Genomic DNA, 114,830 nt, shown 5'->3' on the forward strand with positions numbered 1-114,830 from the left:
TCGCTCTTGCGGCAACCGTCATCTACTGGTTATGAATCCTGACCCTAGACACCAACGCGACCGGCAATGATCTGGACAACTACATACTGGCGTCCACTGGAAACAACGTCGTGATCGGCTGTGGCGGGCATGATCGCCTTGAAGCTGCCGGGGGCGATGACACGCTTTTCGGCGGCGGCGGGAATGACACGCTGAATGGCGGACCCGGATCAGACATCATCCATGTGGATGATACTGGTGACCGCGTCGCTGAAAGCCGCCGCTGGGCAGGAATGGACACGGTCATCTCATCTGTCGATTTTCGGATGGGCACCGCCCATATCGAAAACCTCGAACTTACAGGAAGCGCCATGCTGGGCGCAGGCAATGGCCTGATGAATCTCATTACCGGCAATGACGAGGATAATATTCTGGATGGCGGCAAGAATATCGACACGCTAATCGGGGGGGAAGGGAACGACACATACCTGATCCGATCACCTGGCGACAATGCAGTGGAATTGGCAGGCGAGGGCATAGATACGGTCAAGGCGTTTCGTGCCTATGCGCTCGATGCGAATGTCGAACGGTTATTTCTACAGACCCTGCGAAATGATGCAGGCGAAGGGATTTCCGGAATAAACGGGATTGGCAATGAACTGGACAACACCATCGTAGGAAATCCTTTCGACAACGTTCTTGTCGGGCGCAATGGTCGCGACACTTTGAAAGGACAGGCAGGTGCGGATACCTTCGTCTTCGATCGCCCACTCGGGCCGGACAACTACGATCGTATCATCGATTTCAATGTCAACGAAGTGGACGAGGGTGATATGCTCAGGTTCAAGGCGGACGTACTGCACGGCATGACTGCAGGTCCGCTCGACGCCACAATGCTGGCCTTTGGGCCGGTCGCTACGGATCCGGCACACCGTTTCATCTTCGATCAGGCCGCCGGTGAATTGTACTGGGACACTGACGGATCAGGCAACTTGGCAACACAAGTCTTGCTGATGACATTCGATCAGAATGCGACCGTGACGATCGACGATATCGAACTTTTTTGACACAATAAAGGGGCGCCATTGGCGCCCCTTTTCTTTCCACGAAGATTGTCCTGAGGCCAATAATGGCTTGTTTGGCCCGCTACATCACGCAAGGGTTCTCGGGGCCGCACTTTTAACAATACCGACGACCTCAGAAAATTTCGAAATCGGTGTTGCTAAGCGTCGCTCCTTGATCGAAGGTCGCGATCAAGTGCTGCGCGCCGGCCCCGGATCCGTCCGCATCGAACCACAGACGCCCCGAGGCCTGATCAAAGATGAAACGATCGTTTGCGTCGGCCGCGGATGTCCCCGCCCGGAACAAGGCCGCGCCAAGGGTTCCGACACCGATTCCGCCAAAAATCGCGCCCTTCATCTTGAGGATGTCCCCGGCCCCCCCGCCGCCGACGTTGAAATCGATGATCCGGTCGACATTTGTCGGGCCGTAAGCGCGGTCGAATACAAAGGTGTCTGCCCCACCCTGTCCCTTCAGCGTATCTCGCCCTTCGCGGCCGACGATGGTGTTGGCGTAGGGTGTACCGATAATGGTGTTGTCGAGCGCATTGCCGATCCCGTTCAGGTTGGCCGGCGTTCCGTTCTTAGTGAAGACGTTCTGCATATGCAGTTGTTCCACATGTGCCTCGAGAGCGTAGGAACGATAAGCGCGGACCGCGTCGTTGCCCTCCGCGGCTTGTTCCTGAACCGTATCGCCAGGTGCGCGGACAAGATAGGTATCGTCACCTTCTCCACCGATCATGGTGTCGTTGTTCTTGCCACCGTCCAGGATATTGTCCTGGCTATTGCCGGTGATCTTGTTCTGAAGACCGTTGCCCGCGCCGAGGATCGCAGTATCGGTCAGCTCCAAGTCTTCGATATGCTTCCGCCCCATTCGGAAATCCACGCTGGAAACCACGGTGTCATGACCTGCCCAATTGCGACTTTCGACGACGACGTCGAATTGGCTGTCGACGTGGATTACGTCGGAGCCGGGGCCCCCATTCATGTAGTCGGCTCCCGCTCCACCTAAGATGGTGTCGTTTCCGGCGCCCCCCAAAAAACGTTCGCCTCCGTTTCCTCCTTTCAGAAAATTGTTCAAACTGTTTCCGTTGACGGTCAACGGCGCATTCCCAGTCAGCCAGATGTCATTCACATTGCCCGCCAAGAAGAACTCGCCCGACGCACCCAATTCGCCCTCCAAGGTCAGATTGTCGTGCGAAACCACGCCCCGATCAATAAACGCATGGCGCTCCATTATCACTTCGCCATTGTCAGCCAAGGACTCGTTCGCGGTTTCCCAATCCGCAAAATTGATCTCATACGCGTCATCACCATCGCCCATGGCGACCCGGAAGACGGGAGCATCCAGTTCGACCGTGCGGAAATACGTGGTGTTTGCGGTGCCAGCCTCGTTCTCAAGCGCCCATGACACAAGAACCTCATTCGCGGACAGGGCCGCAACTTCTGGCTTGCCCATCAGCATACGCCCGCCAAGATCACTGGCGACCACCATTGGAGGTTCGTCCACACGGGGACCGGACGAATTCATCTCCATCAGCCACAGCTTGTTGTCGCCGTAGAACACCATGACACCGCGATCAGACGAAACCGGAACCGCCGACAGCCCCCTCATATCCGTTACGCCAAAAAGCGCCGTTCCGGGATAGGTGGAATGCGCCTGTGTAAATGTAGATTTCAGCCCCTCACCTTCAGTCCGAAGGAAATAGAGGCTCGAGCCGTTGGTATAGACAAAGCCGACCGCCCCATCACCAAATCCAATACCCGCCGCGTCCTGTCCATCCCCATTACGTGGATGCGCGCTTCCACCTATCGCGCCGTTCGTCGCAGTGATCGTGCTTTCGCTGTAGTAGGATACGGTTGGGTCCTCATATTGCACCACTTTGGCAAACCCGAAATAACTGCCATCCGGAGCAATCGCGATTTCTGCCCCGGTTTCATCGTAGGCACTGCTGTTCGAGATACGGACATAGTTCGTGTTTCCGTCGGACGTTAGGAAGACCCGATATGCGTTAGAACCGTTACCGGACGATCCTTCACTCGGGTCAATCTGGTCATAGGCGGCGACGATGGTATTCTGTGTCGTGACTTCAAGGTCGGTGAGCGTCAGATTTTCGCCCGACACAAGGGTGACCAGGTCCCCAACCGGTGCTGCCGCCGTGTTGAATTTCTGGATTACGATCTCTTCAACGGGTCCATCTACAGTGTTGTGGACTTGGACCCAAGCAAGAACGAAACCCCCGAATTTCAGGGCGGCAATGAAAGGTGGACGCTCTTCGGGAATGTATTCAAGGAATCCATCATCACCCAGAATGGCCGGAGCAACTTCGAAATCGTGCGTGACCTCGCCGTCGGCCGTCTGAACCACAACACCTCTTGTGCCTGAACTTTCGCCCGCCTGGAAATAGGTCGACACGATCCGACCGTCGAAGGTACGCACGAAAGTATCCGCAAACTCTGAGTTGAGCGTATTGGTCTTAACAACAAAAGGCGACGAAACGGTCATTGAAAAACTCCTAAGTGAAAATTTGGCTCTAAATATTGCGACCCTTGCAGGTCTTATCCGTGAGGGAAAGCCACAGGATCAGCGCGTCGGCCTTTTTCAGGAGCCACGAAACCTGAAGGCGACCGAAGTTGCCACCTTTGCAAATTGTTTGAACTAGTCCATCGACCGTTCAGAAAATTTCGAAGTCCGAAACCGACAGACTTGCCGACTGCCCAAAGGTCGCGACAAGCACCTTTTCTGCAGCTCCGCTGCCGTCCTCGTCGAACCACAATTGACCGGTCGCCTGATTAAAAACGAAGCGGTGATCTGCCGTAGAAGCTGCGGCACCGAAACCCAGGGCATTGGAGGCCAGACTGCCTGCGGCCATGCTGCCGAATTCAATACCTTTCAACTTCAGCATATCGCCCGCGCCTCCGCTACCGACGTTGAAGTCGACGATATGATCAACGTTTCCGGCCCCTAGTGCTCGGTCAAAAATAAAAATGTCCGCCCCACCCTGTCCTTCAAGCGTATCGTTACCCTCCCGACCGATCAGCCAGTTCTCGCCGTCATTTCCGGTGATCGTGTTATCAAGCCCATTGCCGATCCCGTTTGCAGTACGATCTTCGAAAGGATTCAGACTGACATCCGTAAGGATCAGGTTTTCCAAATGGGCGGACAACTTGTAGCGAGAACTTGCCGCCACAGTGTCAATGCCGCGGTTCGCCCCTTCGATCACGACCGAATCCGGACTGCGAACGATATAGTAGTCGTCACCCGACCCTCCGAGGAGCCGCGTGATATCCTCTGGCTCCACAAAGGCATCTGGGTGGTAGTAGGATGTCAGAGTGTCATTTCCGGCCAACCCGCGCAGCGTACCGCCTGGTCCAGTGGTCATGTCGTTATCACCGACATTCCCGACTCCAACCAAGGCTTCGCTAGATCCGATCGCACGGACCACGCCGAGGTTCTCGATCGCATCTGGCAATTTGTAGCTGTAGCTCACGGTGACCAGGTCAGTGCCACCACCCCCACTCTCGATGATCTTGACAGTCCGGTTGTCAGAAAGCCTGTACCAGTCATCGCCGTCGCCGCCGGACAACAGGTCAACACCTTCGCCAGGGTTAAGAGTGTCATTAGAGGACGAGCCTAACAGCGTATCGTTACCACGCTGTCCCTTGAGGTCTGCGCCGAACTTTCGGCCCCCGAACGCCAGTTCTGGCGCGCGGCGCGCATCTAGCAGATCGTCCCCACCAAACCCGAAAACCTCAACATTCTGACCGTTGACCCGAACCACATTGTCCAAACCGTTCATGTAGACGATGCGGGTATCGAAGTTCAGGTTGTCAGGGCTGGGTGCATCGCCGACGATCGAAAGATTTTCGATATAGCCACCGCCCTTCGCTGCCTGACTTCCTGTTCCAAGGTTAATTGCACTGTCAGTGATTACGTGGTCGGTCCCTGGAGCGCCGTCTTCTTCGAAGATATCGGGATAGTCCCAGTCGCGGTTGGAATTGCCGGTATTGTATATGACATAGGTGTCAGACCCATCACCACCATTGATAAACGTGTCGAGCGGCTCCGCGAAGAACGTATCGTCACCGGCACCGCCAAAATAACCATCACCGCCGTCGCCCCCAACGAACCAATCATCCCCAGAATTCCCGGTGAGAAGATCATTGCCCCCCATACCGAAAAGACTGTCGTCACCGATACCTCCGAAGATTTGATCGTTGTCGTTGCCACCCCTCAGCAGATCCGCTCCTGCTGCGCCGAATACGGTGTCCTGCCCGGCGCCTCCATATATCGAGTCGTCCGCTGAGCCTCCAGAAAGCCCGTCGCCGAAGTTCGTTCCGTTGATAAGCATGGCCCACCCCAAAAAATAGAAAAATAATATTCTGATAGTCAGCTTAGCCATCAAAGACTAAAAGACAAATACAAAGCGCTATCACTTCAGGGGCTTTAGAATATCAGAATGTCTGTTTCCGTGACATTTGCATTCTGCTCGAATGTCGCGATCAATACCTGAGCCGCTGCCCCCGTACCGTCATCGTCAAACCACAATTGGCCGCTGGCCTGGTCAAAGATGAACCGGTCATCAGCATCAGCCGCCGACGTGCCAGCCACGAACGCGGACGCCGTCAGCGCACCCGCTGACATGCCACCGAATTCTGCGCCTTTCATTTTCAGGATGTCGCCGGTCCCGCCTCCGCCTACGTTGAAGTCGATGATACGGTCTACGTTCGAAGGTCCGATCGCGCGATCGAAAACGAAGGTATCCGCGCCGCCTTGTCCCTTGAGCGTATCTCGCCCTTCCCTCCCAATCAGAGTGTTAGCGTAAGGCGTGCCGATGATCGTGTTCGCGATCCCGTTTCCAATCCCGTTCAAGTTTGCGGGGTCACCGTCCCGTGTGAACACATTCTGCATATGGAGTTGTTCTATATGTGCTTCGAGAGCGTAGGAACGGAAGGCGCGAACAGCATCCATTCCCTCGCCAGCGTTTTCGATTGCCATATCGCCCGGGGCACGGATCAGGTAGGTATCATCGCCCAAACCGCCCCACATAGTATCGTTGTTCTTGCCGCCGTCGAGAATATTATCCTGATCATTCCCGGTCAGCCGGTTGGCAAGGCCGTTGCCGGCACCGATAATCGCCGCCCCTTCAAGTCGAAGGTTTTCTACATGAGCGCTGCCCAAGCGGTAGTCGATTGTCGCCACGACCATGTCGTTGCCAGCCCAGTTACGACTCTCGCTGACACGATCCCCCTCGTCCTCCACGTGAATCGTATCTGAGCCGACACCACCAATCAGCCAATCATCGCCAGCCCCACCGTAAAGAACGTCGTTTCCTGCATCCCCTCGCAACTCATCGACACCGTCACCGCCCAGCAGAGTGTCATGCCCTTCCCCGCCGAACAGCAGGTCGGCATGATTGCCACCCTGGACATAATCTTCGCCCTGCTCACCACGGACGGTATCGGTTCCGTTGTCCCCATTCAGTGTGTCATCATCATAGCCACCGTACAGATCATCAGCTTGGCCACCCCCATAAATCTCGTCCGGGCCCTCGCCCCCGTAGGCGACATCGTTGCCGCGTCCACCAGTGAGCGTATCTCCCCCCGGACCGCCGTCCAGAATGTCTTCTCCGCTGCCCCCGGACAGGGAATCTCCGCCACCGCTGCCGTTCAGCGTGTCGTCGCCTCCTTGTCCAAGCAGCGTATCGTCACGCCACAGACCGCTAAGCTCTTCTCCTGCGGGATCGGCCGTCGTCAGAAACGGCTCGGCGCGGTAGAATTGTGCCGTGTCGATCTCAAAGTCGATCGCACCATCAAGAGCATCGAGTTGACTAAGTTCCGCGGCGGAAATCAGAAACCCGCCGGTCGTGTAGGTCCGATCAGTAGAGTGATAGAGCGAGGTCTCTCCGAGCCAGAAATCAACTCTGCCGTCGCCGTCCATATCGCCCAGGGGCTGGACAGAAATGCCCAATTCAGAATTGTTGTGCCCGCCCTGCAGGACATAACTTCCTGCAATGCCCTGCACATTCTCCATCTCGACGACGCCGTCTACCAGGCCATCTGCCGCATCCGCGAGAGGCAGCGCCGCGCCGGACAATAGATAGACTTTGCCGGGTCCGAAAATGTTGTTCGCTGCGGCGGCATCAATCAGGTAATCCTCGACGCCATCATCGTCAAAATCGCCAATCGCCGTAACATCCATCCCGAGGTAACTACCAATGGATTCCCCGATCAGAGCGTAACCACGAATCTTACCTCCGACATTCGTCCCAGCGACGTTGTCGAGGTCAATGACACCGTCTACGGTACCGTCCGCCAAATCCATGGCAGCCAGACCCGCTGACATGATCAGGTAAGCCGTCCCGACATAATTTTCTCCATCATGTTGGGCCGTAGAAGCTGAGATAAAGAAGTCGTCCTTACCGTCACTGTCGTAATCGCCTGCCGCACCCAAGCCGAGCCCGGCGCTGTCACCGGGGGACCCGTCATTGCCAAGAAAACCATAGCCCACTCCGGCACCGACCGCGTTATCGATGCTGATCAGGCCGTCACTGGTGCCATCAGCAGCATCTGCGATCGCAAGCATGGAAGTGTCGATCAGAAAGGCATCCCCTAGCGGAATTTCCCCCTGTCCAGCGCGAACCAGGAAATCCACGTCTCCATCACCGCCCACATCGCCCGCCGCTTCTAAATTGCTGCCGAGATAGTTGAAGTTTCCGAGACCAGATATCGAAAAGGACCCACTTTGCCCGGCGATATTGTCGACGTCTATGCTGCGGTCACTTGTCCCGTCAGCTGCGTCGGCACTATCGAGGCTTTCCCCTGCGACGACGTGGACTTCTCCACGGTAGAACGTTGCATTCGGGGCGGTGAAGGCGAAAGAGCCAAAACTTGATCCATCCAAATATCCCAAGGATGCCGCTGCCGTTCCCAGACGGTCGCTGGCGCCGGCGCCGGTCAAAACATATGATAGGCTGCCCGAGAGAATATTGCTCAGATCGATCGCGTGATCGCTTACGCCATCGGCAGCGTCTAGTACGTCCAATTCGGCGCTGGAAACAAGGTACCCGATCCCGCCTGAGGACGCCCCTTCGCTAGAATTCGAAGCCCCGATAAAGATATCGTCCACAAGGTCGCCATCAAAATCTTCCACAAAGGCCAGTGACTCGCCCAATCGGGCCGCGTCCGTTGTCCCGGAAAAACGATATACGCCAGTTATGTTGGGCTGGGTCAGATCGACGATACCGTCCTCTCCATCAGCAGCATCAAGGAACGGGATGGCGTAGCCGGTGACCAGAAAGACATCACCACTATTGGACGTGCCAGACCCAAGGTCGCCGTTTACCGCCGAAATAAGAAGGTCGGACTTGTTGTCACCATCGATATTACCAGCCGCGTCGACATTGTAACCGGCGTCCGAAAAAATATCGGAACCCTTGAAAATATAACTCGTCATTATATCGCCTCCGACGAAATCATTCGGAAAAAAGATCAGTTCGAAATACCGAGACTTTGCCCGGGGCTCTCGGCAAAATCAACTCAAATGGAAAGCTCAAGCCACCTTCAGATCGACAGGCCCGACCTCAAGCGTGGCTTTTCGCGCGCGACGTGGCGGCAAAATGTAAAAGGAAAAGGCCCCGCCGTCCGGCGAGGCCTCTGAAAAAGAAGCAGCGAAATCAGAAGATAAGGATATCTGCCGCGATGACCGATGCATTCTGTTCGAATGTTGCCACCAGTTCCTGCTCAGCGGCACCGGAACCATCAACATCGAACCACAAACGACCAGATGCCTGATCGAATATGAACCGATCATCCGCATCTGCCGCAGCGGTGCCGGAGGCGAACGCCGTCGCGGCAAGTGTCCCCGCAGAAACACCACCAAGGATGGAGCCCTTAAACTTCAGAATATCGCCTTCGTTCGCAGTATTCACATTGAAGTCGATGATCCGGTCAACGTTATCGACACCAAGGGCCCGGTCAAAGACGAAGGTGTCCGCGCCGGCCTGCCCTTTCAGCGTGTCACGGCCTTCGCGGCCGACGATCGTGTTATCGTACGGCGTCCCGACGATAGTGTTGTCCAGCCCATTGCCGATGCCGTTGAAATTGACCGGCGTTCCAGCCTTTGACAGCACATTCTGCATATAGAGACGTTCAACATGCGCGCCGAGAGCGAAGCTACCATACGCTTTCACCGTATCCACGCCCTCACCGAATTCCTCGACAGCCGTGTCGCCAGGCGCCCGCAGGAGGTAAGTATCGTTACCTTCCCCACCGATCAGAGTGTCATTGTTCTTGCCGCCATCCAGGATATTGTCACCGTCGTTGCCCTTGATGACGTTTTGCAAACCGTTCCCGGCCCCGATCCGGGCGTTGCCAGTAAGTTCCAAATCCTCGATGTGCTTCCGCCCCATGCGGAAATCGACAGACGAAATCACGGTGTCATGGCCGGCCCAGCTGCGGCTTTCCGCGACCCGATCTGCGGCATTATCGACATATATCACGTCAGACCCCGGGCCACCGATCAACAGGTCGGCGCCTGGCCCACCATAGAGCGAGTCGTCGCCGGCACCGCCATTCAACGTATCGTCCCCAGCCTCGCCAAGCAGCCGCTCATCGTTAGACGTACCGGTGAAGCTGTTGTCGGCTCCATCGCCAAAGAACGTTGTTGCGGGGTCGTAGTCGGCCTGGAGGACAAGGCTGTACCGTCCGTTCCATGCATAGCTTGACGTCGTGAAGATATCGAAATCACCCTCTGCCGTAAAAGCAAGTTCGACGCTGCCGTCAGAGCCGAGGTCAAGCTCGGTGAAGCCGGTGTCGCGATCCCGATTCAGTGTGAAGACGGCCGATCCGACGGGTGAGGACAGGATATCGTAGATGACGACGGTCTCGAGCCGCTCCATGTCAACAATCCGATCCCCTTCCAGTTCGTAGCTCTGGCCCGCCACCGTGTCCTCACCGGCGCCCAGGAAGATAAGGTCGGCATCTGCTCCACCCTCGACCCGGTCATCGCCGTCGCCGGCGTCGATCCTGTCATTGCCCGCATCACCGAACAGCGTATCGTTGCCTGCCATGCCGTTGATCGTGTCGTCGCCATGTTTGCCGACAAACCGGTTGGCGAACTGGTTTCCAACCAACACATCGTTGCCAAAGTTGTTGCCGACCACGTATTCGACGTTCGCCAGGGTATGTGTGAAAGCTGCACCGTACCAAACGCCGGTTGCCAAACCGGTGGTCAGGTTGACATTAACTCCTCCTTCGACGCCGCCGCGGTCATAGCGGACTCGGTCGAAGCCACCGGCGCCGTCGATCGTGTCGTCACCGCCGCGAGAGATGAAGCTTTCGTCCTGCGTGCTCCCGGTCATCTGGTCAGCCTGGCGGGTACCACGCAATTCGAACCCGCGGGAGGAGTTGTTGAATATGGTATCGATGCCGTAAATGCCCTTGTCGACCCATCCGTTCTCAAGATCCGCCGTGATGCCGACATCAAGTGGATGGTAGGTGATCCGCAGCCCTGCATCATCGGAATAGGTAGAAGAGATATTGTACGTGTCGTTGCCGCTATAGCCTTGCAATTGCAGGTAATAATACTGCCCCGCCGGCACATTCCCCAACTCAACGTTGAAAGTATCGTTGCCGCCCCATGTGCCGCTGATCCCAAGGCCGTCGCCCCGAAGCGCGTAGATGGAATTTAGGATCGTTGTGGTCCCGAGCGCACCTTTGTCGACGCTTGCGGTTCCGTTGCTGCTGTTGACGTCAACGACGACCGAGGTCCCCGAAAGATCACTGAAGCCCACAAAGCCGAAGGCAACGGCGGACTGGTACGCCTGAAAATCGATCGTGTCCTGGCCAGCGCCGGAATACAGATCATCCCAATAGTAATCTGCGGTATTTCCCGGGCTTAGGAAGTCGTCGCCGCTGCCACCATAGATGACATCGATCCAATCACCACCGACGAGGGAGTCATCACCAAGATTGCCGATCAGGGTGTCTTCGCCCCCCATACCGCGGATCGTATCGTTGCCGCCCAGACCATTGAGCACGTCATCCGCGGAGGTCCCGGTCAGGCTGTCATCGGCCTGCGTCGGGGTCGTTGAAACCGAACCACCGTTGTTTTGATCGGCAGCCAAAAGATCCGCCAGGTTGAAAGTGCCATCGGTAAAACGGATCTGCTCGAAATTACGCAGGTACCCGATCAAGCCGCTGCCATCACTATTGACGATAGTTACATTGTCGGCCGTACCAGACAATGTGGTGGCCGAATTGAAGAAGCTCGAGCTGATCCCTCGCGCCGGGTTGCCGAATTCATCCTCATGCCAGGCCCGGTGTAACTCGAGGCGGTCGGAGCCGCCTGCCCCATCCAAATCGAAGACCGCTGGAAGTTCCGCGAACTTGATACGGTTATTACCGTCGTCGCCGGTCATGATCACGTCGCCGGTAAAGCCCGTCGTGACCCTCTCGATCTCGGAGGCCAGAGCAGTCCAGTAGATCGACGCGCCCGCGGTGGTGTCGGATTGACCGTTTACCCGGATCATTCCGAGCCCTTGCAGAAACTCGATGTTGAGAGCCTGCGAGGGCATGGGATCGAACGCCATGGGATAAATTGTCAGATCGTCATAGCCTTCACCGCCGACAATCGTGGCATCCCCCCAGCCGAATTCAATCACGTCATCACCACTGCCACCGGACAGGAAGTCGTCGCCGCCTCGGCTTACAATAGCGTCAAATCCGGCACCGCCCTCCAGGCTGTCGGCTTCAGGCGTGCCGATGATCACGTCATCTTCATCGAGAGAGACGCCAGGAATGGCAGGAACGCTGATTTCTTGGCCCGCAGCAAAAGGATGCCCCGCAGGAACATCGTAATTGGCCTGGATTTGCGCGTCGAAAGCTTCGAAATCGGCCACCGAGTTGAGGGTCGGCAGCGGATCTCCCCCCAACGTGACAACGAAAGTCTGGTTTTCCGCTTCCGCTGCTCCGGTTTCGAGAAGAAACACGGATAAAACTACGGTCGACCTCAGGCTCCCGCCATCGTCCAGCCATTCAAGAATGCTGATCGACGCGTCATCAACGACATCATCCCAATAAAACGTCCCATCGAACCCGAAGTTGTAGATATCGATCCCATCATCGACGAGCGTGATAGAGCTGAGCGATCCCGGCTCGGGCGTCTCGCCGGGCTCGTTGGGTTCATATTCATACACGAAACTGTCGACGCCAGGCGCAGTAACCATGCTGACGGTACCCGGGCGGACAGCGACCAAATCCCGATTCTCGTCCGAGCCAAGAAACAAAGCTTGAAAACCATACGTGCTCATGTCGAATTCCTCAAAGTATTGCAGCGGTCGAAACCGATCTTCACTTTCCCAAAAGCCAGCGTGATTGCCACCAAATCCCGGTGCCAGAATTACCCAAAACGCCAGTCACAGACGCGTGGTCGCCAGTGCGACACCAGGCGAACAACAGACTTCTTTTGCCCGCTTTTCCCCGACGAAACAAGAATTTCGTACCCTTGAAAAAGCGACTGACATGAACAGTTGGAAGGCTGCGACAAGTACTCGTGTCCAACTGAGAAAGGCTCTCGAAGCCTGGCGGGGCATAGCGACGCGGAGTCTGTTTTAGCCGGATACTCAGCCAAGAAATGCGGGCTCTCAACGTCTTTCACCCGTGCCACCAAGTGAACCGACCTACGCATACGAATCGTGCAAGTAGCAAGAAGTGGTAGATGGGCCCGAAGCTGAAACAGCCGTTGGGTCGGAAGTTGGACGCGGAACCGACCAATGCTCCACGGTTTCCGCCGCAAGCCTCGATCGCTATTTGCGCAAATGCACAATTATTAACCACGCCCTCCCGACCTACTCCCGAGCACCCGGACCCAGGGTTGCCGCATCGCCGGAATTCCCCGCTAGTGGATCGGCGGAAGGGGGACACTGCGCTTGGAACTTCGCTTTTTCGAGATCTACCGGAACCCGGAATACCTGTGGCTGCTGGCCGAAGGGGTCGGGTTCAGCGCCGCGCTGACACTGGCCGGCGCCGTTCTGGGGTTCATCCTCGCCTGCGGACTGGCCGTGGCACGGCACGAACAGATCCCCGTCCTGCGCTGGATCGCCGCCGCCTATGTCGACTTCATCCGCAACACGCCGCTGATCGTGCAGCTGTTCTTCGTGGCCTTCGGTCTGCCGCAACTGCTGGGCTATGTCTGGCCGTTCTGGGCCCATGCGGTGCTGGCGCTGACGCTGAACTTCTCGGCCTATTTCGCGGAAATCCTGCGCGCCGGGTTCCAGACCGTCAGCGAAGGCCAGCATGACGCGGCCAAGGCGCTTGGCATCGGGCGATTCACCCGGTTCTTCAAGATCGTGATGCCGCAATCGGTGGCGCAGATGTTCGCCTCGCTGAATTCGCAGTTCATCTTCCTGTTCCTGACCACAGGCGTGATCTCAGAGATCGGGGTGCGCGACCTGACCTTTGCCGGTCTCTATATCGACAGCCGGACCTTCCGCTCCTTCGAGGTCTTCATCACCCTGACGATCCTCTACATCCTGATCTCGCTGGCCTTCAAAGCGATGATGAGCCTGGTCGAGGCCCGCGCCTTCCGCTGGAAGACCGCACGATGAGGGATCTGCTGATCGCGCTACTCGGAAAACCCGAGGGCATCATCCTGTTCCAGCTGCTCGAGGCGACGCAGTTCACGATCTACCTGTCGCTCATCGCCTTCCTGGGCGGCGGGATCGTGGGCGGGCTGATCACGCTGATGCGGATCACGCCCAGCAAGACCTCGAAGCGGCTGGCGGTCAGCTATATCTGGCTGTTCCAGTCCACGCCGCTGCTGATGATGCTGTTCCTGACCGGGCTTGGCCTGCCGCGCCTTCTGGGGGTCGACGTGAACCCATGGACGGCGGCGGTGATCTCGCTTGTCATCTATGCCTCGGCCTACCTGTCCGATGTCTGGCGCGGCGCGGTGGAAAGCGTGCCGACCGGCCAATGGGAGGGCGCGCGGTCCGTCGGGCTGGGCTTTCTGCCGACGCTGCGGCTGGTGATCCTGCCGCAGGCCTTCCGCATCGCGCTGGCCCCGACGGTCGGCTTCATGGTGCAGATCATCAAGGGCACCTCGCTGGCCTATATCATCGGCTTCCACGACCTCATGGCCATCGGCAAACGCTGGGCCAATGCCCCGGTCGACGGTTCCGAACCCTTCATCATCTTCCCGATCATGGCGCTGATCTACTTTGCGCTGTGCTACCCGCTGACCCTGTGGTCGCGCCACCTGGAGCGGCGACTGGGCAGCATCAACAAGAGAGAAAAGGTCGCCGTGGCGGCCGCATGAGACCCAACAGAGGAGACAAGAAATGTTCAAATCCAAGTTGAAGACCCTGGTCGCCGCGGCGGTCATGGCGCTGCCCTTCGCAGCCCCGGCCCAGGCTGACCTGTCCGACATCCTGGAGGCCGGCGTGGTCAAGATCGCCGTGCCCGAAAGCTTCCCGCCCTTCGGTGCGCTTGGCGCGGAAGGCGAACATGAGGGCTATGACGTCGACGTGGCCAAGCTGATCGCCGAAAACCTCGGGGTAGAGCTGGAACTGGTCCCCGTCGTGTCCAAGCAGCGGATTCCGTTCCTGGAAACCGACCGCGTCGACCTGGTCGTGTCGGTGATGGGTGCCAACCCGGAACGCGCGAAATCCATCTGGTTCTCGGCGGCCTATGCCCCGTTCTTCTCGGGGGCCTTCGCGACGGCGGACATGGATATCTCTTCGGCCGAGGACTTGGTCGGCATGAAGGTCGGCCTGACCGGCGGCACGCTGGAAGACCTGGAGCTGACCAAGATCGCGCCCGACGGGGTCGAGATCATCCGCTTCGGTGACAATGCCGCGACGCTGGCCGCCTACAGCTCGGGCCAGGTGGACGTTCTGGTGTCGGGCAACACCGCCGCCGCCGAGATCTCGGAAAAGAACCCCGATACGCCGCTCGAGACCAAGTTCATCCTCAAGGAAAGCCCCGCCTTCATCGGCGTGAAGAAGGGCAATTTCGACCTGCTGCAATGGGTCAACGTCTTCATCCTGCACAAGAAACTGGGCGGGGAGCTGGACGAGATCTCGGTCAAGTGGCTGGGTCAGCCGCTGCCGGCGCTGCCCACGTTCTGATCCCAACCATATCTCAACGAAAAGGCGCCCCGTCCGGGCGCCTTTTTTTGTTCCCACCCCGGTCCGGCCCGACCTGTCAGCGGTGTATCGGCGGGCTTGCCGCCCCGTGCATTGCGCTATGCCGCCGCCTGCTCTACCGAGGCCCGGAGGCTTTCATCCGGACGAATTCGACATGACGAGAGAGCGCTGGCGGGAAATTCGCGCCCTGATCGAACGGGACATCATGGACGGTGTGCTGGAACCCGGCGCCCGCCTGCCCACCGAACCGGAGCTGGCCACCCAGTACGAAGCCGGGCGTCACACGATCCGCCGCGCCATCGCCGAACTGGCCAAGGAAGGGCATCTGAGCGTCGAACAGGGCCGCGGGACCTTCGTCCAGCCCCGCCCGATGATCGACTACCCGATCGGCCGCCGCACCCGGCTGCGCCGCAACCTCGGCGCGCAGGGGATCGACGTCACAAGCGAACCCTTCGGCGCAGACCGGATCCCGGCAGAGGGGCGCGTGGCCCGGATGCTGAACCTGTCAGAGGGCAGCCCGGTCATCGCCTCGCGCCGCCTGTCCCATGCCGATGGCGTACCGGTCTCGTTCGGCACGCTCTACCACGACGCGGAGCGGTTTCCCGACATCGCGGAACGGCGGATCGGGCTGGGATCGGTCAGTGCCGTCTACCGCTCCTACGGGATCGAGGATTACCTGCGCGGCCAGACCCAGATCCACGCCCGCCCCGCCCGCAGCGAAGAGGCGCGGCGCCTACGTCAGCACCCTGACATGCCGGTGCTGGTGGTGCGCGCGCTGGACCGGGAACTGGACGGCACGCCCCTGGCCTATGGTCAGGTCATCTGGTCCGCCGCCCGTGTCCGGTTCAGCATCAATATCGACGACGAGGATGCGGGCTGAGGCTCAGACCGCCAGCCCCCGGTCGCGCAGATAGGCAAAGCCCGCGGGGATGTGCGTGGCATCGCGCAGCTCCAGCACCAGGTGGGGCGGCGCCTCGCATTCGGCGATCGCGCGGAAGACGGCGCTCCATTCGATCTCTCCCTCGCCCGGGGCCCAGTGGCGATCCGCGTGGCCGTCGACATCCTGCAGATGCACATGGGCCAGCTGCGCCCCGGCATCGCGCACGAAATCCTCGACCGGTGGCGCGCCGGACATGCGCCGCGCCAGCTGGGCGTGGCCGGTGTCGATCGACAGCGCCATCGCGTCAGAACCGAAGCTGTCCACCATCGCCCGTCGCGTTTCGGGGCGCACGTCCTGTATGTTCTCGATGACCAGGGTGATCCCCAGTTCCTCCGCCCGGCGCAGCACGGGTCCCAGCACGTCGTGGATGCGGGCCAGCTTGGTTTCGGCATAGCCCGGATAGCTGTGCAGGTTGTTCTGATACCAGAGCGTGTAGGGCGAATGGACCACCATCTTGCGCGCGCCGATCCGGTCGGCGACCTCGAGAGCGGATAGGAACCGCGCGGTGATGACCGGCCGCAACTCCGGGTCCTTGTTGTCGATGTCCAGCCCTTCGAAGGGGCCGTGAATGCTCAGCTTTCCACGGAACCCGTCCAGCGCTTGCCGGGCCCGTTCGATCAGGACGTCGCGGTCGGTGGTCAGGGCGGCATGGGATAGGAAATCCTGCAATTCCAGGTCCCTGTCGGCCTCGAATATCCAATCGCGATGGTCCGGCAACGTGTCGAGCGTCAGACAGGCCCCGATCTTGAGTCGCGTCATCATGCACCGGCCCCCGCAGGCACCCCGCGATAGGCCGCACGGCCCGCGACCCAGGTGCCCAGAACCGCCGGGGCGTGTCCGTCGGGCCAGTCGATCAGCACCAGGTCGGCGCGCTGGCCGACCGCGATCTCGCCCCGGTCACCCAGGTTCATCGCCCGCGCCGGCCCGGACGACACCAGCGACCACAGACGCGATCTGTCGGCGCGTTTCTCGGCATCCAGCCGGGCAATCGCTGCCAGCATTGCTGGGTAGAAATAGTCGGAGGCAAGCACATCGCACAGCCCCGCCTCGACCATGTCGCCCGCCCCGAGCGAGCCGATATGGCTGCCCCCCCGCGCCGCATTGGGGGCACCAAAGATGATCGGATCGCCATGGTCGCGGGCGGCCTGCGCGGCCTCCAGCACCATGGGAAACTCGGCCACTCCGGCGCCGATATCCCGGAACCAGGCGCGGGTTTCTGCGCGGGTGTCGTCATGGCTGAGCATCGGCGCCCCCGCCGCACGCCCCATCCCGGCCACGGCGCGAATGCTGTCGGGCACCTCTGCCCGCCGGTCCCAGACCTTGCCCAGCAGCTCGATATAAGCGTCCTCGGAAATCCCGGCGCGGTCCGCGTTCTTGCCCGTCCGCGCCTTCATCCGGTCATCGTCCAGCGACGCGATGGAGAAATCGGGCGACAATTCGAACCCGCGATCCTGGATCGCCACGTCATAGGCCCGCATCGTCATAGAGGTATGGTCGTTGAAGGCGATGGCCGGCGTTAACGGCCCTTCCAGCGCCCAGGCGATGGTGTCGAGCGCGTCGAAGGCGAAGGTTTCCCACCTCAACTGAACCCGGTTCTCGACCGTCAGGCGCGGGGCCAGGTCGCGCAGCGCCTGCATCATCTCGCGCCCGCGGGACACGTCGCGCAGGCCCGGCTCCCAACTGAGCGTGATGGCATGATAGGCCGTGGCGATCCCGTTGGCGGCCAGCTGCCGATCCGTGTCGATGACCGCGGCCTCAATCGGGAAGAACACCTTGGGCCGCGGCATCAATTGCCGTTCGAAGGCATCGCCATGCACGTCGATCAGCGCCGGGGCCAGGATCCGGCCCGTCGCGTCGATCACCTCGCCCTGTGCCGGGCCGCCGATCTCGACGATGCGGCCCGCATCGACGGTCACGTTGGTTTCGACGATCTCGCCCGGCAGGTAGACCTGCGCCCCCTGAAACGTCACGCTCATCCCAGACGCTCCATCACGAGATGCCAGTGCCATGAGCCATCGCCGGAATGGTCGCGATCCTCCAGCGCCTTGACCTCGAACCCGGAAAAGAGCGCCAGCAATTCGGCAGCGGAACAGAAGTAATGCGGGTGGCCCTTGTCGGTGCCCGGCGCGTCGAAGACCCAGGCATTGCGCCCGATCTCGCGCCCCGGGTAGCGGGTCTGTTCATGGGGCAGACGTCGCTTGGACAGCATCGTGCCCAGGTATTGCCCGCCGGGGCGAAGCACGCGCCGGATCTCGGCGATGGTACGCAGCAGGATATCCTCGTTGCCGTGATAGATGACATTCCAGCGGAGCACGTGGTCGAAGGCACCATCCTCGAACGGCAGGGCGTCCATGCGGCCCAGCACCGTGGTCACGCCGCCCGCCTTGTCAATCTCGGCCAGGCCATCGGGTGCGGCGTCCAGCGCGGTGACGTCAAAGCCCTGCCCGGCCAGCCACAGCGCATGGCGCCCGACGCCGGCGCCCAAGTCGAGGATACGCGCACCCGGTGCCAGCGTCGCGGCCCAGGCCTGCACGTCCGGTTCCGGCGTCAGCCATGCGCTGCCGGTTTCGATATTGGCCCATTCCTGGTTCCAGTGGCTGTCTGCGGTATCGGTCTTCACCTTTGGTCTCCAATGATTTTCGTTCTGGCCCAGCCGCTCAGCTGCTCGATGCCGATGACGACCACCGCGATCATCAGGATCACGGTAAAGGCCGTGGGATAGTCGAAAAGGTCAAAGCCCACCTTCAACTCTATGCCGATCCCCCCGGCCCCGACGAGTCCCAGGATCGTCGAGGACCGTACCGCCTTTTCCAGCGCGTAGAGAGAGGTCGACACGAAGGCGGGCATCGCCGCCGGGATTGTCGCGCAGGCCACCACGTCGATGCGGCGCGCGCCGGTGGCGGTCAGGGATTCCGCCGGGCCCTTGTCGACGGATTCCATGTCATCCGCGAAGAAGCGGCCGCAGAACCCGATCGTGTCCACGACGATGGCCAGCATCCCCGCAAAAGGCCCCAACCCTACGGCGACGACAAAGACCAGCGCCCAGGCGATATCCGGCACTGCCCGCAGGAAGCCCAGCACCATGCGCACCACCTGGTTCACCCACGGCCCGGCGATCAGGCCACGTCCTGCCAGCAGGGCGACGGGCAGCGACAGGATCACCCCGATCACGGCCCCCGCGACGGCGATCTGCAAGGTCTCGACCATTTTCCAGCCCAGCCGGGACAACACCTGCGGTTCCAGGTTCGGCGGGAAAGCCCGTGATACGAAATCGGCGAAACGCGGCGGTGCGCTGACCACCTTGTCGAGGGAAAATCCCGCCCCCGCGAGGCACCACAGCATCAGCGCCAAGCCCAGGGCATAGCCCAGAAAGCCAAGCGCGCTCACCCGCTCCATCCGGGCGGGCGTCCGGTTCGTCATGTCAGTCATACAGCCCCCGCAGGTCCGGCGCCTTGAGCGATGCTGCCGTCGCATCCAGTTGCAGGCGGCCATCGGCCAGCCCCAGCACCCGGTCGCCATAGCGCAGCGCATGTTCGATATTGTGAGAGATGAAGACCACGGTCACCGTGTCCTCGCGGGCCAGCTGGAAGAACAGCTCCATCACGTCCTCCCCCGCTGCCGGGTCGAGCGACGCGGTCGGTTCATCCGCGATCAGGATCTCGGGCTGACCGACGATGGCGCGGGCGATGGCGACGCGCTGTTGCTGCCCTCCTGACAGGCGGTCGGCGCGACGCATGGCGAGATGCGCGAGCCCCACCTTGTCCAGCGCGGCCATCGCGGCGTGGCGCGAGGCTTCCGGGGCAAGGCTATGGCTCCAGTGGCGCGGACCGGCATGTCGGCCCAACAGCCCGTGCAGCACGTTCGACAGGACCGACAGGCGGGGCACAAGGTTATGTTTTTGCGACACCATTCCGATCCGGGCGCGCAATGTCCTGAGCTCTGCCTGGCGGGCCTTGACGGTATCGTGGCCCAGCAGCGTCACCTGCCCGGAGGAGACCGGCACAAGCCCCATCATGCAGCGCAGCAGGGTCGACTTGCCCGTGCCGTTGGCGCCCACCAGCGCCGCCGCCTCGCCCCGCACCAGGCGGAAGGAGACATCCTCGAAGATCGGCGTAGCGCCGAACTGCTTGGATACCGACTTGGCCTCGATATCCACGCGCGGCACCGGGATGCGCTGCACCCCGGTGTCGAGGGCCCGCTCGGTTCGAACGGGCCTGTCCTGAAGGTCGAGATCAGTCACCGATGAAGGCATCGAACTGGGGGAAGCCCGCGTTGCTATACATCGAGCGGACATAGTCGTAGGCACCGTCGTTGATCGACACCAGGTCCATGCCGACATACTTGTCGTTCTCTTCATGCTCGGTGATGCCGGCGATGATTTGCGCCTTGTTTTCAAGGATCGCGTCGCGCACGGCCTGGGCCTTTTCGGCGGGGACGTGGGCGCCGACCATGATCATGTCGTTGGGCAGATCGCCCGACCGCGCGATCATCTTGAACGACCCGTAGGGCAGATCGGTTTCCTTGGCGCGGATGCTCATGAAGGACCCGGCATTCATGCCCATGGCGTCGATATCGCCGTTCTTCAGCGCCTCGTGGGCGATGTTCTTGGAGGTGTGGGTCTTCTGGATGTCGTTGACCGGATCGACACCGTGATCCGCCAGAACCTGCATCGGGCACAGCATGTTGGAGGTCGACCCGATATCGCCGAAGGCCACCTTCTTGCCCTTCAGGTCGGCGGGCACGTTGATGCCGCTATCGGCGCGCACGATGATGGCGCAGTGATAGTCCGGGCGGCCCAGGCCGATCAGCGGCTCGGCTTGGGTCAGCTTGTTGATGACGACGTATTCGGCGGGGCCGGAGACAACGAAATCAACGGTTTGGCCGCGCAGCGCCTCGGCGGCGGCGGTGCGGGAATTGACCGGGAAGAACTCGAAAGTTTCGCCGGTGGCCTCTTCCAGGGCGGACTTGAACGGGCCCCATTCCAGTTGCAGCCGCTCCATGCCTTCGACATCGGTGACGGCCAGTTTCCAGGTATCCGCCGCGACGGACAGGGCAGAGACGGCTGCCAGGCCGAGGCCCAGCACGAGAGATTTGAGTTTCATGGCATCCTCCATTGAAAATTCATCCGAATGAATCGCAGGAGGCTGTTTCAGTGCCACGACGCTTATGTGAAACCTTGATGACGGTGGGCCGTTTTTGGCCATCGGCATCGCGTCGGTATCACGTCGGTATTACGTCGGTACTGCAGCGCAGCATTCGCCGTTGCCGTGCGGGGCGCGGGACACCCGCCCGCACCGACCGAACAGACCTGGTCCGCTCTGACAAGACCGTCAGAGCAGCTTGCGCATGAAGGAGTAGAAGCGGCTGTCCTGTACCCGGCTCCAGTTCACGCGGATCGAGGGGGTGTCGGACACGCCGGAGACACGGAAGAGGCTGCCGGGCGCCAGGAGGATGCCCTGCTGCGCAGCCTCGTGCGAGACCTCCATGTCGTTCAATCCGTCGGGCAGCAGGACGAACCCGTAAAGCCCGTGATCGGGCGGCGCGAAAAGGTCGAAGCCCAGCTGGGTCAGTTTCTCCACCCCCTCTTCGCGTTCCGGGTCGAGGCGCCGCTTGAGGCTGGCGCCGAGCTTTGCGAACCGGCGGGACAGGATCGCCTCGGCGATCAGGCGTTCGGTATAGGTGGAGCTGTTGACGGCCAGGATCATCTTCAGCTCGGCCAGGGACGCGGCGATTTCGGGCTCGGCGATCAGGAAACCGCAGCGCAGCGAAGGCGAGAAGATCTTGGAGTAGCTGCCGATCTGGATCACCCGGCGGAACTGGTCCAGCGCGGCCAGCCTGGTGCCGCGCAGCCCGGGCAGGTCGATGAAGGGGTCGTCGTCAATCACCAGCAGGTCATGCCGGTCCGCCACCTTGAGGATCGCGTGGGCGGTCGGCAGGTCGATGGAACAGCCCGTCGGGTTCTGCGCCAGCGACTGCGTGAAGAAGAGCCGCGCGCGATGCGTCTGTGCCGCCCGGTCGAGCGCGTCCGGGTCCGGGCCCCGCGGGGTGCGAGGGATGCCGACGACATTGACCTCGGACAGTTTGAGTTTCGAGAAGAGCGGGTAATAGCCGGGATCGTCGACCAGAACCGTATCGCCGGGCCGGGTGAAGCGGCGGATCACCAGGTCGAGCGCATTGTTGGCGCCGAAGGTGGTGACGATCTGCGCGGGCGTGGCGGTGATGCCGGCGGCGATCTGCGACGCCGCGATGCATTCGCGCAGCGCCATCAGCCCATGGGGCGAGCCATAGCCCCCCTCGCCCGTCGGCAGGTTCACCGCGGGCATGTTGGTCATCAGCCAGTTTTCCGGCGGCCGCCCATCCCCGGTCAGCACCTTGTACGGGCGGTCCAGCTGAACATGCAGCAACGACACGGTATCGCTGGCCTCGCGCAGGTGGGTGGGTTCGGCGATGGTCGGCGCGACCCGCGCCACATAGAAGCCCGAGCCACGCTGCGACCGGGCCAGCCCATGCGCCACCAGCCGGTCATAGACCGTGACGATCACGTTCTTGGAGGCGCCATAGCGGTCGGAGGCCTGGCGCAGCGACATCAGCTTGGCCCCTTCGGCGAGGTCGCCGGTTTCGATCTGCTGGCGGAGGGATTCGAAGATGCGGTCTGTCTTGCTCTGGCTCATGTCCGTTAGTGTATCCATTCTTCTATGGGTACAGTTGGGAAAAATTTCCTTAACTGTACCAATACATCCCGAAATTTTTCCGAGATGGTCGCCGCCAAGACGGAGGAGATCTCATGACAGACAGCGCCCCGGGCAGCACGCCCGCACTCAATTCCCGTATCGAGGGGCTTCGCGACATGGAGCCCGCAGACCGCCGCCAGGCGATTGCCGGTGCCGCCGGTCTGGACCAGTCGGGCGCCGCGGCGCTGGCCGGCGAAGGCGTGCTGAACCTGAACGTGGCCAACGGCATGATCGAGAATGTCATCGGCAAGTTCGAACTGCCCCTGGGCGTGGCGGCGAACTTCCTGGTGAACGGGCGCGATTACCTAGTGCCGATGGCGGTCGAGGAACCCTCGGTCGTGGCGGCGGCGTCCTACATGGCAAAGCTGGCCCGGCAGGGTGGCGGGTTCACCGTGTCCTGCACCGCGCCGATCATGCGCGCGCAGGTCCAGGTGATCGGCATCAGCGATCCCTATGGTGCGCGGGCCGCCGTGCTGGCGCACAAGGACGAGCTGATCGAGAAGGCCAATTCCCGCGACACGGTGCTGGTCGGGCTGGGCGGCGGCTGCAAGGATATCGAGGTCGAGGTTTTCGCCGAAAGCGCGATCGGGCCGATGGCCGTTGTCCACCTGCTGGTCGATGTGCGCGATGCCATGGGGGCGAACACGGTCAATTCCATGGCCGAGATGCTGGCTCCCCGGATCGAGGAGATCACCGGCGGCAAGGTGCGTCTGCGCATCCTGTCGAACCTGGCGGACAAGCGGATCGTCACGGCGAGCGTGCGGATCCCGCCCGCGGCGCTGGACACCAAGTCGTTGAAGGGGACCGAGGTCGCCCAGGGCATGGTCGAGGCCTGCACGCTGGCGATCATCGACCCCTACCGGGCGGCCACGCACAACAAGGGCATCATGAACGGCATCGACCCGGTCGTCGTCGCCACCGGCAACGATTGGCGCGCCATCGAGGCGGGCGCCCACGCCTATGCGGCGCGCAACGGACGCTATACCTCGCTGACCACCTGGGAGATTGCCAATGACGGCACCCTGGTGGGCACGCTGGAAATGCCGATGGCGCTTGGCATCGTGGGCGGCGCGACGCGCACCCACCCGGCTGCACAGGCGGCGCTGGCGCTGATGCAAATCGGATCGGCCCAGGAACTGGCCGAGGTGACCGCGGCCGTCGGGCTGGCGCAGAACATGGCGGCCTTGCGGGCGCTCTCGACCGAGGGCATCCAGCGCGGACACATGGCGCTGCACGCCCGCAACATCGCGATCACGGCAGGCGCCAGCGGCGCCGATATCGACAGGGTGGCCAAGGCCATCGTGGCGGCAGGCGACGTCAGTGTCGGCCGCGCAAAACAGGTGCTGGAAAGCAGCTGAACCAATCCAAGGGAGGAACCTGAAATGACCAATACAACCCGGCGCCACCTGCTGCGCCACGCCGCAGCCGGGGCGATTGCCGCCCCTGCCATCGTCGCTGCTAGCTCTGTCCGGGCGCAGGGCGTCACGAAATGGCGGATGCAGGCCCTTTGGGGCGGCGGTACCACCCCGATGATGTACGAGGAACAGTTCTGCGAACGCGTGAAGCAGCTGACCGGCGGGTCGCTCGAGATCACGCCGTTCGCGGGCGGGCAGATCGTGCCCTCGGCCCAGGCGTTCGACGCGGTGCGCGGCGGCGCCTTCGAGATGATGAAGACGTTTGACGGCTACACGGCCGGCAAGATCAAGGCACATGGCTTTTCCTCGACCGTGCCGTTCGGCTTCCCCGAGGCGGACCAGTACGAGGCGTGGTTCTATGAACGCGACGGCCTGGCCATGGCCAAGGAAAGCTACCAGCCCGCGGGCCTGACCTATGTCGCGCCGACGGTCTATGGCGAAGAGCCGATCCACTCCAAGGTCGAGATCCGCAAGATCGCCGACATGAACGGGCTGAAGGGCCGCTTCGTCGGGCTGGCCTCGGCGGTGATGGCGGATTTCGGCGTCTCCGTGTCGCCGTTGCCGACCTCCGAAGTGTACTCGGCGCTCGACAAGGGGCTGATCGATTTCGCAGACCGCGGCGACATCAAGGCCAATTACGAGGAAGGCATCCACGAGGTCGCCAAGTACCTGATCCTGCCCGGCGTGCACCAGCCGTCGACCGCGACCGCCTATGTCGCCAATACCGGCGCCTACAGCCGGCTGGACGACCAGCAGAAGGCGGCGCTGGAAGTGGCCGCGCGGGAAGTGTCCGGCGCACTGCGTCAGAACATCATCGTGGATAACGGCGAATACCTGAAGAAATACGAGGAAGCCGGCGTCGAGATCATCGATCTGGCCGAGGATGACGTGGTCGAGAACCGCGCCAAGGCCGTCGAATCCTGGAAGAAGGCCGCGGGCGACGATGCGCTTGCCAAGCGGATGATGGAGAGTCAGATGTCGCTGATGGAAGAGCTGCGCCTGCTCTGATCCGACATTCCAATCCGGCCGCGCCCCGAAACCGGGGCGCGGCCCCCTGCTTTTCCGCCCCTACTTTCCCGGAGGCATCTGATGATCACCCTCGCCCGGAGCGTGACAGCGCTGAACCGGCTTCTGTTCACGGCGGCCAAATGGCTGGTCTATGTCATCGTCCTGCTGATGCTCTGGGAGGTGCTGTCGCGCTACCTGCTGGCCGCGCCGACCTCCTGGGCGCCGGAGCTGGCCACCCTGATCTTCGGCCCCTTCTTCTTGCTGGGCGGGCCCTACCTGCTGCATCTGGGTGGCCATGTCGCCGTCGACGTGCTGTCGGAAAAGGCCACCGGACGCACCGCCGCGATCCTGCAGATCGTGGGGTTTGTCCTGGCCGCCGCCTTTGGCTCGATCCTGTTGTGGTTCAGCGTGCCGCTGGCCCTGCAATCCTTCAGTTACGGCGAAACGAGCTTTTCCGCCTGGAACCCGGTGATCTGGCCGGCCAAGGCGTTCCTGCCGCTGGCCTCGGCCCTGCTGAGCCTTCAGGCCCTGGCCGAGATCGTTTTGGTCCTGTCGGGCGCCGCCCCCGGTGAAACCAACGGTGAGCCCAATGGCGGGGAGGCCGCGTGATGGAAAGCTCCCTGATCCTTCTGTTCATGTTCTCGTCGCTGGTGGTCTTCATGCTGTCCGGCGCGGGGCTGGCCTTCGTGCTGGGCGCGATCGCCTTCATCTCGACCATCCTGCTGTGGGGACCTTCGGCGCTGATCGTGGCGGTGCTGAACACGTTCGAGACGATGACATCGGAAAGCCTGATGGCCATTCCGCTTTATGTCCTGATGGCCTCGATCCTGCAGAAATCGGCGATCATCGACGCGCTGTACGATGCGATGGAGGCCTGGTTTTCCGGCGTCAATGGCGGGCTGGCCATCGGCACCATCGCGATCTGCACCATCCTGGCGGCGATGACCGGCGTGGTCGGTGCGGCGGTGGCGGCCATGGGCATCCTCGCCCTGCCCTCGATGCTGTCGCGCGGCTATCATCCGCCGCTGGCGCTTGGCGCGATCTGCGCGGGCGGCACGCTGGGCATCCTGATCCCGCCCTCGGTCGTGACCATCGTCTACGCGATCACCGCCCAGATCTCGATCGGCAAGATGTTCGCTGCGGGCATCGTGCCGGGGCTGATCCTGGCGGGAAGCTATGCCGGGTACATCCTGGTGCGGACCTGGCTGAACCCTTCGCTGGCTCCGAAACCCGAAGAGGCCGTGGCGATCCCCCTGCGCGAGAAGCTGTCGAAGCTGAAGGCGCTGATCCTGCCGGGCCTTGTCGTGATGGGTGTGCTCGGGTCGATCTATGCCGGCATCGCCACCCCGACCGAAGCCGCCGCCGTCGGCGTGCTGGGGGCTGCGGCCTCGGCCATCGTGACAAGGCGCCTGTCCTTCCCGATGCTGTCGGAGGCCGCGACGGACACGCTGCGCGTGACCGCGATGATCCTGTGGATCACCATCGGTGCGCGGGCCTTCATCTCGGTCTTCGTGGCGACAGGTGGCGCGGACAGCCTGCTGAACTTCGTGGAAACGCTTGAGGCCTCGCGCTGGATCGTGCTGGGGGCAATGGTGCTGATCCTGATCTTCCTCGGCCTGTTCCTGGACGAGATCGGGATCATCCTGCTGTGCGTGCCGGTCTTCCTGCCGATCGTGGCGGCGCTGGATTTCGACCCGCTGTGGTTCGGCGTGCTGTTCATGATTACCGCGCAGATGGCCTATATCACCCCGCCCTTCGGCTACACGCTGTTCTACCTGAAGGGCGTGCTGCCCGACGGGATCGGCATTGGCCAGGTCTATCGCGGCGTGATCCCGTTCTTCCTGATCCAGGTGGTGGTGCTGATCCTGTTCGCACTGTTCCCGGACCTGGTGACGTGGCTGCCCGAAAAGCTGACGGCGCGGGTGCAGTAACGGCGCAGGCCCGCCCGTCAGAGCAGCCCACCGTCCGCGCGGATCGTGCGGCCGGTGATCCAGCCCGCATCATCGGAGGCCAGGAAGGCCACGATGCCGGCGATATCGCCGGGCTGACCGATGCGGCGCAGAGGGGTATTGGCGCGGATCGCCTCTCCCCTCTCCTGCACCGCCGCCGCCGTCATGTCGGTTTCGATCAGGCCCGGGGCCACCGCGTTGATGGTGATGCCCTTCGGCCCGAGCTCCTGCCCGAGGGCGAGGGTCAGGGCCGAGACGGCCGCCTTGGAGGCCGCATAGACCGAGGTTCCGGGCATCGGGCTTTCCGCCAGACGAGACGAGACATGGACGATCCGGCCGGGGGTTTCCATCACCTCAGCCGCGGCGCGGGTCAGGGACAGGGTGCCCAGGACGTTGGGCCCGAAGATCGCGTGGTAATGGTCGGCATCGGCCTCGGCCAGCGGCTTGTAGGTGGCGATGCCCGCCGCGTTGACCAGGATGTCGAGCCGCCCGAACCGGTCGATGCAGGTCCGGACCAATGCCGCGCAGGCGGCGGGGTCGACGATGTCCATGGCTTGGGATGCGGCCTGCGTGCCGGTTGCGGCCAGGTCGTCGACCACGGCCCGGGCGGCATCGGCGTCACTGCGATAGGCGATCAGGATCGCGGCCCCGTCGGCGGCGAGGCGGCGCGCCACCGCCGCGCCGATCCCGCGTGATCCGCCGGTCACCAGGGCGACCTTGCCGGAGAGAGGGAGGGATCGGGTCATGGCGGGCTCCTTTCGGATGGGTCAGGCCTTGCGGCTCCAGGCGCCGTCGGGGACGCTGTCGATGGCCGTGCGGTAATCGTCGGTGCGGGTGACGGGCAGCGCAGCCATGTCGAGCGCGGCCTTGGCGAAGGCGTCGAGATGGGCCTGCCGTTCGGCCTGATCCGAGCGGGGGACGCCGTGGGCCAGGTAGGGGGCCGAGACCTCGAAGCCCATATATTCCAGCGCGAGCCGTTGCAGCGGCATCAGGATCGGGCCGATCGGACCGTAGACGCCGCCCTCTTCGAACCGGGCGGGGGTGCCGCCGGTGGTGACGCTGAGCATCGCGCGACGGCCCTGGAACACCCCGGTGTCGAAACGGCGCGCGTCGACATAGGCAAACCCGTAGGCCAGCACCCGGTCGATCCAGCCCTTCAGGATGGCCGGCGGGCCGCCCCACCAGAGCGGGAATTGCAGAATGACGTTGTCGGCCTCGGCCACGCGGGCCTGTTCACGGGCGATGTCAGGGGCGAAGGCGTCCTTGCGGGTCGCCTCGGTCTGTTCGGCCTGGACGTGGAAGCGCTCAGGATCGGCGGTACTGGTCATGTCGTGGCGCCCGATATCGGCGCGGAAGCCCTCGCCGCAGAGATCGGAGACCTGGACGTTGTGCCCTGCCCCGCGCAGCGCGGTCGCGGCGGCATCGGCCATGGCGTGGTTGAACGACTTCGGTTCGGGATGCGCGACGACGATGAGGATGTTGCGGGTCTCGGTCATCTCAGAAATCCACCTTGTCGCCGCCCTTGAGGTTCAGGATCTCGCGGGCCTCATCGGGGGTCGCGACCTCGAAGCCCATGTGCTCGATCATCTCGCGCGCAATGGTGACCTGTTCCGCGTTGCTCTTGGCGAGGCGCCCGCGCCCGGCATGGAGCGAGTCCTCGAGCCCCACGCGCAGATGGCCGCCCAGCAGCATGGATTGCGTGGCGATCGGCATCTGATGCTTGCCCGCGCCCAGCACGGACCAGCGGTAATCGTCACCGAACAGACGGTCGGCGGTGCGGCGCATGTGCAGCACGTCTTCGGGATGGGCGCCGATGCCGCCCAGGATGCCGAAGACGGACTGCACGAAGAAGGGCGGTGTCACCAGCCCGCGCTGCACGAAATGGTGCAGCGTGTAGAGGTGGCCGATGTCGTAGCACTCGATCTCGAACCGGGTGTTGTTGTCGGCGCAGGTGGCGAGGATGCCCTCTATATCGGCGAAGGTGTTGCGGAAGACGCGGTCGCGCGAGCCTTCGATATAGGGCTCTTCCCAGTCGTGCTTGAACTTTTTCAGCTTGTCGAGGATCGGGTAGATACCGAAATTCATCGACCCCATGTTGAGCGAGGCGACCTCGGGCTTGAAGACGGCCGCGGGGGCGAGCCGTTCCTCGACCAGCATGGTCGGCGCGCCGCCGGTGGTGATGTTGATGACCACGTCCGAGCGCTGCTTGATGACCCCGAGGAATTGTTCATAGGCCTCGGGCGACTGGTCGGGCTGGCCGGTTTCGGGGTTGCGGGCATGCAGGTGGACGATGGCCGCCCCCGCCTCGCGCGCGCCGATGGCGGCCTCTGCGATCTCGGACGGGGTGATCGGCAGGTGCGGCGACATGGAGGGCGTATGGATCCCGCCCGTGACGGCACAGGTGATGATGACTTTGCGTGACATGGATGTCCTCAGAACAGCATTTTGGGCAGGAACAGCGACAGGGCCGGGATCAGCGCGATGGAGGCCAGCACCAGGATGCAGATGCCGACCAGCGGCAGCGCTTCGCGGATGACCTTTGTCACCGGTTCACCGGATATCGCCGAGGCGATGAAGAGCAGGATCCCGACCGGTGGCGTGGCCATGCCGATCACCACGTTGAGCACCACGACCGTGCCGAACTGCACCGGGTCCATCCCGATCAGGGCCTGGAACTTGAGCAGGATCGGCATGGTCAGGATCAGGATGGAGATCGGTTCCAGGAACATGCCCAGGATCAGCAGGAAAAGGTTCAGCAGCAGCAGGATCAGCCACGGATTGTCGGTCAGCAGCAGCACCATGTCGGCGATGCGCTGCGGCACCTGTTCCAGCGTGAAGACGAAGGACACGATGGAGGCCATCGAGGTGATGAACAGGATCGAGGCCGAGACCAGCGTGGTGGCGATCAGCGCCTCCCACAGGCGGCGCAGGTTCAGGTCGCGATAGGCGAAACCGATGATCAGCGCATAGCCCACGGCGACGGCTGCCGCCTCGGTCGGGGTGAAGATGCCGGCCTTGATGCCGACAAGGATGATCGCGGGCAGCAGCAGCGCGGGCAAGGTGCGCGCCGTGGCCTTCCAGCGGTCGCGCCCGACCATGCGTTCGGTGACCGGGAAGCCGTCCCGCTTGGCCCGCCAGGAGGCGTAGAAAAGCAGACCGGCGGCGATGCCGATGCCCGGCGCGATCCCGGCCAGGAAGAGTTGTCCGATGGAGGTGCCCGAGAGCACGCCATAGATGATCATGGTGATCGAGGGCGGGATGATCGGTCCCATCACGGAGGCCACGGCGATCAGCGCCGCCGCATAGGCCGCGGGCATGCCCTGGCGGCTCATCGTCGGGATCAGGATCGAACCGAGGGCCGAGGCCTCGGCCGTGGCGCTGCCCGAGATACCGGCGAAGAAGCCCGAGGACAGGATCGACACCGACGACATGCCACCGCGGCGGTGGCCCACCATGGCACGGGCGAAATGCACGATCCGGTCGGTCACGCCGCCCACGTTCATCAATGCGCCCGCCAGCAGGAAGAGCGGGATGGTCAGCAGCACGAACTGGTCGATGCCGGCCATCATGCGCTGCGGCAGCATCAGCACCATCATGCCGTTGCCCGAGAGGTACAGGTAGGCGGTGCCGGCGATGCCCAGCGTCAGGGCGATCGGAATGCCGCTGGCCAGGAGGCCCGCGAAAATGACGAAGAATGCGCTCATCAGCCCTGTCTCCCACCGGTTGCGGAGGTGTCGCCCGCATCATCGAGCCCGTTCTGCACCGCGCCCAGCATCTGCGGGCCGAAGCTGGTCACGACATCGGCCAGCACGTGCAGGATCATCAGCACGCTGCCGACGGTGACCGAGATGTAGACATAGGTGATCGACAGCCCCAGCGGACGGCCGGCGATGGCCTCCCATATGAAATCGAGCGCGGGGATCGTCTGGCGCCCGAAGCGCGAGGCGAAATCGGCCCCGTAATAGGCGACGACGGCGAGGAAGATGACGATGGGCACGGCGGTGATCGCCTTGAGCAGCCATTTGCCCTTGTCGCCAAGCACGCCGGGCAGGAAGTCGAGAGAGACGAATTCGCCCTTGGAATAGGCCAGGCCCAGCACGAGGAAGGTCTGCCAGATCAGTAGGTAGCGGCAGAGCTCTTCTGCCCAGATCAGCGAACTGCCCATCACGTAGCGGGACCAGACCTGGGCGATCATGACCACGACGATGATCGCCATGGACAGCCCGGCCAGGAAACGCAGGCATTGGATATAGGCCGAGACGAGCCTCGACAGGAACGGGGGCAGTTGCATGGTCTACTACAATTTATTCGGGGGTGGGCGCCGCGTGGGAGCGGTCGCGGCGCCCTTGGGGTCAGGCAGTGCTGCTTGCGGTTTCGACGAATTCCGCGATCAGCGGGTCCTTTTCGGCCCATTCCGCGGTCAGAGGGGCCACGGTGTCGCGCATTTCGGCCAGGTTATCGAGTTCGATGATCTCGACGCCCTTCTCCTGCAGCTCCGCTCGACCGTTCAGGTCCTGTTCCTTGGCATAGGCCAGGGTGGCGGAGGTCGACCGGCGGCCGGCTTCGCGCATCGCCTCTTTTTCCTCGTCCGACAGGGTATTCCAAAACCCGGTGGAGACGACGTTGGAGGCATGCCACGGGTAATGGCCGGTCAGGGTGAAGTTCTTGCCGATCTCCCACAGGTTTTCACCCAGCATGGAGGAGACGTTGATTTCCACCGCGTCGATCACGCCGGTTTCCAGCGCGCCATAGACCTCGCCATAGGGCAGACCGACGGGGGCGGTGCCAAGCGCTTCCCAGATCGCCTTGTGCAGCGGCACCGGCACGATGCGGGTCTTGAGCCCGGCCATGTCGGCGACGGAGCGGACCTGCGAATTGACCGACAGGAAGTTCCGCTGGCCGATATCCGCAGTGGCAAGGCCGATGATGCCCGAGGGCTCCAGGTCGTCCTGCAGTTTCTGACCTGCGGGGCTGAGCGCGATCTTTTCGAAGTGATCGTAATCGCGCACCAGGAAGGGCAATTGCCAGGCATCGTAGGCCGGACGGCCGGTGACCAGCGGGATCAGAACGCCCGACACCATGGACATTTCCAGCGAGCCCGCCACGGTAGCCTCGAGCACCTGCTTGTCCCCGCCAAGCTGACGGTTGGGGAAGATCTGGACGTTGAAGCCGCCGGGCAGGATATCGTCCAGCGCTTCCTGGAAGCTGGTGGCGAGCTTGTGACCCGGATGGATTTCGTTGGAGGCATGCGCAATGCGGATCATCTTGCCCGAGGCGCGCGCGATATGGGGCATGGCCAGCGTCGCGCCAAGTGCGGCGCCGGTCTGCATCAGGGTTCTACGGGTAATCATCGGTTTCTCCTCCCGGTGGTTTCGGCCGGTCTGTGTGGCCACGTGAAAGGGATGCGCCGGTCAGGACGGCATCGGGTAATCGTCGGCATTCAGCACCCAGCCCGGCTTTTCCGAGAAATCGGTCCGCGGGGGGCAGAAGATGTCGACAAGCTGATTGGTGTCGGGGCCGGAGGCCCGGGTCGTGTGGATCACCGGCGGCGGGATCACCAGCGCCGAGGGCGCGCCCATCGTCACCGTGCGGTCCTCGCGCCAGTCGGCCATGTCCGTGGTCCAGGGCCAGCGCAGGTAGTGGCTGAACTCTCCGGTGATGGCGAGCGAGCATTGTTCGAAATCGTCGTGGTGGTGCGGCGACATCTTGGACGGATCGCGCGGCCCTTCGAACGGGTCGAGCACGTTCACCATCATCGTCGTGCAACGGAAGATACGGCCGAAGCGCCCCTCTTCCTTGGGCACGTCGAGGCTGTAATGGCGCACTTTCCAGCCGCCCTTCGGATCGGGCCAGGGTTCGAAGGCCGGGATATGCGTGCGCGGCGTGTCATAGCCGCGCGCATTCGAGCATTGTTCGGCCAGGTCGGTGGATTTCGTGGTGAAGAGCCGGGTCATCGACCCGCCATCCTTGAGCGTCACAACGCTGTCGCCCGCCGGCACGAAGGCCAGGGAAAAGCCCGGCACCTCGGTCACGTCGCCGTTCCATTCGATGGTCGCGCCGCCTTCGGGCAGGAGCACGGCATATTCGTCGGGCTGGTCCTTGCGGGCAAAGCTGCCGCCGGGCTGCGCCTGGGTCCAGGCCAGCACGAAGTTATGGCCGCGGATCAGCCAGGTCTGGCCCGCCGCATCGTCGATCTGCGGGGCGTCGCGGTAGAAATAGCTCTCCTGCGCCTCGGCGATCAGGCCGGTGCTGGGGGCGGCGGGGGCGCCCTTGGGGGCGAGGGCCGCGCGGGGATCGGATTTATCGTACATCTCTCAGCCTTTCTTTGCCTGGGTCACGGCCTCGGACATCTTGCCATGGGTCTGCATCGCGGCAGCCCGGAGGAAGCCCTGGTCGGAGGACAGGATGAAGGTCGTCGTTCCGGCCTGCGCCTGGATCGCCGCGTCTTCGGGCGTGGAGGGCAGGATCGCCACGGTGCGCCCGACCTTGCCGGCGGCCTTCTGCACGGTTTCGGTGGCGGTGCGGACCTTGTCGGCCGCATCGGCGTCGCCCGCATAGGCCGCACCGAGGTCACCACGCCCGATGAACACGCCATCAAGGCCCTCGACCGCGACGATGTCGTCGATATGGTCGATCGCCTCGGGATCCTCGATCATGGCGATGATCGTGGCGCGCCCGTCTTCGTCGGCCATGTGCTCTGCCTGGCTCTTGCGGCCGAAATCACCGGCGCGGGTCGTCGGCGCGAAGCCGCGTTTGCCGCCGCGATAGCGCCCCGCCGCGACGATCGCGCGGGCCGTGTCGGCGTCGGTCACATGGGGCACCAGCACGCCGTCGGCCCCGCAATCGAGCACCGACAGGATATGCGCGGGATCGCCGCTTTGCACCCGGACGATGGCCGCGATGCCCGACACCTTGCAGGCCAGGACGATGCGATCCGTGGTCTCGCGGTTGAAGGGCGAATGCTCCTCGTCGATGACGACGAAATCGTAGCCGATGGAGCCGAGGATCTCGGCCGGCATGGTCGCGGGCACCTTCAGAAAGGTGCCGTACAGAGTGTCGCCCGCGAGAAATCTTTCGCGGAAGTTCAGCGGCTCAGCAGTCAATCATTCCTCCCTTGCGTTCTGATAGGTAGAACGCTATCCTTCTTAACGAAACATTGCGGGGTCTGACGCCTAAAGTCAACCCACAGGAAGCAGCGAAACGAGGTGCGGGGCATGCCAAAGATATCATCTGAAAAAACCGAGGGAGTTCAGAGTGTTGTGCTGGCCCTGTCGATTCTGGAGACGTTGGGACGCGCGCGCAGTCACCTTGGCGTGACCGCCCTGGCCGAGTCGCTGGGCACCACCAAGAGCCGGATCCACCGCCACCTGCAGACCCTGGTCCAGCAGGGCTATATCGTTCAGTCGCCCACGACCGAACGCTACCGACTGGGATCGCGCCTGATCGAGCTGGGCAACGCGGCAGCGAATGCGTCGGACATCGCCACCGTTGCGGCGCAGCCTATGCGCGAGTTGCGCGACGCGCTGGAACAGGCGGTGATCCTGGGACAGGTGGAAAACGACGGCATCCGCATCCTGACCACCCTCGGCGGTACCATGTCGGTCGAGGTCGGCGTGCGCCCCGGGTCGATCCTGGGCTTCAACACCTCGGCCCAGGGCAAGATCGCCCTGACCTACATGGACGAGGTCGCACGGGAACGGATCCTGGCGCGCCCCCTGACCGGCGAGACGATGCATTCGATCACCGATCTCGACGTGCTGCGCGGCCATCTGGACGACGTGCGCGACCGCGGCTGGGCGGATGCCCCGAACGAGGCGGCGACCGGGCTGAACGCCCTGTCCTTCCCCCTGCTCGGCCCGAACGGAGAGCTGGCGGGCACGCTGGCCATCGTCAGCCTGACGCAATATATCGGCTCGCCCCCGTCGCAGGAGCAGATCCGGGGCGTCGGCCAGGCGGCCGAAGAGATCTCCCGCGCGCTTGGATATAACGGCGCGCTGCCGGGCAGCTGGCGCTAGGCCCCCGCCCGGCGCCCGGCCCGGCCGCCCTTCAGGGGCGATGCCGGGCGCTATCGGGGTTTCAGCCCGCCAGGCCAATCACGTTGCCCGCATTGGTCGCGAACATCGCATGGGTCTGTTCGTCGGAATAGCCCAGGGCGATGCAGGTCGCAACGCCGCGCCGGATGCCTTCCAGCGGGGTCAGCGTGCCAACCTGGCCCAGGTCGGAACACAGGATCGTCTTGTCCGCGCCGACGATGTCGATGAATTCGCGCAGCTCCTCGTTGGTCCGGTTGCGGAACTTCGACCCTTCGATGAAGAAGCCCAGCGAGTGTTCCACATAGGCGCCCATGGCGGCGATTTCCTTGGTATCCTCGAAATTCGCGCCGACGATGTCCTCGGGATGGGTGAAGATCAGCCGTTCGACGCCACGCTTGCGCGCCTCTTCGAACACGATCTTGGTTTCCGAGACATGCACGTGACCACTGGCCAGGGCCATGCCGGTCTTGGCCAGCACATCCAGCACATCCAGCACTTCGGGCCGCAGCTTGCCATCCTCGAACAGCGGCACGGCAGAGGCCGGACGGATTTTCTGGGTGGAGGCGGGATGCGCCCAGCCGGAGGTCTTTTCCCATTCCAGGTGGTTTTCCGCGGCCAGCGTCGGCAGCCAGCAGATCCGCCCGTCCATCGCCGCGGTATGTTCGACCGCGTAGGGGTTGAAGCCGCCCACGACGTTGTTGAGCACGATCCCCGAGAACAGCTGTGTCGACAGCTGGGGATGATGGTCGCGGATCAGCTTGGCGCACATGACGCCGGAATAATCGTGGTCCTTGGTCACGACGGCGGCAAAGCCCGCATCGGAATAGACCTGGGCCAGGTCGAGGTGATCGATGGCACGCGGCGCGATCGAGGGTCCGCTATGTACATGCGGGTCCACCGCGCCTTTGAGGATCTCGCTGATCCTGTCGGCCTCGTCACGTTCGATCGCTTCGATTTCGGTCATGGGGTCTCCTCCGGGGTTTGGTTCGGTCCATGATCGATGTTACGCAGTACGGATCATGGTTTCGCTTATCGGAACACGCATTCTAGATATTTTTGCGGAGGCGGGCTGTCAAGTGGGCGTCGCCGGACGGGGGATGTGGTGGGCGGGTCGCGTGGAAACGGCGTGATCCCCGGCTTATCCGGGCTGTTTCGTCGTTCGTGGAGGAGAGGGCAGCGCCGTCCCGCGGGGTGACGCAATAGCGCCGCCCCATGGGGGCGGGACGGCGCTGCCCGGCGTGCCGCCGGGCGGGTGTTCATGTTCAGAGCGCTGCGCGGTATGGACCGGGCATTTTGATTTTAAATCAAATAATTACGCGCCACGGCATTTGACCGGGCGCGCGCGGGATCGAACGATGTGTCAGAGGAAATCCGGCCTCGATTCAGGCCGTGGCCCCGCCGGGCGAACCGGCGGAGCGGGGCGGCGCCTCAGCGGTTTTTCCACTGGGGCGCGCGTTTCTCGACGAAGGCGTTGACGCCTTCGCTGAAGTCTTCGGTCAGGCGCAGTTCGTTCATGACGTGGCGCGAATAGAGCAGGCTGACCTTCAGGTTCTCCATGTCGTCCATCATGTTCAGAACCCGCTTGGTCGCCTTGACCGAGGAGGGCGAGACGGAGGCGATTTCCTGCGCCTTGGCCATCGCGACCTCCATCAGGTCGGCCGCCGGCACGACCTCGTTGACGAAGCCCAGTTCCTTGCCTTCGGCCGCCTGGACATGGCGGCCGGTCAGCATGATCTCGACCGCAGGCTTGCGACCGATCTGGCGGCTGAGGCGCTGCACCCCGGAGGCGGCGGCGAAGAGCCCGACCTTGACCTCCGGCAGGGCGAACTTGGCAGTGTCGGCCGACAGGATGATGTCGCAGGACAGCGCGGTTTCGAATCCGCCGCCCATGGCAAACCCGTTGACCGCGGCGATGATCGGCTTTTCCATGTCATAGCGCATCGACAGCCCGGCAAACCCGGTCGGGGGCGGCGTGCCCTTGCCACCCTGGGCGGTGTATTTCAGGTCGTTCCCGGCCGAGAACGCCTTGTCCCCTGCCCCGGTCAGCACCGCGACCCAGAGGTCGGGATCGGCGGCGAAATCCTCCCAGACCTGGTGCATCTCGTTGTGCATGGGAGCGTGCATGGCGTTGTAGACCTCAGGCCGGTTCATTGTGACCAGCAGGACGTTGCCGCGTTTTTCGGTTGTGACGAATTCCATGGCTCAGGCTCCTTTTCCGGTCTTCAGACCGCCAAGATCGAGGTCGGTGAAACGGCCGCCATCGCTGGCCAGCTTGCGCAGCGTGTCGGCGGGGGCGAAATCGGGGTCCTCGGCGCCCAGTTTCTCCATCCGGTCCAGCACCGCCCGGGCGCCGACCATATCGCCGTAGAACATCGGCCCGCCCTTATCGACCGGCCAGCCGTAGCCGTTGAGCCAGATCACGTCGATATCGGAGGCGCGCTGCGCCTTGTTGTCCTCGAGGATCTTCACCCCCTCGTTGATCATCGGGAAGATGCAGGTCTCGATGATCTCGTCGCGGGTCATGGTAGAGGGTTCGGCCCCGGTGATGTCGCGGATCACCTGCGCGGTCACGTCCGAGGGCGTGCGGTTGCGCGCCTCGTCGTAATCGTAATACCCGGCGCCCGTTTTCTGGCCGCGGCGGTCCATCTCGCACAGGGCGTCGCGGATCGGGTTCTGGGTCTTGGCGCCCTTGGACCAGCCGATATCCAGACCGGCGAGGTCGGACATCTGGTAAGGCCCCATCTTGAAGCCGAATTCATTGATCGCGGCGTCGATATCCCAGGGCATCACACCCTTGTAGAGCAGCTTGTTCGCCTGCATCTGGCGCTGGCGCAGGATGCGGTTGCCGACGAATCCGGGGCAGACCCCGACGAGCGCGGCGATCTTGTTAATCTTCTTCGCAATGTCCATCGAGGTGGCGACGACATCGTCAGCCGTGTCGTCGGCGCGCACGATTTCCAGCAATTTCATGACATTGGCCGGAGAGAAGAAGTGCAGCCCGATCACGTCCTTCGGCCGCTTCGTGGCCGAGGCGATCTCGTCGATATCGAGGCCGGAGGTGTTGGTGGCGAGGATCGCCCCCTGTTTCACGATCCGGTCGAGATTGCCGAAGATCTCTTTCTTGATCTCCATGTTCTCGAAGACGGCTTCGATCACGAGGTCACAATCGGCCAGGTCATCCATGTTCAGCGTGCCGGTCAGGCGGCCCATCCGCGCCTCGACCTCGTCCTGGGGAAAACGGCCCTTGTCGGCGCTGCGCTGGTAGTTCTTGCGCACCACACCGAGCCCGCGATCCAGGGCCTCCTGCCGGGTTTCGACGATGGTGACGGGGTATTCGGCGGTGGCGAAGTTCATGGCGATGCCGCCGCCCATCGTGCCGGCGCCGATGATACCGACCTTTCGGATCTCGCGCAGTTCGGTGCCCGGAGCGAGGCCCGGAACCTCCCAGGCGAGTTTGCCTGCCGTGGCCACGTAATCGGACACGGCCTGTTGATTGGCGTCTGTCATTTCGGATTCTCCCCCCTCTTTGACATGGACGTGATCAGGTTATCCGATCCGACGCCCGATACCAGACCGAACGTTCAAATCGTTTGCCTGACGGTTATCAGTATTACTGACGCGAGGGAAGCGGGGCGCGCGATCGGCGGATTGTCGGGGGAAACGGGGGGATCAGGCGGCCAGGTCGGTGCGGCGCGCGGCCCAGGCGGCATCCGCCAGGGCAGTGGGATCATCGGCCCCGAGCGTGGCAAAGGCCAGCGCGGCCGTGCCGGTGACGATGGCCTGCGCGAAGGGGTCATCGAGTTGCCCGCGCCACAGCGCCGGCACCGCGTCGCGGGTCATGGCGTCATCGGCCAGCCGCCGGGTTTCGTCGATCAGGGCGGGGTGGACCTCGTCCCAGAAGACGCCGTCGCGGCGGCCGAACCCGGCCATCGCCTTGCTGGGGTGGCGTTCGAATTCACCGCCGCCGCCCTTGATGACGGTCAGGTTGCGCAGGTCCAGAAGCTCTGCCGCGTCGGCCTGGAGCAGCCGGTAGGAGGGGTGGAAGACCCCCTGCACGCTGGCCCCGGCGCGGGCGGGGTTCAGCATCCGGCAGACCGTGTTCACGCAGGACCGAAGGCCGAGCACGTCGCGCAGCGTCAGCAAATCGAACAGCGCGGGGTGCATGTCTTCCAGCGGCAGGTAGGCGATGTTCCGGCGGTCCAGCGCCTCGCCCGCCGTATCGGGGGTGACCACGGGAATGCCCAGATCGCCCAGCCCGTCGCGGATCGCCGTATCGGCGCCATTCCAGCCATGCAGCAGCACGCGGTAACCCTGATCGGCGACCAGTAGCGCAGACAGCAGGAACCAAGGCAGGCCGCGGGTGCGCCCGGCAGCGTAGCAGGGCCAGTCGAGATCGGGCGCCGCGGTTTCGGGCAGATCGGCACGGGCGGCTTCGGCAAAGCCCGCGATCTCCTCGGCGATCTCGCCCTTCATCCGCATCAGCATGAGGATCGCGCCCACGGCCTGCGGGGCGGCATCGGGGCGCAGCATCAGCGTCATGGCCTCGCGCGCCTCGTCCTGGGTGAAGGATCGGGCCCGGCCCTGCCCGCGCCCGAGGATGCGGACGTAAGCGGCCAGGCTCATTCCGCGGCCTCGCGCAGCTTGGCCCGGGACAAGAGCGTCGCGATTTCGGGGCGGCAGGACCCGCAATTGGTCCCCGCCTGGAGCGCCGCGCCAACCTGGTCGACCGACACGAGCGCCTCGTCCTCGATCGCGGCCAGGATCGTGTTGACCCCGACATTGAAGCACGAGCAGATCACCGGCCCCGGATCGGGGCGGTCGCTGGGCGTGCGGCCGGTCAGGATGTCGGGGGCGTCGGTGCCCGGCACGGTGGCCAGGTAATCGCGCATGACCGCGACGGGTTCGTCCGCCACGAAGAGCGCGGCGAGAAGCCGATCCCCGTCCCGGAACGCGATCCGGGCCATGTTGCGCGACACGTCCGTCACCATCTGCACCTCTGCATCTGGCAGATCAAATAGCCTACGTGCCTCGGATTCCCAATCGGAAACCGCATTCAGCCCCGCCATTTCCGCGCGATACCCGGTGCGGGTGCGGGCGCGGGCCCAGTATTCGGCGCGGGGCGCAAGCGTGCCTGACGAGACCGCGAAGCCGTACCAGCGAGCCTTGAGCCGTTCGACCGCGACCACTCCGGCCTTGCTTTCGGGCTGGCCCGAGACCGGGTCGGTCACCGGCGCGACCAGCGCGTCGATCCGGGCCGAGGGCGCGGTTTCGCCGGTCCAGTGCATGGGGGCAAAGACATCGCCCGGCTGCATGTCGGCGGTGATCCGGGCGCGCAGGATCGACTGCTTTCCACCGGGGCTGCGGACACGGACCAGATCGGCCGGCTGCACCCCGAGGTCGGCGGCATCGTTCGGGTGCAGGTCGAGATAGGGTTCGGCCAGGTGGGCGGACAGGCGCGGCGACAGCGCGGTGCGGGTCATCGTGTGCCACTGGTCGCGGATCCGGCCGGTGTTGAAGCGGAACGGGTAGCGCGGGCCGGTCTTGGCGGCGGGCGCGCGGTAGGTCACGGGGATCATCCGCGCCTTGCCGTCGGGATGGTAGAACTGGCCATCCGCGAAGAACCGTCCGCCCTGCCGCGCGACGGTGACGGGCCAGCGGGTGGGGCGCAGGGCGGCATAGCCGCGATCGTCCAGGGCGGCCCAGAGCGAGATGTCGAAATCCTTGCCGAACCGCCCGGCAATGCCGGACAGCGCGGCGTATTCACGGAAGATCTCGGCCGGGGTTTCGTAATCGAAGGCCGCGTGCCAGCCCATGCGGCGCCCGACCTCGGCCAGTTGCTGCCAGTCGGGGCGCGCCTCGCCGGGGATCGGCAGGACCGGGCGCTGGCGGCTGATCGTGCGGTCGGAATTGGTGACGGTGCCGTCCTTTTCGCCCCAGGCGGCGGCGGGCAACAGCACGTCGGCCAGACGCGCGGTGTCGGTCTGGTCGGTGATGTCCGACACGACGGTGAAGTCGCAGCCGGCAATGGCGTCGCGCACGCGGTCGGCATCGGGCATCGACACGGCGGGATTGGTGTGGATGATCCACAGCGCCTTGATCTGCCCCTCGCCCACGGCACGGAACATGTCCACGGCCTTGAGGCCCGGCGCCTCGGGCATGGCAGGCGATTGCCAGAACTGGCGCACCGCTCCGCGATGTTCGGAATTTTCCAGATCGAGGTGACAGGCCAGCATGTTGGCCAGCCCGCCGACCTCGCGCCCACCCATGGCATTGGGCTGGCCGGTCACGCTGAACGGCCCCATGCCGGGGCGGCCGATACGGCCCGTGGCCAGGTGGCAATTGAGGATCGCGTTGACCTTGTCGGCCCCGGCGGAGGATTGGTTCACCCCCTGGCTGAAGATCGTCACGACCTTTTCGTTGCGCATCCAGAGATCGCAGAACCGCTCGACCAGATCGGCGTCGAGGCCGGTCGCCGCCACATCGTCGGCATAGGCGGCGCGCAGGGTGTCGTCGAAGCCATTCACCCGGGCCAGGAATTCCTTGTCGAGCGCGCCCCCTTCGTAAAGCCGCACCAGCAGCCGGTTGAACAGCGGCACGTCACCGCCGGCCTTCACGGGCAGGTGCATCTCGGCGGTGTCGCAGCTGGCGGTGCGGCGCGGGTCGATGACGACGATGCGCGTGCCACGGGCCTTCTGCGCGGCCAGGATGCGCTGGTAGAGCACCGGGTGACACCAGGCGAGGTTGGAACCGACCAGGACGATCACGTCGGCCTCTTCGAGGTCCTCGTAGGTGCCGGGCACGGTGTCGGTGCCGAAGGCGCGGCGGTGACCAGCCACGGTGGACGCCATGCAGAGCCTTGAATTCGTGTCGATATTCGCCGAACCGATGAAACCCTTCATCAGCTTGTTTGCGACGTAGTAATCCTCGGTCAGCAACTGGCCGGAGACATAGAAGGCGACGCTGTCGGGCCCGTGATCGGCGATGGTCTGGCGGAACCGGTCGGCGACGAGCGTCAGGGCGCTGTCCCAGCTGGCCTGCTGTCCGCCGATGCGGGGGGTCAGCAGGCGGTTGTCCAGCCCGACGGTTTCGGCCAGCGCCGATCCCTTGGAGCAGAGCCGCCCGCCATTGGCCGGGTGATCCGGGTCGCCCTTCACATCCAGCCCGCCATGGCCATCGGGGCGCAGGAGCACACCGCACCCCACCCCGCAATAGGGGCAGGTGGAGCAGGTCGTGGGCATCCCGGACCCGTCCATCACGCGGCGTGCCTTCTGGTCAGGGCGGTGCCGTCGATCAGGATGCGACCGTTTTCGACGCGGACCGGGTAGGTGTCGACTCGGCCCTCGTCGGCGCCCTGGGCCTCGCCGGTTTCCAGCGAGAACACCCAATTGTGCAGCGGGCAGGTCACCTTGCGGTCATGCACGATCCCGTCCGACAGGGGGCCGCCCTTGTGGGGGCAACGGTCCGACAGGGCATAGGCCTCGTCCTCGGTCGGGCGGAAGACGGCGACACAGCCCGCGGCGGTCTTGAGCACGCGGGCCCCGCGCAGGGGAATGTCGTCGATGGCGGCGATATCGATCCAGCTCATTCTGCGGCCTCCAGGGTCAGATCGGCAAGCGGGGCATAGCGGTTGCGTTCGGTTTCGACATGCTGTGCCCAGGGGTCTTTGCGGTAGACGGATTGGGAAATCTCGAACCGTTCGACCAGCGCGGCACGGCTGTCGAGGTCATCGACGACACGTTCCTGAACCCAGTCGAGGCCCACCTTGGCCAGCCACTTGTACGGCCGGTCGAGATACTTGGCGTTCTCTCGGTACAGCTGGATGAAGGCGACGGTCAGGTCGATCGCTTCCTGTTCGGTCGCAGCATCGCCCAGGCGTTCGGTTTCCTTCACATCCATGCCCGCCGCCCCGCCGACACCGATCTGGTAGCCGCTGTCGACGCAGACGATGCCCACATCCTTGCAGGTCGCCTCGGCGCAGTTGCGGGGGCAGCCGGACACGCCGAGCTTGACCTTGTGAGGCGTCCACGACCCCCAGAGGATTTTCTCGAGCTTGATGCCCAGCCCGGTGCTGTCCTGGGTGCCGAAGCGGCAGTGATCGCTGCCGACGCAGGTCTTCACCGTGCGCAGGCCTTTGGAATAGGCGTGGCCCGAGACCATGCCGGCCTCGTTGAGGTCCTTCCAGATGTTCGGCAGGTCCTCGCCCTTGACGCCCAGCAGGTCGATGCGCTGACCGCCGGTGACCTTGACGGTCGGCACGGCGTATTTGTCGGCGGCATCGGCGATGGCGCGCAGCTCGTCCGGGGTGGTGATCCCGCCCCACATGCGCGGCATGACGCTGAAGGTGCCGTCCTTCTGGATGTTGGCGTGCTTGCGTTCGTTGACGAACCGCGATTGCGGGTCGTCCTGATACTCCAGCGGCCAGTCCGCCAGCAGGTAGAAGTTCACCGCCGGGCGGCAGGTGTGACAGCCGTTCGGGGTCTTCCAGCCCAGTTCCTGCCAGACGGCGGGCTGGGATTTCAGCTCTTTCGACTTGATCAGGCGGCGGACGTCCTCGTGGGTCAGGTCGCAGCAGGCGCAGATCGGCTGGGCCGCGGGGGCGGCATAGTCGTCGCCGAGCGTCAGTTCCAGCAGCTGTTCCACCAGACCGGTGCAGGTGCCGCAAGAATTGCTGGCCTTGGTCGTGGCCTTCAGCGAGGGCAGATCCCCTGCCCCGCCCTGGATCGCGTCCACGATGGTTCCCTTGCACACGCCGTTGCAGCCGCAGATTTCCGCATCATCCGGCAAGGCTGCAACGGCCGCCAAAGGGTCCGCGGAGGCGCCCCCCTGGTAGGCCGGGCCAAAGATCAGGGTGTCGCGCATCTCGGACACGTCGGTGGCGTCCTTGATATGGCTGTAGAACCACGCGCCGTCGCCGGTATCGCCGTACATGACGGCCCCGACGATGCGGTTGCCTTCGAGAACGAGGCGTTTGTAGACGCCGCGTGCCGGGTCGCGGAAGACGATGTCCTCGCGGTTGGCCGCATCGGCGAAATCGCCCGCGCTGAAGAGGTCGCAGCCCGTCACTTTGAGCTTGGTCGACACTTCCTTGTTCACGAAACGGTCCTCGACCCCCAGCAGGGTATGGGCCAGCACCTTGGCCTGATCGTAGAGCGGTGCCACGAGGCCGAAGAGCGCGCCGTCATGTTCGACGCATTCGCCAAGCGCCAGGATGTCAGCGTCGGAGGTGACCATCTGGTCGTCCACATGGACGCCCTTGCCCACGGCCAGCCCGGCCTCCTGCGCGAGCGCGGTGCTGGGACGGATGCCGACGGCCATGACCAGCAGGTCGCAGGGCAGTTCGGTGCCGTCATCCAGCATCAGCGCGCGGACGCGGCCATCGTCGCCGGCCACGATTTCCTTGGAATTGGCAGAGCAGAGAACCTTGATCCCCTTGTCCATCAGCGACCGCCGCAGCAGGAAGCCCGCGCTTTCGTCCAGCTGACGTTCCATCAGGTGGCCCATGATATGTACCACGGTGACATCGACACCACGCGCGGCCATGCCGGCTGCGGCCTCGAGCCCCAGGAGACCGCCGCCGATGACGACGGCCCGCGCCCCCGGCCTGGCGCCCAGGTCGATCATCGACTGGGTGTCCTCGAGGTCGCGATAGGCGATCACGCCGGGCAGGTCATGCCCCGGCAGCGGGATCATGAAGGGGTTCGATCCGGTGGCGAAAACCAGCTTGTCGTAGGCGACCTCGCCCTTCTCGCCGATGACGACCTTGCGGTCGCGATCCACCGCAACGACCTTTTCGCCGAAGCGGGTGGTCACGTTGTTCTCGGCGTACCAGTCATCATCATGGGTGACGATGTCCTCATAGGTCTTTTCGCCCGACAGAACCGGGGACAGCATCAGGCGGTTGTAATTGCCGCGCGGTTCCGCGTTGAACAGGGTGATGTCGTAGGCCTGGGGATCGCCGGCAATCAGGTGTTCCAGCATCCGGCCCGAGGCCATGCCGGCCCCGATGACAACCAGTTTCTTGGTCATTTCTCCGTCTCCTTCCCGTAGGCGGCGTCGATCATGACGCCCGACAGCGTTGTGTAGGCGGTGGTCCAGGCCTCTTTCACCTCGGGGGTGAAATCCTCGCCCAGACCCTTTTCGAGTGTGCGGAGCAGCGAGGCCCCGACGGCGTTGTAATCCTCGGGCTTCACGCCGTAGCCGACGTGGCGCACCGCGAGTTCCTGTGCGACCGGCACGATCTTATCCAGGTCGCGCAGGCCGTTGACGACGACGGCAAGCGTCGCCATCAGCTTGGAGCCCTGTTCGGCCATGTCCGCATTGGCGAAGTAGGGCTTCACATGTGGGGCGGTTTCGAACAGGTCGTCGTAGAAGATGCCGGCGGCGGCGTCCTTGATCGGGACGACCTTGGCAAAGCTCGACTGGACGAGGGTGATCTGGGGGTCCTGCATCAGATCACTCCGCCGCGATGGCCTTGGGGGCCGGTTTAGAGCGCGGCTTGGCGCCGTGTTCGTATTCTTCGAGGAAGTCGAGCACTTCCTGCCGGTAATGGTAGTAATCCGGATGCTCTAGCAGCGCCTTGCGGGTGCGCGGGCGCGGCAGGTCGACATTGGTGATCTTGCCGATCGTGGCCTGTGGCCCGTTGGTCATCATCACCACGCGGTCGGCCAGCAGGATCGCCTCGTCGACGTCGTGGGTGACGCAGATCGCGGTGACCTTGGTACGGGACCAGACCTCCATCAGGACTTCCTGAAGCTCCCACCGGGTGAGGCTGTCGAGCATGCCGAAGGGTTCGTCCAGCAGCAGCAGCTTGGGCGACAGGGCGAAGGCGCGGGCGATGCCGACGCGCTGCTTCATGCCGTTGGACATCGAAGACGCCGCCTGGTCCATCGCATCGGCCAGGCCGACGCGTTCCAGGTAGTATTCGATCACGTCCTGACGTTCGGCCATCGACGCCTTGGGATAGACCTTGTCGACCCCGATCGCGACGTTTTCCTTGGCGGTTAGCCAGGGGAAGAGGTTGGGCGACTGGAAGACGACCGCGCGTTCCGGGTCGGCATCGCGCACCTCGTAGCCATCCAGCTTGATCACCCCCTTGGAGATTGCGTTCAGACCGGCGGTCATGGTCAGCACGGTGGACTTGCCACAGCCGGAATGCCCGATCAGCGAGATGAACTCGCCCTTGTTGAGCTTGAGGTTGAAATCCTCGACCACGGTCAGCGGCCCCTTGGGCGTCGGGTAGACCTTGTGCAGCTGTTCGAAGGACAGGTAGCGTTCCTCGAGCCCGCCTTCCTGGGCCTCGGCCACGGCGCGGGGCACGGAATGGATCGGTTCGACATTGGGCAGGCTGCGGGTGCCTTCGGCCTTGGCCTCGATCCCCACATCCATCAGGTAATTGGTCACCTGGGCGCGCAGGGCCTTGAACTGCTCGTTATTGTTCATCTCGGACCGGTCGCGCGGACGCGGCAGGCTGACCGGGAAATGTTCTCCCAGCGTCCCGTCGGGATTGAGCGCGATGATCCGGTCGGCCAGCAGGATCGCTTCGTCCACGTCGTTGGTGATCAGCACGCAGGTCTTCTTGTCCTGGTCCCAGATATGTTCGATCTCGTCCGCCAGGTTGGCGCGGGTCAGCGCATCGAGCGCCGACAGCGGTTCGTCCAGCAGCAGCACTTCGGGGTTCATGGCAAGCGCCCGGGCCACGTTGACGCGCTGGCGCATGCCGCCCGACAATTCCGCGGGGCGGCGGGTCGTGGCGTGGGACAGGCCCACCATCTTCACGAAGTGGTCGACCTTGGCCGCCTTTTCCGCCTTGGGCAGGTCCGGGAAGATCGTGTCGACCGCCAGCCGCACGTTGCCGTTCACGGTGAGCCACGGCATCAGCGAGTAGTTCTGGAAGATCACGCCGCGTTCCGGGCCGGGGCCGGTGACCGGCTTGCCCCTGAACAGCACCTCGCCCTTGCTGGGCGCCTCGAGGCCCGCCATCAGGTTGATGAGGGTGGTCTTGCCGGTGCCGGAGAACCCCAGGAGGACGAGGAACTCGCCCTCCTGCACTTTCAGGTCGATCCCGCGCAGCACGTCGTTACGCGCGGTGCCTTCGCCGAAGCTCTTGAAGACGTTCTTGAACTCAATGACAGCCATGGGGATCACCGGTTGTTCGAGAAGGTGAAGAGGGATTGCAGCGCGTACATCACACGGTCCAGCAGGAAGCCGATGATGCCGATGGTGAGCACTGCGACGATGATCTTGGCCAGCGATTGCGAGGAGCCGTTCTGGAACTCGTCCCAGACGAACTTGCCCAGACCCGGGTTCTGCGCCAGCATTTCCGCGGCGATCAGCACCATCCAGCCCACACCGAGCGACAGGCGCAGACCGGTGAAGATCAGCGGCAGGGCCGAGGGCAGGACCAGCTTGGTGATCTTGGTCCAGGTGTTCATCTTGAGCACCTTGGAGACCGACACCAGATCCTTGTCGATGGAGGCCACGCCAAGCGCGGTGTTGATCAGCGTGGGCCAGAGCGAACAGAGCGTCACGGTGATCGCCGAGACCAGGAAGGACTTGGAGAACAGCCCGTCATTGGTGGCGTAGACGGCCGAGACGACCATGGTCACGATCGGGAGCCAGGCCAGCGGGCTGACCGGTTTGAAGATCTGCACCAATGGGTTGATCGCGGCATTTGCGGTGGCAGAGAGGCCGGCGAGGATGCCCAGCGGAATGGCCACGGCAGAGGCGATCAGGAAGCCGAAGAAGACGGTTTTGATCGAGGTCCAGATCTGCTGGTAGTAGCTGGGCGAGCCGGTATAGGGGATGTCCTTGACCTTTTCCGGCTCTCCGCGGTCGATGTAGCGCTGGTTGCGCGCCTCGACGCGCTCGTAATGCTTTTCTTCCTTTTCCGCCTTGGCCTGCGCGTCTTCGTGCAGGTTGACGGCTTCGGTCCAGACCTCGGCCGGGCCGGGAATGGCGCCGAGCGATGTCTGCACGCGGGGGGCCAGCGTGCCCCAGAGCAGCAGGAAGGCCAGGATGGCGATCACCGGCACGGCCAGCAGGCGCCAGATTTCCTTGGCCTGGGTACGGGGGTTGTCGCCGGCGGCGGCGCGCAGGATCGGGGTGATCCAGGCAAGACCGAGCACCTGGAACCAGGCATCGGCTTTGTTGATCCGGGTGAAGAGCCGGGCCCGACGGGCCTCGCGCGATTCATCGGCAGCAAATTGGGGGTCGATAGTGGTCATGTCTCGGTCCTTGGGTGTCTGCCCCTCGCCCCGGCCTGTTGCCTCGTGCGTGAAGCGTTGAAATCCGGGCCGCCTGTCCCCGGCGGGGCCATGGCGGTGAGGGTGGGGTCTGGCAAGGCCCTCTCCTCCGTGGAGGAGAGGGTTGGGTGAGGGGGGAGGGAGCGTCCCGCCCTCGGGTGGAAGTCAGGCTCAGCCCTTGACGTCGGTGCCGACGACCGTCTGCTCGCCCTTCAGCCCGATCGGCAGGCTGTCGAGGTAGGCGTTCGGGGTCTTGCCGTCGTAGGGGATGCCATCGATGATGTCGCCGGCCGGGGTCGGCTCCTTGTAGCCGTCGCTGTCCCAGGGGAAGTCGGCCTCGTTGGCCAGGCCTTCGTCGACCAGCAGGCGGGCGGCTTCGAGGTAGATGTCCGGCTTGTAGACCGACTTGGCGACCTCGTCGTACCAGCTGTCGGGCTTGGCTTCCGAGATCTGGCCCCAGCGGCGCATCTGGGTCAGGTACCAGACGGCGTCGGAATAGTAGGGATAGGTCGCGTTGTAGCGGAAGAACACGTTGAAGTCGGGGACCTCGCGCTTGTCGCCCTTCTCGTATTCGAAGGTGCCGGTCATCGAGTTCGCGATCACCTCGTAATCGGCGCCGACGTAATCGGGGCGCGACAGGATCTTGACCGCCTCTTCGCGGTTGGCGTTGTCGTTCTCATCCAGCCACATCGCGGCGCGGATCAGCGCCTTGACCACGGCCTTGGTGGTGTTGGGATATTCCTCGGCGAACTCGGCGGTGATGCCGAAGACCTTTTCGGGGTTGTTCTTCCACAGTTCGTAATCGGTGATGACCGGAACGCCGATCCCCTTGAAGACGGCCTGCTGGTTCCAGGGCTCGCCCACGCAATAGCCATAGATCGTGCCGGCCTCGAGCGTGGCGGGCATCTGCGGCGGCGGGGTCACGGACAGCAGGACATCGGCGCCGATCTGGCCGGTGATGTTCTCGGTCGAGTAATAGCCCGGGTGCAGGCCGCCGGCGGCCAGCCAGTAGCGCAGTTCGTAATTGTGTGTGGAGACCGGGAAGACCATGCCCATGTTGAACGGCTTGCCTTCGGATTTGTACTTCTCGACCACCGGCGCGAGAGCAGAGGCAGAGATCGGGTGCTGCGGACGGCCGTCATCCATGGTCGGGATATTCGGCTTCATCTGTTCCCAGATCTCGTTGGAAACCGTGATGCCGTTGCCGTTCAGGTCCATGGAGAAGGGGGTGATGATATGCGCCTCGGTGCCGAAACCGATCGTGGCGGCCAGGGGCTGACCGGCCAGCATGTGCGCGCCGTCCAGGGTGCCGTCGATCACACCGTCCAGCAGGACCTTCCAGTTGGCCTGGGCTTCGAGCGTGACGAAGAGGCCTTCGTCGTCGAAAAAGCCCTGTTCGTAGGCGACGGCCAGCGGCGCCATGTCGGTCAGCTTGATGAAGCCGAAGGTCAGTTCGTCTTTTTCAAGATCCAGCATCTCGGCGAAGGCCGGGCCGGTCAGTGCAGTCGAGGCCGCGAGGGCAAACATCAGTTTCTTCATCGGGCGTATCCCTTTTTCAGATGCGTCCGGGCCGATGGCGCCGGACAAATACAAAAAGCCGCAACAACCTATCCGCCTTGTGAGTAAGGCAGTGGTTGAGCGGCTTTGCTCTTCAGACCCAGTCTATGGGAGAATTCGTCCGGACGGCGCCATTGCTGTCCTTGAACCCTGAATGTCAGACCCGCCGATTCCTGCAAAGGCAATTTTGCCGTTTCGGAGGGATTTTTCCGCGGCGCGGCGTCGAATGGTGGGGATTTGCGTAAATCTTGATCAGCGATCGAGGTCAGGGTCGAAAATTCGACCATCGAAGAATCGATCCGGCCGCAGGATCAGCCGCCCGGAGGCCGAGGCGACCGCTGTATCCTGCCGGTTCGACCCTTCCAGTTTCGACGAGGCACCCGGCAGATCGGCATCGAGCCCCGCCAGCGCCGCGCGATACAGGTCGCTGCGGAACACGTCCCCACCGGCCCGCATCGCGGCATCGCGGTCCAGTCCGGTACGCGAGGCGAGTTGCATCGCGATCCAGTTGCCCTGGCTGCGCCACGGGAAGCCCGCCGCGCCGTCATGGAAGGCGACGAACCCCGGCACAGAGCGTTGCAGACCCTGCGCATTGACGGTCAGCTGCCCGGTCAGCGCGCGGTCGATGATCTCGGGCGGGAGATTCAGATAGGGCTCGCGGGACAGCAATTCGGCGGCAAGCGTCCGGCTGTCCGGCCGCGCAAGCCAGCGCGCCGCTCGCCAGACCGACCGGATCAGCCGACCCGATAGCGCGGTTTCCTGCGCGGCCCAGTCGCGGCGCACGGCCAGCACCTTTTCCGGCGCGAAACCCCAGATCGCCTTGCCGGGCAGCAGCAGGACGCCGTGCCCCTGCTCTACCGCGATGGAGCCCCAGGGTTCGCCCACGCAAAAGGCGTCGATCTCGCCCGCACGGATCGCGTCGGCCATCAGCGGCGGCGGCACGGTGCGGATGTCGACATTCTGCGGCGCGGGCAGGCCAAGCGCGGTGAGCCAGTAATAAAGAAGCTCCGCATGCATGGAGAACGGGAAAGGCACCCCGATCCTGAGCCGCGCCTTTGCCGCCCCGATCAGCGCCTTGCCCGCGGCCTCAGCGTTATTGAAGGCAAAGTCGTGCCCGGCCTCTGCCATGGCGGCGGCGAGGTCGGTGTTCACCCCGATGACGTTGCCGTTGACCGACAGGACCGACAGGGCGGCCAGCGGCGTCCCTGCCCCGCCCAGGCCTAGCGCGGTGGCCACGGGCACGGGCGACAACATATGCGCGGCATCGACCTGTCCGAAGCTCAGCATATCGCGCAGGCCGGACCAGGACGGCGCGCGGCGCAGGTCGAGGTGCAGCCCCTCTTCGGCGGCATAGCCCATTTCATGCGCGACGATCAGCGGGGCGCTGTCGACAAGCGGGATGAACCCGACCGGGATCCTGACACCCTTCATGCGGCGCCTCCCCGGCGCGGTGACATCGGCAGGCGGCGGATCATGACAGCAGCCCCGCCGCGGTCACAAGCGCCTGCGCCACGTCGGCCACGCGCTTGTTCTGGTCCATCGCCGTCTTGCGCAGCAGGGCATAGGCCTCGTCCTCGGTCAGGCCGCGGGCCTTCATGACCATGCCCTTGGCGCGGTCGATCACCTTGCGTTCCTCCAGCGCGCGCTTGGTTTCCGCCAGTTCCGTGCGCATCCGCTGGAACATCCGGAACCGCGCGATGGCGGCGTCGAGCACGGGTTTCAGACGGGCGGGCTTCATCCCGTCGACGACATAGGCCGACACGCCGGCCTCGATCGCGGCGGCGGACATGCCTTCTTCGGACCGGTCGACGAACATGGCCACTGGGCGCTCCATCGGGCCGGAGGCCAGGGCCAGTTCCTCGAGGCTGTCGCGCGACGGGTTCTCGATGTCGATCAGCACGATATCGGGTTGCAGGGACTGGATTTGCCGCGAGAGCGAGGTCGCCTCGGAAATCACGTGAATCTCGAAATCGCCGGCCGATCGCAGGCTGTCGACGATCTGCAGGGCACGGTCGCGATCCGCTTCGACAACGATGATGGAGAGAGGGGCGCTCATACCCCTCCATTACGCCGCAGCGCAGCAGCTTGGCAAATGCCGCGCGGGTCGTCACGCATCATTCCTGAGCAACCGCATGATTTTTGGGCGACGGACAAATGGTAGCTGTTTCGCCTCCTTCGCACCAGGAGATTGCGCATCATGACATGATGTCATAACATTTAAACTGCATTGCGGAGAGGGAGAACCACATGCAGATCACACCCAATGACGATATCATGGGGGCCGTCGGGACGGGCATCGATCTGTCACAGCCCCTGCCCGACGAGGATTTCGCACGGATTTTCGCGGGCCTCGGGCGCCACGGCGTGATCTGTTTCCCCGACCAGTCGCTTGATGCCGGCACGTTGAAACAGTTCTCGGAACGGTTCGGCGGGCTTCAGACCTCGCTGGGTGGCCTTTACACCGATCCGGTCCATCCGGAGGTGATGACGCTGTCCAACATGGTGAAGGACGGCAAGCCGCTGGGCCTGGCCGATGCCGGGCAGGACTGGCACACCGACATGTCCTACAACCAGATGATCGGCTTCGTGAACGTCCTCTTCGCCGTGGAGGTGCCGCAAAGGCACGGCAAGCCGCTGGGCGGCACGGTCTTTGCCAACATGAAGGCGGCCTATGACGACCTGCCCGAGGACATGAAGACGCGGCTGGCCGATGCGACCTGCACCCACGACTTCAACAAGTTCTGGGAGGCGATGCGGGCGCGCCCCGGCTCCACCCGACCACCGCTGAGCGCGGAGCAGCGGGCCAAGCGGCCGCCTGCCACGCATCCGCTGTTCCTGACCCATCCAATCACCGGCGACCGCATCCTCTATGCCAATCCCGGCTACGCAATGCGGATCAACGAATTGCCCGAAGACGAAAGCGCCGAGGTGCTGGAGTTCCTCTTTGCCCATCAGCTTCAGGAGAAATACCAGTACACGCATCACTGGACCAAGGGCGACGTGCTGATCTGGGATCACATCGGCACGCTGCACAACGCCATAGCCGATTACGGGCCGGACGAGCACCGAATGATGATCCGCTGCCAGGTCTATGCGGACAAGGTTTTTGACCCGTCCTTCGTGCAACACGCGCTTGGCGCGGCGGCGTGATCGGCTGAGCCGTCAGCCGAGGCGGAAGGGCACGCCCGCCGCCTCGGCAATCTCGCGCAGCTTTGCCAGCAGGCCGGGCGCGACGGGGATGCCATTCGCCCCGCGCTCTGCCGCGCGGGCACGTTCGGGATCGCCCGCGATCATCACCGGCTGTGCCGGATCGGCGGGCGGCGTGGCCGACAAAGCGTCCGACAGCGCGGCGACATCCGCCTCGAACGCGCCGGGTTCGCGGAACAGATCCGGGTCGAGCGCCAGGAAGAAATGCCCGATATCCATGCCCTGCGGTTTCTTCGTGTGCTGCGGATCGGTGACCAGGGTTGCCCCCGACAGGCCGGAAGACAGGATGTTCACCATCACCGCCAGGCCGTAGCCCTTGTAGCTGCTGCCCTCCAGCGCCCCGCCGAGAGAGGTGAGGTAGCCGCCCTTCTCCCGCGCCTCCGTCGGATCGACGGAGGGCTGGCCATCGGCGGTCAGCACCCAGCCCGGCGGGCAATCGGCGCCTTCATTTTCGCGATTGCGCAGCTTTCCGGCGGCGACGGTCGTGGTTGCCATGTCCAGCAGGAAGGGCCGGTCCGGTGCGCCGGGGGCGGCAAAGGCCAGCGGATCGGTGCCCAGCCGCGCCGCCGCACCGCCCGCGGGTGCGACCTGGATCGTGGCGGCACTGGTCGTGACCAGCCCGACCAGACCGGCCTGCGCGGCCATCAGCGCGTAGAACCCGCAGGCCCCGAAATGGGCGGAGTTGCGCACTGCCACTGCGCCGATCCCCGACGCATGCGCCTTGTCGATGGCCAGCGCCATGCCGGTGCGTGCAGGCACATGGCCCAGCCCGCCGCCGCCATCCAGCAGTGCATGAACCGGCCCGTCGCGGACCGTCCGGCACTGCGCCGCCATGTCCATGCGCCCGGCGCGGCGGTGGCGATCATAGACCGTCAGCATGGAAATCCCGTGGCTGTCGATCCCGTGCAGATCCGCCCAGGCCATGACCTCGGAAGTCTGCGCGGCCTCGGGCTCGGGCATGCCCCAGGCGATCAGGATATCGGCGATCTGCTGGCGGTGGATGTCGGGCATCTGGGCCATCGGCTCACTCCTCTGCCGTGACGGGGTTGGAGAGCGTGCCGATGCCGGTGATCTCGACCTCGACCCGGTCACCGGGGCGCAGGTTCGGGGCATGGCCGTCCGTGCCCATCCAGATCACGTCGCCGGGTTGCAGGGTGATGTAGCGGGTGATCGCCACCAGGAAGTCGCGCACTCCAAAGATCATGTCGGCGGTGCGAAACCGGGTGGTGACGTCGCCGTTGACGCGGACGATGGTTTCCATGTCCTCCAGCCGGGCTTCGGTGTCGATCCAGGGGCCCATCGGCTTGAACGTGTCGGCATTCTTCGCGCGCCACAGGGTGCGGTCGGATTTCTGCCAGCTGCGTTCGGAGACATCGTTGCCGATCGTGTAGCCCAGCACGCAATCCAGCGCGGTCTCTTCGGTCAGATGACGGGCCTGCCGGCCGATTACCACGACCAGTTCGCCCTCGTATTGCACCTTCTCGGTGGCGTCGCGGGGGATGATTATGGGGGCGTCATGGGGGATCAGCGCGCTTTGGGCGCGATAGCCGACATCGGGCTGGGTCGGCAGGTTCGGCACCTGGCCCGCGCGTTCCGCGACCTCGCGGACATGGGCGGCATAGTTCAACCCGACGCAATAGAAGGTGGGCGGGACCACGGGGACCATCAGGGTGACCTCGGCCAAGGGCAGCACCCGGTCGGTCAGGCTGTGCCCGGCAAAGGGGTCGCCCTCAATCACGCGCAGGGTGTCGCCCTCGACCAACCCGTAGCGGGGCGTGCCCGCATCGTCAAAGCGCGCCCACCTCATGCCCTTGCCTCCGCCTGGAAGGTGACGGGATCGCTCCAGACCCGGCGAAGGCGCCAGCCCTCGGGCGTTTCGACCGCACGGGCATGGACAGAGCGGAGCGAGGTGAAGCCCGGCATAGGCAACGGCCCCTCGTGGTCCGGGCCGGGATCGTGTTGCAGCACGCTCATATAGGCCGAAACGGATACTGCATCGGGGCCGCGTTCGGTGGTGATATTGGTCAGCAGGTGGCGGATGATCCGGGTCTGGGAGCGGTCGGCCATGGCCGCCATCAGGCTGTCGCGATCCGCGATCTCGACTCCGCGGCGCAGCCAGACGCCGCCCTCGATCAGGTCGGCCATCAGCGCGTAATCATTGCGATCCAGCGCGCCGAAGAAGCGGGTCAGCGCGTTGGCCGCCCCCCAGGTGTCGTGATGTTGCATGTCCCTGGGGCCCTCCCCTGCCCCGGTGCCGTGCCGCCCCGATCCGGCGGCGTCAGTCCGGCGGATCGACGAAGCCGATACCGGACGAGCCGTCGCGCAGCACCAGGTCCACGTTGAACGCGTAGCGGGACGGGTGATAGCGGACCTCCTGGTAGTAGATCCGTTCGTCCTTGACGGTGAAATAGACGCGGGCGGCGCAGATGATCGGCGTGCCCTCATCCAGGTCCAGGGCCTGGGCGACCTCTCCCTCGGCGGCCATGGGGCGCAGGACCTGTTCGGCGCGGTGCACGCGGCGCTTGATCCGGATGCCCATGGCGATGGCTGTGGCGATCGGGCGCTGTGAATCGCCCTCTTCCACGCGGCCCTCGTCCGTATCGGGGGAATAGCCGTCGGCGATGGTCAGGGGCGCGTCGTCATCGCGGCGCACCAGCGTGCGCAGGTGGCGCACCGGCGCCCCAAGGTCGAGGCCAAGCGCATGCGCGACCTCGGCCCCCGCCGTTTCGGCGACGTTGAAGACCGGTTCCGACCGGAAAAGCCGCGCCTCTTCGATAAAGCCCACGAGGTTGAATTCGCGCGCCGTGTGACTGCGCCCGGTGACGAAGGTGCCGACGCCGGGGCGGCGCACCAGCAGCCCCTTTTCGACCAGCTGCGCGATGGCGGCGCGGATGGTGATGCGGCTGACCCCGTATTCCTCGCACAGGGAGGCCTCGCTTGGCAGCATGGCCCCCTTTTCGAACCCGTCCCGCTGGACACGGGAGAGCAGATCGCGCGACACTCTTTCATACAGGACTTCGGCCATGCTCTCTCCATCTGGCTAGGTGTGTTTATGACGTTATAACCTTTGATATGGATCGGCAAGCCTGACCGCATGCAAAAAGGCCCGACGCGACGGCGCCGGGCCCTTTCTTTGTGCGCAAGGCCAAGACCTTAGCCGAAGGAATGCTTCGACAGCGGCAGGCTGCGGATACGCTGACCGGTCAGGGCGTAGACCGCGTTGACGATGGCCGGACCGACGGCCGGCAGACCCGGCTCGCCGACGCCGCCCATCTCTGCGCCGCTTTCGATGATGTCGACATGAACCGCCGGCATCTGGTCGGGCCGCAGGATCGGATAGCCGTCGAAGTTGCGCGCCGTGGGTTCGCCGTTCTCGTAGACCAGCTCCTCCACCAGCGTCTGGGACACGCCAAGCGCGACGGCGGATTGCACCTGCGCCTCGATGATGCCGGGGTTCACGATCTGGCCCGGATCCAGCACCGTCCAGACATTGTGCACCCGCACCTCGCCCCGGTCGAGCGAGACCTCGGCAATCGCCGCGGCCTCGGACCCGAAGGGCGACGCCATGGCGACGCCCCGGGCGCGGGTCGTGCCGTCAACCTCGTAGGGGCCGGACTGCCAGCCCCCGGACAGCTCCCCGGTGCGGGTCAGCAGGGTGTGCAGGCGGTCGTTGCCGGACAACAGGTTCAGCCGCATCTGGTAGGGATCGAGGCCCCCGGCCGCCGCCAGTTCATCCAGGAAACATTCATACATGAAGTCATGCATGGAATGGCCGACCGAACGCCAGTATCCGATCACCGCCGGGTTCGCGACGGGCACCTGCCCGACATAGCTGTTGGCGATGGCATAGCTCTTGCCCGAGATGCCTTCGTGGGCCGAGACATCGGGCCCCGGAGGGGCGCCGTACCACCGCTGGGTCGGGCCTTCGCCCACCACCGTCGCCTCGAGCGCGACAGGGCCGTCGGCGCCGACCGCACCGCGGAACCGAGCGAGGCCAAGCGGGCGCGGCGCGTCGCGCAGGAAATCCTCTTCACGGCTCCAGATCAGCTTGACCGGGCGGCCAGTGGCCTGGGCCATCGCGATGGCCTGCGGGAAGGGATTGGCCGTGCGGTACAGGAAATGCCGCCCGAAGAACCCACCCAGCATCTGCGAGTGAATCCGCACCTGCGCCGGTTCAATTCCGGCGGCAGAGGCCGCGGCCCCCTGGAACTGCTCCGGCGCCTGGTTCGGCAGCCAGAGGTCCAGCGTGCCGTCCTCGTTGAAGCGGGCAGTGGCCGATGGCGGCTCCAGCTGGCCATGCACGACGAAGGGGGCGTCATATTGCGCCTCGATCACGTTGTCGGCCTCGGACAGGGCGGTGGCGGCATCGCCTGTCGCCTCAATCTCGACCGCGTCGCCGCTGGCCTCCGACAGGGTCGCGCGGAAGCTGTCGGAGGAGAAATCGGCTGGCATCGGCCATTCGGCCTCGCCTTCGGTCCATTCGACCTGAAGCGCGGCCACCGCGTTGCGGGCCTGCCAGAACTTCTCGGCCACGACACCGACGGCACCGTTCAGCAGATGCACCGAATGCACGCCGCGCATGCCTTCGACCTCTGCAAGGTTGGCGACGGAGGCCGGGGTCAGACCCAGCCGGGGCGCGTGCAGGACGGCGGCGAGCAGCATGTCCTCGACCGTGACGTCGATGGCATATTGCGCCTTGCCGGTGGATTTCTCGTAGACATCGAGCCGCGGTACGGCGGTCTTGATCCAGCGGAAATCGGCCTCGTCCTTCAGGGCGACCTCGGCGGGGACAGGCAGGGCCATGGCGGCGTCGGCCAGATCGCCGTAGGGCGCGCGGCGGTTCGATGCCGCATGCACCACGACACCGGGTTCGGTCGTCAGTTCGGACGCATCGACATCCCATTCGGCGGCGGCGGCCTGCAGCAGCATCGCGCGGGCAGAGGCGCCCAGCTGACGCATCAGCCCGTAAGCCGTGCGGGTGGAGGCGCTGCCCCCGGTGATGCGGAAACCGCCCATGACACCATAGGGCGGGCCCGGCGGTGCGGAGGTGACGGTGAAGTTTTCCGGAGCGAGATCAAGCTCTTCACCGATGATCTGGGCGAAGGTGGTGAACACCCCCTGCCCGCCTTCGATGAAGGGGCTGAGCAGGCGCGCGGTGCCATCGGTGTGCAGTTCGAGGAAGGCGGGGACGTCGGGGCCGGCGGCGGCCTCCTGCGCCTTGGGCGCGCGCACCGGGATGGTGGTGGACAAGACCAGCGCACCGGAACCGGCGAGGAAACCGCGGCGCGAGACCTTGGCGGGCATGCGGGTGAGGCGTTGCATGAGGGTCATGGATCAGGCCTCCGACGCGCTGCGCACGGCGTCGCGGATCTTGTTGTAGGTGCCGCAGCGGCACAGGTTGCTCATCGCGGCCTCGACATCCTCATCGGTGGGATTGGGCGTCTCGGAGAGCAGCGCGGTCGCGGCAAGGACCTGACCGGATTGGCAATATCCGCATTGCGGCACCTGGTTTTCGACCCAGGCCTCGACCACGCGGCGGCCCACATCGGTGTCCTCGACGGTTTCGATGGTGCGAATCTCGGTGCCTTCGGCGCTGGAGGCCGGCGTCACGCAGGACCGGGTGGCGTAGCCGTCGACCAGCACGGTGCAGGCACCGCAGGCGGCGATGCCGCAGCCATATTTGGTGCCGGTGAGGCCCAGTTCCTCGCGAATGACCCAGAGCAGGGGCGTGTCCGGATCGACGTCGACCTCGCGGGTCGTTCCATTGACTGTCAGCTGCATCGGAAGGCTCCTTCCATGATGTTGCGCCCCTCGACCGGTTGCTAACCCACGGTGAGAGAACAGAATTTTGGCTATACTCAGAATATGGGGCAAACCCGGCCCATGACCATGAGGCGCAGGCCGATAGCAGCTATGGGGCAGGCTCATCAATCGCGCCCCGCCCCGGAGCCGCTAGTCCGCCAGGGTGATCCGCACCGGGATTTCCCCGGCACGGGACAGCGCGTCGATGGGGCCGTCGAATTCGCCGATCCGGACCAGCCCGGCAGAGGACTGGAAGGGTTTCAGAAAGATGGCGAGGTTGCTCCATGGGCGGTACTGGGTGATGTCGCCGGCCTTGGGTTCATAGGCGCGCGGGGCGCCTGCATTGTCGATCTGGCGCCCAAGATCTCCAACCTTTTCAATGCCGTGGTAGTCGTCCAGCGTGATTTCGAGCGGCAGCATGGAGGCAAAGTCACGACCCGCTGCGGTATCGTCCAGGGTGGCGGTCAATGTCTCGGTGCCGATTGTCACGTCTATCTTGATCATCTTGTCCTCGTTCTGGGCCATGGCGGGCCCGGCAAGACCCGCGAGGGTGAGGCCGATCAGGGCGGAAAAGGCGGTGCCGGTCCTGTGCATCATGGGTCCTTTCATCTGCGTCACCTTGCAAGATAGCCCAGCGACGGGCCGGGATAAGCCCCGCAAGATCGCTGGCACTCATGAGCCGCCCTCATCATTGGGTACGCCCGAAACCGCGTCGGTATCACGTCGGTATCACGTCGGTGTGTCATCAGTCGGGCCGCTCATGAGCCTGCCTCATCGGTGTCATCCAGAGCGGGCGCATTGTTCGCCCGGCCCCGGCCCATAGGTTCTGGGCAGCAGACCGGGATCGGCCCGGTCGCCGGCCCCTCTGGCCGCCTCGCTTGATAAAGGAGACGACCGACATGACACTTACCCTTGCCAAACCGACGCGCCGCCCCGCGCTGTTCCCCGCCCTTGCCGCCGGGCTGGGCCTTGCCCTGACCCTGGCCGCCCAGACGGCCAACGCGCAATCCATGGAAGTCACCAAGGCCGAGGACCTGGCCGGCCAGATCGGGTCGTCCGAGACCTTCACCGGCACCGCCTATGTCGCGCCGGTCTTCGGCCCGAACATGAACCAGGTGACCGCCGGTCACGTGACCTTTCTGCCCGGCGCCCGGTCGGCCTGGCACACCCATCCCGTCGGCCAGCAACTGGTCGTGACCTCGGGCACCGGCTGGACCCAGGAACGCGGTGGCGAGAAATACGTGATCGAAGCCGGTGACGTGGTGTGGTGCCCGCCGGGTGTCGAACACTGGCACGGCGCGACCGATACCACCGCCATGTCGCATTACGCGATCCAGGCCAGCGACGGCGAAAGCGCCGTGGAATGGGGCGAACTGGTTTCCGACGAGGAATATCATGACCATTGATCCTGCAAAGGGTGTGCGCGGCCTGATCCTGGCCGCGCTTCTTCTGCCTGCGGCCCAGCCGGTCGCAGCGCAGGAGGAGGTTCTGGCCGGGCTCGATTACCCTTGGGATATCGAGGCGGCTGAGGGCCGCATCTACATCACCGAAAAGGCCGGCACGCTGGGCATCTTCGACGGCGAGAGGCTGGACCGACTGCCGGTCCAGACCAGCGCGCCGATCCTGAACGATCGCGGCGGCGGGTTGATGGGCCTGGCGCTGACACCGGATTTCGCCAGCAGCGGGCGGGTTGTCCTCTATCACCACACCGGCACCCCGCAGGCGCGGGAGAACCGGGTGATCGAGGCCGTTCGCGACGGCGATACCTGGCGCGAGACACGGGTCCTGCTGGACGGCATCCCCGGCCATCCGCTCTATAACGGGGGGCGTGTCGCCTTTGGGCCGGACGGGATGCTGTACGTCACCACCGGCTGGACCGAGAACCGCGAACGACCGCAGGACCCCGACAGCCTGGCGGGCAAGATCCTGCGCCTGACCCCGGACGGGGCGGTGCCGGAGGACAACCCGTTCGAGGGCTCGCCCGTCTGGTCGCTGGGCCACCGCAACCCGCAGGGCATCGCCTGGTCCGGGGACGGCACGCTATATGCCGCCGAGCATGGGCAATCCGGTCATGACGAGGTCAACCGGATCGAGGCGGGCGGCAATTACGGCTGGCCGCTGATCCAGGGCGACGAAACCGGCGACGGGCTGACCGCGCCGCTGGCCCATTCCGGCGGCCGGACCTGGGCGCCCTCGGGGCTGGCCTGGGACGGGGACCGGCTGTTGCTGGCCTCCTTGCGGTCGGGCGCGGTGCTGTCGGTGTCGACCGGCGGCGACGTGGGCACGGCCCATGATGCGGGCGAGCGGATCCGCGACGTGCTGGTGACCGAGGATGGCCTGTGGGCGATCACGACGAACCGGTCGCCGCGCCGCGACGGCCCGTCGCGCGACCGGCTGATCCGGTTCACCCGGTAGCACTTAATCCATGGACCTCATGAGGGAGGCGCATATATCATGTGCAGAGATCAGAGATGATCCTTGATCGACAAAGCCAGGCCTCCCTCATGTTGCGCGAAAATATCAACGACCTCATCGCTTTGGCGGCCGTGGCCGAAGAGCGAAGCTTTACCAAGGCCGCCGCGCGGCTGAACGTGTCGCAATCGGCGCTTAGCCATACGATCAAGGGGCTGGAAAAGCGCCTTGGCCTGCGGCTGCTGACCCGCACGACGCGATCCGTGGCGCCGACGCTGGAGGGCGAGGATCTGCTGGCCACGCTGAACCCGTGTTTCGAGAAGATCGAGGCGCGGCTTCAGGCCTTGAACGATGCACAGGACCAGCCCACGGGCACGGTGCGGATCGTGGCGGTGGAATATGCCATCGACACCATCCTGTGGCCCAAGCTCGGGCCGGTGCTGAAGCAGCATCCCAGCGTGAATGTCGAGTTCGTGATGGATTACGGCTATACCGACCTGGCCGCGTCGCAATGCGATGCGGGCGTGCGTTATGGCGACCAGGTGAGCGACGGCATGATCGCGATGCGGATCGGCCCGGATGAACGGATGATCTGCGTCGGGGCGCCGGACTACCTGGACGATGCCGGGACGCCGCAGCGACCGCAGGATCTGACCGATCACCGCTGCATCAACCTGCGGCTCTCGACCCATGGCGCGCTCTATGCCTGGGAATTCGAAGAACCGGACGGGACCGAGATCAACGTGAAGGTGCGCGGGCAGGCCTGTTTCAACACCATCCACCCGGTGATGCGGGCGGCGATCGACGGACATGGGCTGGCGCTGGTGCCCGACCGGCTGGCCGCCCCCGAGATCGAGGCCGGGCGGTTGCGCGTCTGCCTCGAGGATTATTCGCCGCCTTTCCCCGGTTTCCACCTCTATTACCCCAGCCGGCAGCGCCCGTCCTCGGCCTTCCAGGTGGTGCTGGACGCGTTGCGGCATCGCGACTGATCCCGCGGGGGCGTTGCGGGGGACCATTGATGAGGGGCGTTCATGGCTGCCTTGGGGGGCTGGGCCATTAACCTGACGTCCGGGAACCCCAGATTGTGGTGCAGACATGCATTGCAACAGGAGACCCCTCATGAAGTCCTATATCGCCGCCTCTGCCATGGCGCTTTTCGCCACCGGTGCCACCGCCCAGGAGCTGGGCTCGACCCTGCCCGGGTCTGTCGGCCAGGTCGCGCCCGCCCTTCAAAACTACATGACCGAAGACCTGTTCGGCGATGTCTGGGGCGGCGAGGAATTGTCGGCCCGCGATCGCGCGCTGGTCACCTTTGCCGCGCTGATGACCCGACATGAGACCGACAATCTGGAAAGCCACGTTGCCCTGGCGCTGGATGCCGGCGTGACCCCGGCCGAAATTTCCGAGACGATCACCCATCTCGCCTTCTATACCGGGGTCGGCAACGCCTTTGCCGCCGCCGAGGCCGCAGCCCCTGTCTTCGAGGCGCGCGGGATCGCGGCCGAGGACCTGCCCGGCACCGACGTGGAGTTGCTGCCGCTGAACGAAGAGGCCGAGGCCGCCCGCGAGGAAACCGTGAGCGGGAATTATGGCAACGTGTCCATGGGCGTCGTCGACACCACCCGCGAGATCCTGTTCCGCGACGTCTGGCTGCGCCCGGACCTTGTACCGCGCGACCGGTCGCTGGTGACCGTGGCCGGGCTGATTGCCGCGGGCCAGCCCGAGCAGATGACCTTTCACCTGAACCGCGCGATGGATAACGGGCTGACCCAGGAAGAGGCCGGCGCGATGCTGTCGCACCTGGCCTTCTACGCAGGCTGGCCGCGGGTCTTCTCGGCGCTGCCGGTGGCCAAGGAGGTCTTCGAGACCCGCGCCGGCGACTGACCCCCGGCGCATTCCCCGGCCCGCGCGAGGGACAGCGCGCGGGCCGGTTTTTTGTGGGGTGTTGTTCGGGTTCTTCGGCCCTGCGGATGGCCTGGCTCTTTCTTTGAGCTCAGCCGTTATCTACCGCCCGGCGGACAGGCCGGGCCGCGCCGCGTTCACCGGCAGCGGATTGCAGCGCACCAACTCTCTCCAATCCTCCTCTCAAATACCTCACTCATGAAGCCCCTTCATGACTGGCGTGCATTGAAACGCCTTTACGCCTTGTCGTTACATCCCACATCTACAGCATGAACACGGCACGGGCGGTCCCTTCAAACGGACCCGTTCGCCAGGCAATACAAACGGAGACGGACATGAAGATCGGCATTCTGGGATCGGGACTGATGGGCGGCAAGCTGGGTCAGATCTGGGCCAGAAGCGGCCATGACGTCACCTTTGCCTATGCCCGCAACCACGCCAAGCTGGAACGGCTGGCCGCCGAATGCGGTGGCCATGCGGGCAGCGTGGCCGAGGCGGTCGAGGGCGCGGATGCGGTTCTGCTGGCGGTGCATTGGTCGCGGGTTGGCGACGTGCTGGACCAGGCCGGTGACCTGGCGGGCATGGTCGTGCTGAATTGCTGCGTGCCGCTGGATGACAGCAACAGCGAGCTGGTCGTGGCGCATACATCTTCGGGCGCGGAGGAGCTGGCGAAGATGCGGCCCGATGCCCGCTGGGTGTCGTGCTTCAGCACCACGCCCTCGGAAAGCTTCTTTCCGGTGCATGAGCGCAAGGGGCAAGACACCCCGCCCCATGTCATGGTCTATGGCGACGATGCCGGGGCCAAGCAGGTGGCCTTTGACCTGATCCGCGACATCGGCTTCGAGCCCCAGGATACCGGCGGGCTGCGCAATGGGCGCTATGTCGAACCCTTCGCCATGGTGTCGGTCGAACTGGCCTATGTGCAGCCCGGCCCCGCCAGCTGGACCTATCGTTTCGAGAAACTGCGCTGAGGCCCCTTTGGCCCCCGCAGACAATAAGGAGAAAGACCCATGAAAATCATTCGCGCAGGATCCCTTCCGTCCGGGCCCGGCCCCCAGGATTACTTTACCGGCACCGTCCGGATCGACCCGATGTTCCAGGCCGACGAGCCCGGCCGCACCTCGGGCGCGCATGTGACCTTCGAACCCGGCGCACGCACGGCATGGCACACCCACCCGGCGGGCCAGACGATCATCATCACCCTCGGCCGTGGCCGCGTGCAGCGCGAGGGCGGCCCGGTGGAGGAAGTGACCACCGGCGATGTCGTGTTCTTCCCGGCTGGTGAAAAGCACTGGCACGGCGCCGCGCCGGAAAACGCGATGAGCCATATCGCGATCCAGGAAAGCATCGACGGCACCCCCGTCACCTGGATGGAGAAGGTCGCGGACGAGGATTACAACGGCTGATCGCCGGGATAGGGGATCGGGGGCTTTGGGACAGGCCGCTTTGGCATCTGTAATCGCGGTCTCCGGAAGCGGCGGCACTCGCAAACGTGTCGTCGGCGCATACGTCCGAGATCATTCAATACTTGGATGATCTGTACCGCCCGGCGGCAACGCCGGGCAGCGCCGACCCGCCCCCCAGGGCGGCGCTATCGCGGCCCCCCTCGGGTCGGTCGCTGCCCTCTGTATCGAAGCTGAGACCCTGAAGGCCAAAACGCACGACTAGAGCTGAGGCGCCTCGCCGGCAGACAGGCCCGGCCCGATTGAGGGACCGGGCCTTTTTCATGGTCAAAGGGGCCCACGCGACCCGGCGACAGCCACCGCCCAGCCCACCGGCCCCTTACCCATTTGCAACGAAAAAGGGCCGCACCCGGTGGTGCGGCCCTTTCGATCCTTGCAGAGAACCGAGATCAGTTCTGTGCGTAGTATTCGATCACGAGGTTCGGTTCCATCATCACCGGGTAGGGCACATCGCCCAGGGTCGGGGTGCGGACGAAGGTCGCGGTCATCTTGGAGTGGTCAGCCTCGATGTAGTCGGGGACGTCACGCTCGGGCAGCTGGGACGCTTCGATCACGGACGCCAGCTGACGGGATTTCTCGCGAACCTCGACAACGTCGCCTTCCTTCACGCGGTAGGAGGGGATGTTGACCTTTTTACCGTTCACCAGGACGTGGCCGTGGTTAACGAACTGACGGGCCGCGAAGACGGTCGGCACGAACTTGGCGCGATAGACGACGGCGTCCAGGCGGCGCTCCAGCAGGCCGATGAGGTTTTCACCGGTGTCACCCTTGACCCGTGCGGCCTCGGAGTAGATGCGCTTGAACTGCTTTTCGGTCATGTCGCCGTAATAGCCCTTCAGCTTCTGCTTGGCGCGCAGCTGGAGGCCGAAGTCGGACATCTTGCCCTTGCGGCGCTGGCCGTGCTGGCCGGGGCCGTATTCACGACGGTTGACCGGGGATTTCGGACGACCCCAGATGTTTTCGCCCATCCGGCGGTCGATTTTGTACTTGGCAGACGTGCGTTTGGTCACGGCTGATCTCCTTCGTTATGGGCCGCATCCGGCCCGGCGGGCGCGTAGCGGCGGATGAAGGGCGTTGTCCTCTGGGCGAACCCTGACAGGCATACCCCTTGCGGGGGCCACCAACACCAATGGAGCCGCGCTTATACGCGCGTCGGGCGGCGTGTCAACACGGGATTTCGCGGGAAAACCGCGCCGATGGACGTCCCCGGGACCGGATTGACACGGACACCGGGGACGCCCTGCACGGCGCGGATGGGCCGCCGCCGGTCAGGCGGCGTCGTGCATCAGGATTGCGGCCTCGGATTTCGAGAGGTTGCGACGCGCATAACCGCCATAGGCGAGCGGGTCGTCCCGAAGCTCGGGGAAGCCGGAGAGGAGCGTCGCGCGGTCATCCTCGGTCAGCGCGGCAAGGGCGGCATTGGCGGGGTGGAAGCTTTCGGTTTCCACGCCATTCGCCCAGATCACCTGATGCGAGGGAAGCAGCAGGTGGATGTAGGTGACCTCGCGCACGTTCATGTCCTGGGTGATGGTCGTGCCGTTGACCAGGTCACGCGCGGCGACCAGCACCTCGGACGTGTTGAAGAGCGCGCGGGCGATCGGCCCCTTCACCAGCATCCGGTGTTCGGGGGAGACGAGGAATTCCTCGTCCGGGCGTTCGATCCCGAAGGCGCCGGCGCGGATGCGGATCGGCCGGAATTGCGGCATCGTGTAGAGCCGCGCGCCGGTCATGTGCCGCGCGCCGGCCCAGAAGATCTCCTGCGGGCCGCTATCCTTGGTCAGCACGCGGTCGCCGGGGCGCAGGGTTTCCACCGCGCGCGGCCCGTCCATCGTGGCGATGCGGGTGCCGGGGGTGAAACAGATCACGCCGCCCTGGGCCGGTTCGTTCGGGGCCAGGCGTTTCTGCGAGGCCTGGTAATGCACGACCCACAATTCCCGCCCCTTCGGCGGCAATTCGTCGAGGAACATCAGCAGCGGCTGTGCAGGGCCGTCCACTTCGATGATCGTCGCGGTAAAGGTGTTGCGTCCGTCGGTGAGGATGAATGTCCCGTCCAGCAGCGGATCGTCGCTTGCCGGAATGTCGGATGGCATCTTGCAATCGATGGCGGCGCCCACGAGGCGCCTCACGATCTTGGCCGCCCGCTTGCGGATGTTTTTCTCTTCGTCCGCCTGCTCAAGGCACAGAACCTCGTTCGGACCGTCTACCCTAACGGCCTCGCCAGACCAGGACCACGTGGCCCCGATGCGCAGCGAATGGAGCCGGGAGCCCTTAAGCCCGTCCAGCTCTGTCTGTGTCCAGGAGATGACGAACGTGCCCTTGAAGCCCGTTCTCATGCCTGCTGTCTGCCTTCTACTCGATATACGCGTTTTTCGCTTATTTTATTGGGCAGCCGGCCTTATCTGGCCGGTCTCACCTGCATGCAAGTTATCAGATATAACTAAATTTGCAAACCCCTCGGTATGTTTGGCTTGCAAAAGGTGCCCTAGGGGCAAGCTAGAAGGTGAACTTGATCCGCACGGCGCCCACCAGCTGACCCGATTGCTGGCCGACGAATTCCGGACCAAGCCAGGTAAGCCCATAGAACGCCTGCCATTTTTCGCCCTGCCAATGCAGGCCCGCGCGCAGGCGGTGGCGGCTGTCGGTCAGGGTGTTGGTGCTGGCCGGCAGGTAGAGGCTGTCGGTCACGCGGGCGATATCGGCCCCTGCGACAAAACTGACCCCCGTCGCATCACCGGTGATCGTGCGGTAGCGGTGGCCGGTGACGGGATCGCGAACCAGAAGCTCGCCCTGCCCGGCCGGGCCGAGGGTCAGGTCGAAGCCGATGCGGGCCAGGGTTTCCACCCCGGCGCGCAGTTCGACGAAGGGGCGCAGGGTCGCGCCGCCCAGGGGCAGGTCGCGCCCGGCCTCGACCACGGCGGCGGCGTGAAAGCCGTTGGGCACCTGCCCCGCCAGCACCGCGCGGGACGGTTTCGGCAGGCTGAGCACCTCGTGCAGGGCGCGGGCGAAATCCGGCAGGCCGGTCTGCGGGCCGGTGATGACGAGGTCCGCGCCGGTGGCCAGGTCCCAGCCGCCGCGCTGGAAATGGGTGTGCATCCCGAAGGACCACGCCGCCGCATAGGGGCGGTCGCCGGCGCGGGGCGCGTTGTAGCTGAGCGGGTAGATGACCTCGGCCAGGACGCGGAATTCGAGGATGTCGAAGGGACGGCCCGGCAGGGCGCCGGTCCAGTCCGGGCCCCAGACATGGCTGGCCGCGACGGACCCGGTGCGCCAGCGGTCGCGGAAATCACCCAGGGAATCGTTCACGATCAGCCGGCCATATCCGATATAGGACCGCTCGACCGGGTCGGCCCGCAGGCCCAGCGTGGACAGGATCAGGATCAGGGCGGCGGTGAAAAAGGGGCGCATGGGTCTTCCGTCTGGTAGGCCGGTCGGGGCCGCGCGAGAGATACCGCGCGCCCCGCGGGCCGCCAAGGCGTGGCCGCCCGGCGGATCGGTGCCGGGCGCGTTTTGTTGCGCATTTGCCGCCGTGGTGCGGGCGCCGGTCAGGCGAATTCTGGGTCGGCGTCGGCGGGCGGCAGGATGTTGAACGTGTTCAGTGTCAGCGAGACGAAACCGTAATAGCCCACCAAGGCCACGAGATCGACCAGCCGGTCCTGGCCGATCGCCGCCAGCGTCTTGTCATAGAGCGCATCGCTGACCTGGCGGTCGCGGGCGGCCTCTAGCGCGAATTCATGCACTGCCGCCTCTTCGGGGTCGGTGAAATCAGGGGGCGTGCCGGTACGGATCGCCTCGACCACCTGTTCCGAGACGCCGTGTTTCAGCGCCAGCGGCTTGTGGGCGTACCATTCGAACTCGGCCTTCCACAGCTTGGCCGTGGTGATGATCGCCAGTTCGGTCAGGCGCGGGCCCAGAGAGCTTTCGAACCGCAGGTAAGAGCCCAGCTGCTGGGTCGCCAGCGCCAGTTCAGGCCGGTGGATCCACAGGGCGAGCGGGCCCCGCACGCCGCTGCGCGGGCTGTTTGCAAAGGCGTCATGCGCCTGTCTTTGCAAATCGGTGTAGCTGTCCGGATCGGGCGGCATCAGCCGTTGTTCGGGCCAGTCGGTCATTGTCTCCTCCCTCGATTGACCAGGGGAGTGTGCGCCGAAACCGGTATACCGTCAACCGACCGGTAAGTAAGTTGTCCGAGCGGTCAGCGCCCGGCGCTAGCCCAGATCGCGGTGATGCAGGATCCGCCCGATCGTGTTCATCAGCAATTGCGCCGCCAGGATCGAGGTCACGCCGCCGGGATCGTGATCCGGGGCGACCTCGACCAGGTCCATGCCGACGATCTCTCCGCGCTGCGCCAGACCGTCGAGCAGTTCCAGAACCTCGTAATAGAGGAACCCGCCATGGGACGGCGTGCCGGTGCCGGGCGCGATGGAGGGATCGAAGGCGTCGATGTCGACGCTCAGGTAATAGCGTTCGCCTTCGGGGATGCGGGCGAGCAACCCCTCGACCCCGAGGGCGCGGGCCTGGCGGACCGACAGGATGTCGGAGCCCATGCCGCGCGCGGCCTCGTACCCGTCCCTGGCGGTGGAGGACACGTTGCGGATGCCGATCTGGGTCAGCCCGGACACCCAGGGCTTTTCGGCGGCGCGGCGCATCGGGTTGCCGTGGCCATAACGAACGCCGTGACGTTCATCGACGAAATCGAGATGGGCATCGATCTGGATCAGGTGGAACGGCTCTTCGCCGTCGAAGGCGTTGATGCAGGGGATGTTGATCGAATGATCGCCCCCCAGCACCACCGGGAGCGCCCCGGCGGCCAGGATCTTGCGCACCCCGTATTCGATGTTCTGATGGCTGCGGAGCGTATCCGTATGGACGATATCCGCATCCCCGATATCGACGATGGTGACCTTGTGGGGTTCGAGATAGGTGGCGTCATCCTCGTGATCGTAGGCGCCCGCATGCCCGAAGGAGAACAGCGTCGAGGCCTCGCGGATCGCCCGCGGCCCCATCCGCGCGCCGGTGCGCCACTGGGTGCCGAAATCGAACGGCGCGCCCATCACGGCGACGTCTGCATCGATGGCATCCCAGTCCTCGACATGCGGATATTTGCCGAAAGTGCAAATACCGACGAAGGGCAGGTTCAGTCGGCCATTGTCATACCCATGCTTCATGTGGCGTCATTCCTCGAACAGGCTAGGTTCGGGAGAGTGTCGGGGATTTTGCCCCGTGCCGCCATAGCTCATCCGTGCCCTGCGTCGCGAAAGGACCCGCCCATGCCCGACCGCAGCCCCGAATTGCAGCATTTCATCGAGGTCGCCGGCCGTGCCTTTGCCGATCGTGCGCCGCAGGGGGCGGCGCAGGCGTCGGTCCGGGCGGTCTTTGCCGCGCTGGAGGTCCCGGCCCCGGCTGATCCGACCCCGGGACGGCGACGGGCGGTCTGCGACTGGCTGGACCCGGTGACCGATCCGGAGGGGGTCTCCGACCCGCTGCTGGCAGAGTTGTGCGGTGCCTTTCGCGCGGTCGAACCCGCGCTGACCTGGCGCCAGCGCCCCGGCCCGGCACCGGGGGCGAATGCGCAGTACCGCGAGGGCCATGCAAATGCGATGATTGCCGGGCCATCGGGGCTGGAGCCGCGCGACGATGTCTGGCTGGGCGTGTCGCTGCTGGGACCCGAGGTGCGCTATCCCGACCACGACCACCCGCCCGAGGAGACCTACCTCGTGCTGACGCCGGGGCGGTTCTTCCAGGACGGCACCGGCTGGTTCGAGCCGGGACCGGGCGGGTCCTTCTACAACCGTCCCGGCATCCTGCACGCGATGGCCGCGGGGGCCAGCCCGCTGTTGGCGCTTTGGGCGTTGCGGTCCGAGACGGGGTAACGCGCGCCCGGTCTATCCGCCTGCCGGGGTCGCCGGTCATTTCCGCGCCATGAACAACTGGCGGTCAGACCCGCACCGCACTATGTCTGTGCGAAACGAAAGGAATTTTCATGTCCGGATTGATCGCCCTGCTCGACGATGTTGCCGCCATTGCCAAAGTGGCCTCGGCCTCGGTCGACGATATCGTGGGACAGGCGGTCAAGGCCTCGTCCAAGGCCGCGGGGGCGGTGATCGACGATGCGGCGGTGACACCGAAATACGTCCATGGCTTCAGCGCGGACCGGGAAATTCCCATCGTCTGGAAGATCGCCAAGGGGTCGCTGTTCAACAAGCTGGTGATCCTGCTGCCGGCGGCGATGCTGCTGTCGGTCTTTGCGCCCATCCTGATCTACCCGCTGCTGATGCTGGGGGGCGGTTACCTGTGCTTTGAAGGGGCGGAGAAGATATGGCACGCCCTGTCGCCCAGCCACCATCCCGAGCAGGAGGCCGTCGCCAAGATGGAGAACGATGCCCACCTGGAAGAGGCCAAGGTGAAGGGCGCGATCAAGACGGATTTCATCCTGTCGGCCGAGATCATGACCATCGTGCTGTCATCCCTGCCCGAGGGCCAGCCGCTGTGGCTTCAGGCCGCGGCCCTGGGCGTGGCGGGCATCCTGATCACCCTCGCCGTCTATGGCGCGGTCGGGCTGATCGTGAAGGCCGATGACCTGGGCCTCGCGATGGCCGCCAAGGGGCGGCTGGGCCTGACCCGTCGGCTGGGCCTGTTCATCGTCAAGGCGATGCCGGTCTTCATGAAGCTGCTGATCGTCATCGGCACGGCGGCGATGATCTGGGTCGGCGGGTCGATCCTGATCCATGGCCTGCACGAGCTGGGCTGGCACCTGCCCTATGACATGATCCACGACGTCGCCGTCGGCGTCGCCGCGGGTGCCGGAGAGACGGCCGGCGCGGTGGAGTGGATCGTGACCGCGGGGCTGGACGGTGTCGTCGGGCTTGTCGTCGGGGCGATCCTGATCCCGATCGTGAAGACGGTCATGGGGATGTTCGGCGGAGAGAAGACCGGCGCGCATTAAGCCCCGGATCCGCCCCCCGAAGCGGTCAGACAGATGTCGATGTCAGGAGGCGGGCCGTGGATCGCTGGCTGGCGGTTGCTGGCTTGCTGTCCACGGTTTCCTAAATGCGGTGCGCGACCCGAGTCGTCAAGCGAAAGATCAACAATTTCAGATAGTTGACCTAAACGCTCAGGAACCCGTCAGCCGCATTTCGAATGGCCGCAGGACGAACAGGTCATGCAGCCCTCGATCATCTGCATCGTGTATTGACCGCAAGAGGGGCAGGCCTTGCCGCGACCGGCGCCTTCCAGGCCCACGACCTTGGCGGTCGGGTCGGTCTTCAGGCCAGTGCCCTCGCCCTCGATGAAGCCGATGGAGATCAGGTGGGTTTCGATCACGCCGCCGATCGCCGCCAGGATCGAGGGGATGTACTTGCCCTTGATCCATGCGCCGCCGCGGGGGTCGAACACCGCCTTGAGCTCCTCGACCACGAAGGACACGTCGCCGCCGCGCCGGAACACCGCGGAAATCATCCGGGTCAGGGCCACGGTCCAGGCAAAGTGCTCCATGTTCTTGGAGTTGATGAAGACCTCGAAGGGGCGACGGCGGCCGCCGACGATCAGGTCGTTGATCGTCAGATAGATCGCATGTTCACTGTCGGGCCACTTGAGCTTGTAGGTATTGCCTTCGAGCGTCGTGGGCCGGTCGAGCGGCTCGGCCATGTAGACGACTTCGCCGCCCTCGTCGGGCATGACGACGGATTCTTCCTTCTTCTCCTCCGAGACCGAAAGGACCGATCCGGTGACGTCGTTCGGGCGGTAGGTCGTGCAGCCCTTGCAGCCGGAATCCCAGGCCTGCATGTAGACATCCTTGAACGCGTCGAAGCTGATATCCTCGGGGCAGTTGATCGTCTTGGAGATCGAGCTGTCGATCCATTTCTGCGCCGCCGCCTGCATCTTGACGTGTTCCAGCGGCGCCAGCGTCTGCGCATTGACGAAGTGGTCCGGCAGCGGCGCGTCGCCCTTGATTTCCTTCCACATCTGCACGGCGTAATCGACGACCTTTTCCTCGGTCCGCGATCCGTCCTTCTGCAGCACCTTGCGGGTGTATTCATAGGCGAAGACCGGTTCGATCCCGGACGAGACATTGCCGGCATACAGGCTGATCGTGCCCGTCGGTGCAATGGAGGTCAGCAGCGCGTTGCGGATACCGTGTTCGGCCACCGCGGCGCGCACGTCCTCGTCCATCGCCTGCATGGTGCCGGAGGCGAGGTAGGCGTCACGGTCGAAAAGCGGGAAGGCGCCCTTTTCCTTGGCCAGTTCGACAGAGGCCAGGTAGGAGGCCCGGGCGATCTGGCGCATCCATTGTTCGGTCTGTTCCGCCGCCTCGTCAGAGCCGTAGCGCAGCCCCAGCATCAGCAGCGCGTCGGCCAGGCCGGTGACCCCAAGGCCGATGCGGCGCTTGGCCTCGGCTTCGCGGGCCTGGGCTTCGAGCGGGAATTTCGAGGCGTCGACGGTATTGTCCATCATCCGCACGGCCAGCGCGACCAATTCGTCCAGCGCGGCAGGGTCGAGCGCGGCCTTATCGGTGAACGGATCCTTGACCAGCCGCGCGAGGTTGACGGACCCCAGCAGGCAGGCGCCGTAGGGCGGCAGGGGCTGTTCGCCGCAGGGGTTGGTCGCAGCGATGGTTTCGCAATAGGCGAGGTTGTTGGCGGCGTTGATACGGTCGATGAAGATCACGCCGGGTTCGGCGTAATCGTAAGTCGCCTGCATGATCCGGTTCCACAGGTCGCGGGCCTGAAGGGTGTGGTAGACCTTGCCGTCGAAGACCAGTTCCCACGGGCCGTCGGCCTTCACGGCTTCCATGAAGGCATCGGTGACCAGCACGGACATATTGAACATGCGCAGGCGGGCCGGGTCGCTCTTCGCGCCGATGAAATCCTCGATATCCGGGTGGTCGCAGCGCATCGTCGCCATCATCGCGCCACGGCGGGACCCGGCCGACATGATGGTGCGGCACATGGCGTCCCAGACATCCATGAAGGACAGCGGGCCGGAGGCATCGGCGGCCACGCCTTTCACATCCGCGCCCTTGGGCCGGATGGTGGAGAAATCATAGCCGATCCCGCCGCCCTGCTGCATCGTCAGCGCGGCTTCCTTCAGCATGTCGAAGATGCCGCCCATCTCGTCGGGGATGGTGCCCATGACGAAGCAGTTGAAGAGCGTGACCTTGCGCCCGGTGCCGGCGCCTGCGGTGATCCGCCCGGCGGGAAGGTACTTGAAATCCTCCAGCGCGGAGTAGAATTTCCGTTCCCAGTGATCGGGATCCGACTCGACCGCGGCCAGCGCCTTGGCGATCCGACGCCACGTGTCTTCGACCGACCGGTCGATGACGGTTCCGTCGGCTTCCTTGAGCCGATACTTCATATCCCAGACCTGTTCGGCGATCGGGGCAGCAAAACGGGACATCTGAATCACCTTTGGCAGCGAGGGGCGAGCAAGGAGACTACACGTCCTGCTTGCTCAGGACAACAAATAGCCTATCCTTGGTGAAGAATAACACGATCTTGGGGGAGAACGTGGGGAAATTTGTACATCTCTTGAAGCTGAGCGTCGGCACGGACAGCGTTCAGACACTGGCGGAATGGCAGGCCTCGCGCATGGCGCAGGGCGGTGACGGGCTGCCGCGCCATGTCACGCGCATGTGGCCGAAACGCGAGGCCGAGCTTCTGGCCGGCGGGTCGATCTTCTGGGTTATCAAGGGGATGATCCAGGCGCGTCAGCGCATCCTTCGGCTGGACGAGATGGATCGCGGCGACGGGATTCGCCGCTGCGCCATCGTGCTGGACCCGGAACTGCACCCGACCGCGGCCTCGCCCCGGCGGCCGTTCCAGGGCTGGCGCTACCTCAAGCCCGAGGATGCGCCGCCCGATCTGCCGAAACATCGCCAGAACGAAGATGCCCTGCCGGCCGAGCTGTCGGCGGCCCTAGCCGAGATCGGGGTGCTTTAGGACCTCTTCCCGCGCCCCGGGCGGAAAGCGGATTTTCGCCGGGTCACTCGATCGACAGCAGGGTCATCAGCTCGCGCAGGGTGGCGCGGTCGGCATCGCTCATGTCGACGCGGCGGGCGCGGAACAGGGTGGCCTGGCTTTTCAGGATCAGCCCGTCCTCGAGGATCTTGAGGTGGTTCGCGCGCAGGGTCTCGCCGGTCGAGGTGATGTCGGCCACCGCTTCGGCGGTTTCGTTCTTCACCGTGCCCTCGGTCGCGCCCTGGCTGTCGACAAGCTGGTAGTCGGCGACGCCGTGGTCGCGCAGGAAATCGCGGACCAGCCGGTGGTATTTCGTCGCGATGCGCAGGCGGAAACCATGATCGCGGCGGAACGCGGCGGCGGCGGCATCGAGGTCGTCCAGCACGTCCACATCGACCCAGCATTGCGGCACGGCGAGGATCAGGTCGGCATGACCGAAGCCGAGCTCGACCAGGGTTTCGACCTGCATGTCCCAGCGACCCAGCTTTTCGCGGATCAGGTCGGTGCCGGTGACACCGAGGTGGATGCGGCCCGCGGCCAGTTCGCGCGGGATTTCCCCGGCGGAGAGCAGGACAAGCTCCACCCCGTCGATGCCGTCCACACGACCGGCATATTCGCGATCCGATCCGGAGCGGCCCAGCGTGACGCCGCGCTCGCCGAACCAGTCGAAGGTCTTTTCCATCAATCGGCCCTTGGAGGGCACGCCCAGCTTGATGCTCATGCGCTCTCTCCCAGTTCGACCATCAGGCCGGGGCGGATGACGCCACCGACGGCCGGGATGCCTTCGGGGCGGCCGGATTGGCGGCCCAGCACCCGGGTCAGCGCGTCGTAGCGCCCGCCCGAGGCGACGGGTGGCAGGTAGGGCCGGCTGACGTCGTAGAACCCGAAGACGAAGCCGTCGTAATATTCCATCTGGTGGCGGCCATAGGCGACCTCGAATTCCAGGCTGGTGATGTCGACGCCCCGCGCCTCGAGCGCCTTGGCGCGGCGGGCGACGGTTTCCACGGCGTCGGCGATGGAGGGCATGTCGACGGCGATGTCCCGCAGGCGTTCGATGGCGAAGGGCAGCGTTTCCTTCACGTCGAGCAGCGTGTCGATCAGGTCGATTTCGCGGTCCGAAATCGGCGGCGTGGCGGCATCGGCGCGCAGCGCTTCGATCCGGGCCTCGACCTCGGCCCGGCGGCGCAGGCCGACCTCGGTCCCGGCATTGGCGAAGGGGTCGGACGCTTCGAGCAGCGCGACCCGGCTGGGCACCGGCGCCGCCCGCCCCGCGAACCGGTCGAGCAGGGACCGGAAGCGACGCGGACGCCAGATGTGACGGTGCAACGCCGCCTTACGCGCCGCGCTGGTGTCGAGCCCGTCAACCGCGGCCATGAGGATGCCCATGTCGCCGGTGGCGGCCCGCAGCAGCAGGCGGCTGGTGGCGGATTGCACGCGGGCAAAGACCTCTGCATCGGCGGCGGCGGGGTCGGAGCCGTCGAAGATCTCGAGGCCCACCTGAAGGTATTCGTTGGCGCGGGCCTCGTCCTCTTCCTGGCGGCGGAAGACCTCTCCGGCATAGGTGTAGCGGGCGGGTTCGGCGCCGCCTTCCATATGCATCTGCACCACCGGGACGGTGAAATCCGGACGCATCATCTGTTCGCCGCGCAGCGCATCCGAGGTGACATAGGCGCGGGCACGGATGTCTTCGCCATAGAGATCGAGCAGCGTGGCGGCGGGCAGCAGGATCGGGCATTCGACCGGCTGCGCCCCGGCGGCGGCGAATTCATCGCGCAGCCGGGCCGCGCAGGCGCGAACCTGCGCCCGAAGCTCGGGCGTGTGACCTTGCCAGAGGGCCATCAGCCGTGCTCCGCCAGCAATTGCCGGACATGGGCCACCAGGTCGGCGCGCGCGATCTCGGCCTGGGAGGGGCGTTCCTTCCATTCCTCGAGCGTGGCGTTTTCGGCGATTTTCTTGCCCAGGATCAGGTCCTTGACCTGGATGACGCCATTGGCCTTTTCCTCTGCCCCTTCGATGACGGCGGCGGGGGAGTTGCGACGATCCGCGTATTTCAGCTGATTGCCGAAGTTCTTGGGATTGCCCAGGTAGACCTCGGCCCGGATGCCCGCGTTGCGCAGCTCGGCGACCATGGCCTGGTAATCGGCCATGCGGTCGCGATCCATCACGGTGACAACGACAGGGCCCAGGGCCACGTCCTTCATCCGGCCCTTTTCGCGCAAGGCGGCAAGCAGGCGGTCGACGCCGATCGAGACGCCGGTGGCGGGCACGGCCTGGCCGGTGAAGCGTTTCACCAGGTCGTCGTAACGGCCACCGCCTGACACGGAGCCGAACTGGCGCTTGCGGCCCTTGTCGTCGAGGATTTCGAAGGTCAGCTCGGCCTCGTAGACGGGGCCGGTGTAATAGCCCAGGCCGCGCACGACCGAGGGGTCGATCTGGATGCGGCCCGCATCGTAGCCGCCCGCGTCCAGCAGGCTGGCGATCTGGTCAAGCTCGTCGACGCCCTCGGCCCCGATGGCGGAGCCGCCGATGGCCGCGCGCAGGTTCGACAGTGTCGCCGCCGCGTCCGCACCCTTGGAGGTCAAAAACGCGATGACCGGTTCGGCCTGATCGGCGCTGAGGCCCACCCCGTCGATATAGGCGCCTGACGCGTCGAGGCGTCCCTTGCCCAGCAATTCGCGGACGCCGGATTCCCCGACCTTGTCGAACTTGTCGATGGTGCGCAGCACGTCGGCCTGCTGGGCCTCGTCGGCGACGCCCATGGCCTCGAGCACGCCGTTCAGGACCTTCCGGTTGTTGACCCGGATCAGGTAGTCGCCGCGCGGGATCCCGACCTCTTCGAGACAATCGGCGAGCATCGCGCAGATCTCGGCATCGGCGGCCGGGGACGCGGTGCCGACCGTGTCCGCATCACATTGATAGAACTGGCGGAATCGGCCCGGGCCGGGCTTTTCGTTGCGCCAGACGGGGCCCATGGCGTAACGCCGGTAGGGCGTCGGCAGATCGTTGCGGTGCTGGGCGTAGACGCGGGCCAGGGGCGCGGTCAGGTCATAGCGCAGGGCCAGCCAGTCGCCCTGCCCGTCCTCGTCGGATTCCTGCCAGGCAAAAACGCCTTCGTTGGGACGGTCGACATCGGGCAGGAACTTGCCCAACGCCTCGACCGTCTCCACGGCGGAGCTTTCCAGCGCGTCGAAGCCGTAGCGATGATAGACCCCGGCAATGCTGCGCAGCATCTCGGCCCGGTCCGTGACCTCGGCACCGAAATAATCGCGGAACCCCTTGGGCGTCTGGGCCTTGGGGCGCGGGGCTTTTTTCTGTTTCGCCATCTGGAAACCTCGTGGGACACGCTCGCGGCGCGGTCTAGCCCATGCCCCCCTGCGGGGCAAGCCTTGGCGCAGCGGGCGGCGCGGCGACATGCGCGGACAGAAGAGGGTTGCAATTCCGGCGGGGCAGGCTCAGATCCTCTGTCACCCGGCGTTATGCCGGGACGGGGAGATGGAGCTATGCAGCCAATCGAAGAACGCCTCGCCCACCTGGAACGGAACCTGGACGATTTGTCCGATGTCGTAGCCCGACAGGATACCCAGATCGCCATGCTGACCCGGCGGGTGCAGTTGCTGATGGAACGCGAAGCCGAACGTGAAGCCAGCCACGGGGACGCCGCCGTCTTTGGCGACGAACGTCCGCCGCATTACTAACCGCTCTGCATCTACATTTGGAACGCGCCGGAACGATCAGTCGTGGTGCAGCGCGATCGCCTCGACCTTGCCGTCATGCAGCAGCATGTCGGCCCAGCGACCGCTGCCGCCGAAGGATTCATAGACCGTGACGAAGACCGTGTCCCGCTGGAGGGAGCGCATCCGGTTGCCGCAGGGCTTGTTGCTGCCGACGCGGCAGATCAGGCGTTTGACCTTGTTGTAAGCCTTGTCGACCAGGCTTTCGGGCTGTTCGCCCGCCGCCGCGCCATAGCGGATCTGCTCGTGCATCTCGACATCACCGAAAAGGACCAGCGCGCCGGTGATCTGGCGCAGGCAGCCATCGTCGAAACCCGAGATGTAGAAGGACCGCGCCGTGCTGGCATCGGGGGCGGAGTCGATCAGGGCATACTTGGCCCGACGTTCAGGATATTGCGCCACTTCGCGACCGACCTCACGGGGGGAGACGTCGCAGAGCCGCCCGACCTTGCCGAAGGCCATGACGGAGCCGGGGACGATATCGGTTTCCGGCCCGCTGGGCGGGGACCTGCGGTCGCGGTTATTACCCAGGCCAAACAGGCTGAACCCGGCCTTTTGCGGTTCGGGGGTGGCGGCCTCTTCCGTGGCGTCGGGCGTGGTGGCCTCTGCCGTTTCGGTTGGCGCGGGTGTTTCGTCGCGATTGCCGCCGAAGAGACCGCCGAGGAAGCCGCGGCGTTTCTCCGGTTCCGGCGTGGCGGCGGTCTCGGGCTGGTCTGCATCCTGCGTTGTCGCCTGGGCCGCGGCATCCGGTGCGGCGGCGGCCAGTTCGACCTCTGCCCCGGTGTCATCGGTTGCTGCGGCGGGCTCTGCCTCGGCCGCGCGACGGAGGAAGCCGAACAGGCCGCGCCGCTCCTGCGTCTGGACTTCTTCTGAAACGTCCTCGGCCACGGCACGCTCCTCGTCGCGCATGGCGGGGGCACCGCCCTCGGCCACCGCGTCGGCGGCACCGGCGCTGACCTCCAGATCCTGGTCGGACAGTTTTTCGACATTGCCCAGCGGCCCCTGGCACGCGGCCAAGGTAAAACAGATCAACAAGAGAGACAGGCGAGGCATCATCGAAAACCCTGAGATTTCCGGCAGCTAATCAAAACCGGACGGATCCGTCCAGTGTGGCACCTGAACGGATCTGTGTCAGCGGGAAGTGGCCTAGATCTCCTCGACCGCCATGACGCCGTTCAGGCTCTTGATGGCACCCTTGATCTGCGGCGTGACCGGGTAGTCCTGTCCGGTCTCGATCTCGACCTCGCCGGGCAGGCCCGCCCCCATCACGCAGAAGGAAATGGGGCCGCGCGCCGCCTTGGCCGCGGCCTGTGCCGCGCCTTGCAGCACCTCGGACACGGCGGGGATGGCATCCGGCGCCTCGATGAAGATCTTGAGCCCCACGCCGCCCACATCGGCCACCACCGTATCGAGCGGGGCGATGCCGCGGGCCAGCAGTTTCAGCTGGTCGCTTTCCATCGTCGCCTCGACCGTGCAGACCACCATGGAGCCGTTTTCCAGGTGATCGCGGGCGGCCTCCAGCGTGTCGGAAAAGACGGTGCATTCGTAATTGCCCGTCGTGTCCGACAGCTGGACAAAGGCGAACCGATTGCCCCGCGCCGATTTGCGTTCCTGCCGGCTGGCGACGATGCCCGCCAGCTTGGCCACGAGGGGACCGCCTTGGGCCAGGTGGGTGACCTCGTCCAGGGTCTTGATATCCTTGCGTTTCAGCGCGCCGGCATAATCGTCGAGCGGATGGCCAGAGAGGTAGAAGCCGATGGCCTTGAACTCTTCCGATAGGCGTTCGGCGGGCAGCCAGTCCTGCACCGGGGACAGGCGCGGTTCCGGCAGGTCCTCGCCCGCATCGCCGAACAGCGACACCTGGTTTGAGGTCTTCTGTTCCCAGATCGCGGCCGAATACTGCACCAGCGCGTCGAGGCTATCGAAGACGCGGCGACGGTTCGGATCCAGCACGTCGAAGGCACCGGAGCGGGCCAGCATTTCCAGCGGGCGCTTGCCGACCTTCTTGAGTTCGACCCGGCGGGCGACATCATAGAGGTTGACGAAGGGCCGTTCGCCCCGCCCCTCGACGATCAGGCGCATCGCGTCGACGCCAACATTCTTGAGCGCGCCCAGCGCGTAGACCAGCGCGCCATCGACCACCTTGAAGGTTGCATCCGAGCGGTTCACGCAAGGCGGCACATAGGGCAGTTTCAGCGCCTTCTTCACCTCTTCGAAATAGACGGCGAGCTTTTCGGTGAGGTGGATATCGCAGTTCATCACGCCGGCCATGAATTCGACCGGGTGGTTCGCCTTCAGCCAGGCGGTCTGGTAGCTGACCACCGCGTAGGCGGCCGCGTGGGACTTGTTGAAACCGTAATTGGCGAACTTTTCCAGAAGGTCGAAGACCTCTTTCGCCTTGGCCTCGTCCACGCCGTTCTTCATCGCGCCGCTGGTGAATTTCGGGCGTTCGGCGTCCATCGCCTCCTTGATCTTCTTACCCATGGCGCGGCGCAGCAGGTCGGCGCCGCCCAGCGAGTAGCCGGCCATGACCTGGGCGATCTGCATCACCTGTTCCTGGTAGACGATGATGCCCTGGGTCTCCTCGAGGATGTGGTCGATCAGGGGGTGGACGGATTCGATCTGGCGCAGGCCGTTCTTGACCTCGCAATAGGTCGGGATGTTCTCCATCGGGCCGGGCCGGTAGAGCGCCACGAGCGCGACGATGTCCTCGATGCAGGTGGGCTTCATCCGCTTGAGCGCGTCCATCATGCCCGAGCTTTCAACCTGGAACACCGCCACCGTCTTGGCACGGGCATAGAGGTCGTAGGTCTTTTCGTCATCGAGCGGGATCTGCCCGATATCGTTCTCGGCCCCCGGGAAGGGTTCGTAGATGGTCGAGCCGTCGGCGGCGATGTGCAGGTCGCGCCCGCCGGAATGGATCTGTTCGATCGCGTTCTGGATCACCGTCAGCGTCTTGAGGCCGAGGAAGTCGAACTTCACCAGGCCGGCCTGTTCCACCCATTTCATGTTGAACTGGGTCGCGGGCATGTCCGACCGCGGATCCTGGTAGAGCGGCACCAACCGGTCCAGCGGGCGGTCCCCGATCACCACACCGGCGGCGTGGGTGGAGGCGTTCCGCAGCAGCCCCTCGACCTGCATGCCGTAGTTCAGCAGGCGATCCACGACCTCTTCGTTGCGGGCCTCGGCGCGCAGGCGTTCCTCCTGCGCCAGGGCCTGTTCGATGGAGACGGGCTTGACGCCTTCCACCGGGATCATCTTCGACAGCCGGTCGACCTGGCCGTAGGGCATCTGCAGCACACGACCGATGTCGCGCACGGCCGCCTTGGACAGAAGCGCACCGAACGTGATGATCTGGCCCACCTTGTCGCGGCCGTATTTCTCTTGCACGTAGCGGATCGTCTCCTCGCGCCGGTCCATGCAGAAGTCGATGTCGAAGTCGGGCATGGAGACCCGTTCGGGATTGAGGAACCGTTCGAACAGAAGCGAATAGCGCAGCGGGTCGAGGTCGGTGATCGTCAGCGCGTAGGCCACGAGCGAGCCCGCGCCCGAGCCCCGTCCCGGCCCGACGGGAATGTCATTGTCCTTGGACCACTTGATGAAGTCCGCAACGATCAGGAAGTAGCCGGGGAAGCCCATCCCCTCGATGATATCAAGCTCGAAATCCAGCCGCTGCTGGTATTCCTCGGGCGTGACGGCGTGGGGGATCACGGCCAGGCGGGCCTGAAGCCCCTCATTGGCCTGGCGGCGCAGTTCGACGACCTCGTCATCGGCAAATTTCGGCAGGATCGGATCGCGGCGATAGGTGCCGAAGGCGCAGCGCTTGGCGATCTCGACCGTGTTCTCCAGCGCCTCGGGCAGGTCGGCAAAGAGCGTCGCCATTTCCTCGGGCGATTTGAAGTAATGCTGCGGGGTCAGGCGGCGGCGCGGTTCCTGCTGGTCCACATAGGCGCCTTCGGCAATGCAGATCAGCGCGTCATGCGCCTCGTACATCTCTTCCTTGGGGAAGTAGACGTCGTTGGTGGCCACGAGCGGCAGCTCCATCGCGTAGGCCATTTCGACAAATCCGCGTTCGGTCTGCTGTTCCGCATCGGGCAGACCGCTTTCGCCGGGATGACGCTGCAATTCAACATAGAGACGGTCGGCGTAGATTTCCTTGAGCCGGTCCATCAGCGCCTGCGCGGCGGGGCGCTGGCCCTGTTGCAGCAGCATGCCGACCGGGCCATTGGCGCCGCCGGACAGGCAAATCAGCCCGTCGGAAAACTCGGCCAGTTCGTCGATGGTCACCTGCGGCAATTGCCCCGCCTTGTCGATGTAGAGGCAGGAGTTCAGCCGCATCAGGTTTTCATACCCCGTCTCGTTCTGCGCCAGCAGGACAACGGGGGCGGGCAGCCGGGGCTTTTCGCCGGGCGTGCTGGCGACATAGGCGACATCGACCTGGCACCCCATGATCGGCTGGATCCCCTCACCGGCGGCGGTCACGGAAAATTCCAGCGCGCAGAACATGTTGTTGCTGTCCGTCACGGCCACGGCGGGCATGCCGGCGGCCTTGCACAGGCCGGGCAATTTCTTGAGACGGATCGCCCCTTCGAGGAGCGAATATTCGGTATGGGTGCGGAGATGTATGAATCGGGGCTGGCTGCTCATGCGGCCACGCTATCGCGGATCGTGGCCGGGCGGAACAGCGGTTGCATCGCCCGCGGCAATGAGCTTGGCTTGGGTGGTCCTCTGGCCCGATGGCCGTCTGTTCCCAACAAGGGTCGCACATGTCCGAAACCGCCTCTCTGACCCCTGAAATCCTGCCCTTCGGGCCGGATGGCGTGGTCCTGCGGCTGGGGCTGAGCCCGGATGAGCGGGTCGTCGCCGCGGTTCAGGTGCTGCGCGCGGCGCTGGAAAATGCGGCATTGCCGGGGGTGGAGGAAATCGCGGCCTCGCTGACCTCGGTGCTGGTGCGCTTCGATCGCGCGCGCATCGGGCGTACCATTGTGGAGCGTGCCGCGGCCGAGGTCGCCCAAGGTGTTTCGGAGACGGCCGGCGGCCTGCCTGATCCGAAGCGGCGCTGGACGATACCGGTGGCCTTCGGCGGTGAGGCCGGACCGCAACTGGCCGAGGTCGCGCAAGCAGCGAGATTGAGCGAGGCCAAGGCCGTCGAGGCCCTGATCGCTGCGCCGCTACGGGTGCTGGCGATCGGTTTTGCCCCCGGCCTGCCCTATCTGGGACTATTGCCACCGGAATGGGACATCCCCCGGATGACGGACCTGACGCCGACCGTGCCCCGCGGGGCGCTGGTCGCGGCGGTCCGGCAATTGGTTCTGTTCACCCACCCCTCGCCCACCGGCTGGCGACAGGTGGGGCGCGCGGCCTTTCACGGCTTCGACCCGGCGCGGGACCCGGCGATCTACCTGGCGCCGGGTGACGAGATCCGGCTTGAGCGGATCGGCCCGTCGGAGCTTGACGCGCTGGAGGCCGACAATGCCGACGGTCTGGGCGGCGCGACATGCCAGGTGCTGCGATGAGCGAGCTGGTTCTGCACAAGGTCGGGCCAGGCTGCACGGTTCAGGACATGGGCCGACCCGGGCAGTTGTCAGTCGGCCTGTCGCGCGGCGGGGCGGCGGATACGATGGCGCTGATCGAGGCCGCGGCGCTGCTGGACCTCAAGGCGCCGGTCGCGGGGATCGAGATGGCCGGGATGGGCCTCGACCTCAGCGTGACGGCGCCGATGCGCGCGGCCCTGACCGGCGCGGTGATGCAGGCAAGCCTGAACGGCAGTCCCGTCGGCTGGAACCGCAGCCTGTCCCTCGCCCCGGGCGATCAGTTGAGGATCGGGGCGGTTCGGTCCGGGCTTTATGGTTATGTCGTGCCGGCGGGCGGGATCGCAACTCCGCCGCTGATCGGCGCGCGCGCCACCCACCTGGCCGCCGGGCTGGGTCAGGCGCTGGCCGCCGGGGATCACCTGCCGGTGGGCGAGGACACGGCGCCGGGATTGCCCCCGATGGCGCTGCGCCCAGAAGAACGCTTCGCGGGCGGTGAGGTCCGGGTGATGCCGGGGCCGCAGACCGGGCTGTTCGATGCCGTCACGCGGGCGCGTTTCCATGCCACCGCCTTTACCCGGTCGCAGGTCGGCAACCGGCAAGGCGTGCGGCTGGACCATGAGGGCGCGGCCTTTGCCAGCGACACCAAGGGGATCGCGTCCGACCTGATCCGGCCCGGCGACATCCAGATGACCGGTGACGGCACGCCCTACATCCTACTGGCGGAATGCCAGACCATGGGCGGCTACCCCCGGATCGGCACGGTGATCCCGGCCGACCTGCCACGCGTCGCCCAGGCCGCGCCGGGGCAGGTTCTGCGCCCGCGCGCCATCTCGGTTGAAGAGGCGGATGCGCTCTGGCGATCCGACGTTGACCTGCTGCGTGCCGCTCGGGCGCGGGTGGCGCCGCTGCGACGGGACCCGCATGACATTCCCGATCTGCTATCCTATCAACTGATCGGCGGCGTGATACGCGGGGACGAGGATATCGCATGACACAGATCGATCTGAACGCGGATATGGGCGAAAGCTTTGGCCCCTGGGTGATGGGCAACGATTCGGCGCTGCTGAATATCGTGACCTCGGCCAATATCGCCTGCGGATTCCATGCGGGCGATGCGGATGTGATGGCCGGAACGATGCGGCTGGCGGTGGAAAAGGGCGTCGGGATCGGCGCCCATCCGGGCTTTGCCGACCTCCAGGGCTTTGGCCGCCGCCGCCTGACCCTGTCGGTCGAGGAACTGGCGAACCTGACCGCCTACCAGCTGGGCGCGGCGCAGGCGATGGCGCGCGCGGCGGGCGGCTTCGTCCGGCATCTGAAGCTGCATGGTGCACTGGCCAACATGGCGTCGGAGGAGATCGCGATCGCGCGGGCCTGCTACGCAGCGGCAGCAAAAGTGCAGCCCGATATCGTGGTCATGACCCTGGCCGGAACCGCGCAGGAAGCCGCCGCCGAAGAGCTGGGCCTGGCCCGCGCCGGAGAGATTTTCGCCGACCGGGCCTATAACGAGGACGCGACGCTGGTGGACCGCAAACTGCCCGGCGCGGTGATACATGACGCAGCGTTAGCCGGTCCGCGGATTGCGGAAATGGTACGCGAAGGCGCGATCATCACCGCCACCGGCAAGCGCATTCCGACCCAGATCGACACGATCTGCCTGCATGGCGACACCGCAGAAGCCCTTGATATCGCTCGATCTGTTCGCACGGCACTGGCGGATGACGGGGTGACGCTGGCACCGCTGTGACGCCTGTTTTTCAACCAGTATACAGCAAAGAGCCGCCCGAAAATTCAGCAAGTGCTTGCCAAGTGGGGTTCTGATCGCTTTGCTGGTGGGCGGACAAGGCCGCCCGGTTTTCCACCGCATCGGATCGGGCAAACAGGCCGTAAGGGTACAGCGGCGGATTTTGACATATGCATATCTCCTTTCAGCTGAACGGAGAACGCGTCGACCTCGGCCCCGAGGTTTCGGCGACGACGACGCTGCTTGACTGGCTGCGCGAGACTCGGGGACTGACCGGGACGAAGGAAGGCTGCAACGAGGGCGATTGCGGGGCCTGCACGGTCATGGTGCGCGACCTCGACGGCGCACGGGCACTGAACGCCTGCATCCTGTTCCTCCCCCAGCTGCATGGCAAGTCGGTCACCACCGTGGAGGGGCTGGCCGGCAAGGACGGGTCGCTGCACCCGGTACAGCAGGCCATGGTCGATCACCACGGATCGCAATGCGGGTTCTGCACACCGGGTTTCGTCATGTCGATGGCCACGGCGCGGATCAACGGCGACACCAACGACAACGACGTGCTGGCGGGCAACCTGTGCCGCTGCACCGGCTACGCCCCCATCGTGCGCGCCGCCGAGGCCGCCCGCGCCATGGCGCCGGATCCGACGCCGGCCCGGTTCGAATGGCCGGAGGATTTGATCGTTTCCGGCACCCCCTTCATCCCGATGCATTCCGACCAGCTGGCCGAGTGGTACCTGGATCATCCCGATGCGACGCTGGTGGGCGGGGCGACCGATCTGGGCCTCCAGGTGACCAAGCAGCTGAAGGATCTGGGCGACGTCGCCTTTCTGAACCAATGCTACGACCTGCGGCAGATGATGGTGACCGACAGCGAGATCCGAGTGGGCGCCGCCGTCACCGTGACCGAGTTCATGTACGGGATCGAACCGTTCTTCGCGGGTCTCGCGCGGATGCTGTCGCGCTATGGCTCGACCCAGGTACGCAATGCGGCCACCGTGGGCGGCAATATCGCCAACGGCTCGCCCATCGGGGACAGCCCGCCGGCGCTGATCGCGCTTGGCGCGACGTTGCATCTGCGCAAGGGCGCGGAGCGGCGGTCGATGCCGTTGGAGGATTTCTTCCTCGACTACGGCAAGCAGGACCGCGCCCCCGGCGAATTCGTCGAGGCCGTGACGATCCCGCGCCAGCCCGACCGGCTGGCCTGCTACAAGCTGTCGAAGCGGTTCGACCAGGATATCTCGGCCGTGCTGGGCTGTTTCAACATCACCGTCGAGGATGGCACGGTAACTGCCGCCCGCATTGCCTTTGGCGGGATGGCGGGTGTGCCGAAACGCGCGGAACACGTGGAATCAACGCTCATTGGCCTGGCTTGGAACGAGGATGCGGTGGACGCCACCAAGGCCGATTGGCCGGTGGATTTCCAGCCGATGTCGGACATGCGCGCCTCGGCCGATTACCGGCTGAAGGCGGCGTGGAACATGTTGCGGCGCTACTGGGCCGAAGATGCCGGGATTGCCACCGACGTGCGGAAGGTGCGCGCATGAGCACCGGACGCCCCCTGCCCCACGACACCGCCGCGCTGCACGTGACCGGCGCCGCGCGCTATGTCGACGATATCCCGGCCCCGGCGGGCTACCTGTCGCTGGCCTTCGGCCTGTCCGATGTTGCCAAAGGCCGCATCCTGTCGGTCGACCTGTCCGCGGTGCGCAGCGCGCCCGGCGTGGTCGCGGTACTGACGGCCGAGGACCTGCCCTTTGCCAATGACGTGTCCCCGTCGATCCATGACGAGCCGCTGCTGGCGGACGGCACGGTGCATTATGTCGGCCAGCCGATCTTCCTCGTGGTGGCGCAGTCGCACCTGGCCGCGCGCAAGGCCGCCCGGATGGGCAAGGTCGAGATCGCCGAGGAGACACCGATCCTGACCGTGGACGAGGCGCTCGCCGCCGGTAGCCGGTTCGAGGAAGGCCCCCGCATCTGGACCAAGGGTGACGCGGCCGAAGCAATCTCGGCCGCACCGCACGTGATCGAAGGCAGCATGGAGGTCGGCGCGCAGGAGCATTTCTACCTCGAAGGTCAGACCGCGCTGGCCCTGCCGCAGGATGGCGGCGAGATGGTGGTCCATTCCTCGACCCAGCACCCTACGGAGATCCAGCACAAGGTGGCCGAGGCTCTTGGCCTGCCGATGCGGGATGTCCGCGTGGAAACGCGGCGGATGGGCGGCGGTTTCGGCGGCAAGGAAAGCCAGGGCAACGCACTGGCCGTGGCCTGCGCCGTGGCGGCGCGCCTGACCGGCAAGGCTTGCCGGATGCGCTATGATCGCGATGACGACATGGTCATCACCGGCAAGCGGCACGACCTGCGGATCGACTACCGCGTGGGCTTTGACGACACCGGGCGGCTGCTGGGCATCGAATTCCTGCACCTGATGCGCTGTGGCTGGGCGCAGGATCTGTCCCTTCCCGTGGCCGACCGGGCGATGCTGCATGCCGACAATGCCTACCTGCTGGATCATGTCCGGATCGAGAGCCACCGTCTGAAGACCAATACATGCTCCAACACCGCCTATCGCGGGTTTGGCGGGCCGCAGGGCATGGTGGGCATCGAACGCGTGGTGGATCACGTCGCCCATGTGCTGGGCCGTGACCCGCTGGACGTGCGGCGTCTGAATTATTACGCCGATGCGCCTGCGGCGGGCGGGGATGGGGAGCTGTCTGCCCCCCGCCGCCTTGAGGCGCCCTCGCCCGAGGATATTTCCGGCCAGATGAATGACGACCTGGCATCGCGGGGCGGGCCGGCGGAGCGCCAGAGCGTGGCCCCGGCCGAGGGCCAGACCACTCCTTACGGGATGGCGGTCGAGGATTTCGTGCTGAACGGGCTGACGGACCGGCTGGTCACAGAATGCGACTACGACGCGCGACGGGCCAAGGTCGCCGCGTGGAACGAGGCCAATCCGGCGCTAAAACGCGGGATCGCACTGACGCCGGTGAAGTTCGGGATCTCGTTCACGCTGACCCATCTGAACCAGGCGGGCGCGCTGGTCCATGTCTACCAGGACGGGTCGGTGCAGGTGAACCATGGCGGCACCGAGATGGGCCAGGGTCTGTACCAGAAGGTTGCACAGGTGGCCTGCGAAAGCCTGGGCGTGCCGCGCGAGGTGGTGAAGGTCACCGCGACGGATACCGGGAAGGTGCCCAACACATCCGCAACGGCCGCGTCGTCAGGGTCGGATCTGAACGGGATGGCCGTCAAAGCGGCCTGCGACACGATCCGCGACCGCATGGCGGCCTGCCTGGCCGAGTTGCACCAGGCGCCGGTCGAGGAGGTCGTCTTTGCTGATGGCGAGGTGCGCGTCGGGCAGGAGGTCATGAGCTTCGACAAGGCGGCGGCACTGGCCTACCAGAACCGGGTCAGCCTGTCCTCGACCGGGTTCTACAAGACGCCGGGCCTGGCCTGGGACCGGATCAAGGGGACGGGCAAGCCGTTCTTCTATTTCGCCCATGGCGCGGCCTGTTCCGAGGTGGTGATCGACACGCTGACCGGCGAATACCGCATCCTGCGCACCGATATCATCCATGACGTGGGTCGGTCGCTGAACCCGGCGCTGGACATCGGTCAGATCGAGGGCGGCTTCGTGCAGGGCGCGGGCTGGCTGACGACAGAAGAACTGGTCTGGGACGACAAGGGGCGGCTGCGCACCCATGCGCCCTCGACCTACAAGATCCCGGCCTGCGGCGACCGGCCCGACATCTTCAACGTCTCGCTCTGGGACGGGGAGAACCGGGCGGAGACGATCTATCGCTCCAAGGCCGTGGGCGAGCCGCCCTTCATGCTGGGAATTTCGGTCCTGATGGCATTGTCGGACGCGGTTGCGGCCTGTGGGCCCGGCTATCCGGCGCTGGACGCCCCCGCCACGCCCGAGCGGGTGCTGGCCGCGGTGGAACGGGTGCGGAATGGTTGAGCTGGACCGCCTCCGCGCCGCGCTGGACCGGCATGGACGGATCGTCCGGGTGGTCGTGGCCGAGATACGCGGGTCGGCCCCGCGCGAGGTGGGCGCGGCCATGATGGTACCGGTCGAGGGACCGGCCATCGGCACGATCGGCGGCGGCGCGCTGGAGTTGGAAGCGACGGAGGCCGCGCGGACCCTTGCGTCGGCGCGGGTGGGCAAGCGGGCGCTTGGCCCCGACCTGGGCCAGTGCTGCGGCGGGGCGGTGACGCTGGTCTATGACCTGCTGGATTCGGTGCCGGAGGTGACGGACGGGATGGTCCTGCGCCGGATCGACGGGCCGGAGGACCCGCCGCTGGCGGTGCGTCGTGCCCTGGCGGAGGCGCGCAACGGGTCGGACCGGAGCGCGCGCCTGATCGAGGGATGGTGGCTGGAGCCTGTTGCGCAGCCGGAAACCGACGTCTGGGTCTGGGGCGCGGGCCATGTCGGCCGCGCCATCGTCGCGACAATTGCCCCCCTGCCCGACATGGCGTTGATCTGGGTCGATACGGGCCCGGACAGGTTCCCCGAGACCGTGCCGGAGGGCGTGACGGTGATCCCGGCGGCCCAGCCCGAACTGCTGGCCGCCCACGCCCCGCAGCAGGCGCATCACCTGGTGCTGACATATTCGCATGCCATCGACCTGGCGCTGTGCGATGCGCTGCTGCGGCGCGGCTTTGCCTCGGCAGGGCTGATCGGGTCGGCGTCGAAATGGGCGCGGTTCCGGCGGCGGCTGGCCGGGATGGGTCATGCCCCTGCCCGGATTGACAGCATAACCTGCCCCATCGGCGACCCGTCTTTCGGCAAACATCCGCAGGAGATTGCCGTGGGCGTTGCCGCAGGGCTACTAAGGGACACGGCGCGACAAGACGCCAAAAGGGACATGACAGGGTGACGGAACCGCTTCTTTCCATTCGGGGGCTGACAAAGGCCTATCCCGGCGTGGTCGCAAATGACGACGTGTCGTTCGATATCCAGCCCGGCGAGGTTCACGCCCTTCTGGGCGAGAACGGTGCGGGCAAGTCGACGCTGGTCAAGATGATCTACGGGCTGGTCAAGCCCGACAGCGGCGAGATGCTGCTGCGGGGCAAGGCCTTTGCCCCGTCGGAACCCAAGGCGGCGCGCGCCTCGGGCGTGGCGATGGTGTTCCAGCATTTCTCGTTGTTCGATGCGCTTTCGGTGGCGGAAAACATCGCGCTTGGCATGGCCGACCCGCCGGCGATGCGCGACCTGGCCGAACGGATCCGGGCGGTGTCGGACCAGTACGGCTTGCCGCTGGACCCGTGGCGGATCGTCGGCGACCTGTCGGCCGGCGAGCGTCAGCGGGTCGAGATCATTCGCTGCCTGCTGCAGGATCCCAAGCTGCTGATCATGGACGAACCGACCAGCGTTCTGACGCCGCAGGAAGTGCAGATCCTGTTCGAGACGCTGAGGAAACTGAAATCCGAGGGGACCTCGATCCTCTATATCTCGCACAAGCTGGAAGAGATCCGGGCGCTGTGTGACGAGGCGACGATCCTGCGGCTGGGCAAGAAGGTGGCCACCTGCACCCCGCGCGACACCACGGCGCGGGAAATGGCGGAACTGATGGTCGGCGCGGAACTGCATGTGCCATCGCGCGAGCAGAAGGAGCCGGGCGCGGTCCGGCTGGCGCTGAAGGACCTGGCGGTCAAGTCGCCGTCCGAATTCGGGACATCGCTGAAGGGGATCACGCTGGAGGTCCGCGCGGGCGAGGTCCTGGGCCTTGCGGGCGTGGCAGGCAATGGACAGGACGAATTGCTGGGCGCGCTGTCGGGCGAGATCCGGTCGGCCAACGACATGGTGTCACTGGACGGCAAGGCGATCGGGGCCACGGGGCCGCGCGAACGCCGCCGTATGGGCCTGCTGACCGCGCCGGAGGAACGGCTGGGTCATGCCGCGGCGCCTGACATGTCACTGACGGAAAACGCCGCGCTGACCGGGGCGGAACGCAAAGGCATCGTGTCGGGCGGCTTCCTCAACTGGGGCCGCGCGCGGGGCTTTGCCAAGGAGATCATCGACCGTTTCGACGTGCGCACGCCGGGTACCGAGAACACCGCCCGGTCGCTGTCGGGCGGCAACCTGCAGAAATTCGTCATCGGGCGGGAGGTCATGCAGGCACCCGAAGTCGTGGTGGTGAACCAGCCGACCTGGGGCGTCGATGCCTCTGCCGCGGCGGTGATCCGGCAGGCGCTGCTGGACCTGGCCACCGGGGGCGCGGCGGTGATCGTGATTTCGCAGGACTTGGACGAGTTGATGGAGATCTCGGACCGGTTCGGCGCGCTGAACGAGGGCCGTTTGAGCGAGGTGCGACCCGCGCAGGGCCTGACGGTGGACGAGATCGGCATGATGATGGGCGGATCGCATGACATGGAGGTGGCCGATGTCTAGGCACATGTCTGCACCGATCGGGATATCGGCGGGGGCGGGATGCCTCCGGCGGGAGTATTTCTGGCAAGATGAAGCAGGGGATCGCGCCCCGCTTCGGGAGGGGGCGCGATGATCCGGCTGGAGAAACGGCGCGAGCCGTCGCAGGTCTTTGCCTACCTGACCCCGGTACTGGCGGTGCTGGTGACCATGATCGCGGGCGGGCTGATGTTTGCAGCGCTTGGCAAGGACCCGTTCGTGGCGATCAAGACGATCTTCTACGATCCGCTGTTCGGGCAATACGCGTCCTTCGACCGGCCGCAATTGCTGGTCAAGGGCGGGCCGCTGGTGCTGATCGCGATCGGGCTGAGCCTGGGGTTCCGGGCCGGCATCTGGAATATCGGCGCAGAGGGGCAGTATATCCTGGGCGCGATCTTCGGCGCGGGGGTGGCGCTGGCCTTCTATCCGCTGGATGCATGGTTCATCTTTCCACTGATGATCCTGGCGGGCGCCTTTGGCGGGTTCCTCTGGGCCATGATCCCCGGCATCCTGAAGGTGAAGTTCGGCACCAACGAGATCCTCGTGTCGTTGATGCTGGTCTACGTGGCCGAGCAATTGCTGGCCTCGATGTCGCTGGGCCTGATGAAGAACCCCGAGGGCTTCGGCTTTCCCGGCTCGCGCAACCTGCAGCAATATCCAAGCGCCCATAACGCCGAGATCATTGCCAATTCGGGCATGCACTGGGGTGTGGCGGCGGCGCTGATCGCGGTGATCTTCGCCTATGTGCTGCTGGCGCGGCACCAGCTGGGCTATCACATCCGCCTGACCGGCGAGGCGCCGCGGGCGGCGAAATTCGCCGGCGTGTCGCCGGGGCGGCTGATCCTGGTCTGCCTGGGCTTTTCCGGCGCCTTTGCCGGGCTGGCGGGCATGTTCGAGGTCTCGGGCCCCGCGGGCCAGGTAACGATCGATTTCAACACCGGATACGGCTTTACCGCGATCATCGTGGCCTTCCTGGGCCGGCTGCACCCGGTGGGCATCCTGCTGGCGGGGCTGTTGATGGCCCTGACCTATATCGGCGGGGAGGTCGCGCAATCGAGCCTCGGCCTGCCGTCGGCGGCGATCCAGATGTTCCAGGGGATGCTGCTGTTCTTCCTGCTGGCCATGGACGTGCTGACCGGCTACCGCATCCGCTTCGGCCAGGGGGAGACCGCCTGATGGACCTGTCCGCAATCAATCCCGTCCTTCTCATCGCGTCACTGATGGTGGCGGCGACCGCCGTGATGATCGCCGCCATCGGCGAGCTGATCGTGGAACGCGCGGGCGTTCTGAACCTCGGCGTCGAGGGGATGATGATCACCGGCGCGATCTGCGGCTTTGCCGCCGCCGTGCAGACCGGATCGCCCACCATCGGCTTTGTCGCCGCGGCCCTGGGTGGCGCGGCGCTGTCGCTGCTGTTCGCCTTCCTGACCCAGTTCGCGCTTGCCAACCAGGTGGCCTCGGGGCTGGCGCTCACGCTGTTCGGGCTGGGCCTGTCGGCGCTGCTCGGACAGGGCTACCAGGGGATCAAGCCGCCCTCGACCCCGCGGATCGACATCCCGGTGCTGAGCGATCTGCCCTGGGTCGGCCGGATCCTGTTTGGCCATGACCTGATGGTCTATTTCGGGCTGGCGCTGGTCGCCGCGGTCTGGGCGTTCCTGAAATACACCCGGGCCGGGCTTGTCCTGCGCGCGGTCGGAGAGAACCACGACGCGGCCCATGCGCTTGGCTACAAGGTGATCCGCATCCGCGTGATGGCCATCGCTTTCGGTGGGGCATGCGCGGGGCTGGGGGGCGCCTACATCTCGCTCATCCGGGTGCCGCAATGGACGGAAGGCATGACCGCGGGGATCGGCTGGATCGCCCTGGCGCTGGTCGTCTTCGCCTCGTGGAAGCCGTGGCGTGTGCTGCTGGGCGCGTATCTCTTCGGGGGCGTCACGGTTCTGCAGTTGAACCTGCAGGCCGCCGGCATCGCGATCCCGGTCGAGTACCTGTCGATGTCGCCCTACATCATCACCATCGTCGTGCTGGTGATCATGTCGGCGGACAAGTCGCGTGCGCCGGCCTCGCTTGGCCGCATCTTCCACGCAACGCATTGAGGATCGGGGATGGCGACGCAACGCAGCTGCGCTTATGCTCGGCCCATGCTCGGGGGACGGTTCGCCGGCCCGCGCAACACGAACAAGATCTCAACCAACGAAAGGGGAGAAATATGAACCTCACCAAACGCGCATTGATGACCGGTGCCGCCATGGCCCTAGGCCTCGCGGCCTCCGGCGCGCCTGTCCTGGCGGAAAGCCATTCGGAAAAGACCAAGGTCGGCTTCGTCTATGTCGGCCCCGTCGGCGACGGCGGCTGGACCTATGAACACGACCAGGGCCGCAAGGCCGTGGAAGAGCATTTCGGCGACGCGGTCGAAACCGTCTATGTCGAGAACGTGCCCGAAGGCCCCGACGCCGAACGCGTCATGGTTCAGATGGCCCGCGACGGTGCCGACCTGATCTTCACCACCTCCTTCGGCTACATGGATCCGACGATCAACGTCGCCTCCAAGTTCCCGGACGTGAAGTTCGAACATGCCACCGGCTACAAGACCGCCGACAACGTGTCGGTCTACTCGGCCCGTTTCTATGAAGGTCGCGCCGTGCAGGGTCACATCGCGGGCTCCATGACCGAAAGCAACATCATCGGCTATATCGGATCCTACCCGATCCCCGAAGTGATCCGCGGCATCAACTCGGCCTATATCCACGCCAAGAAGGTGAACCCGGATGTCGAGTTCAAGATCGTCTGGGCGTTCACCTGGTTCGATCCGGCGAAAGAGGCCGACGCGGCCAAGGTCCTGATCGAACAGGGCGCGGATGTCATCCTGCAGCACACCGATTCCACCGCGCCGCTGGCCGCCGCACAAGAAGCGGGCGGCATCATCGGGTTCGGTCAGGCGTCGGACATGTCGGAATACGCGCCGTCGCCGCGCGTCTCCTCGATCATCGACAACTGGGCGCCCTACTACATCGCGCGCACCCAGGCCGTGATGGATGGCACTTGGGAAAGCTCCAACACCTGGGACGGCATCGGCCCGGGCATGGTCGGCATCGGCGAGATCACCGACGCCGTGCCGGAAGACGTGAAAACCGAGGCGCTGGCGCTGAAAGACTCCATCGCGTCGGGTGAATACCACCCCTTCACCGGCCCGCTGAAAAAGCAGGACGGATCGGACTGGCTGGCCGAGGGCGAGACCGCCGATGACGGCACGCTGGCCGGCATGAACTTCTTCGTCGAAGGGCTGGAAGGCGAGATCCCGCAGTAACGCGGTCTCTACGGAAAAGGAAACGGGCGCGGGGGAAACCCTGCGCCCGTTTTTCGTTTCGGCCGGGGGGGCAGCGTCAGACCGGCGCGCCCTCTCCCGATACGATCAAGTCCAGGACATCGCCTTCCGTCTTCAACTCTGCCCCGGTCACGGCCTGAAGATCGTCGAAGGAGATGCCGGGCACCTTTTCACGCAGCCAGAAATGGCCATCCGCGATGTCGACCACGGCCAGCGAGGAATAGATGCGGGTCACGCAGCCGACCCCGGTCAGGGGCATGGTGCAGCGTTCGACCAGCTTCGGGTCGCCGTGCTTGGTCACATGGTCGGTCAGCACCGCCACGCGTTTCGCGCTCTGGACCAGGTCCATGGCGCCGCCGACGGCCGGGATGCCACCCTTGCCGGTCGACCAGTTCGCAAGGTCGCCGTTCTGGGCGATCTGGAAGGCGCCCAGGATCGCCACGTCGAGGTGGCCGCCCCGCACCATCGCGAAACTGTCGGCGTGGTGGAAGAAGGCTGCGCCGGATTTCAGGGTAATCGCCTTCTTGCCGGCATTGATGAGGTCCCAGTCTTCCTCGCCTTCCGCGGGGGCGGGGCCGAAATTCAGCACGCCGTTTTCGGTGTGAAAGACCGGGGTACGACCCTTGACCGTGTATTGGGCCACCCGTTCCGGAAATCCGATGCCGAGGTTCACATAGGCGCCGTCCTCGATATCCTGGGCGGCGCGCCAGGCGATCTGGTCGTTGTTCAGCTTGATGTCGTCGAGAGCGTTGGTCATGGGTAGACGGCTCCTTCGCGAATGAGGATCTCTTCCTGCCGGGGCTCGGCCACTTCGACCATGCGGTCGACAAAGATGCCGGGGGTCACGACCTGTTCGGGCGGGATCGCGCCCGGTTCAGCGATGCGGGTGACCTGTGCAATGGTGCAATCGGCGGCCATGGCCATGATCGGATTGAAGTTCCGCGCGGCCATCCGGTAGGTCATGTTGCCCATCGTGTCGCCAATTTCGCCCTTGATCAGCGCGAAGTCGGCCTTCAGCCAGCGTTCCTGCACGTAGGATTTGCCGTCAAAGGTTTCGACCGGCTTGCCCTCGGCCAGGTCGGTTCCGAAGCTGGTGGCGGTGTAGAAGGCCGGGATGCCGGCGCCTGCGGCGCGGATGCGTTCGGCCAGCGTGCCCTGCGGCACGACTTCCAGTTCCAGCGTGCCGGCCTTGAAAGCCTCGTTGAAGGCAATCGGATCGGACGATCGCGGGAAGGAGCAGATGATCTTGGATACCAAGCCCTGTTCGATCATCGCGGCGATGCCGACATGGCCGTTGCCGGCATTGTTGTTGATGACCGTCAGGTTCTTGGGGCCCTTGTCGATCAGCGCGTGGATCAGTTCGATCGGCGCGCCTGAGCCGCCAAATCCGCCGATCATCACGGTCGCGCCATCGCCTATGGGTGCGACCGCCTCTGCCAGCGTCGCGACGCTCTTGTCCATGCTCTCCTCCATGTTCGAAACGAGGGTGCCCTCGGGCGCGGCGACATTGCCATGGCTGGCGGGCGGGTCCAAGGGGCGACGGTGCGAATTGTCGCAGGTCGGACGCCTCAGCGGCCTTCGAAGACGGGCGGGCGTTTCTCGCGGAAGGCGTCGCGGCCTTCGCGGAAATCTTGGCTGGCCCGGCAGGCCCTGGCGATCTCGGCGATGCGGGCCGGGTCGCGGTCGGGTGTATCTTTCGACAGGTCGGCGACGATTTCCTTGGTCGCCCGCACCGATAGCGGGGCATTCGCGGCGATCTGGCGGGCCATGTCAATGGCAGCGGGCCAGAGCGCTTCGGGCGCGTACAGATGTTCGATCAGCCCCCAGTCGAGCGCGGTCTGCGCATCGACGCGGTCGCCGACAAAAAGCAGCCGCTTGGCCCGCGCCGGCCCCACGGCCTCCATCAGGCGCCGGGTGCCTTCCGGTCCGTAGGCGAGGCCAAGGCGCGTCGCGGGAATTCCAAAGCTGGCATCGGTCGACGCCAGTCGCAGGTCGCAGTTCAGCGCGGTCATCAGCCCGCCGCCGATGCAATAGCCGCGGATCACCGCGATGGTCGGGATCGGACAGGCCGCGAGGATACGCTGCCGGTCGGTGAAATCCGTGCCGGTGGGGCGCGGCCCTTCGAAGCCGCTGAGATCCGCGCCCGAGATGAAGGATTTGCCGCCAATCCCGGTCAGGATCAGCACCCGCGCGCCCTCTGCCTGCGCCTGGTCCAGCGCCGCGACAAGGCCCGCCGTGGCCGGTTCATCCAAGGCGTTGAGCTTGTGGGGGATCTGGATCGCCACCGTCGCGATCCGGTCGGCCAGGTGAAACCCGATCCGCCCGTCACCGAAGTCGCGCTGCGGCTGCCAGTCAGGCGGGAACGTCGTGTCAGGCATGGTCGGCTCCTTCGGATTGGTGGTGCGGCCTTTGGCAATATGTACAATCTGGACCCTTGTGTATACATAAGAAGCCAGACACCATACCTGCAAACCGGAGCCACGCCCCTGCCCCGCGCCAGTGAAACCATCCGCCGCGCCTTGGAAAGCGAGATCCATGCCGGGCAATTGCGCCCCGGCGACCGGATCGACGAGGCATCTCTGGCCGCCCGGTTCGATATCTCGCGCACCCCCGCCCGCGAAGCGATCATGCAGCTGGCCGCCGCCGGCCTGGTCCAGATGCGGCCCCGCCAGGGGGCTGTCGTCGCCGCGCTCGGCGCGGAAGAAGCGGTGGCGATGATGGAAACGCTTGCCCTGCTTGAAGCCGAAGCCGCGGGCCTTGCGGCAGAGCGCATGACAGGACCGGAACTGCCCCCGCTGATCGCGCTGCACTCCGACAGCCATGCCGCCGTGACCGGTCGGGACAGCGCGGCCTATATCGCCATGAACACCCGGTTTCATGAATTGATCCATGCCGGGGCGCGCAACGAATACCTGGCCCGGATGATCCGGGATACACGCACGCGCATGGCGTTCTACCATGCCTCCAGCCTGACCCAGACGGCACGGCTGGACCGCTCCTGGCAGGAACATGGCCGGGTGGTCGAAGCGATCCGCAACGGCAATGCCGATGCCGCCCGTGACGCGATGCGTGATCACATCCTGTCGGGCGGCCGGGTCTATGCCGACCTTGTCGCCGCCCTCAAAGCACCCCGCCCGGCCCATCTGTCCGACGAATGACCCGCGACGCCGCCCTGCCCCAGACAGACTGAACGGAGACCCGCCATGCCGCAGCTACCCCTCGACCGGTTCAAGGTGCTGGACCTGACCCGCATCCGGTCCGGCCCGACCTGCGTGAAGCAATTCGCCGATTGGGGCGCCGATGTCATCAAGATCGAACCGCCGCAGGACGAGGCGGGCTATGGCAACCGCGACAGTTCGGATTTCCAGAACCTGCACCGCAACAAGCGCAGCCTGACGCTCGACCTGAAAACCGAGGAAGGTCAGGAGGTTCTGGGCAAGTTGATCGACGGCGCCGATGTGCTGGTCGAGAACTTTCGCCCCGGGGTGAAGGCCAGGCTGGGGCTGGACTGGCCGACGCTGCATGCACGCAATCCACGGCTCGTCCTGGGGTCGATCTCGGGCTTTGGCCAGACCGGCCCCTATGCGGACCGGCCCGGTTTCGACCAGGTGGCGCAGGGCATGGGTGGGCTGATGTCGATCACCGGCCTGCCGGGCCAGGGTCCGGTGCGGGTGGGTGTGCCGATCGCAGACCTGACGGCGGGGCTGTTCTGCGCCATGGGCCTCATGATGGCCCTGCTGGAGCGGGAACGGACAGGCCAGGGCCAATGGGTGCAATCGAGCCTTCTGCAGGCCCAGATCGCGATGCTGGATTTCCAGGCCGCGCGCTGGCTGATCGATGGGGAGGTGCCGGGCCAGGCCGGCAACGACCATCCGACCGCCGTGCCCATGGGCGTCTACCCGACCTCGGACGGGCTGATGAACATCGCGGTGAACGGCGCGCGGATGTGGCGCGATTTCTGCACCGTCATCAGTCGCCCCGACCTTGTGGAGTCTCCCGAATACGCCACGCCGAAGGCGCGCCTTGCCAACCGCGCGGCGCTGAACGCGCTGCTCTATGACCTGACGCGCACCTGGACGACCCGTGACCTGACCGAGGCCCTGCTGGCCACCGGCATCCCCTGCGGGCCGATCAACAGCATCGACGCGGTCTTTGCCGATCCGCAGGTTCAGCACCTGCCCATCGTGGCCGAGGTTGATCACCCGACGCGGGGACGCCAGCGGCTGGTCGGGCAACCGATCCAGATCGATGGGATCAGCCCGGTGATGCGATCGGCGACACCCGATTGCGGTCAACATACGGATGAGGTCCTGTCGGAACTGGGCTATACGTCCGACCAGATCACCGCCCTGCGCAACGGAGGCATCGCATGAGCAAGCTCGCCACTATTCCCGCCGAACCCGAAGCCGATGGCTACACCCCCCATCTGCGCACCGAGGTTCGCGACGGCGTCGGCTGGGTCATCTTTTCCAACCCGAAGCGGCGCAACGCGTTGACCTACACGATGTGGCGGCAGGTGCCCGCGGCCATTGCCGACATGGCCGAAACCTCCGACGTACGTGTCGTGGCCCTGCGGGGCGAGGGCGAAAGCTCCTTCATCTCGGGCGCGGATATCTCGGAATTCGCGACCCGGCGGTCGACCCCCGAACAGGTCGCCGAATATGACCGCGTGGGCACGGCGGCCAACGCGGCGATCGTGAATTGCCCCTTGCCCACGGTCGCGGTCATCCGCACCTGGTGCGTCGGTGGCGGGATGGCCACGGCGCTCGGCTGCGACCTGCGGATCGCGGCCGAGGATACCCGGTTTGCCGTGCCTGCCGCGCAGCTGGGGCTGGGGTATCGGTACTCCGGGATCAAGGCGCTGACCGACGTGGTCGGCCCCGCAAATGCGCGCGAGATCTTCTTCACCGCCCGGAAATATTCCGCCGAAGAGGCGCTTTCGATGGGCCTGATCAACCGCATTCTGCCGGTCGACGGCTTCGACACCGCGGCGGACGAGTACCTGGCCCAGATCGCAGGCAACGCGCCGCTGACCATGCGCGCCGCAAAGATGGCCATTCACGCCGTCGGGCAGGATGCCGGGGAGCGCGACGTGGCAAGCATCGAAGCCGCCATCCAGGCCTGTTTCGACAGCGAGGATTACAAGGAGGGCCGCGCGGCCTTTGCGGAAAAGCGGGCGCCGGTCTTCAAGGGACGATAGGCCAGCCCGTGGTTGACGCCGCGCCTGTTCCTGCCATCTTCGGCCCATGACCCAGATCACTGACCCCGATATCCTCATCATTGGCGGCGGCGTCGCCGGCGTCACCGCCGCAGCGGAATTGTCGGCGCTTGGCAGCGTCACCCTGTTGGAGGCCGAAGACCACCTGGCGCACCATGCCTCTGGCCGGTCCGCCGCGATGTTCCTGGAAAGCTACGGCAATACCGTCGTCCGCGCGCTGAACTCGGCCAGCGCAGATCACCACGCGACGGCGGATGGCGGCGTTCTGACGCCGCGACCGATGATGCTGCTGGGCACCGAGGAAGAGCCCGACGCCTTTGCCCATGAGGCCGCGGATTTCGGCCTGACCCGGATCGACATGGATCATGCGCAGCGCCTGTTCCCTCTGCTCGACCCGACCCGCGTCACCCATGCGGCGATCCGCGAGGATACGTCGGATATCGACACCGACCTGCTGGTCCAGAACGCCCGTCGCCGCGCGCTGAAGGCCGGCGCCCAGATCGTCACCGGCGCCCGCGTGACAGCGATCAACGGAAGCGCAGGGTGGCGGGTCGAAGCGGGGGGCGAAAGCTATTCCGCACGGGTCCTGGTCAATGCCGCCGGCGCCTGGGCCGATGAGGTCGCGACTCTGGCCGGCCTTCCGCCGATCGGCCTGACGCCGCTGCGCCGGTCGATGGCCCGCCTGCCGCTGCCCGGCGGCATGGACCCGTCGAAATGGGCCTTCATCGACAGTGTCGGGGAACGCTGGTACGCCAAGCCCGATGCCGGGATGCTGATCGTCTCCCCGGCCGAGGAAGACCAGATCGCGCCGATGGATGCCTGGGCTGACGACATGGTCATCGCCGAAGGGCTGGCCCGGTTCGACGACATGGTGACGATGGACATCCCGCGCCCCGCAGCGACCTGGGCCGGGCTGCGCACCTTCGCCCCGGACCGGACCCTGGTCATCGGTCGCGATCCGACACGCCCCGATTTCATCTGGCTCGCCGGCCAGGGTGGCTACGGGTTCCAGACGGCCCCCGCGGCGGCCCGCCTGACGGCGGCGCTGATCGCAGGACGGCCGTCGGACCTGCCATCCGAGGTCATCACGGCGCTCAGCCCCGAAAGGTTCACACGGTGACCGGCCGGTCCCTGCCCCCTGCGGCGCGGGTCGCCGAAGACCTGGGCGATGGCCGGCTGCACCTGCCCGCGGCGGAGCGCAATGCCGGACCGATCTCCGACCTCGTGGCCGGATTGCGTGGCGACGACCCCGGGCAAGCGCTCGAGATCGCCTCCGGTTCCGGCCAGCACGTCGTGCGGCACGCGGCCCGCCTGCCGCTGACGATCTGGCAACCGACAGAAGTCGACCCGGTGCGGCTGGCCTCCATCGACGCCTACGCCGCCGAAGCGGGGCTGGCCAACATCCGACCCGCCGTCGCCCTTGACGCGACCCGCCCGGGATGGGCGGCGGGGCACGAGGCGCAGGACCTGGTCCTGCTGGTCAACCTGTTGCACCTGATCGCCGAACACGAGGCCACAACCCTGATCCGCGAGGCCGCGACAGCGCTGGCGCCCGGCGGCGTGGCCGTCTTCTACGGGCCCTTCATGCGGAGCGGGCAGCTGACCTCGGACGGGGATGCCCGGTTCCACGCCGACCTGCGCGCCGCCGATCCGCAGATCGGGTACAAGGATGATCGCTGGATGCTCGACTTGTTGAAAGAGGCCGGCCTGACGCCGGACGCACCGGTCGAGATGCCCGCCAACAACCTGGCCTTCGTGGGCCGCCGCCCCCTCTGATCTGGATCAAGGCTGCGATCCGGCCGGTCAGGCCATATGCCCCTGACACAACTGAGGGTTTTCACGATGGACTGGACCGCCAAGATCGAAGGCACACGCGACCAGCTGCGCGCGCTCTACAAGGCTGCGCCGGAGGCCAGCAAGGGCTTTGCCACGCTCAGCAAAGGGGTGAAGGAGAACGGCGTCCTCGACTTCAAGACCAAGGAATTCGTCGCGCTCGGCATCGCCGTGGCCACCCATTGCGACAGCTGCATCGCGCTGCATATCGACACGCTGATCCGCAACGGCGCAACACGCGAGGAAGTGGCCGATGTTCTGGGCATGACGATCCAGATGGGGGGCGGCCCGTCGATGATGTACGCGGCCAAAGCCCTGGAATGCTACGACCAGTTCGCGGCAAAGGCGGGCTGACCGCACCTGCCCCCAGGCTCTGATCCAATCGCGCGCCTGCGGCGCACACCATTCCGGTACGTCGCCCGGCCACACCCGATCGCCATGGACGCCAAGGCATCGACAGACCCAGGGTCGGCCCCCGCCGTCCGCTATCCGTCGCAGTGCTGCAGGGGCCTTTCACCTGGCACGGTCATCGGCGTCCCCGCCTGTACCGCCTTTGAACGGTCGCAGACAAAGGTGAACAAATCCCTTTCATCTGGCCGGTCAATATCCCCGCCGGAGGCACCGCTGATATCCCCGCAGGGATATCAGCCATGATCGTGTGCGCCGTGCAGCGGCGCGCCTTTGGATCGCCCTCAGCCGTCCTTGCGGATGACCTCGTTCTTGGGATCGTAGGGGCTGTCCTCGGTCACGACCGCATCCCACAGCTGGTTCAGCATCTTCAGCTTCAGCTTCTGCCCCGGCACTGCCAGTTCGGGCGAGACATAGCCCATGCCGATGGATTTCCCGAAGGCCACGGAATAGCCGCCCGAGGTCAGGCGCCCGACCTTGGTGTCGCCATCATAGAGCGCCTCGCGGCCCCAGGGATCGGCATCTTCCGGCCCGTCGATCAGCACGGTGACGCATTTGGCGCGGATGCCGGTCGCCTCCATCGCCTCCTTGCCGTTGAACTCCTTCGACAGGTCGATGAAGCGCGGCAGGTCGGCCTCGGCCGGGGTCGCGTCGCGGCCCAGTTCGTGGCCGAAGGCGCGGTAGCTCTTCTCCTGGCGCAGCCAGTTCTGGGCGCGGGCACCGACCAGCTTCATCCCGTGCGGCTTGCCGGCTTCCATCAGCTGGTCCCACAGATAGGCCTGCATCTCGATCGGGTGATGCAGTTCCCAGCCCAGCTCGCCGGTATAGGCCACGCGGATGGCGCGGACCGGGCACATGCCCAGTTCGATGTCGCGCATCGAGAGCCAGGGGAAGCGCTTGTTGGACAGGGCCGTCTCGGGCTCGGCGTCGCGGATCAGGCTGGCCAGCACATCGCGGGATTTCGGTCCGGCGATGGCGAAGACGCCCCACTGGGTGGTCACGTCATGGCAGGAGATCCAGCCGAACTCGGGGATCTTGTCCTCGATCGCCTTCTGGAGGAAGTCGCCGTCATAGGCGGTCCATGCACCGGCAGAGATCAGGTAATACTCGTTCTCGGCCAGCCGGACGATGGTGTATTCCGTCCGCGTCGTGCCCTTGTCGGTCAGCGCGTAGGTCAGGTTGATCCGGCCGGTCTTGGGCAGCTTGTTGCAGGTGAACCAGTCGAGGAAGGCGGTCGCGCCCGGCCCCTTCACCAGGTGCTTGGTGAAGGCGGTGGCGTCGATCAGGCCGACGCCTTCGCGGATCGCCTTGGCCTCGTCGTGGACATGTTGCCACCAGCCGCCACGGCGGAAGGACCGGGCGTCGTGGTCGAAATTGTCATCGGCATCGAGCGGGCCGTAGTAGTTCGGACGCTCCCAGCCGTTCACCTGGCCGAACTGCGCGCCAAGCGCCTTCTGGCGGTCATAGACCGGCGCAGTGCGCAGGGGACGCGCGGCGGGGCGTTCCTCGTCGGGGTGGTGCAGGATGAAGACGTGCTCGTAGGCTTCCTCGTTCTTCTTGACCGCGTATTCCGAGGTCATCCACGACCCGTACCGCTTGGGGTCGAGCGAGGCCATGTCGATCTCGGCCTCCCCTTCCACCATCATCTGCGCCAGGTAATAGCCGGTGCCGCCGGCCGCCGTGATCCCGAAGGAGAAGCCTTCGGCGAGCCACATGTTGCGCAGGCCCGGCGCCGGGCCGACCAGCGGGTTGCCATCGGGGGTGTAACAGATCGGGCCGTTGAAATCGTCCTTCAGGCCAACCTCTTCGGAGGAGGGCAGACGATGGATCATCGACATGTATTCTTCCTCGATCCGCTCCAGGTCGAGCGGGAAGAGGTCGGCGCGGAAGCTGTCGGGCACGCCGAAGCGGAAGCGCGCAGGCGCGTTCAGCTCGTAGGGCCCGAGGATCCAGCCGCCCCGCTCCTCGCGGACGTACCACTTGGCGTCGGCATCGCGCAGGACCGGGTGCTCTGCGCCGCCGTTCTTGCGGTATTCGACCAGTGCCGGATCGGGTTCGGTCACGATGAACTGGTGTTCAACGGGGATCGCCGGCGTCTTGATGCCCAGCAGCTTCGCGGTGCGCTGCGCGTGGTTGCCAGTGGCGGTCACGACATGTTCGGCGGTGATGACGATCTGTTCTTCGGAGGGGACAAGGTTGCCGCCCTTCTCGACCATCTTGGTGCAGGTCACCTTCCACTCGGACCCGGTCCATTCGTAGCCATCGACCTGCCACTTCCGCTCGATCATCACGCCGCGTTGACGGGCGCCCTTGGCCATCGCCATGGTGACGTCGGCGGGGTTGATGTAGCCATCGGTCGGGTGGAAGATCGCACCTTCCAGCCCTTCGACATTGACCAGCGGCCAGCGGTCCTTGATCTGCGCGGGGGTCATCCACTCGTAGGGGACCTCGGCGGTTTCGGCGGTGGTCGCGTAGACCATGTATTCGTCCATCCGGGCCTTCGTCTGCGCCATGCGCAGGTTGCCCACGACCGAGAAGCCCGCATTCAGGCCGGTTTCGGCCTCCAGCGTCTTGTAGAAATCGACCGAGTACTTGTGGATGTGGGTCGTCGCGTAGCTCATGTTGAAGAGCGGGAGCAGACCGGCCGCGTGCCAGGTGGAGCCCGAGGTCAGCTCGTCCCGCTCCAGCAGCATAACGTCGTTCCAACCGGCCTTGGCCAGGTGATATGCGATGGAGGTGCCGACGGCGCCGCCGCCGACGACCAGAGCTTTGACATGCGTTTTCATTGGCCGGAATCCCTTGGCTGAACCTTCCTCACCTTTAGCAGGACGCACAGGCCGCGCACGGCCCAGCCGACATTTTCAGGCCCGAAACCGACCTCGGTGAATTATTCCTGGGCAGCGGGGCCTCCGGACCGCCAGGATCACGGGACTTGCGCTGCGCACCGCAGCAGGCCGGATGACAATTACGCAGCGCGGCACTAGAGATAGAGCGCAGCCGCCGTACAGGCGGCGAGGAGCAGACAGGACGATGCATGGCCCGGCTTGACGACACCCATTACGGCACTTTCGCAGGCACAGGTCGCTGGCGCGACGACAAGGGCGAAACCCATGCCTACCGGGTGAATCTGTATCTCAGCCCGCGGGACGAGGGGCTGGGCCTGTCTTTCGTGCACGAGTTTCACGAGGAACCGGATGCCGAGGATATCGACCTGAGCCTGATCCTCGTCGAAACCGCGCCCTCCCTTCTGAAATTCGAGATCGGGCCGATCGAGGGGCGTGGCTACCAGACGCGCCACCTGGTTCATTTCGACATTCCGATGCCCGACACGATGGTCGAGACAACCTACCTGTTCGACAACCACGGCAATTGCCACGTCTGGGGGTCGTCACAGAGCAACGCGGACGGCAATCACATCATGTGGACCGAGACGCTGACGCGCACGGATTACTGAGCACCGCGCCCCTCATTCCCCGTAGGCCAGCCCCTCGCGCCGGGGATCGGCGCCGCCGCGCAGGCCGTCCGGGCCGATCACGATGCCATGCAGGCCGGAATTCAGGTCGCGCACCGACACCTTGAAACCGCGCGCCTCAAGCTCCGCGGCGCGATCCTCGGACCCTGGCCCGGCCTCGATATCGTAGGTGCCGAACCGGTTCACCGCATGGGGCGCGGCAATGGCGGCCTGGATGTCCTGCCCCTCGCCCAGCACCCGCCAGATGGTTTCCGCGACATAACCGATGATCCGCGACCCGCCGGGCGACCCGATGACCAGAACCGGCTTGCCGTCCTCCAGAACGATGGTCGGCGACATGGAAGACCGGGGCCGCTTGCCCGGCTCCACCCGGTTGGCAATCGGCACGCCGTCGCGATGCGAGCGGAAGGAGAAATCGGTCAACTGGTTGTTCAGCAGGAAGCCCCCGACCATCACCCGGCTGCCGAAGGCGTTTTCAATGCTCGATGTCAGGCTCAGCGCGTCGCCATATTGATCCACGATCGACAAATGCGTGGTGGAGGGCAGCGCACGTCCCACGTGATCCGCCCAGAGAAGCGCATGGTCGAATTCCGGCGTGCCGGGGGTGACATCTTCCAACGCGCCGGTCCCCATGTCTTCGGTCGCGCGGTCGGCCAGGTAGGCGGGGTCGAGCAGCCCGGTCACCGGGACGGGCACGAAATCGCTGTCGGCCAGGTAGCGGCCCCGGTCCGCAAAGGCGAGGCGACCGGCATTGCCCCAGACCGTCAGAACTTCGGTCTCCGCAGAGACGTCGGGCATCGCACCGTCGTAATAGGCATCGGCCAGTCCAAGGATTTGTCCCACGGCCACAGCGCCCGACGAGGGCGGGCCCATGCCGCAGACTTCGTAGCTCTGGAAAGCTGAACAGACCGCATCCCGCTCACGGATCGTGTAGTTGCGCATGTCCCATTCGCTCAATAACCCGGGCTGCACCGCGTTGAGCACGGCGGACATGATGAGACCGGCCATCGGCCCCTCGTAAAACGCCTGCGGACCACCATCGGCCAGCAGGCGTAGGGTTTCGGCGTATTTCGGGTTCTTCAGCAGGTCACCGGCGGCCAGCGGCGCGCCCTCGGGCAGAAAATAGGCAGAGGTTTCGGGATGCAGGACCAATCGGTCCTGGTCGAAGCCGACCATGGCGGCAAGCCTTGCAGACACCTCGAACCCCGCCTCGGCCTGGTTGATGGCGGGCGCCAGCAGGTCGGGCCACGGGATGGTGCCCCAGCGTTGATGCGTGCCCGCCATCAGCGCGGGCGTTCCCGGCACGCCCACCGAAAGGCCGCCGACGACGGCCTCGAAGAACCCCATCGGCTCGCCCTCGGTCTGGAACAGCGTCGGGGTCGCATCCATCGGTGCGGTTTCGCGACCGTCCAGCGTGAACACCTCTCCCAGATCGGCGTCGTAGTAGACAAGGAACCCGCCCCCGCCTAGGCCGGAGCTTTGCGGTTCGACCAGCCCCAGCATCGCCTGTGCGGCGACCATCGCATCCGCAGCCGTGCCGCCTGCCCGCAGCACATCTGCCCCGGCCTGCACGGCGAGCGGATGCGCGGCGGAAATCATCCAGTTCGACGCCTCGACCGACCGCCCCTCGGCCTTGGCCGTCTGCGAGGCCCGCAGCCCCGGATCGGCGACCGGCGCAGAGAGGTCGGTGGTCATTTCCGGTGGCACCGCATCGGTGGCCTGTTGGGCAAAAACGGGAGCGCTAACAAGGGCAAGAGCGGTCAGGATCGGAATGGGGCGCATCGACGGTGTCTCCGGAGGGAAGTGATTCCCTTACCACTCTAGCGCGCTTTCAGATTGGCTCCACCGTTCCGCATTGCAGAATTCAAACCCGCAAATCGGAAATTCGCGGCGTCACGTCGCGCTAAGAGGTCGATTTTGATCTGTCACCGCCGAAATGAAGAATATATCAACACGCGGGAACGGCCTGCCTCGAATCCGGGGCGGGTCATAGTAATTCAAAAGGGAGTGACCGCAGATGAAGGTGCTGGTGCCTGTCAAACGCGTGATCGACTACAACGTGAAGGTTCGCGTGAAAGCGGACGGATCGGGCGTCGATCTTGCCAATGTCAAAATGTCGATGAACCCCTTCGACGAGATTGCCGTCGAAGAGGCCATTCGCCTGAAGGAAGCCGGGAAGGCCGAAGAAGTCGTCGTCGTCTCCGTCGGTGTCAAGCAGGCGCAGGAAACGCTCCGCACCGCGCTGGCCATGGGCGCCGACCGCGCCGTTCTGGTTGTCGCGGCCGATGACGTGCACACCGATATCGAGCCCCTGGCCGTCGCGAAGATCCTGAAAGGGGTCATCGACGAGGAACAGCCGGGCCTGGTCATCGCCGGCAAGCAGGCGATCGACAACGACATGAACGCCACCGGCCAGATGCTGTCGGCGCTGCTGGGCTGGTCCCAGGCGACCTTCGCGAACGAGCTGGACATCGACGGCGACAGCGCTGTCGTGAAGCGCGAAGTCGATGGCGGCCTGCAGACCATCAAGGTGAAGATGCCCGCCATCATCACCGCCGACCTGCGCCTGAACGAACCGCGTTACGCGTCGCTGCCGAACATCATGAAGGCCAAGAAAAAGCCGCTGGACGAAAAGACTGCCGAAGATTTCGGCGTCGACGTGTCCCCGCGCCTGGAGATCGTCAAGACCTCCGAGCCCGAAGCGCGCAAGGCCGGTGAGATGGTGCCCGACGTGGATACCCTCGTGGCGAAACTCAAAGAGAAGGGGATCGTGTAATGGCCGTTCTTCTGCTTGCCGAAGTCCAGGACGGCGAACTGTCGCTGGATGCAACCGCCAAGGCCGTCTCGGGCGCGAAAGCCCTGGGCGACGTGACCGTTCTGGCCGCTGGCGCCTCTGCCAAGGCCGCGGGCGAAGCCGCTGCCAAGATCGACGGCGTTTCCAAGGTGCTGGTGGCCGAGGATGACCTCTATGGTCACCGCCTGGCCGAACCCGTTGCCGCGCTGATCGTGTCGCTGGCCGGTGATTATTCGCACATCGTGGCCCCCGCCACGACCGATGCGAAAAACATCATGCCGCGCGTCGCAGCCCTGCTGGACGTGATGATCCTGACCGACGTGACCGCCGTGGTCGATGCCGACACGTTCGAGCGTCCGATCTATGCCGGTAACGCGATCCAGACCGTGAAGTCGAAGGACGAGAAGAAGGTCATCACCTTCCGGACCTCCACCTTCGACGCGGCTGGCGACGGCGGCTCTGCCTCGGTCGAGGACGCAGCCACCGCAGACAACCCCGGCCTGTCCGAGTGGGTGTCCGACGCGATGGCCGAAAGCGATCGTCCGGAACTGACCTCTGCGGGTATCGTCGTCTCCGGCGGCCGCGGCGTCGGCTCCGAAGAGGATTTCGCGCTGATCGAGAAACTGGCCGACAAGCTGGGCGCCGCCGTTGGCGCGTCGCGCGCCGCTGTCGACTCGGGCTATGCGCCGAACGACTGGCAGGTGGGTCAGACCGGTAAGGTCGTTGCACCGGAACTGTATGTCGCTGTCGGCATCTCCGGCGCGATCCAGCACCTTGCTGGCATGAAGGACTCCAAGGTCATCGTCGCGATCAACAAGGACGAAGAAGCCCCGATCTTCCAGGTTGCCGATTACGGCCTGGTCGCGGACCTCTTCGAAGCTGTTCCGGAACTGACCGAAAAGCTGTGATCCCGCCGGCCTGATCCCAGGCCCGACAGGATCGAAGGCCCGCCCCCGTGGCGGGCCTTTTTCGTTGCGGTGGTTGCCGTTGCCCTCGAAACCCGCGACCGTGGCCCGGACCGAACCGGAGAAGACCCCGTGACATTTCCAGCCCCTCTGCCCCGCATCATGGTCGCGCCCAACGGTGCGCGCCGCATGCCCGCCGACCACCCGGAACTGCCCATCACCGACGACGCGGTGATCGAGACATGGCGCCAATGCACCGCCGCGGGCGCCGACGGGTTGCATCTGCATATCCGCGACGCGGATGGTGCCCATCTGCTGGACGCCGGACGCTACCGCGCCCTGCTGGACCGCCTGTCGGCGGAGGCCCCGGCCGGCTATATCCAGGTCACGTCAGAGGCGGCCGGTCGCTACGATGCTGCAGAGCAGCAGGCCATGGTCCGCGCGCTGCGCCCCGATCACGTCTCGGTCGCGCTGCGCGAAATGGTGCGGCGTCCCGAGGATTGGCCCCAGGTCCAGGACTTCTACCATTGGGCGGCAGAGGCGGGCGTCGCCATCCAGCACATCCTCTACGATCCGCAGGAAACCCGCAGCTTCCTGGACGCGCTGGCAGATGGCCGTATCCCCGGCAGACACCACCTGCTGCAACTGGTCCTGGGCAGCTATGCTGGCGCGCGCCCGGACCTGGCCGATCTGGACCGGCACCTGGACTATCTTGACGGCGCGTCCCGGCACAGCTTCGACTGGATGCTCTGCGCCTTCGGGGCCGAGGAAACCGCCTGCCTGACCCGCGCCGCCGAACTGGGCGGCAAGGTCCGCGTCGGCTTCGAGAATTCGCTTCTGATGTCCGATGGCCGCGCCGCCCGCGACAATGCGGAACGGGTGGCGGATGTCGCGTCGGCCCTGGCTCTGCTCGGCTAGCCTCTTCCTGAATTCCGATCCGTGGCCTTCCGGTCCGGTGCCGCCTGGCGTGCCTGGTCCCGTGCGTCACATCGCTTGACCATTGTGTATCCAACTGTATACGCTTGGATGCATGACGAGCGCCACGCCCCTGCCGATCCCTGCAACCGACCCGCGCCCCCTGCACGGGCAGAGCGCCTATGATGCGCTGAGAGAGGAAATCCGGTCCGGCCAGCTCCGCCCTGGCACCCGCCTGACCGAGACGGAGGTCGCCGCGCGGCTCCAGATCAGCCGCACCCCGGTCAGGGAGGCGATCCGGCGGCTTGAATCGGAAGGGCTTGTCGAACATCAGCCGCGCACCGGCGCCGTGATCCGCCAGCTGGATTATTCCGAGATCATGGAGCTTTACGAGATGCGCTGCGTCTTCGAATCTACCGCCGCGCGCCTGGCCGCGCGGGCCGCGTCGGATATCGAAATCGCGGAGCTGCGCGAGATCAACCGTGACATGGAAGCCGCCATCGCCACGCCCGACCGCATGGCCGCGCTGAACCGCCTGTTCCACCGTCGCCTGCTGGATGCGGCGCGCAACCGGTTCCTGCACAGCTCCATGGCGTCGGTCGAGACGACGATGCTGATCCTCGGCCCGACCAGCATGGAATCGCGCGACCGGGCGCAGGCTGCCATCGGCGAACATGACGCGGTGATCGAAGCGCTGAGCGCCCGTGACGGCGAGACGGCAGAGCGCCTGATGCGGCAGCACATGGAAGGCGCACAATCCGAACGCCTGCGGATGCTGCGCGACCGCGCCGGCGAAGGCACGGCATCATGAACGACGCACAGGCACTGGCCAAGGAAAGCTGGGACATCGTCATCGCCGGCGGCGGCAATGCCGCGCTCTGCGCCGCCATCGAGGCGGCAGAGGCCGGGGCGAAAGTCCTGATCCTGGAAGGTGCGCCCAAGGCTTATCGCGGCGGCAATTCCCGCCACACCCGCAACTTTCGCTGCATGCATCACGGCGCGCTCGGACCTCTGGTCGAAAGCTATGACGAACAGGAATTCTGGGCCGACCTGCTGCGCGTGACCAAGGGCGAAACCGACGAGGACCTGGCCCGCCACACGATCCGGACCTCGGCGGAGTGTTTGCCCTGGATGCAGGCCCATGGCGTGCGGTTCCAGCCCTCGCTGGCCGGCACGCTGTCGCTGGACCGGACGAACGCCTTCTTCCTGGGCGGCGGCAAGGCGCTGGTGAACGCCTATTACCTGACGGCCGAGGATCTGGGCGTTCGCGTGCTTTATGATGCGCAGGTCACGCATGTGGCGATGGAGGGCCGCCGCGCGACCCATGTGGAGGCCACGATTGGCGACACGCCCCTGCGCTTCGCGACACGCGCGGTTATCCTGGCCTCGGGCGGGTTCCAGTCCGACATCGACTGGCTGGCGCGGGCCTGGGGGCCGTCGGCACGGAACTTCCTGATCCGCGGCACACCCTACAACCGCGGCGTCGTGCTGAAGGACATGCTGGACCAGGGCGCGCAAAGCGTCGGCGATCCGACCCAGTGCCATGCCGTCGCCATTGACGGGCGGGCGCCGAAATTCGACGGCGGAATTGCCACGCGGCTGGATTGCGTGCCCTTCTCGGTCGTGGTGAACCGCGACGGCGAACGGTTCTATGACGAGGGCGAGGATACCTGGCCCAAGCGTTACGCGATCTGGGGCCGGCTGGTCGCCGCGCAGCCCGATCAGGTCGGGTTCTCGATCATCGACAGCCGCTCCATCGACCTCTTCATGCCGTCGGTCTACCCGCCGATCACCGCCGACACGCTGGAAGAACTGGCCGAACGGATGGAGCTTCCGGCGGATCGTCTGATCGCCACGATCGAAGCTTTCAACGCCGCCTGCCGCCCCGGTGAGTTTCATCCGCAGGACCTCGACGGGCTGGCCACGGAAGGGCTGGAGCCGCCCAAGACCAACTGGGCCCGTCCGATCACCGAACCGCCCTTCTACGGCTACATCCTGCGCCCCGGCGTGACCTTCACCTATCTCGGGCTCAAAGTGGACAGGACGGCCCGCGCGGCCGGTCCCGATGGCCCGTACGACAATATCTGGAGCGCCGGAGAGATGATGGCAGGCTCAATCCTGGGACAGGGGTACCTGGCGGGCTTCGGCATGACCATCGGCACAGTCTTTGGCCGCATCGCGGGACAGGAGGCCGCCGCCCATGTTGCTTGATATCTCGTTGCAAACCGATCCCGGAACGATTTCCGACGACCCGGTGATGGAGGCCCGCCGCCAGATCGAGATCTGCAATGCCTGCCGCTATTGCGAAGGGTTCTGTTCGGTCTTTCCCGCGATCACCCGGGACAAGGTCTTTGCCGATGGCGACATCACCCAGTTGGCGAACCTCTGTCACAATTGCCGGGGCTGCTATTACGCGTGCCAATACACGGCCCCGCACGAGTTTGACCTGAACCTGCCCCGTGCGCTCGCCACGGCCCGTGTGGAAAGCTGGGAACGCCTGGCCTGGCCACAGGCGCCCGCGCGCCTGTTCCAGCGTCACGCGACGCCGGTTGCGCTGATGCTGGTGGTGAGCCTCGCCCTGCTTTTCTGGCTCATCTCCGCCCTGCCCGGCGGAGGCGACGGCTTCTATGCTTGGCTGTCCCACGGTGCGATGGTCGCGATCTTCACCCCGGCCTTCCTGTTGCCGCTTGTCTCCATCGGAGTCAGCCTGCGCCGCTACTGGGTCGAAACCGGTGGTGGTGCGGTCACGGGCAAAGCCATGGCACAGGCGATCCGCGACGCCGGGCGGCTGCGCAACCTGTCGGGCGGACAAGGCCAGGGATGCAATTTCGAAAAGGCGGAACGGTTCTCTGACGCCCGCCGCCATGCCCACCAAGCGGTGATGTACGGCTTCCTGCTGTGCTTTGCCGCGACCGCGTCTGGCACCGTGCTGCACTACGTTTTCGATGCCCCCGCACCCTATGGGTTCTGGTCGATGCCCAAGCTGCTGGGCGTGCCAGGCGGGCTTCTGCTGGTTGCGGGCTGTGCCTTCATGCTGGTGCTGCGCAGGAAGGCCGATCCCGCGCTTGGCGCCCCCGGACGCAGCGGCGGCGAAAGCGCCTTCATCTGGCTGTTGGGCCTGACCGGGCTGACCGGCCTGATCCTCTATGCCCTGCGGGGCAGTGATGCGACGGGGATTGCGCTGGCCATCCACTTGGGCACGGTCCTGGCGCTGTTCCTGCTGCTGCCGTTTTCCAAGATGGCCCATGGGTTCTACCGCTTCGCCGCCCTCGTCCGCGACGCGGGCGACCGCTAGCGCTGATCCCGGTCAGCCGTCTCGCCCCCATTTGAAACGACCAGTTTTACGCAACAGGTCGCGAACGGTCGCAGACAAGCCGCAACCAGCCTTGCCTCTCTCCCGTGCCGTGAATAATGCCGAGAGGAAGAGCAAGGATTTCAACTCTCTCGCCGCGACACATCGAAACATCTGGGCACAAGACCGACCGCAAAGGGCCGGAACAGCCGACAGGAGACCGCCATGACCAGATATTGCCTCACCGTAGCCTGCCCTTCGACCCGCGGCATCGTCGCCGCGATCTCGACCTTCCTGGCCGAGCAGGGCTGCAACATCACCGATTCCTCGCAATTCGATGATGCCGAAACCGGCCATTTCTTTACCCGGATCAGCTTTGCCTCGGAAAAGGGCGTGGACGACGCCACCCTGGCCGAGAAATTCGCCGAGGTCGCCGCCCCCTTCGACATGGAATTCGCCTTC

At 65.1% G+C, this 114,830-nt stretch carries 100 protein-coding genes (1 of these 100 running past the window's edge); 45 read left to right on the top strand and 55 right to left on the bottom strand.

Translation table 11 applies throughout. The features are described from left to right. Nucleotides 1-71 precede the first annotated feature (71 nt). On the top strand, nt 72-1,046 hold the full coding sequence (locus tag ATO9_RS16765) for a calcium-binding protein (protein WP_272945761.1): 975 nt from the start codon (nt 72-74) through the stop codon (nt 1,044-1,046). 130 nt (nt 1,047-1,176) lie between these two features. On the opposite strand, the gene ATO9_RS23610 is transcribed toward ATO9_RS16765, so the two are convergent. From ATO9_RS23610 to ATO9_RS16785, 4 genes are all read right to left on the bottom strand, one after another. Beyond that, nucleotides 1,177-3,543, bottom strand: coding sequence for a calcium-binding protein (locus tag ATO9_RS23610; protein WP_052418418.1), 2,367 nt, complete (start codon nt 3,541-3,543; stop codon nt 1,177-1,179). A 169-nt stretch (nt 3,544-3,712) separates the two neighbouring features. Then, a complete protein-coding gene (locus ATO9_RS16775; protein WP_043751973.1) occupies nt 3,713-5,440 on the bottom strand; it encodes a calcium-binding protein in 1,728 nt (575 codons plus the stop codon). 44 nt (nt 5,441-5,484) lie between these two features. Next, nucleotides 5,485-8,493 (bottom strand): calcium-binding protein, encoded by a 3,009-nt coding sequence (locus ATO9_RS16780; RefSeq protein WP_043751976.1) that lies wholly within the window; start codon nt 8,491-8,493, stop codon nt 5,485-5,487. A gap of 220 nt (nt 8,494-8,713) precedes the next feature. Further along, nucleotides 8,714-12,349: a calcium-binding protein gene (locus ATO9_RS16785; protein ID WP_043751979.1), complete on the bottom strand. Its 3,636-nt coding sequence runs from the start codon at nt 12,347-12,349 to the stop codon at nt 8,714-8,716. Nucleotides 12,350-12,967: 618 nt separating this feature from the next. On the opposite strand from ATO9_RS16785, the gene ATO9_RS16790 reads away from it, so the two are divergent. The 4 genes from ATO9_RS16790 to phnF all read left to right on the top strand — a co-directional run bounded on the left by ATO9_RS16790 (nt 12,968) and on the right by phnF (nt 16,064). Beyond that, nucleotides 12,968-13,645: an amino acid ABC transporter permease gene (locus ATO9_RS16790; protein ID WP_043751982.1), complete on the top strand. Its 678-nt coding sequence runs from the start codon at nt 12,968-12,970 to the stop codon at nt 13,643-13,645. Continuing rightward, nucleotides 13,642-14,355 carry an amino acid ABC transporter permease gene (locus tag ATO9_RS16795; RefSeq protein WP_043751985.1) on the top strand — a complete coding sequence of 238 codons (714 nt, stop codon included), beginning with the start codon at nt 13,642-13,644 and terminating at the stop codon, nt 14,353-14,355. The genes ATO9_RS16790 and ATO9_RS16795 overlap by 4 nt, the downstream gene beginning before the upstream one ends. 22 nt (nt 14,356-14,377) lie before the next feature. Then, nucleotides 14,378-15,166 (top strand): transporter substrate-binding domain-containing protein, encoded by a 789-nt coding sequence (locus ATO9_RS16800; RefSeq protein ID WP_043751988.1) that lies wholly within the window; start codon nt 14,378-14,380, stop codon nt 15,164-15,166. 172 nt (nt 15,167-15,338) lie between these two features. After that, entirely contained in the window at nt 15,339-16,064 is a 726-nt protein-coding gene (gene phnF / locus ATO9_RS16805; protein WP_043751991.1) for a phosphonate metabolism transcriptional regulator PhnF, read from the top strand. A 3-nt stretch (nt 16,065-16,067) separates the two neighbouring features. Here phnF and ATO9_RS16810 read toward each other — a convergent pair whose 3' ends face one another. The 7 genes from ATO9_RS16810 to ATO9_RS16840 form a co-directional block, all read right to left on the bottom strand. Continuing rightward, nucleotides 16,068-16,886, bottom strand: coding sequence for a sugar phosphate isomerase/epimerase family protein (locus ATO9_RS16810; RefSeq protein WP_043751994.1), 819 nt, complete (start codon nt 16,884-16,886; stop codon nt 16,068-16,070). Further along, nucleotides 16,883-18,100 carry an alpha-D-ribose 1-methylphosphonate 5-triphosphate diphosphatase gene (locus ATO9_RS16815; protein ID WP_043751997.1) on the bottom strand — a complete coding sequence of 406 codons (1,218 nt, stop codon included), beginning with the start codon at nt 18,098-18,100 and terminating at the stop codon, nt 16,883-16,885. Before ATO9_RS16815 ends, ATO9_RS16810 begins: the two co-directional genes overlap by 4 nt. Then, nucleotides 18,097-18,744: a class I SAM-dependent methyltransferase gene (locus tag ATO9_RS16820; protein ID WP_043752000.1), complete on the bottom strand. Its 648-nt coding sequence runs from the start codon at nt 18,742-18,744 to the stop codon at nt 18,097-18,099. The genes ATO9_RS16815 and ATO9_RS16820 overlap by 4 nt, the downstream gene beginning before the upstream one ends. Next, nucleotides 18,741-19,553, bottom strand: a complete 813-nt coding sequence (phnE, locus tag ATO9_RS16825; RefSeq protein WP_238318794.1) for a phosphonate ABC transporter, permease protein PhnE — start codon at nt 19,551-19,553, stop codon at nt 18,741-18,743. The genes ATO9_RS16820 and phnE overlap by 4 nt, the downstream gene beginning before the upstream one ends. Next, a complete protein-coding gene (locus tag ATO9_RS16830; RefSeq protein WP_238318795.1) occupies nt 19,546-20,364 on the bottom strand; it encodes a phosphonate ABC transporter ATP-binding protein in 819 nt (272 codons plus the stop codon). Before ATO9_RS16830 ends, phnE begins: the two co-directional genes overlap by 8 nt. Beyond that, nucleotides 20,357-21,226: a PhnD/SsuA/transferrin family substrate-binding protein gene (locus ATO9_RS16835; RefSeq protein WP_052418429.1), complete on the bottom strand. Its 870-nt coding sequence runs from the start codon at nt 21,224-21,226 to the stop codon at nt 20,357-20,359. Before ATO9_RS16835 ends, ATO9_RS16830 begins: the two co-directional genes overlap by 8 nt. A gap of 228 nt (nt 21,227-21,454) precedes the next feature. Further along, nucleotides 21,455-22,795, bottom strand: a complete 1,341-nt coding sequence (locus tag ATO9_RS16840; protein WP_162183079.1) for an aminotransferase-like domain-containing protein — start codon at nt 22,793-22,795, stop codon at nt 21,455-21,457. A gap of 113 nt (nt 22,796-22,908) precedes the next feature. On the opposite strand from ATO9_RS16840, the gene ATO9_RS16845 reads away from it, so the two are divergent. The 4 genes from ATO9_RS16845 (at nt 22,909) to ATO9_RS16860 (ending at nt 27,209) form a co-directional block, all read left to right on the top strand. Beyond that, nucleotides 22,909-24,213 carry a hydroxymethylglutaryl-CoA reductase, degradative gene (locus ATO9_RS16845; protein ID WP_043752008.1) on the top strand — a complete coding sequence of 435 codons (1,305 nt, stop codon included), beginning with the start codon at nt 22,909-22,911 and terminating at the stop codon, nt 24,211-24,213. A gap of 24 nt (nt 24,214-24,237) precedes the next feature. Beyond that, on the top strand, nt 24,238-25,278 hold the full coding sequence (gene dctP / locus ATO9_RS16850; RefSeq protein ID WP_043752011.1) for a TRAP transporter substrate-binding protein DctP: 1,041 nt from the start codon (nt 24,238-24,240) through the stop codon (nt 25,276-25,278). Between the two features lie 81 nt (nt 25,279-25,359). Continuing rightward, nucleotides 25,360-25,887 carry a TRAP transporter small permease subunit gene (locus ATO9_RS16855; protein ID WP_043752015.1) on the top strand — a complete coding sequence of 176 codons (528 nt, stop codon included), beginning with the start codon at nt 25,360-25,362 and terminating at the stop codon, nt 25,885-25,887. Then, nucleotides 25,887-27,209: a TRAP transporter large permease gene (locus tag ATO9_RS16860; RefSeq protein WP_043752018.1), complete on the top strand. Its 1,323-nt coding sequence runs from the start codon at nt 25,887-25,889 to the stop codon at nt 27,207-27,209. The genes ATO9_RS16855 and ATO9_RS16860 overlap by 1 nt, the downstream gene beginning before the upstream one ends. A 17-nt stretch (nt 27,210-27,226) precedes the next feature. Here the strand turns inward: ATO9_RS16860 and ATO9_RS16865 are convergent, their stop codons facing one another. The 8 genes from ATO9_RS16865 to ATO9_RS16900 form a co-directional block, all read right to left on the bottom strand. Next, nucleotides 27,227-27,973 (bottom strand): SDR family NAD(P)-dependent oxidoreductase, encoded by a 747-nt coding sequence (locus ATO9_RS16865; RefSeq protein WP_043752021.1) that lies wholly within the window; start codon nt 27,971-27,973, stop codon nt 27,227-27,229. 21 nt (nt 27,974-27,994) lie between these two features. Further along, a complete protein-coding gene (locus ATO9_RS16870; protein WP_052418420.1) occupies nt 27,995-28,723 on the bottom strand; it encodes an NAD(P)H-dependent oxidoreductase in 729 nt (242 codons plus the stop codon). 1 nt (nt 28,724) lies between these two features. Continuing rightward, nucleotides 28,725-29,651: a 3,5-dioxohexanoate:acetyl-CoA acetone transferase gene (kce, locus tag ATO9_RS16875; protein WP_043752025.1), complete on the bottom strand. Its 927-nt coding sequence runs from the start codon at nt 29,649-29,651 to the stop codon at nt 28,725-28,727. A gap of 8 nt (nt 29,652-29,659) precedes the next feature. After that, nucleotides 29,660-30,931, bottom strand: a complete 1,272-nt coding sequence (locus ATO9_RS16880; RefSeq protein ID WP_052418421.1) for a TRAP transporter large permease — start codon at nt 30,929-30,931, stop codon at nt 29,660-29,662. Further along, nucleotides 30,931-31,518, bottom strand: coding sequence for a TRAP transporter small permease (locus tag ATO9_RS16885; RefSeq protein WP_052418422.1), 588 nt, complete (start codon nt 31,516-31,518; stop codon nt 30,931-30,933). The genes ATO9_RS16880 and ATO9_RS16885 overlap by 1 nt, the downstream gene beginning before the upstream one ends. Nucleotides 31,519-31,579: 61 nt before the next feature. Continuing rightward, nucleotides 31,580-32,578 (bottom strand): TRAP transporter substrate-binding protein, encoded by a 999-nt coding sequence (locus ATO9_RS16890; RefSeq protein WP_081979631.1) that lies wholly within the window; start codon nt 32,576-32,578, stop codon nt 31,580-31,582. Nucleotides 32,579-32,638: 60 nt separating this feature from the next. After that, nucleotides 32,639-33,538, bottom strand: coding sequence for a cupin domain-containing protein (locus ATO9_RS16895; RefSeq protein WP_043752033.1), 900 nt, complete (start codon nt 33,536-33,538; stop codon nt 32,639-32,641). Between the two features lie 3 nt (nt 33,539-33,541). After that, the gene (locus tag ATO9_RS16900) at nt 33,542-34,330 is read right to left on the bottom strand and encodes an HpcH/HpaI aldolase family protein (RefSeq protein ID WP_043752035.1); all 789 of its coding nucleotides are present in this window, start codon (nt 34,328-34,330) and stop codon (nt 33,542-33,544) included. A gap of 111 nt (nt 34,331-34,441) precedes the next feature. Between ATO9_RS16900 and ATO9_RS16905 the strand changes: the two genes are divergently transcribed. Further along, complete coding sequence (locus ATO9_RS16905) at nt 34,442-35,242, top strand: IclR family transcriptional regulator (RefSeq protein ID WP_043752039.1); 801 nt, start codon at nt 34,442-34,444, stop codon at nt 35,240-35,242. Between the two features lie 61 nt (nt 35,243-35,303). Here the strand turns inward: ATO9_RS16905 and ATO9_RS16910 are convergent, their stop codons facing one another. From ATO9_RS16910 to ATO9_RS16970, 13 genes are all read right to left on the bottom strand, one after another. Next, nucleotides 35,304-36,224: a DUF6282 family protein gene (locus ATO9_RS16910; protein WP_043752042.1), complete on the bottom strand. Its 921-nt coding sequence runs from the start codon at nt 36,222-36,224 to the stop codon at nt 35,304-35,306. A 464-nt stretch (nt 36,225-36,688) separates the two neighbouring features. Continuing rightward, nucleotides 36,689-37,459: an enoyl-CoA hydratase-related protein gene (locus ATO9_RS16915; protein ID WP_043752044.1), complete on the bottom strand. Its 771-nt coding sequence runs from the start codon at nt 37,457-37,459 to the stop codon at nt 36,689-36,691. A 3-nt stretch (nt 37,460-37,462) separates the two neighbouring features. Further along, entirely contained in the window at nt 37,463-38,767 is a 1,305-nt protein-coding gene (locus ATO9_RS16920; RefSeq protein ID WP_043752046.1) for a 3-hydroxyacyl-CoA dehydrogenase, read from the bottom strand. A 162-nt stretch (nt 38,768-38,929) separates the two neighbouring features. Then, on the bottom strand, nt 38,930-39,883 hold the full coding sequence (locus ATO9_RS16925; RefSeq protein ID WP_043752048.1) for a glycosyl transferase family protein: 954 nt from the start codon (nt 39,881-39,883) through the stop codon (nt 38,930-38,932). Further along, nucleotides 39,880-42,513 carry a nitrate reductase gene (locus ATO9_RS16930; protein ID WP_043752050.1) on the bottom strand — a complete coding sequence of 878 codons (2,634 nt, stop codon included), beginning with the start codon at nt 42,511-42,513 and terminating at the stop codon, nt 39,880-39,882. Before ATO9_RS16930 ends, ATO9_RS16925 begins: the two co-directional genes overlap by 4 nt. Continuing rightward, entirely contained in the window at nt 42,513-42,845 is a 333-nt protein-coding gene (gene nirD / locus ATO9_RS16935; protein ID WP_043752053.1) for a nitrite reductase small subunit NirD, read from the bottom strand. Before nirD ends, ATO9_RS16930 begins: the two co-directional genes overlap by 1 nt. Then, nucleotides 42,842-45,286 (bottom strand): nitrite reductase large subunit NirB, encoded by a 2,445-nt coding sequence (gene nirB, locus ATO9_RS16940; RefSeq protein ID WP_043752056.1) that lies wholly within the window; start codon nt 45,284-45,286, stop codon nt 42,842-42,844. The genes nirD and nirB overlap by 4 nt, the downstream gene beginning before the upstream one ends. Beyond that, nucleotides 45,283-45,708, bottom strand: coding sequence for a globin family protein (locus ATO9_RS16945; RefSeq protein ID WP_043752059.1), 426 nt, complete (start codon nt 45,706-45,708; stop codon nt 45,283-45,285). Before ATO9_RS16945 ends, nirB begins: the two co-directional genes overlap by 4 nt. A 4-nt stretch (nt 45,709-45,712) precedes the next feature. Further along, nucleotides 45,713-47,395 carry an ABC transporter ATP-binding protein gene (locus ATO9_RS16950; protein ID WP_043752061.1) on the bottom strand — a complete coding sequence of 561 codons (1,683 nt, stop codon included), beginning with the start codon at nt 47,393-47,395 and terminating at the stop codon, nt 45,713-45,715. 5 nt (nt 47,396-47,400) lie between these two features. Continuing rightward, nucleotides 47,401-48,483, bottom strand: a complete 1,083-nt coding sequence (locus tag ATO9_RS16955) for an ABC transporter permease (RefSeq protein ID WP_043752064.1) — start codon at nt 48,481-48,483, stop codon at nt 47,401-47,403. 189 nt (nt 48,484-48,672) lie between these two features. Beyond that, nucleotides 48,673-50,040, bottom strand: coding sequence for a CmpA/NrtA family ABC transporter substrate-binding protein (locus ATO9_RS16960; protein ID WP_043752067.1), 1,368 nt, complete (start codon nt 50,038-50,040; stop codon nt 48,673-48,675). 270 nt (nt 50,041-50,310) lie between these two features. Continuing rightward, the gene (locus ATO9_RS16965) at nt 50,311-51,489 is read right to left on the bottom strand and encodes a CmpA/NrtA family ABC transporter substrate-binding protein (protein ID WP_043752070.1); all 1,179 of its coding nucleotides are present in this window, start codon (nt 51,487-51,489) and stop codon (nt 50,311-50,313) included. Between the two features lie 40 nt (nt 51,490-51,529). Next, a complete protein-coding gene (locus tag ATO9_RS16970; protein WP_043752073.1) occupies nt 51,530-52,114 on the bottom strand; it encodes an ANTAR domain-containing response regulator in 585 nt (194 codons plus the stop codon). 191 nt (nt 52,115-52,305) lie between these two features. Here ATO9_RS16970 and ATO9_RS16975 point away from each other — a divergent pair, with 191 nt between their 5' ends. Beyond that, nucleotides 52,306-53,208 carry a TauD/TfdA dioxygenase family protein gene (locus ATO9_RS16975; RefSeq protein WP_043752074.1) on the top strand — a complete coding sequence of 301 codons (903 nt, stop codon included), beginning with the start codon at nt 52,306-52,308 and terminating at the stop codon, nt 53,206-53,208. Nucleotides 53,209-53,220: 12 nt separating this feature from the next. Here the strand turns inward: ATO9_RS16975 and ATO9_RS16980 are convergent, their stop codons facing one another. The 7 genes from ATO9_RS16980 to ATO9_RS17010 all read right to left on the bottom strand — a co-directional run bounded on the left by ATO9_RS16980 (nt 53,221) and on the right by ATO9_RS17010 (nt 59,676). Further along, complete coding sequence (locus ATO9_RS16980; RefSeq protein WP_043752077.1) at nt 53,221-54,285, bottom strand: Ldh family oxidoreductase; 1,065 nt, start codon at nt 54,283-54,285, stop codon at nt 53,221-53,223. Nucleotides 54,286-54,289: 4 nt separating this feature from the next. After that, nucleotides 54,290-55,072 carry a fumarylacetoacetate hydrolase family protein gene (locus ATO9_RS16985; RefSeq protein WP_043752081.1) on the bottom strand — a complete coding sequence of 261 codons (783 nt, stop codon included), beginning with the start codon at nt 55,070-55,072 and terminating at the stop codon, nt 54,290-54,292. Further along, nucleotides 55,069-55,491: a nuclear transport factor 2 family protein gene (locus tag ATO9_RS16990; RefSeq protein ID WP_043752085.1), complete on the bottom strand. Its 423-nt coding sequence runs from the start codon at nt 55,489-55,491 to the stop codon at nt 55,069-55,071. The genes ATO9_RS16985 and ATO9_RS16990 overlap by 4 nt, the downstream gene beginning before the upstream one ends. A 52-nt stretch (nt 55,492-55,543) precedes the next feature. Beyond that, the gene (locus tag ATO9_RS23615) at nt 55,544-56,290 is read right to left on the bottom strand and encodes a GntR family transcriptional regulator (protein ID WP_052418424.1); all 747 of its coding nucleotides are present in this window, start codon (nt 56,288-56,290) and stop codon (nt 55,544-55,546) included. A gap of 128 nt (nt 56,291-56,418) precedes the next feature. Then, nucleotides 56,419-58,596, bottom strand: coding sequence for a xanthine dehydrogenase family protein molybdopterin-binding subunit (locus ATO9_RS17000; RefSeq protein ID WP_052418425.1), 2,178 nt, complete (start codon nt 58,594-58,596; stop codon nt 56,419-56,421). Between the two features lie 3 nt (nt 58,597-58,599). Beyond that, a complete protein-coding gene (locus ATO9_RS17005) occupies nt 58,600-59,046 on the bottom strand; it encodes a (2Fe-2S)-binding protein (RefSeq protein ID WP_043752088.1) in 447 nt (148 codons plus the stop codon). A 171-nt stretch (nt 59,047-59,217) separates the two neighbouring features. Further along, nucleotides 59,218-59,676 (bottom strand): cyclophilin-like fold protein, encoded by a 459-nt coding sequence (locus tag ATO9_RS17010; RefSeq protein WP_238318796.1) that lies wholly within the window; start codon nt 59,674-59,676, stop codon nt 59,218-59,220. Nucleotides 59,677-59,966: 290 nt separating this feature from the next. On the opposite strand from ATO9_RS17010, the gene ATO9_RS17015 reads away from it, so the two are divergent. The 6 genes from ATO9_RS17015 to ATO9_RS17040 all read left to right on the top strand — a co-directional run bounded on the left by ATO9_RS17015 (nt 59,967) and on the right by ATO9_RS17040 (nt 64,787). After that, a complete protein-coding gene (locus ATO9_RS17015) occupies nt 59,967-60,473 on the top strand; it encodes a (R)-mandelonitrile lyase (protein ID WP_081979633.1) in 507 nt (168 codons plus the stop codon). Continuing rightward, nucleotides 60,463-61,482, top strand: a complete 1,020-nt coding sequence (locus tag ATO9_RS17020) for a PQQ-dependent sugar dehydrogenase (RefSeq protein WP_081979634.1) — start codon at nt 60,463-60,465, stop codon at nt 61,480-61,482. The genes ATO9_RS17015 and ATO9_RS17020 overlap by 11 nt, the downstream gene beginning before the upstream one ends. A gap of 56 nt (nt 61,483-61,538) precedes the next feature. Continuing rightward, nucleotides 61,539-62,468: a LysR family transcriptional regulator gene (locus tag ATO9_RS17025; RefSeq protein WP_337588282.1), complete on the top strand. Its 930-nt coding sequence runs from the start codon at nt 61,539-61,541 to the stop codon at nt 62,466-62,468. 130 nt (nt 62,469-62,598) lie between these two features. After that, the gene (locus ATO9_RS17030) at nt 62,599-63,363 is read left to right on the top strand and encodes a carboxymuconolactone decarboxylase family protein (RefSeq protein ID WP_043752093.1); all 765 of its coding nucleotides are present in this window, start codon (nt 62,599-62,601) and stop codon (nt 63,361-63,363) included. Between the two features lie 353 nt (nt 63,364-63,716). Continuing rightward, nucleotides 63,717-64,352: an NADPH-dependent F420 reductase gene (locus ATO9_RS17035; protein WP_043752096.1), complete on the top strand. Its 636-nt coding sequence runs from the start codon at nt 63,717-63,719 to the stop codon at nt 64,350-64,352. Nucleotides 64,353-64,391: 39 nt separating this feature from the next. Beyond that, nucleotides 64,392-64,787 carry a (R)-mandelonitrile lyase gene (locus tag ATO9_RS17040; protein ID WP_043752099.1) on the top strand — a complete coding sequence of 132 codons (396 nt, stop codon included), beginning with the start codon at nt 64,392-64,394 and terminating at the stop codon, nt 64,785-64,787. Nucleotides 64,788-65,233: 446 nt separating this feature from the next. On the opposite strand, the gene rpsD is transcribed toward ATO9_RS17040, so the two are convergent. The 5 genes from rpsD to ATO9_RS17065 form a co-directional block, all read right to left on the bottom strand. Then, nucleotides 65,234-65,854, bottom strand: coding sequence for a 30S ribosomal protein S4 (gene rpsD, locus ATO9_RS17045; RefSeq protein ID WP_043752102.1), 621 nt, complete (start codon nt 65,852-65,854; stop codon nt 65,234-65,236). A 258-nt stretch (nt 65,855-66,112) separates the two neighbouring features. Next, nucleotides 66,113-67,177 carry a Hint domain-containing protein gene (locus tag ATO9_RS17050; RefSeq protein WP_043752105.1) on the bottom strand — a complete coding sequence of 355 codons (1,065 nt, stop codon included), beginning with the start codon at nt 67,175-67,177 and terminating at the stop codon, nt 66,113-66,115. Nucleotides 67,178-67,337: 160 nt separating this feature from the next. After that, on the bottom strand, nt 67,338-68,249 hold the full coding sequence (locus tag ATO9_RS17055; protein ID WP_043752108.1) for a lipid A-modifier LpxR family protein: 912 nt from the start codon (nt 68,247-68,249) through the stop codon (nt 67,338-67,340). Between the two features lie 137 nt (nt 68,250-68,386). Next, the gene (locus tag ATO9_RS17060) at nt 68,387-68,950 is read right to left on the bottom strand and encodes a carboxymuconolactone decarboxylase family protein (protein WP_043752112.1); all 564 of its coding nucleotides are present in this window, start codon (nt 68,948-68,950) and stop codon (nt 68,387-68,389) included. A 96-nt stretch (nt 68,951-69,046) separates the two neighbouring features. Next, nucleotides 69,047-70,006, bottom strand: a complete 960-nt coding sequence (locus tag ATO9_RS17065) for an agmatinase (RefSeq protein ID WP_043752116.1) — start codon at nt 70,004-70,006, stop codon at nt 69,047-69,049. A 102-nt stretch (nt 70,007-70,108) separates the two neighbouring features. Between ATO9_RS17065 and ATO9_RS17070 the strand changes: the two genes are divergently transcribed. Both ATO9_RS17070 and ATO9_RS17075 read left to right on the top strand, forming a co-directional pair. After that, nucleotides 70,109-70,711 (top strand): dimethylsulfonioproprionate lyase family protein, encoded by a 603-nt coding sequence (locus ATO9_RS17070; RefSeq protein ID WP_043752119.1) that lies wholly within the window; start codon nt 70,109-70,111, stop codon nt 70,709-70,711. Between the two features lie 110 nt (nt 70,712-70,821). After that, on the top strand, nt 70,822-71,784 hold the full coding sequence (locus tag ATO9_RS17075; protein WP_043752122.1) for a DUF808 domain-containing protein: 963 nt from the start codon (nt 70,822-70,824) through the stop codon (nt 71,782-71,784). 179 nt (nt 71,785-71,963) lie between these two features. Here the strand turns inward: ATO9_RS17075 and ATO9_RS17080 are convergent, their stop codons facing one another. Beyond that, nucleotides 71,964-74,234: an adenosylcobalamin-dependent ribonucleoside-diphosphate reductase gene (locus tag ATO9_RS17080; RefSeq protein ID WP_043752123.1), complete on the bottom strand. Its 2,271-nt coding sequence runs from the start codon at nt 74,232-74,234 to the stop codon at nt 71,964-71,966. Between the two features lie 110 nt (nt 74,235-74,344). Between ATO9_RS17080 and ATO9_RS17085 the strand changes: the two genes are divergently transcribed. Beyond that, nucleotides 74,345-74,776 (top strand): DUF1489 family protein, encoded by a 432-nt coding sequence (locus ATO9_RS17085; RefSeq protein WP_043752255.1) that lies wholly within the window; start codon nt 74,345-74,347, stop codon nt 74,774-74,776. A 43-nt stretch (nt 74,777-74,819) separates the two neighbouring features. On the opposite strand, the gene hisG is transcribed toward ATO9_RS17085, so the two are convergent. From hisG to hisS, 3 genes are read right to left on the bottom strand one after another with little or no spacing between them, the layout of a single operon-like run. Beyond that, a complete protein-coding gene (hisG, locus tag ATO9_RS17090) occupies nt 74,820-75,515 on the bottom strand; it encodes an ATP phosphoribosyltransferase (RefSeq protein ID WP_043752126.1) in 696 nt (231 codons plus the stop codon). Next, nucleotides 75,512-76,633: an ATP phosphoribosyltransferase regulatory subunit gene (locus tag ATO9_RS17095; RefSeq protein ID WP_043752129.1), complete on the bottom strand. Its 1,122-nt coding sequence runs from the start codon at nt 76,631-76,633 to the stop codon at nt 75,512-75,514. Before ATO9_RS17095 ends, hisG begins: the two co-directional genes overlap by 4 nt. Next, entirely contained in the window at nt 76,633-78,117 is a 1,485-nt protein-coding gene (gene hisS, locus ATO9_RS17100; RefSeq protein ID WP_043752132.1) for a histidine--tRNA ligase, read from the bottom strand. The genes ATO9_RS17095 and hisS overlap by 1 nt, the downstream gene beginning before the upstream one ends. 177 nt (nt 78,118-78,294) lie before the next feature. On the opposite strand from hisS, the gene ATO9_RS17105 reads away from it, so the two are divergent. Then, nucleotides 78,295-78,489, top strand: a complete 195-nt coding sequence (locus tag ATO9_RS17105) for a SlyX family protein (protein ID WP_043752134.1) — start codon at nt 78,295-78,297, stop codon at nt 78,487-78,489. Nucleotides 78,490-78,525: 36 nt separating this feature from the next. On the opposite strand, the gene ATO9_RS17110 is transcribed toward ATO9_RS17105, so the two are convergent. Both ATO9_RS17110 and dnaE read right to left on the bottom strand, forming a co-directional pair. Next, on the bottom strand, nt 78,526-79,581 hold the full coding sequence (locus tag ATO9_RS17110; RefSeq protein WP_043752137.1) for a hypothetical protein: 1,056 nt from the start codon (nt 79,579-79,581) through the stop codon (nt 78,526-78,528). 90 nt (nt 79,582-79,671) lie between these two features. Next, complete coding sequence (gene dnaE, locus ATO9_RS17115) at nt 79,672-83,172, bottom strand: DNA polymerase III subunit alpha (RefSeq protein ID WP_043752139.1); 3,501 nt, start codon at nt 83,170-83,172, stop codon at nt 79,672-79,674. A gap of 119 nt (nt 83,173-83,291) precedes the next feature. Here dnaE and ATO9_RS17120 point away from each other — a divergent pair, with 119 nt between their 5' ends. The 10 genes from ATO9_RS17120 to ATO9_RS17165 all read left to right on the top strand — a co-directional run bounded on the left by ATO9_RS17120 (nt 83,292) and on the right by ATO9_RS17165 (nt 95,513). Next, entirely contained in the window at nt 83,292-84,041 is a 750-nt protein-coding gene (locus ATO9_RS17120; protein WP_043752142.1) for a 5-oxoprolinase subunit B family protein, read from the top strand. Then, the gene (locus tag ATO9_RS17125; protein WP_043752144.1) at nt 84,038-85,051 is read left to right on the top strand and encodes a 5-oxoprolinase subunit C family protein; all 1,014 of its coding nucleotides are present in this window, start codon (nt 84,038-84,040) and stop codon (nt 85,049-85,051) included. Before ATO9_RS17120 ends, ATO9_RS17125 begins: the two co-directional genes overlap by 4 nt. Continuing rightward, nucleotides 85,048-85,803 carry a LamB/YcsF family protein gene (locus ATO9_RS17130; protein WP_043752146.1) on the top strand — a complete coding sequence of 252 codons (756 nt, stop codon included), beginning with the start codon at nt 85,048-85,050 and terminating at the stop codon, nt 85,801-85,803. The genes ATO9_RS17125 and ATO9_RS17130 overlap by 4 nt, the downstream gene beginning before the upstream one ends. A 167-nt stretch (nt 85,804-85,970) precedes the next feature. Continuing rightward, entirely contained in the window at nt 85,971-87,344 is a 1,374-nt protein-coding gene (xdhA, locus tag ATO9_RS17135; protein ID WP_043752148.1) for a xanthine dehydrogenase small subunit, read from the top strand. Further along, entirely contained in the window at nt 87,341-89,758 is a 2,418-nt protein-coding gene (gene xdhB / locus ATO9_RS17140) for a xanthine dehydrogenase molybdopterin binding subunit (protein ID WP_043752150.1), read from the top strand. The genes xdhA and xdhB overlap by 4 nt, the downstream gene beginning before the upstream one ends. Then, nucleotides 89,751-90,677: a xanthine dehydrogenase accessory protein XdhC gene (xdhC, locus tag ATO9_RS17145; protein WP_043752152.1), complete on the top strand. Its 927-nt coding sequence runs from the start codon at nt 89,751-89,753 to the stop codon at nt 90,675-90,677. Before xdhB ends, xdhC begins: the two co-directional genes overlap by 8 nt. Then, nucleotides 90,674-92,191 (top strand): ABC transporter ATP-binding protein, encoded by a 1,518-nt coding sequence (locus ATO9_RS17150; protein WP_043752155.1) that lies wholly within the window; start codon nt 90,674-90,676, stop codon nt 92,189-92,191. Before xdhC ends, ATO9_RS17150 begins: the two co-directional genes overlap by 4 nt. A gap of 108 nt (nt 92,192-92,299) precedes the next feature. Beyond that, entirely contained in the window at nt 92,300-93,382 is a 1,083-nt protein-coding gene (locus ATO9_RS17155; RefSeq protein ID WP_043752157.1) for an ABC transporter permease, read from the top strand. Then, complete coding sequence (locus ATO9_RS17160; RefSeq protein WP_043752160.1) at nt 93,382-94,302, top strand: ABC transporter permease; 921 nt, start codon at nt 93,382-93,384, stop codon at nt 94,300-94,302. Before ATO9_RS17155 ends, ATO9_RS17160 begins: the two co-directional genes overlap by 1 nt. A 113-nt stretch (nt 94,303-94,415) precedes the next feature. Next, nucleotides 94,416-95,513, top strand: a complete 1,098-nt coding sequence (locus tag ATO9_RS17165) for a BMP family ABC transporter substrate-binding protein (protein WP_043752163.1) — start codon at nt 94,416-94,418, stop codon at nt 95,511-95,513. Between the two features lie 76 nt (nt 95,514-95,589). On the opposite strand, the gene ATO9_RS17170 is transcribed toward ATO9_RS17165, so the two are convergent. From ATO9_RS17170 to ATO9_RS24355, 3 genes are all read right to left on the bottom strand, one after another. Continuing rightward, entirely contained in the window at nt 95,590-96,288 is a 699-nt protein-coding gene (locus ATO9_RS17170) for a 3-oxoacid CoA-transferase subunit B (RefSeq protein WP_043752166.1), read from the bottom strand. Next, nucleotides 96,285-96,992 carry a 3-oxoacid CoA-transferase subunit A gene (locus ATO9_RS17175; protein ID WP_043752167.1) on the bottom strand — a complete coding sequence of 236 codons (708 nt, stop codon included), beginning with the start codon at nt 96,990-96,992 and terminating at the stop codon, nt 96,285-96,287. Before ATO9_RS17175 ends, ATO9_RS17170 begins: the two co-directional genes overlap by 4 nt. A 107-nt stretch (nt 96,993-97,099) precedes the next feature. After that, nucleotides 97,100-97,909 (bottom strand): enoyl-CoA hydratase-related protein, encoded by an 810-nt coding sequence (locus tag ATO9_RS24355; protein ID WP_043752170.1) that lies wholly within the window; start codon nt 97,907-97,909, stop codon nt 97,100-97,102. A gap of 39 nt (nt 97,910-97,948) precedes the next feature. Here ATO9_RS24355 and ATO9_RS24360 point away from each other — a divergent pair, with 39 nt between their 5' ends. From ATO9_RS24360 to ATO9_RS17210, 6 genes are all read left to right on the top strand, one after another. Beyond that, entirely contained in the window at nt 97,949-98,689 is a 741-nt protein-coding gene (locus ATO9_RS24360) for a GntR family transcriptional regulator (RefSeq protein WP_156127898.1), read from the top strand. 45 nt (nt 98,690-98,734) lie between these two features. Beyond that, a complete protein-coding gene (locus tag ATO9_RS17190; protein WP_043752174.1) occupies nt 98,735-99,904 on the top strand; it encodes a CaiB/BaiF CoA transferase family protein in 1,170 nt (389 codons plus the stop codon). Further along, nucleotides 99,901-100,731 carry an enoyl-CoA hydratase gene (locus tag ATO9_RS17195; protein WP_081979637.1) on the top strand — a complete coding sequence of 277 codons (831 nt, stop codon included), beginning with the start codon at nt 99,901-99,903 and terminating at the stop codon, nt 100,729-100,731. Before ATO9_RS17190 ends, ATO9_RS17195 begins: the two co-directional genes overlap by 4 nt. A gap of 46 nt (nt 100,732-100,777) precedes the next feature. After that, the gene (locus ATO9_RS17200; protein WP_043752177.1) at nt 100,778-101,869 is read left to right on the top strand and encodes an NAD(P)/FAD-dependent oxidoreductase; all 1,092 of its coding nucleotides are present in this window, start codon (nt 100,778-100,780) and stop codon (nt 101,867-101,869) included. Further along, entirely contained in the window at nt 101,866-102,525 is a 660-nt protein-coding gene (locus ATO9_RS17205; RefSeq protein WP_043752180.1) for a DUF938 domain-containing protein, read from the top strand. The genes ATO9_RS17200 and ATO9_RS17205 overlap by 4 nt, the downstream gene beginning before the upstream one ends. A gap of 66 nt (nt 102,526-102,591) precedes the next feature. Then, nucleotides 102,592-102,936, top strand: a complete 345-nt coding sequence (locus tag ATO9_RS17210) for a carboxymuconolactone decarboxylase family protein (protein ID WP_043752184.1) — start codon at nt 102,592-102,594, stop codon at nt 102,934-102,936. A gap of 338 nt (nt 102,937-103,274) precedes the next feature. On the opposite strand, the gene ATO9_RS17215 is transcribed toward ATO9_RS17210, so the two are convergent. Then, the gene (locus ATO9_RS17215) at nt 103,275-105,776 is read right to left on the bottom strand and encodes a GcvT family protein (RefSeq protein WP_043752187.1); all 2,502 of its coding nucleotides are present in this window, start codon (nt 105,774-105,776) and stop codon (nt 103,275-103,277) included. 248 nt (nt 105,777-106,024) lie between these two features. On the opposite strand from ATO9_RS17215, the gene ATO9_RS17220 reads away from it, so the two are divergent. Next, complete coding sequence (locus ATO9_RS17220) at nt 106,025-106,444, top strand: hypothetical protein (RefSeq protein ID WP_043752191.1); 420 nt, start codon at nt 106,025-106,027, stop codon at nt 106,442-106,444. A 12-nt stretch (nt 106,445-106,456) separates the two neighbouring features. Here ATO9_RS17220 and ggt read toward each other — a convergent pair whose 3' ends face one another. Beyond that, a complete protein-coding gene (ggt, locus tag ATO9_RS17225) occupies nt 106,457-108,244 on the bottom strand; it encodes a gamma-glutamyltransferase (protein ID WP_043752193.1) in 1,788 nt (595 codons plus the stop codon). Between the two features lie 235 nt (nt 108,245-108,479). Between ggt and ATO9_RS17230 the strand changes: the two genes are divergently transcribed. From ATO9_RS17230 to purU, 7 genes are all read left to right on the top strand, one after another. Continuing rightward, complete coding sequence (locus tag ATO9_RS17230) at nt 108,480-109,238, top strand: electron transfer flavoprotein subunit beta/FixA family protein (RefSeq protein ID WP_043752196.1); 759 nt, start codon at nt 108,480-108,482, stop codon at nt 109,236-109,238. After that, a complete protein-coding gene (locus tag ATO9_RS17235) occupies nt 109,238-110,164 on the top strand; it encodes an electron transfer flavoprotein subunit alpha/FixB family protein (RefSeq protein ID WP_043752200.1) in 927 nt (308 codons plus the stop codon). The genes ATO9_RS17230 and ATO9_RS17235 overlap by 1 nt, the downstream gene beginning before the upstream one ends. A 129-nt stretch (nt 110,165-110,293) precedes the next feature. Beyond that, the gene (locus tag ATO9_RS17240; RefSeq protein WP_238318797.1) at nt 110,294-111,079 is read left to right on the top strand and encodes a beta-keto acid cleavage family enzyme; all 786 of its coding nucleotides are present in this window, start codon (nt 110,294-110,296) and stop codon (nt 111,077-111,079) included. Between the two features lie 112 nt (nt 111,080-111,191). Next, entirely contained in the window at nt 111,192-111,887 is a 696-nt protein-coding gene (locus tag ATO9_RS17245) for a GntR family transcriptional regulator (RefSeq protein WP_052418426.1), read from the top strand. After that, the gene (gene tcuA / locus ATO9_RS17250) at nt 111,884-113,287 is read left to right on the top strand and encodes an FAD-dependent tricarballylate dehydrogenase TcuA (RefSeq protein ID WP_043752208.1); all 1,404 of its coding nucleotides are present in this window, start codon (nt 111,884-111,886) and stop codon (nt 113,285-113,287) included. Before ATO9_RS17245 ends, tcuA begins: the two co-directional genes overlap by 4 nt. Next, on the top strand, nt 113,277-114,371 hold the full coding sequence (gene tcuB / locus ATO9_RS17255; RefSeq protein ID WP_052418427.1) for a tricarballylate utilization 4Fe-4S protein TcuB: 1,095 nt from the start codon (nt 113,277-113,279) through the stop codon (nt 114,369-114,371). The genes tcuA and tcuB overlap by 11 nt, the downstream gene beginning before the upstream one ends. Before the next feature lie 222 nt (nt 114,372-114,593). Further along, nucleotides 114,594-114,830, top strand: partial view of a formyltetrahydrofolate deformylase gene (purU, locus tag ATO9_RS17260; RefSeq protein ID WP_043752209.1) — the beginning only. It continues 648 nt past the right edge of the window; only the first 237 of its 885 coding nucleotides appear in the window; its start codon is at nt 114,594-114,596; its stop codon lies off the right edge, out of view.

It is taken from the genome of Pseudooceanicola atlanticus (assembly GCF_000768315.1).
Classification (GTDB): domain Bacteria; phylum Pseudomonadota; class Alphaproteobacteria; order Rhodobacterales; family Rhodobacteraceae; genus Pseudooceanicola; species Pseudooceanicola atlanticus.

Excerpts from the sequence above, each read along its gene's own strand:
- ATO9_RS23610 (WP_052418418.1), bottom strand. The coding sequence starts at position 3,543 with ATGACCGTTTCGTCGCCTTTTGTTGTTAAGACCAATACGCTCAACTCA.
- ATO9_RS16775 (WP_043751973.1), bottom strand. The coding sequence starts at position 5,440 with ATGGCTAAGCTGACTATCAGAATATTATTTTTCTATTTTTTGGGGTGG.
- ATO9_RS16780 (WP_043751976.1), bottom strand. The coding sequence starts at position 8,493 with ATGACGAGTTATATTTTCAAGGGTTCCGATATTTTTTCGGACGCCGGT.
- ATO9_RS16785 (WP_043751979.1), bottom strand. The coding sequence starts at position 12,349 with ATGAGCACGTATGGTTTTCAAGCTTTGTTTCTTGGCTCGGACGAGAAT.
- ATO9_RS16795 (WP_043751985.1), top strand. The coding sequence starts at position 13,642 with ATGAGGGATCTGCTGATCGCGCTACTCGGAAAACCCGAGGGCATCATC.
- ATO9_RS16800 (WP_043751988.1), top strand. The coding sequence starts at position 14,378 with ATGTTCAAATCCAAGTTGAAGACCCTGGTCGCCGCGGCGGTCATGGCG.
- phnF (WP_043751991.1), top strand. The coding sequence starts at position 15,339 with ATGACGAGAGAGCGCTGGCGGGAAATTCGCGCCCTGATCGAACGGGAC.
- ATO9_RS16810 (WP_043751994.1), bottom strand. The coding sequence starts at position 16,886 with ATGATGACGCGACTCAAGATCGGGGCCTGTCTGACGCTCGACACGTTG.
- ATO9_RS16815 (WP_043751997.1), bottom strand. The coding sequence starts at position 18,100 with ATGAGCGTGACGTTTCAGGGGGCGCAGGTCTACCTGCCGGGCGAGATC.
- phnE (WP_238318794.1), bottom strand. The coding sequence starts at position 19,553 with ATGACTGACATGACGAACCGGACGCCCGCCCGGATGGAGCGGGTGAGC.
- ATO9_RS16835 (WP_052418429.1), bottom strand. The coding sequence starts at position 21,226 with ATGAAACTCAAATCTCTCGTGCTGGGCCTCGGCCTGGCAGCCGTCTCT.
- ATO9_RS16840 (WP_162183079.1), bottom strand. The coding sequence starts at position 22,795 with ATGAGCCAGAGCAAGACAGACCGCATCTTCGAATCCCTCCGCCAGCAG.
- ATO9_RS16845 (WP_043752008.1), top strand. The coding sequence starts at position 22,909 with ATGACAGACAGCGCCCCGGGCAGCACGCCCGCACTCAATTCCCGTATC.
- dctP (WP_043752011.1), top strand. The coding sequence starts at position 24,238 with ATGACCAATACAACCCGGCGCCACCTGCTGCGCCACGCCGCAGCCGGG.
- ATO9_RS16855 (WP_043752015.1), top strand. The coding sequence starts at position 25,360 with ATGATCACCCTCGCCCGGAGCGTGACAGCGCTGAACCGGCTTCTGTTC.
- ATO9_RS16860 (WP_043752018.1), top strand. The coding sequence starts at position 25,887 with ATGGAAAGCTCCCTGATCCTTCTGTTCATGTTCTCGTCGCTGGTGGTC.
- ATO9_RS16865 (WP_043752021.1), bottom strand. The coding sequence starts at position 27,973 with ATGACCCGATCCCTCCCTCTCTCCGGCAAGGTCGCCCTGGTGACCGGC.
- ATO9_RS16870 (WP_052418420.1), bottom strand. The coding sequence starts at position 28,723 with ATGACCGAGACCCGCAACATCCTCATCGTCGTCGCGCATCCCGAACCG.
- kce (WP_043752025.1), bottom strand. The coding sequence starts at position 29,651 with ATGTCACGCAAAGTCATCATCACCTGTGCCGTCACGGGCGGGATCCAT.
- ATO9_RS16880 (WP_052418421.1), bottom strand. The coding sequence starts at position 30,931 with ATGAGCGCATTCTTCGTCATTTTCGCGGGCCTCCTGGCCAGCGGCATT.
- ATO9_RS16885 (WP_052418422.1), bottom strand. The coding sequence starts at position 31,518 with ATGCAACTGCCCCCGTTCCTGTCGAGGCTCGTCTCGGCCTATATCCAA.
- ATO9_RS16890 (WP_081979631.1), bottom strand. The coding sequence starts at position 32,578 with ATGATTACCCGTAGAACCCTGATGCAGACCGGCGCCGCACTTGGCGCG.
- ATO9_RS16895 (WP_043752033.1), bottom strand. The coding sequence starts at position 33,538 with ATGTACGATAAATCCGATCCCCGCGCGGCCCTCGCCCCCAAGGGCGCC.
- ATO9_RS16905 (WP_043752039.1), top strand. The coding sequence starts at position 34,442 with ATGCCAAAGATATCATCTGAAAAAACCGAGGGAGTTCAGAGTGTTGTG.
- ATO9_RS16910 (WP_043752042.1), bottom strand. The coding sequence starts at position 36,224 with ATGACCGAAATCGAAGCGATCGAACGTGACGAGGCCGACAGGATCAGC.
- ATO9_RS16915 (WP_043752044.1), bottom strand. The coding sequence starts at position 37,459 with ATGGAATTCGTCACAACCGAAAAACGCGGCAACGTCCTGCTGGTCACA.
- ATO9_RS16920 (WP_043752046.1), bottom strand. The coding sequence starts at position 38,767 with ATGACAGACGCCAATCAACAGGCCGTGTCCGATTACGTGGCCACGGCA.
- ATO9_RS16925 (WP_043752048.1), bottom strand. The coding sequence starts at position 39,883 with ATGAGCCTGGCCGCTTACGTCCGCATCCTCGGGCGCGGGCAGGGCCGG.
- ATO9_RS16930 (WP_043752050.1), bottom strand. The coding sequence starts at position 42,513 with ATGGACGGGTCCGGGATGCCCACGACCTGCTCCACCTGCCCCTATTGC.
- nirD (WP_043752053.1), bottom strand. The coding sequence starts at position 42,845 with ATGAGCTGGATCGATATCGCCGCCATCGACGACATTCCCCTGCGCGGG.
- nirB (WP_043752056.1), bottom strand. The coding sequence starts at position 45,286 with ATGACCAAGAAACTGGTTGTCATCGGGGCCGGCATGGCCTCGGGCCGG.
- ATO9_RS16945 (WP_043752059.1), bottom strand. The coding sequence starts at position 45,708 with ATGCAGGACCCCCAGATCACCCTCGTCCAGTCGAGCTTTGCCAAGGTC.
- ATO9_RS16950 (WP_043752061.1), bottom strand. The coding sequence starts at position 47,395 with ATGGCTGTCATTGAGTTCAAGAACGTCTTCAAGAGCTTCGGCGAAGGC.
- ATO9_RS16955 (WP_043752064.1), bottom strand. The coding sequence starts at position 48,483 with ATGACCACTATCGACCCCCAATTTGCTGCCGATGAATCGCGCGAGGCC.
- ATO9_RS16960 (WP_043752067.1), bottom strand. The coding sequence starts at position 50,040 with ATGAAGAAACTGATGTTTGCCCTCGCGGCCTCGACTGCACTGACCGGC.
- ATO9_RS16965 (WP_043752070.1), bottom strand. The coding sequence starts at position 51,489 with ATGAAGGGTGTCAGGATCCCGGTCGGGTTCATCCCGCTTGTCGACAGC.
- ATO9_RS16970 (WP_043752073.1), bottom strand. The coding sequence starts at position 52,114 with ATGAGCGCCCCTCTCTCCATCATCGTTGTCGAAGCGGATCGCGACCGT.
- ATO9_RS16975 (WP_043752074.1), top strand. The coding sequence starts at position 52,306 with ATGCAGATCACACCCAATGACGATATCATGGGGGCCGTCGGGACGGGC.
- ATO9_RS16980 (WP_043752077.1), bottom strand. The coding sequence starts at position 54,285 with ATGGCCCAGATGCCCGACATCCACCGCCAGCAGATCGCCGATATCCTG.
- ATO9_RS16985 (WP_043752081.1), bottom strand. The coding sequence starts at position 55,072 with ATGAGGTGGGCGCGCTTTGACGATGCGGGCACGCCCCGCTACGGGTTG.
- ATO9_RS16990 (WP_043752085.1), bottom strand. The coding sequence starts at position 55,491 with ATGCAACATCACGACACCTGGGGGGCGGCCAACGCGCTGACCCGCTTC.
- ATO9_RS23615 (WP_052418424.1), bottom strand. The coding sequence starts at position 56,290 with ATGGCCGAAGTCCTGTATGAAAGAGTGTCGCGCGATCTGCTCTCCCGT.
- ATO9_RS17000 (WP_052418425.1), bottom strand. The coding sequence starts at position 58,596 with ATGACCCTCATGCAACGCCTCACCCGCATGCCCGCCAAGGTCTCGCGC.
- ATO9_RS17005 (WP_043752088.1), bottom strand. The coding sequence starts at position 59,046 with ATGCAGCTGACAGTCAATGGAACGACCCGCGAGGTCGACGTCGATCCG.
- ATO9_RS17010 (WP_238318796.1), bottom strand. The coding sequence starts at position 59,676 with ATGAAAGGACCCATGATGCACAGGACCGGCACCGCCTTTTCCGCCCTG.
- ATO9_RS17015 (WP_081979633.1), top strand. The coding sequence starts at position 59,967 with ATGACACTTACCCTTGCCAAACCGACGCGCCGCCCCGCGCTGTTCCCC.
- ATO9_RS17020 (WP_081979634.1), top strand. The coding sequence starts at position 60,463 with ATGACCATTGATCCTGCAAAGGGTGTGCGCGGCCTGATCCTGGCCGCG.
- ATO9_RS17025 (WP_337588282.1), top strand. The coding sequence starts at position 61,539 with ATGATCCTTGATCGACAAAGCCAGGCCTCCCTCATGTTGCGCGAAAAT.
- ATO9_RS17030 (WP_043752093.1), top strand. The coding sequence starts at position 62,599 with ATGAAGTCCTATATCGCCGCCTCTGCCATGGCGCTTTTCGCCACCGGT.
- ATO9_RS17035 (WP_043752096.1), top strand. The coding sequence starts at position 63,717 with ATGAAGATCGGCATTCTGGGATCGGGACTGATGGGCGGCAAGCTGGGT.
- ATO9_RS17040 (WP_043752099.1), top strand. The coding sequence starts at position 64,392 with ATGAAAATCATTCGCGCAGGATCCCTTCCGTCCGGGCCCGGCCCCCAG.
- ATO9_RS17050 (WP_043752105.1), bottom strand. The coding sequence starts at position 67,177 with ATGAGAACGGGCTTCAAGGGCACGTTCGTCATCTCCTGGACACAGACA.
- ATO9_RS17055 (WP_043752108.1), bottom strand. The coding sequence starts at position 68,249 with ATGCGCCCCTTTTTCACCGCCGCCCTGATCCTGATCCTGTCCACGCTG.
- ATO9_RS17060 (WP_043752112.1), bottom strand. The coding sequence starts at position 68,950 with ATGACCGACTGGCCCGAACAACGGCTGATGCCGCCCGATCCGGACAGC.
- ATO9_RS17065 (WP_043752116.1), bottom strand. The coding sequence starts at position 70,006 with ATGAAGCATGGGTATGACAATGGCCGACTGAACCTGCCCTTCGTCGGT.
- ATO9_RS17070 (WP_043752119.1), top strand. The coding sequence starts at position 70,109 with ATGCCCGACCGCAGCCCCGAATTGCAGCATTTCATCGAGGTCGCCGGC.
- ATO9_RS17075 (WP_043752122.1), top strand. The coding sequence starts at position 70,822 with ATGTCCGGATTGATCGCCCTGCTCGACGATGTTGCCGCCATTGCCAAA.
- ATO9_RS17080 (WP_043752123.1), bottom strand. The coding sequence starts at position 74,234 with ATGTCCCGTTTTGCTGCCCCGATCGCCGAACAGGTCTGGGATATGAAG.
- hisG (WP_043752126.1), bottom strand. The coding sequence starts at position 75,515 with ATGAGCATCAAGCTGGGCGTGCCCTCCAAGGGCCGATTGATGGAAAAG.
- ATO9_RS17095 (WP_043752129.1), bottom strand. The coding sequence starts at position 76,633 with ATGGCCCTCTGGCAAGGTCACACGCCCGAGCTTCGGGCGCAGGTTCGC.
- hisS (WP_043752132.1), bottom strand. The coding sequence starts at position 78,117 with ATGGCGAAACAGAAAAAAGCCCCGCGCCCCAAGGCCCAGACGCCCAAG.
- ATO9_RS17105 (WP_043752134.1), top strand. The coding sequence starts at position 78,295 with ATGCAGCCAATCGAAGAACGCCTCGCCCACCTGGAACGGAACCTGGAC.
- ATO9_RS17110 (WP_043752137.1), bottom strand. The coding sequence starts at position 79,581 with ATGATGCCTCGCCTGTCTCTCTTGTTGATCTGTTTTACCTTGGCCGCG.
- dnaE (WP_043752139.1), bottom strand. The coding sequence starts at position 83,172 with ATGAGCAGCCAGCCCCGATTCATACATCTCCGCACCCATACCGAATAT.
- ATO9_RS17120 (WP_043752142.1), top strand. The coding sequence starts at position 83,292 with ATGTCCGAAACCGCCTCTCTGACCCCTGAAATCCTGCCCTTCGGGCCG.
- ATO9_RS17125 (WP_043752144.1), top strand. The coding sequence starts at position 84,038 with ATGAGCGAGCTGGTTCTGCACAAGGTCGGGCCAGGCTGCACGGTTCAG.
- ATO9_RS17130 (WP_043752146.1), top strand. The coding sequence starts at position 85,048 with ATGACACAGATCGATCTGAACGCGGATATGGGCGAAAGCTTTGGCCCC.
- xdhA (WP_043752148.1), top strand. The coding sequence starts at position 85,971 with ATGCATATCTCCTTTCAGCTGAACGGAGAACGCGTCGACCTCGGCCCC.
- xdhB (WP_043752150.1), top strand. The coding sequence starts at position 87,341 with ATGAGCACCGGACGCCCCCTGCCCCACGACACCGCCGCGCTGCACGTG.
- xdhC (WP_043752152.1), top strand. The coding sequence starts at position 89,751 with ATGGTTGAGCTGGACCGCCTCCGCGCCGCGCTGGACCGGCATGGACGG.
- ATO9_RS17155 (WP_043752157.1), top strand. The coding sequence starts at position 92,300 with ATGATCCGGCTGGAGAAACGGCGCGAGCCGTCGCAGGTCTTTGCCTAC.
- ATO9_RS17160 (WP_043752160.1), top strand. The coding sequence starts at position 93,382 with ATGGACCTGTCCGCAATCAATCCCGTCCTTCTCATCGCGTCACTGATG.
- ATO9_RS17165 (WP_043752163.1), top strand. The coding sequence starts at position 94,416 with ATGAACCTCACCAAACGCGCATTGATGACCGGTGCCGCCATGGCCCTA.
- ATO9_RS17170 (WP_043752166.1), bottom strand. The coding sequence starts at position 96,288 with ATGACCAACGCTCTCGACGACATCAAGCTGAACAACGACCAGATCGCC.
- ATO9_RS17175 (WP_043752167.1), bottom strand. The coding sequence starts at position 96,992 with ATGGACAAGAGCGTCGCGACGCTGGCAGAGGCGGTCGCACCCATAGGC.
- ATO9_RS24355 (WP_043752170.1), bottom strand. The coding sequence starts at position 97,909 with ATGCCTGACACGACGTTCCCGCCTGACTGGCAGCCGCAGCGCGACTTC.
- ATO9_RS24360 (WP_156127898.1), top strand. The coding sequence starts at position 97,949 with ATGTACAATCTGGACCCTTGTGTATACATAAGAAGCCAGACACCATAC.
- ATO9_RS17190 (WP_043752174.1), top strand. The coding sequence starts at position 98,735 with ATGCCGCAGCTACCCCTCGACCGGTTCAAGGTGCTGGACCTGACCCGC.
- ATO9_RS17195 (WP_081979637.1), top strand. The coding sequence starts at position 99,901 with ATGAGCAAGCTCGCCACTATTCCCGCCGAACCCGAAGCCGATGGCTAC.
- ATO9_RS17200 (WP_043752177.1), top strand. The coding sequence starts at position 100,778 with ATGACCCAGATCACTGACCCCGATATCCTCATCATTGGCGGCGGCGTC.
- ATO9_RS17210 (WP_043752184.1), top strand. The coding sequence starts at position 102,592 with ATGGACTGGACCGCCAAGATCGAAGGCACACGCGACCAGCTGCGCGCG.
- ATO9_RS17215 (WP_043752187.1), bottom strand. The coding sequence starts at position 105,776 with ATGAAAACGCATGTCAAAGCTCTGGTCGTCGGCGGCGGCGCCGTCGGC.
- ATO9_RS17220 (WP_043752191.1), top strand. The coding sequence starts at position 106,025 with ATGGCCCGGCTTGACGACACCCATTACGGCACTTTCGCAGGCACAGGT.
- ggt (WP_043752193.1), bottom strand. The coding sequence starts at position 108,244 with ATGCGCCCCATTCCGATCCTGACCGCTCTTGCCCTTGTTAGCGCTCCC.
- ATO9_RS17230 (WP_043752196.1), top strand. The coding sequence starts at position 108,480 with ATGAAGGTGCTGGTGCCTGTCAAACGCGTGATCGACTACAACGTGAAG.
- ATO9_RS17235 (WP_043752200.1), top strand. The coding sequence starts at position 109,238 with ATGGCCGTTCTTCTGCTTGCCGAAGTCCAGGACGGCGAACTGTCGCTG.
- ATO9_RS17245 (WP_052418426.1), top strand. The coding sequence starts at position 111,192 with ATGACGAGCGCCACGCCCCTGCCGATCCCTGCAACCGACCCGCGCCCC.
- tcuA (WP_043752208.1), top strand. The coding sequence starts at position 111,884 with ATGAACGACGCACAGGCACTGGCCAAGGAAAGCTGGGACATCGTCATC.
- tcuB (WP_052418427.1), top strand. The coding sequence starts at position 113,277 with ATGTTGCTTGATATCTCGTTGCAAACCGATCCCGGAACGATTTCCGAC.